At 54.5% G+C, this 111,114-nt stretch carries 125 protein-coding genes, 1 rRNA gene, 1 pseudogene and 1 riboswitch; of the genes and pseudogenes, 109 read left to right on the top strand and 18 right to left on the bottom strand.

The genetic code is table 11. The features are described from left to right. The first annotated feature begins 56 nt into the window (after positions 1–56). The 21 genes from DI44_RS05640 (at position 57) to DI44_RS05740 (ending at position 19,952) form a co-directional block, all read left to right on the top strand. Positions 57–962, top strand: coding sequence for an acetamidase/formamidase family protein (locus tag DI44_RS05640; RefSeq protein WP_033025760.1), 906 nt, complete (start codon positions 57–59; stop codon positions 960–962). 13 nt (positions 963–975) lie between these two features. Continuing rightward, positions 976–2,340, top strand: a complete 1,365-nt coding sequence (locus DI44_RS05645) for an amino acid permease (protein WP_033025758.1) — start codon at positions 976–978, stop codon at positions 2,338–2,340. A 195-nt stretch (positions 2,341–2,535) separates the two neighbouring features. After that, the gene (locus DI44_RS05650; protein ID WP_033010549.1) at positions 2,536–3,150 is read left to right on the top strand and encodes a PH domain-containing protein; all 615 of its coding nucleotides are present in this window, start codon (positions 2,536–2,538) and stop codon (positions 3,148–3,150) included. A 160-nt stretch (positions 3,151–3,310) separates the two neighbouring features. Continuing rightward, positions 3,311–4,189 (top strand): IS982 family transposase, encoded by an 879-nt coding sequence (locus DI44_RS05655; RefSeq protein WP_033025756.1) that lies wholly within the window; start codon positions 3,311–3,313, stop codon positions 4,187–4,189. A 429-nt stretch (positions 4,190–4,618) separates the two neighbouring features. Next, on the top strand, positions 4,619–5,206 hold the full coding sequence (locus DI44_RS05660) for a GNAT family protein (RefSeq protein ID WP_015375298.1): 588 nt from the start codon (positions 4,619–4,621) through the stop codon (positions 5,204–5,206). Between the two features lie 1,514 nt (positions 5,207–6,720). Next, positions 6,721–7,185, top strand: coding sequence for an NUDIX hydrolase (locus DI44_RS05665; RefSeq protein WP_012820716.1), 465 nt, complete (start codon positions 6,721–6,723; stop codon positions 7,183–7,185). Positions 7,186–7,254: 69 nt separating this feature from the next. Further along, positions 7,255–7,454, top strand: a riboswitch (cobalamin riboswitch). A gap of 140 nt (positions 7,455–7,594) precedes the next feature. Next, the gene (locus tag DI44_RS05670) at positions 7,595–8,551 is read left to right on the top strand and encodes an ABC transporter substrate-binding protein (protein WP_033025755.1); all 957 of its coding nucleotides are present in this window, start codon (positions 7,595–7,597) and stop codon (positions 8,549–8,551) included. Further along, on the top strand, positions 8,538–9,572 hold the full coding sequence (locus tag DI44_RS05675; protein ID WP_013144861.1) for an iron ABC transporter permease: 1,035 nt from the start codon (positions 8,538–8,540) through the stop codon (positions 9,570–9,572). Before DI44_RS05670 ends, DI44_RS05675 begins: the two co-directional genes overlap by 14 nt. Then, the gene (locus DI44_RS05680) at positions 9,569–11,041 is read left to right on the top strand and encodes an adenosylcobinamide amidohydrolase (protein WP_033025753.1); all 1,473 of its coding nucleotides are present in this window, start codon (positions 9,569–9,571) and stop codon (positions 11,039–11,041) included. The genes DI44_RS05675 and DI44_RS05680 overlap by 4 nt, the downstream gene beginning before the upstream one ends. Then, the gene (gene cbiB, locus DI44_RS05685; protein ID WP_033025752.1) at positions 11,038–12,012 is read left to right on the top strand and encodes an adenosylcobinamide-phosphate synthase CbiB; all 975 of its coding nucleotides are present in this window, start codon (positions 11,038–11,040) and stop codon (positions 12,010–12,012) included. The genes DI44_RS05680 and cbiB overlap by 4 nt, the downstream gene beginning before the upstream one ends. Further along, positions 11,969–13,039, top strand: a complete 1,071-nt coding sequence (gene cobD / locus DI44_RS05690) for a threonine-phosphate decarboxylase CobD (RefSeq protein ID WP_033025751.1) — start codon at positions 11,969–11,971, stop codon at positions 13,037–13,039. The genes cbiB and cobD overlap by 44 nt, the downstream gene beginning before the upstream one ends. Further along, positions 13,036–13,593 (top strand): bifunctional adenosylcobinamide kinase/adenosylcobinamide-phosphate guanylyltransferase, encoded by a 558-nt coding sequence (locus DI44_RS05695; protein WP_033025750.1) that lies wholly within the window; start codon positions 13,036–13,038, stop codon positions 13,591–13,593. Before cobD ends, DI44_RS05695 begins: the two co-directional genes overlap by 4 nt. After that, a complete protein-coding gene (locus tag DI44_RS05700) occupies positions 13,590–14,378 on the top strand; it encodes an adenosylcobinamide-GDP ribazoletransferase (protein WP_011231743.1) in 789 nt (262 codons plus the stop codon). The genes DI44_RS05695 and DI44_RS05700 overlap by 4 nt, the downstream gene beginning before the upstream one ends. Beyond that, on the top strand, positions 14,336–14,968 hold the full coding sequence (locus tag DI44_RS05705; protein WP_014196225.1) for a histidine phosphatase family protein: 633 nt from the start codon (positions 14,336–14,338) through the stop codon (positions 14,966–14,968). The genes DI44_RS05700 and DI44_RS05705 overlap by 43 nt, the downstream gene beginning before the upstream one ends. Next, a complete protein-coding gene (locus DI44_RS05710; RefSeq protein ID WP_011231741.1) occupies positions 14,920–15,336 on the top strand; it encodes a bifunctional adenosylcobinamide kinase/adenosylcobinamide-phosphate guanylyltransferase in 417 nt (138 codons plus the stop codon). The genes DI44_RS05705 and DI44_RS05710 overlap by 49 nt, the downstream gene beginning before the upstream one ends. Positions 15,337–15,350: 14 nt before the next feature. Next, positions 15,351–15,929 carry a cob(I)yrinic acid a,c-diamide adenosyltransferase gene (locus DI44_RS05715; protein WP_011231740.1) on the top strand — a complete coding sequence of 193 codons (579 nt, stop codon included), beginning with the start codon at positions 15,351–15,353 and terminating at the stop codon, positions 15,927–15,929. Next, a complete protein-coding gene (locus DI44_RS05720) occupies positions 15,926–16,414 on the top strand; it encodes an ECF transporter S component (RefSeq protein WP_015375287.1) in 489 nt (162 codons plus the stop codon). Before DI44_RS05715 ends, DI44_RS05720 begins: the two co-directional genes overlap by 4 nt. Further along, positions 16,407–17,123: an AIR synthase related protein gene (locus DI44_RS05725; RefSeq protein ID WP_015375286.1), complete on the top strand. Its 717-nt coding sequence runs from the start codon at positions 16,407–16,409 to the stop codon at positions 17,121–17,123. Before DI44_RS05720 ends, DI44_RS05725 begins: the two co-directional genes overlap by 8 nt. Before the next feature lie 113 nt (positions 17,124–17,236). After that, on the top strand, positions 17,237–17,782 hold the full coding sequence (gene sigX, locus DI44_RS05730; protein WP_033025749.1) for an RNA polymerase sigma factor SigX: 546 nt from the start codon (positions 17,237–17,239) through the stop codon (positions 17,780–17,782). Next, positions 17,760–18,854, top strand: coding sequence for a GerMN domain-containing protein (locus DI44_RS05735; RefSeq protein ID WP_033025748.1), 1,095 nt, complete (start codon positions 17,760–17,762; stop codon positions 18,852–18,854). The genes sigX and DI44_RS05735 overlap by 23 nt, the downstream gene beginning before the upstream one ends. Before the next feature lie 285 nt (positions 18,855–19,139). Beyond that, positions 19,140–19,952 (top strand): histidinol-phosphatase, encoded by an 813-nt coding sequence (locus DI44_RS05740; protein WP_011231732.1) that lies wholly within the window; start codon positions 19,140–19,142, stop codon positions 19,950–19,952. 261 nt (positions 19,953–20,213) lie between these two features. Here the strand turns inward: DI44_RS05740 and serA are convergent, their stop codons facing one another. From serA to DI44_RS05755, 3 genes are all read right to left on the bottom strand, one after another. Then, positions 20,214–21,788, bottom strand: coding sequence for a phosphoglycerate dehydrogenase (serA, locus tag DI44_RS05745; RefSeq protein ID WP_012820732.1), 1,575 nt, complete (start codon positions 21,786–21,788; stop codon positions 20,214–20,216). A 221-nt stretch (positions 21,789–22,009) separates the two neighbouring features. Then, positions 22,010–22,513, bottom strand: a complete 504-nt coding sequence (locus tag DI44_RS05750; protein WP_011231730.1) for an inorganic diphosphatase — start codon at positions 22,511–22,513, stop codon at positions 22,010–22,012. A gap of 164 nt (positions 22,514–22,677) precedes the next feature. Next, complete coding sequence (locus DI44_RS05755; RefSeq protein WP_011231729.1) at positions 22,678–22,926, bottom strand: ferredoxin; 249 nt, start codon at positions 22,924–22,926, stop codon at positions 22,678–22,680. A 253-nt stretch (positions 22,927–23,179) separates the two neighbouring features. On the opposite strand from DI44_RS05755, the gene DI44_RS05760 reads away from it, so the two are divergent. From DI44_RS05760 to DI44_RS05780, 5 genes are all read left to right on the top strand, one after another. Then, positions 23,180–24,226, top strand: coding sequence for a helix-turn-helix domain-containing protein (locus DI44_RS05760; RefSeq protein ID WP_025039222.1), 1,047 nt, complete (start codon positions 23,180–23,182; stop codon positions 24,224–24,226). Next, the gene (locus tag DI44_RS05765; RefSeq protein ID WP_014196219.1) at positions 24,214–25,737 is read left to right on the top strand and encodes an ATP-dependent DNA helicase RecQ; all 1,524 of its coding nucleotides are present in this window, start codon (positions 24,214–24,216) and stop codon (positions 25,735–25,737) included. The genes DI44_RS05760 and DI44_RS05765 overlap by 13 nt, the downstream gene beginning before the upstream one ends. Next, positions 25,721–26,305 (top strand): CPBP family intramembrane glutamic endopeptidase, encoded by a 585-nt coding sequence (locus DI44_RS05770; RefSeq protein ID WP_011231726.1) that lies wholly within the window; start codon positions 25,721–25,723, stop codon positions 26,303–26,305. Before DI44_RS05765 ends, DI44_RS05770 begins: the two co-directional genes overlap by 17 nt. Further along, positions 26,302–26,832, top strand: coding sequence for a LysM peptidoglycan-binding domain-containing protein (locus DI44_RS05775; RefSeq protein WP_011231725.1), 531 nt, complete (start codon positions 26,302–26,304; stop codon positions 26,830–26,832). Before DI44_RS05770 ends, DI44_RS05775 begins: the two co-directional genes overlap by 4 nt. Positions 26,833–26,930: 98 nt before the next feature. After that, complete coding sequence (locus DI44_RS05780; RefSeq protein ID WP_011231724.1) at positions 26,931–27,377, top strand: YpbF family protein; 447 nt, start codon at positions 26,931–26,933, stop codon at positions 27,375–27,377. Between the two features lie 25 nt (positions 27,378–27,402). On the opposite strand, the gene DI44_RS05785 is transcribed toward DI44_RS05780, so the two are convergent. From DI44_RS05785 to DI44_RS05795, 3 genes are read right to left on the bottom strand one after another with little or no spacing between them, the layout of a single operon-like run. Continuing rightward, positions 27,403–27,972, bottom strand: a complete 570-nt coding sequence (locus tag DI44_RS05785; protein WP_011231723.1) for a manganese catalase family protein — start codon at positions 27,970–27,972, stop codon at positions 27,403–27,405. A gap of 34 nt (positions 27,973–28,006) precedes the next feature. Continuing rightward, on the bottom strand, positions 28,007–28,267 hold the full coding sequence (locus DI44_RS05790; RefSeq protein WP_014196218.1) for a spore coat protein CotJB: 261 nt from the start codon (positions 28,265–28,267) through the stop codon (positions 28,007–28,009). After that, positions 28,264–28,494, bottom strand: a complete 231-nt coding sequence (locus DI44_RS05795) for a spore coat associated protein CotJA (protein ID WP_014196217.1) — start codon at positions 28,492–28,494, stop codon at positions 28,264–28,266. Before DI44_RS05795 ends, DI44_RS05790 begins: the two co-directional genes overlap by 4 nt. A gap of 103 nt (positions 28,495–28,597) precedes the next feature. On the opposite strand from DI44_RS05795, the gene DI44_RS05800 reads away from it, so the two are divergent. The 13 genes from DI44_RS05800 (at position 28,598) to rpsA (ending at position 40,214) form a co-directional block, all read left to right on the top strand. Beyond that, a complete protein-coding gene (locus DI44_RS05800) occupies positions 28,598–28,990 on the top strand; it encodes a hypothetical protein (protein ID WP_014196216.1) in 393 nt (130 codons plus the stop codon). Positions 28,991–29,147: 157 nt separating this feature from the next. Next, positions 29,148–29,738 (top strand): genetic competence negative regulator, encoded by a 591-nt coding sequence (locus DI44_RS05805; RefSeq protein ID WP_011231720.1) that lies wholly within the window; start codon positions 29,148–29,150, stop codon positions 29,736–29,738. Between the two features lie 160 nt (positions 29,739–29,898). Further along, on the top strand, positions 29,899–31,170 hold the full coding sequence (locus DI44_RS05810) for a Glu/Leu/Phe/Val dehydrogenase (RefSeq protein ID WP_011231719.1): 1,272 nt from the start codon (positions 29,899–29,901) through the stop codon (positions 31,168–31,170). Between the two features lie 89 nt (positions 31,171–31,259). Continuing rightward, entirely contained in the window at positions 31,260–32,252 is a 993-nt protein-coding gene (locus DI44_RS05815; RefSeq protein WP_014196215.1) for a YpdA family putative bacillithiol disulfide reductase, read from the top strand. Between the two features lie 218 nt (positions 32,253–32,470). Next, positions 32,471–33,442 (top strand): asparaginase, encoded by a 972-nt coding sequence (locus DI44_RS05820; protein ID WP_014196214.1) that lies wholly within the window; start codon positions 32,471–32,473, stop codon positions 33,440–33,442. A gap of 88 nt (positions 33,443–33,530) precedes the next feature. Next, entirely contained in the window at positions 33,531–34,208 is a 678-nt protein-coding gene (prsW, locus tag DI44_RS05825) for a glutamic-type intramembrane protease PrsW (RefSeq protein WP_012820744.1), read from the top strand. Positions 34,209–34,298: 90 nt separating this feature from the next. Further along, positions 34,299–35,093: a spore cortex-lytic enzyme gene (gene sleB, locus DI44_RS05830; protein ID WP_011231715.1), complete on the top strand. Its 795-nt coding sequence runs from the start codon at positions 34,299–34,301 to the stop codon at positions 35,091–35,093. Positions 35,094–35,108: 15 nt separating this feature from the next. Next, positions 35,109–36,452, top strand: a complete 1,344-nt coding sequence (gene ypeB / locus DI44_RS05835) for a germination protein YpeB (protein ID WP_014196213.1) — start codon at positions 35,109–35,111, stop codon at positions 36,450–36,452. Positions 36,453–36,605: 153 nt separating this feature from the next. Continuing rightward, entirely contained in the window at positions 36,606–37,274 is a 669-nt protein-coding gene (locus DI44_RS05840) for a flagellar brake domain-containing protein (RefSeq protein ID WP_014196211.1), read from the top strand. A 53-nt stretch (positions 37,275–37,327) separates the two neighbouring features. After that, positions 37,328–37,507 carry a YpfB family protein gene (locus DI44_RS05845; protein ID WP_011231712.1) on the top strand — a complete coding sequence of 60 codons (180 nt, stop codon included), beginning with the start codon at positions 37,328–37,330 and terminating at the stop codon, positions 37,505–37,507. 99 nt (positions 37,508–37,606) lie between these two features. Beyond that, positions 37,607–38,281 carry a (d)CMP kinase gene (gene cmk / locus DI44_RS05850; RefSeq protein WP_011231711.1) on the top strand — a complete coding sequence of 225 codons (675 nt, stop codon included), beginning with the start codon at positions 37,607–37,609 and terminating at the stop codon, positions 38,279–38,281. Then, the gene (locus DI44_RS05855) at positions 38,278–38,871 is read left to right on the top strand and encodes a lysophospholipid acyltransferase family protein (RefSeq protein ID WP_014196210.1); all 594 of its coding nucleotides are present in this window, start codon (positions 38,278–38,280) and stop codon (positions 38,869–38,871) included. Before cmk ends, DI44_RS05855 begins: the two co-directional genes overlap by 4 nt. 179 nt (positions 38,872–39,050) lie before the next feature. Continuing rightward, positions 39,051–40,214, top strand: coding sequence for a 30S ribosomal protein S1 (gene rpsA / locus DI44_RS05860; protein ID WP_014196209.1), 1,164 nt, complete (start codon positions 39,051–39,053; stop codon positions 40,212–40,214). Between the two features lie 174 nt (positions 40,215–40,388). Here the strand turns inward: rpsA and DI44_RS18165 are convergent, their stop codons facing one another. Further along, positions 40,389–40,523: a YpzI family protein gene (locus DI44_RS18165; protein ID WP_013144883.1), complete on the bottom strand. Its 135-nt coding sequence runs from the start codon at positions 40,521–40,523 to the stop codon at positions 40,389–40,391. 125 nt (positions 40,524–40,648) lie between these two features. Here DI44_RS18165 and DI44_RS05865 point away from each other — a divergent pair, with 125 nt between their 5' ends. The 36 genes from DI44_RS05865 (at position 40,649) to ypjB (ending at position 73,729) form a co-directional block, all read left to right on the top strand. Then, entirely contained in the window at positions 40,649–41,245 is a 597-nt protein-coding gene (locus DI44_RS05865) for a hypothetical protein (RefSeq protein WP_014196208.1), read from the top strand. Beyond that, positions 41,242–42,144, top strand: a complete 903-nt coding sequence (locus DI44_RS05870; RefSeq protein ID WP_011231707.1) for a YIEGIA family protein — start codon at positions 41,242–41,244, stop codon at positions 42,142–42,144. Before DI44_RS05865 ends, DI44_RS05870 begins: the two co-directional genes overlap by 4 nt. Continuing rightward, positions 42,137–42,319 (top strand): hypothetical protein, encoded by a 183-nt coding sequence (locus DI44_RS05875; protein WP_025039225.1) that lies wholly within the window; start codon positions 42,137–42,139, stop codon positions 42,317–42,319. Before DI44_RS05870 ends, DI44_RS05875 begins: the two co-directional genes overlap by 8 nt. 208 nt (positions 42,320–42,527) lie before the next feature. Further along, entirely contained in the window at positions 42,528–43,838 is a 1,311-nt protein-coding gene (der, locus tag DI44_RS05880; RefSeq protein ID WP_013144887.1) for a ribosome biogenesis GTPase Der, read from the top strand. Between the two features lie 573 nt (positions 43,839–44,411). Next, positions 44,412–45,446, top strand: a complete 1,035-nt coding sequence (locus tag DI44_RS05890) for an NAD(P)H-dependent glycerol-3-phosphate dehydrogenase (protein WP_011231704.1) — start codon at positions 44,412–44,414, stop codon at positions 45,444–45,446. A 181-nt stretch (positions 45,447–45,627) separates the two neighbouring features. Then, the gene (locus DI44_RS05895) at positions 45,628–45,831 is read left to right on the top strand and encodes a DUF2768 domain-containing protein (protein ID WP_011231703.1); all 204 of its coding nucleotides are present in this window, start codon (positions 45,628–45,630) and stop codon (positions 45,829–45,831) included. A gap of 17 nt (positions 45,832–45,848) precedes the next feature. Then, complete coding sequence (locus DI44_RS05900) at positions 45,849–46,571, top strand: hypothetical protein (RefSeq protein ID WP_021321982.1); 723 nt, start codon at positions 45,849–45,851, stop codon at positions 46,569–46,571. Between the two features lie 156 nt (positions 46,572–46,727). After that, a complete protein-coding gene (gene spoIVA / locus DI44_RS05905; protein WP_011231701.1) occupies positions 46,728–48,206 on the top strand; it encodes a stage IV sporulation protein A in 1,479 nt (492 codons plus the stop codon). Between the two features lie 651 nt (positions 48,207–48,857). Beyond that, a complete protein-coding gene (locus DI44_RS05915; RefSeq protein WP_008879623.1) occupies positions 48,858–49,130 on the top strand; it encodes an HU family DNA-binding protein in 273 nt (90 codons plus the stop codon). A 128-nt stretch (positions 49,131–49,258) separates the two neighbouring features. Beyond that, positions 49,259–49,825: a GTP cyclohydrolase I FolE gene (gene folE, locus DI44_RS05920; protein WP_011231699.1), complete on the top strand. Its 567-nt coding sequence runs from the start codon at positions 49,259–49,261 to the stop codon at positions 49,823–49,825. Positions 49,826–49,837: 12 nt separating this feature from the next. Further along, positions 49,838–50,062 (top strand): trp RNA-binding attenuation protein MtrB, encoded by a 225-nt coding sequence (gene mtrB, locus DI44_RS05925; protein ID WP_011231698.1) that lies wholly within the window; start codon positions 49,838–49,840, stop codon positions 50,060–50,062. Positions 50,063–50,177: 115 nt separating this feature from the next. Then, positions 50,178–50,957, top strand: a complete 780-nt coding sequence (locus tag DI44_RS05930; RefSeq protein WP_033025776.1) for a heptaprenyl diphosphate synthase component 1 — start codon at positions 50,178–50,180, stop codon at positions 50,955–50,957. A gap of 4 nt (positions 50,958–50,961) precedes the next feature. Beyond that, positions 50,962–51,666 carry a demethylmenaquinone methyltransferase gene (gene menG, locus DI44_RS05935; protein WP_011231696.1) on the top strand — a complete coding sequence of 235 codons (705 nt, stop codon included), beginning with the start codon at positions 50,962–50,964 and terminating at the stop codon, positions 51,664–51,666. A 15-nt stretch (positions 51,667–51,681) separates the two neighbouring features. Then, positions 51,682–52,644 (top strand): heptaprenyl diphosphate synthase component II, encoded by a 963-nt coding sequence (gene hepT, locus DI44_RS05940; RefSeq protein WP_033025747.1) that lies wholly within the window; start codon positions 51,682–51,684, stop codon positions 52,642–52,644. Positions 52,645–52,742: 98 nt separating this feature from the next. Continuing rightward, positions 52,743–53,192 carry a nucleoside-diphosphate kinase gene (gene ndk, locus DI44_RS05945; protein ID WP_011231694.1) on the top strand — a complete coding sequence of 150 codons (450 nt, stop codon included), beginning with the start codon at positions 52,743–52,745 and terminating at the stop codon, positions 53,190–53,192. A gap of 72 nt (positions 53,193–53,264) precedes the next feature. Beyond that, positions 53,265–54,035: a protein-glutamate O-methyltransferase CheR gene (locus tag DI44_RS05950; RefSeq protein WP_011231693.1), complete on the top strand. Its 771-nt coding sequence runs from the start codon at positions 53,265–53,267 to the stop codon at positions 54,033–54,035. A 216-nt stretch (positions 54,036–54,251) separates the two neighbouring features. Then, complete coding sequence (gene aroC, locus DI44_RS05955) at positions 54,252–55,418, top strand: chorismate synthase (protein ID WP_011231692.1); 1,167 nt, start codon at positions 54,252–54,254, stop codon at positions 55,416–55,418. Positions 55,419–55,420: 2 nt separating this feature from the next. Beyond that, the gene (gene aroB, locus DI44_RS05960) at positions 55,421–56,521 is read left to right on the top strand and encodes a 3-dehydroquinate synthase (RefSeq protein ID WP_033025742.1); all 1,101 of its coding nucleotides are present in this window, start codon (positions 55,421–55,423) and stop codon (positions 56,519–56,521) included. Continuing rightward, complete coding sequence (aroH, locus tag DI44_RS05965; protein WP_013144896.1) at positions 56,518–56,898, top strand: chorismate mutase; 381 nt, start codon at positions 56,518–56,520, stop codon at positions 56,896–56,898. The genes aroB and aroH overlap by 4 nt, the downstream gene beginning before the upstream one ends. 234 nt (positions 56,899–57,132) lie before the next feature. Continuing rightward, positions 57,133–58,659 (top strand): anthranilate synthase component I, encoded by a 1,527-nt coding sequence (gene trpE, locus DI44_RS05970; protein WP_013524131.1) that lies wholly within the window; start codon positions 57,133–57,135, stop codon positions 58,657–58,659. Next, positions 58,653–59,672, top strand: coding sequence for an anthranilate phosphoribosyltransferase (gene trpD / locus DI44_RS05975; RefSeq protein ID WP_033025741.1), 1,020 nt, complete (start codon positions 58,653–58,655; stop codon positions 59,670–59,672). The genes trpE and trpD overlap by 7 nt, the downstream gene beginning before the upstream one ends. Beyond that, positions 59,665–60,441, top strand: a complete 777-nt coding sequence (trpC, locus tag DI44_RS05980; RefSeq protein ID WP_033005824.1) for an indole-3-glycerol phosphate synthase TrpC — start codon at positions 59,665–59,667, stop codon at positions 60,439–60,441. Before trpD ends, trpC begins: the two co-directional genes overlap by 8 nt. Further along, a complete protein-coding gene (locus tag DI44_RS05985) occupies positions 60,428–61,072 on the top strand; it encodes a phosphoribosylanthranilate isomerase (RefSeq protein WP_011231686.1) in 645 nt (214 codons plus the stop codon). The genes trpC and DI44_RS05985 overlap by 14 nt, the downstream gene beginning before the upstream one ends. Before the next feature lie 360 nt (positions 61,073–61,432). Beyond that, complete coding sequence (trpB, locus tag DI44_RS05990) at positions 61,433–62,647, top strand: tryptophan synthase subunit beta (RefSeq protein WP_013524128.1); 1,215 nt, start codon at positions 61,433–61,435, stop codon at positions 62,645–62,647. Further along, positions 62,631–63,437, top strand: coding sequence for a tryptophan synthase subunit alpha (gene trpA, locus DI44_RS05995; RefSeq protein WP_015375265.1), 807 nt, complete (start codon positions 62,631–62,633; stop codon positions 63,435–63,437). Before trpB ends, trpA begins: the two co-directional genes overlap by 17 nt. Before the next feature lie 31 nt (positions 63,438–63,468). Beyond that, positions 63,469–64,566, top strand: a complete 1,098-nt coding sequence (gene hisC, locus DI44_RS06000) for a histidinol-phosphate transaminase (RefSeq protein WP_033025740.1) — start codon at positions 63,469–63,471, stop codon at positions 64,564–64,566. A gap of 87 nt (positions 64,567–64,653) precedes the next feature. After that, positions 64,654–65,757, top strand: a complete 1,104-nt coding sequence (locus tag DI44_RS06005; protein ID WP_013144904.1) for a prephenate dehydrogenase — start codon at positions 64,654–64,656, stop codon at positions 65,755–65,757. A 27-nt stretch (positions 65,758–65,784) separates the two neighbouring features. Continuing rightward, complete coding sequence (gene aroA, locus DI44_RS06010; RefSeq protein WP_015375263.1) at positions 65,785–67,068, top strand: 3-phosphoshikimate 1-carboxyvinyltransferase; 1,284 nt, start codon at positions 65,785–65,787, stop codon at positions 67,066–67,068. Positions 67,069–67,356: 288 nt separating this feature from the next. Beyond that, positions 67,357–68,613: a tetratricopeptide repeat protein gene (locus tag DI44_RS06015; protein ID WP_011231680.1), complete on the top strand. Its 1,257-nt coding sequence runs from the start codon at positions 67,357–67,359 to the stop codon at positions 68,611–68,613. Positions 68,614–68,669: 56 nt separating this feature from the next. Next, entirely contained in the window at positions 68,670–69,203 is a 534-nt protein-coding gene (locus tag DI44_RS06020; RefSeq protein WP_013144907.1) for a ReoY family proteolytic degradation factor, read from the top strand. Positions 69,204–69,291: 88 nt separating this feature from the next. After that, positions 69,292–69,747 (top strand): YpiF family protein, encoded by a 456-nt coding sequence (locus tag DI44_RS06025; protein WP_020278315.1) that lies wholly within the window; start codon positions 69,292–69,294, stop codon positions 69,745–69,747. 144 nt (positions 69,748–69,891) lie between these two features. After that, positions 69,892–70,401: a ubiquinol-cytochrome c reductase iron-sulfur subunit gene (locus tag DI44_RS06030; protein WP_013144909.1), complete on the top strand. Its 510-nt coding sequence runs from the start codon at positions 69,892–69,894 to the stop codon at positions 70,399–70,401. Positions 70,402–70,404: 3 nt separating this feature from the next. Next, entirely contained in the window at positions 70,405–71,079 is a 675-nt protein-coding gene (gene qcrB / locus DI44_RS06035) for a menaquinol-cytochrome c reductase cytochrome b subunit (RefSeq protein WP_011231676.1), read from the top strand. A gap of 49 nt (positions 71,080–71,128) precedes the next feature. Then, entirely contained in the window at positions 71,129–71,893 is a 765-nt protein-coding gene (locus DI44_RS06040; RefSeq protein ID WP_011231675.1) for a menaquinol-cytochrome c reductase cytochrome b/c subunit, read from the top strand. Between the two features lie 78 nt (positions 71,894–71,971). After that, positions 71,972–72,592 (top strand): DUF1405 domain-containing protein, encoded by a 621-nt coding sequence (locus DI44_RS06045; protein WP_013144910.1) that lies wholly within the window; start codon positions 71,972–71,974, stop codon positions 72,590–72,592. A 348-nt stretch (positions 72,593–72,940) separates the two neighbouring features. Further along, complete coding sequence (gene ypjB / locus DI44_RS06050; RefSeq protein WP_013524124.1) at positions 72,941–73,729, top strand: sporulation protein YpjB; 789 nt, start codon at positions 72,941–72,943, stop codon at positions 73,727–73,729. A 137-nt stretch (positions 73,730–73,866) separates the two neighbouring features. Here the strand turns inward: ypjB and DI44_RS06055 are convergent, their stop codons facing one another. Then, complete coding sequence (locus DI44_RS06055) at positions 73,867–74,739, bottom strand: YitT family protein (protein ID WP_011231672.1); 873 nt, start codon at positions 74,737–74,739, stop codon at positions 73,867–73,869. A gap of 159 nt (positions 74,740–74,898) precedes the next feature. Between DI44_RS06055 and DI44_RS06060 the strand changes: the two genes are divergently transcribed. From DI44_RS06060 to nth, 18 genes are all read left to right on the top strand, one after another. Further along, positions 74,899–75,234, top strand: a complete 336-nt coding sequence (locus DI44_RS06060) for a nucleotide pyrophosphohydrolase (protein WP_011231671.1) — start codon at positions 74,899–74,901, stop codon at positions 75,232–75,234. Further along, the gene (gene dapB, locus DI44_RS06065) at positions 75,231–76,028 is read left to right on the top strand and encodes a 4-hydroxy-tetrahydrodipicolinate reductase (RefSeq protein WP_014196195.1); all 798 of its coding nucleotides are present in this window, start codon (positions 75,231–75,233) and stop codon (positions 76,026–76,028) included. Before DI44_RS06060 ends, dapB begins: the two co-directional genes overlap by 4 nt. A gap of 31 nt (positions 76,029–76,059) precedes the next feature. After that, complete coding sequence (locus DI44_RS06070) at positions 76,060–76,494, top strand: methylglyoxal synthase (protein ID WP_013144914.1); 435 nt, start codon at positions 76,060–76,062, stop codon at positions 76,492–76,494. 5 nt (positions 76,495–76,499) lie between these two features. Next, complete coding sequence (bshB1, locus tag DI44_RS06075) at positions 76,500–77,210, top strand: bacillithiol biosynthesis deacetylase BshB1 (protein WP_033025739.1); 711 nt, start codon at positions 76,500–76,502, stop codon at positions 77,208–77,210. Further along, positions 77,207–78,343 (top strand): N-acetyl-alpha-D-glucosaminyl L-malate synthase BshA, encoded by a 1,137-nt coding sequence (bshA, locus tag DI44_RS06080; protein ID WP_011231667.1) that lies wholly within the window; start codon positions 77,207–77,209, stop codon positions 78,341–78,343. Before bshB1 ends, bshA begins: the two co-directional genes overlap by 4 nt. Then, positions 78,340–79,554, top strand: coding sequence for a CCA tRNA nucleotidyltransferase (locus DI44_RS06085; protein WP_014196193.1), 1,215 nt, complete (start codon positions 78,340–78,342; stop codon positions 79,552–79,554). Before bshA ends, DI44_RS06085 begins: the two co-directional genes overlap by 4 nt. Then, the gene (locus DI44_RS06090; protein WP_014196192.1) at positions 79,512–80,501 is read left to right on the top strand and encodes a bifunctional biotin--[acetyl-CoA-carboxylase] synthetase/biotin operon repressor; all 990 of its coding nucleotides are present in this window, start codon (positions 79,512–79,514) and stop codon (positions 80,499–80,501) included. The genes DI44_RS06085 and DI44_RS06090 overlap by 43 nt, the downstream gene beginning before the upstream one ends. Positions 80,502–80,767: 266 nt before the next feature. After that, complete coding sequence (gene panB, locus DI44_RS06100) at positions 80,768–81,607, top strand: 3-methyl-2-oxobutanoate hydroxymethyltransferase (RefSeq protein WP_011231664.1); 840 nt, start codon at positions 80,768–80,770, stop codon at positions 81,605–81,607. Further along, entirely contained in the window at positions 81,604–82,506 is a 903-nt protein-coding gene (panC, locus tag DI44_RS06105) for a pantoate--beta-alanine ligase (protein WP_011231663.1), read from the top strand. Before panB ends, panC begins: the two co-directional genes overlap by 4 nt. Then, a complete protein-coding gene (gene panD / locus DI44_RS06110) occupies positions 82,488–82,871 on the top strand; it encodes an aspartate 1-decarboxylase (protein WP_033025737.1) in 384 nt (127 codons plus the stop codon). The genes panC and panD overlap by 19 nt, the downstream gene beginning before the upstream one ends. Before the next feature lie 50 nt (positions 82,872–82,921). Continuing rightward, positions 82,922–85,648: an ATP-dependent DNA helicase DinG gene (gene dinG / locus DI44_RS06115; RefSeq protein ID WP_033025736.1), complete on the top strand. Its 2,727-nt coding sequence runs from the start codon at positions 82,922–82,924 to the stop codon at positions 85,646–85,648. 336 nt (positions 85,649–85,984) lie between these two features. Beyond that, complete coding sequence (locus DI44_RS18160; protein ID WP_011231659.1) at positions 85,985–86,155, top strand: YpmA family protein; 171 nt, start codon at positions 85,985–85,987, stop codon at positions 86,153–86,155. Positions 86,156–86,160: 5 nt separating this feature from the next. Beyond that, positions 86,161–86,637 (top strand): DUF5590 domain-containing protein, encoded by a 477-nt coding sequence (locus DI44_RS06120; RefSeq protein WP_013144922.1) that lies wholly within the window; start codon positions 86,161–86,163, stop codon positions 86,635–86,637. Between the two features lie 21 nt (positions 86,638–86,658). Beyond that, positions 86,659–87,840 (top strand): pyridoxal phosphate-dependent aminotransferase, encoded by a 1,182-nt coding sequence (locus DI44_RS06125; protein ID WP_033025735.1) that lies wholly within the window; start codon positions 86,659–86,661, stop codon positions 87,838–87,840. A gap of 24 nt (positions 87,841–87,864) precedes the next feature. After that, positions 87,865–88,035, top strand: a complete 171-nt coding sequence (locus tag DI44_RS19005; RefSeq protein WP_021322200.1) for a hypothetical protein — start codon at positions 87,865–87,867, stop codon at positions 88,033–88,035. A gap of 32 nt (positions 88,036–88,067) precedes the next feature. Continuing rightward, a complete protein-coding gene (asnS, locus tag DI44_RS06130) occupies positions 88,068–89,363 on the top strand; it encodes an asparagine--tRNA ligase (RefSeq protein ID WP_011231656.1) in 1,296 nt (431 codons plus the stop codon). Between the two features lie 67 nt (positions 89,364–89,430). After that, complete coding sequence (locus DI44_RS06135; protein ID WP_020278329.1) at positions 89,431–90,132, top strand: DnaD domain-containing protein; 702 nt, start codon at positions 89,431–89,433, stop codon at positions 90,130–90,132. A gap of 103 nt (positions 90,133–90,235) precedes the next feature. After that, the gene (nth, locus tag DI44_RS06140) at positions 90,236–90,907 is read left to right on the top strand and encodes an endonuclease III (RefSeq protein WP_014196182.1); all 672 of its coding nucleotides are present in this window, start codon (positions 90,236–90,238) and stop codon (positions 90,905–90,907) included. A gap of 103 nt (positions 90,908–91,010) precedes the next feature. Here the strand turns inward: nth and DI44_RS06145 are convergent, their stop codons facing one another. Together DI44_RS06145 and recU are read right to left on the bottom strand one after the other, a co-directional pair. Then, positions 91,011–93,701 (bottom strand): penicillin-binding protein 1A, encoded by a 2,691-nt coding sequence (locus DI44_RS06145; protein WP_033025733.1) that lies wholly within the window; start codon positions 93,699–93,701, stop codon positions 91,011–91,013. A gap of 33 nt (positions 93,702–93,734) precedes the next feature. Continuing rightward, on the bottom strand, positions 93,735–94,337 hold the full coding sequence (recU, locus tag DI44_RS06150; RefSeq protein ID WP_011231652.1) for a Holliday junction resolvase RecU: 603 nt from the start codon (positions 94,335–94,337) through the stop codon (positions 93,735–93,737). 224 nt (positions 94,338–94,561) lie between these two features. Here recU and DI44_RS06155 point away from each other — a divergent pair, with 224 nt between their 5' ends. Together DI44_RS06155 and DI44_RS06160 are read left to right on the top strand one after the other, a co-directional pair. After that, positions 94,562–94,804, top strand: a complete 243-nt coding sequence (locus DI44_RS06155; RefSeq protein ID WP_014196179.1) for a hypothetical protein — start codon at positions 94,562–94,564, stop codon at positions 94,802–94,804. A 116-nt stretch (positions 94,805–94,920) separates the two neighbouring features. Continuing rightward, positions 94,921–95,304 (top strand): YppE family protein, encoded by a 384-nt coding sequence (locus tag DI44_RS06160; protein WP_013144929.1) that lies wholly within the window; start codon positions 94,921–94,923, stop codon positions 95,302–95,304. Positions 95,305–95,385: 81 nt separating this feature from the next. On the opposite strand, the gene DI44_RS19220 is transcribed toward DI44_RS06160, so the two are convergent. Together DI44_RS19220 and DI44_RS06165 are read right to left on the bottom strand one after the other, a co-directional pair. After that, complete coding sequence (locus tag DI44_RS19220) at positions 95,386–95,556, bottom strand: hypothetical protein (RefSeq protein ID WP_013144930.1); 171 nt, start codon at positions 95,554–95,556, stop codon at positions 95,386–95,388. A 119-nt stretch (positions 95,557–95,675) separates the two neighbouring features. Beyond that, positions 95,676–95,876 (bottom strand): YppF family protein, encoded by a 201-nt coding sequence (locus DI44_RS06165; RefSeq protein WP_011231648.1) that lies wholly within the window; start codon positions 95,874–95,876, stop codon positions 95,676–95,678. A 285-nt stretch (positions 95,877–96,161) separates the two neighbouring features. Between DI44_RS06165 and DI44_RS06170 the strand changes: the two genes are divergently transcribed. Further along, the gene (locus tag DI44_RS06170; protein WP_011231647.1) at positions 96,162–96,509 is read left to right on the top strand and encodes a YppG family protein; all 348 of its coding nucleotides are present in this window, start codon (positions 96,162–96,164) and stop codon (positions 96,507–96,509) included. Positions 96,510–96,592: 83 nt separating this feature from the next. On the opposite strand, the gene DI44_RS06175 is transcribed toward DI44_RS06170, so the two are convergent. Together DI44_RS06175 and DI44_RS06180 are read right to left on the bottom strand one after the other, a co-directional pair. Beyond that, the gene (locus tag DI44_RS06175; protein WP_011231646.1) at positions 96,593–96,847 is read right to left on the bottom strand and encodes a sigma-G-dependent sporulation-specific acid-soluble spore protein CsgA; all 255 of its coding nucleotides are present in this window, start codon (positions 96,845–96,847) and stop codon (positions 96,593–96,595) included. Beyond that, positions 96,847–97,032 carry a hypothetical protein gene (locus DI44_RS06180; protein ID WP_011231645.1) on the bottom strand — a complete coding sequence of 62 codons (186 nt, stop codon included), beginning with the start codon at positions 97,030–97,032 and terminating at the stop codon, positions 96,847–96,849. Before DI44_RS06180 ends, DI44_RS06175 begins: the two co-directional genes overlap by 1 nt. A gap of 110 nt (positions 97,033–97,142) precedes the next feature. Here DI44_RS06180 and DI44_RS19215 point away from each other — a divergent pair, with 110 nt between their 5' ends. Next, the gene (locus DI44_RS19215) at positions 97,143–97,280 is read left to right on the top strand and encodes a hypothetical protein (RefSeq protein ID WP_013524108.1); all 138 of its coding nucleotides are present in this window, start codon (positions 97,143–97,145) and stop codon (positions 97,278–97,280) included. A 115-nt stretch (positions 97,281–97,395) separates the two neighbouring features. Here the strand turns inward: DI44_RS19215 and DI44_RS06185 are convergent, their stop codons facing one another. Next, on the bottom strand, positions 97,396–97,860 hold the full coding sequence (locus tag DI44_RS06185; RefSeq protein ID WP_011231644.1) for an Hsp20 family protein: 465 nt from the start codon (positions 97,858–97,860) through the stop codon (positions 97,396–97,398). A gap of 231 nt (positions 97,861–98,091) precedes the next feature. On the opposite strand from DI44_RS06185, the gene DI44_RS19665 reads away from it, so the two are divergent. The 7 genes and pseudogenes from DI44_RS19665 to DI44_RS06210 all read left to right on the top strand — a co-directional run. Further along, positions 98,092–98,214, top strand: a complete 123-nt coding sequence (locus tag DI44_RS19665) for a hypothetical protein (RefSeq protein WP_013524106.1) — start codon at positions 98,092–98,094, stop codon at positions 98,212–98,214. A 167-nt stretch (positions 98,215–98,381) separates the two neighbouring features. Further along, positions 98,382–99,056 carry a response regulator transcription factor gene (locus tag DI44_RS06190; RefSeq protein ID WP_033012343.1) on the top strand — a complete coding sequence of 225 codons (675 nt, stop codon included), beginning with the start codon at positions 98,382–98,384 and terminating at the stop codon, positions 99,054–99,056. Continuing rightward, positions 99,053–100,450, top strand: a complete 1,398-nt coding sequence (locus DI44_RS06195; protein ID WP_011231641.1) for a HAMP domain-containing histidine kinase — start codon at positions 99,053–99,055, stop codon at positions 100,448–100,450. The genes DI44_RS06190 and DI44_RS06195 overlap by 4 nt, the downstream gene beginning before the upstream one ends. Before the next feature lie 17 nt (positions 100,451–100,467). Then, a complete protein-coding gene (locus tag DI44_RS19210) occupies positions 100,468–100,623 on the top strand; it encodes a hypothetical protein (protein WP_198527200.1) in 156 nt (51 codons plus the stop codon). Positions 100,624–100,638: 15 nt separating this feature from the next. Beyond that, entirely contained in the window at positions 100,639–101,223 is a 585-nt protein-coding gene (locus tag DI44_RS06200; RefSeq protein ID WP_033025729.1) for a glycerol-3-phosphate responsive antiterminator, read from the top strand. A gap of 159 nt (positions 101,224–101,382) precedes the next feature. Further along, positions 101,383–103,041: an FAD-dependent oxidoreductase gene (locus DI44_RS06205; protein WP_033025725.1), complete on the top strand. Its 1,659-nt coding sequence runs from the start codon at positions 101,383–101,385 to the stop codon at positions 103,039–103,041. Between the two features lie 108 nt (positions 103,042–103,149). Further along, positions 103,150–103,383, top strand: a pseudogene (locus DI44_RS06210) (glycoside hydrolase family 36 N-terminal domain-containing protein); the annotation flags it as partial. Between the two features lie 159 nt (positions 103,384–103,542). Here the strand turns inward: DI44_RS06210 and DI44_RS06215 are convergent. Beyond that, a complete protein-coding gene (locus DI44_RS06215; protein ID WP_033025723.1) occupies positions 103,543–104,325 on the bottom strand; it encodes an EcsC family protein in 783 nt (260 codons plus the stop codon). Positions 104,326–104,470: 145 nt separating this feature from the next. On the opposite strand from DI44_RS06215, the gene DI44_RS06220 reads away from it, so the two are divergent. From DI44_RS06220 to DI44_RS06235, 4 genes are read left to right on the top strand one after another with little or no spacing between them, the layout of a single operon-like run. After that, positions 104,471–105,655 carry a galactokinase gene (locus DI44_RS06220; protein ID WP_033025721.1) on the top strand — a complete coding sequence of 395 codons (1,185 nt, stop codon included), beginning with the start codon at positions 104,471–104,473 and terminating at the stop codon, positions 105,653–105,655. Then, the gene (gene galE, locus DI44_RS06225; RefSeq protein WP_033025720.1) at positions 105,652–106,638 is read left to right on the top strand and encodes a UDP-glucose 4-epimerase GalE; all 987 of its coding nucleotides are present in this window, start codon (positions 105,652–105,654) and stop codon (positions 106,636–106,638) included. The genes DI44_RS06220 and galE overlap by 4 nt, the downstream gene beginning before the upstream one ends. Positions 106,639–106,641: 3 nt before the next feature. Continuing rightward, the gene (gene galT, locus DI44_RS06230) at positions 106,642–108,168 is read left to right on the top strand and encodes a UDP-glucose--hexose-1-phosphate uridylyltransferase (RefSeq protein ID WP_033025718.1); all 1,527 of its coding nucleotides are present in this window, start codon (positions 106,642–106,644) and stop codon (positions 108,166–108,168) included. A gap of 53 nt (positions 108,169–108,221) precedes the next feature. Beyond that, a complete protein-coding gene (locus tag DI44_RS06235) occupies positions 108,222–109,253 on the top strand; it encodes a LacI family DNA-binding transcriptional regulator (RefSeq protein ID WP_033025717.1) in 1,032 nt (343 codons plus the stop codon). 304 nt (positions 109,254–109,557) lie between these two features. Here the strand turns inward: DI44_RS06235 and DI44_RS06240 are convergent, their stop codons facing one another. Together DI44_RS06240 and DI44_RS06245 are read right to left on the bottom strand one after the other, a co-directional pair. Next, complete coding sequence (locus DI44_RS06240; protein WP_033025713.1) at positions 109,558–110,001, bottom strand: Hsp20/alpha crystallin family protein; 444 nt, start codon at positions 109,999–110,001, stop codon at positions 109,558–109,560. Between the two features lie 64 nt (positions 110,002–110,065). Then, the gene (locus DI44_RS06245) at positions 110,066–110,356 is read right to left on the bottom strand and encodes a hypothetical protein (RefSeq protein ID WP_033025712.1); all 291 of its coding nucleotides are present in this window, start codon (positions 110,354–110,356) and stop codon (positions 110,066–110,068) included. A gap of 575 nt (positions 110,357–110,931) precedes the next feature. Here DI44_RS06245 and DI44_RS06250 point away from each other — a divergent pair. Further along, positions 110,932–111,114: ribosomal RNA gene (locus DI44_RS06250) — 16S ribosomal RNA — on the top strand; the annotation flags it as partial.

The raw sequence follows: 111,114 nt of genomic DNA, 5'->3' as shown, positions 1-111,114 counted from the left end.
ACCGTTTGTTTGCTCCCTGTTATAATGAGACAAAAACGAAAGGGAGGAAAGCGAACATGTCATTTGTTCCGTGCACGACTGCCATTTATGCATTTAGCAAAAACCACCAACCGGTTCGAACAGTCCAGTCAGGGGAAACGTTTGTCATCGAAACGTACGACTGTTTCCAAAATCAAATTACTTCAAGCGAAACGCCGTTTGACTCGATCGATTGGAATCATATCAATCCGGCGACCGGACCGATCTATATTGAAGGGGCGGAACCCGGTGACATTTTAGCGGTAAAAATTGAACAGATTCGCCTCAAAGGACAGGGGGTCATGGCTGTCGGACCAGGGCTCGGGGTGCTTGGAGACCGGATTCCGCAGTTTGAGGCAAAAATGATTCCAGTAGAAGAAAACCGGGCTATATTTGACGAGCATCTTTCTATTCCATTAAATCCAATGATTGGCGTCATCGGGGTAGCGCCGAGCGGTGAGGATGTGTCGTGCGGGACGCCCGGGCCGCATGGAGGCAATATGGATACAAAGCTCATTACAACAGGGGCAACCGTTTACTTCCCAGTTTTTGTCAAAGGGGCGTTGTTCGCATTAGGCGATTTGCATGCGGCGATGGGGGACGGCGAAATCGGTGTGTCGGGCATTGAAATCCCGGGGGAAGTGACGGTCACCGTCCGGGTGATGAAAGGATATTCGCTCAACCATCCACTGTTGCAAAACGATGATGGCATTGCGACGATCGTCTCGGCCAAAACGTTGGATGAAGCGGTCAAACAGTCGGTTGAGGAAATGGTTGATTTGCTGTTGCCGCATACTCCGTTGACGCTGAACCATTTGACGATGGTGCTTAGCGCTGTCGGTCAGACACAAATCAGTCAAGTCGTTGACCCGCTCGTCACGGCGCGTTTCTTTGTACCGCGATTTGTGCTTGAAGCGTATGGCATCCGCCTGTTTGAGGATTGAGGAGGGAACGGCGATGGCGCAACTTGAAACGAACACATCGGTTGAGTCGCTCGGTTATAAACAGGAATTAAAACGGTCGCTCACATTTGTTGATTTGTTGATTTACGGAATGGTGTTCATGGTGCCGATCGCTCCTTTCGGCATTTACGGGTATGTAGCGCAAGGGTCAAAAGGGATGGTCGCCTTAGCATACTTAATCGGAATGGTGGGGATGATTTTCACTGCCCTGAGCTACGCTAGAATGGCCGAAGCGTTTCCAATCGCTGGTTCCGTGTATTCCTACGCCCAGAGGGGAATGAATGAATATGTCGGTTTTATGGCAGGGTGGGTCATTTTGCTTGATTACATTTTCGTTCCGGCTCTTCTCTATTTGGTCAGCGCTGCTGCCTTAGCCGACATTGTGCCGCAAGTGCCGATTTACGTGTGGCTCATTCTGTTCATTGGCATGAATACGATCATTAATATTCTCGGAATCGAGATGACAGCCAAAGCGAACAAAGTGATTGTTGTTTTAGAGCTGATCGTTCTTGCAGTGTTTGTGATCACAGGAATGATTGCGATTATAAAAGGCGTCAATGGAGCACAGTTTACGTTCAAACCGTTGTACGATCCGAACCATTTCAGCATGGGGACGGTGATGGGGGCGGTGTCGGTGGCCGTCTTGAGCTTCCTTGGTTTTGATGCGGTGTCGACGTTGGCTGAGGAAACAAGGGACGGGAAATCATCGATCGGCAAAGCGATCATTTTTGCTTTGCTCGTTGTCGGTGCGCTTTTCATCGTGCAAACATGGGTCGCTGCTCTCATTTGGCCTGATTATACGACGTTTAAAAATGCGGACGTGGCGTTTTATCAGATTGCGGAGCTGGCAGGCGGACCATGGTTAAAATGGACAACGATCGTCGCTACCGCGCTTTCGTGGGGGATCGCAAACGCGCTCGTCGCCCAGGCAGCCATCTCTCGCATTTTGTACAGCATGGGTCGCGACCGTAAACTGCCCAGTGTGCTAGCCAAAGTGCATCCGAAATTTCAAACTCCATACGTCAGCACATTGCTTGTCGCTGTGATTTCGCTCATTGTCACGACGGTGTTCGCCTCGCAAATTGATAAGCTCGCTTCGCTTGTCAACTTTGGCGCCTTGACGGCTTTCCTCTTTTTGCATGTGTCAGTGATAAATTATTTTTTGCACAAACAAAAGAGCAACGATTACATCAATCATTTCTTGTTCCCGCTCATCGGCTTTATCATCATCGGTTATGTGTGGGTCAATCTTGACCCGCTCAGCAAAAAGCTCGGATTGATTTGGATCGCGATTGGACTCGTTTACCTGATCTTTTTGCGGCTCACGAACAAAGACTCCCGTCTAAGCGGGGAACTGTAGTCGCTTGTAAGGCCTGACGCCGTCATAAAAGGCGTTGGGTCTTTGATTTTTAGAGGCGATGAAACGTTTTTCCGATCTCGACGTATTACATAGATGAAAGGTATGAGATTACGGCGCCTTGTTAAGGCAAAACGCCGTTCATCCGCCAATAGGCGAGCGCCGATAAAACGTGGAAGGAGCCGGAGGAACATGAGCATGTTTGGAAAAGTCGCCGCCGATGTGCTTGGGTTAAGCGACATCGGTGCGGTCATTCAGCCGAAAGACTATGACAAAGTGGATGCCGATGATTATGTGATGCACGAGGATGGGGAGAAAATCTATTTTCTTATCAAATCAAAATCGGATGAGTATTGCTTCACCAACCGCGCGCTCATTCATTTGGACGGCACGAGCGCCGCGAGCAAAAAACGGACGCTGCGCCGCTACGATTACTACAAGCATCCGATTTCCGACGTATCGCTCGAAACGGCCGGGACGGTCGATTTGGATGCGGAAATTAAATTTAAAATTGGACCGCATTCCTACTCCATTGATGTGCATAAAAAGCATATTGAGGAACTGAAAGATTTGTATAAATCGCTGCTGGCGATCGCGGACATTTGCCATGAAAACGAAACGAAGTTCAACTATGCGGAGCGGAGTTTGGAACTGGCGGCCAAGGTGTTGGCCAACATGCGCGGTGACGGCGCCAATGTGTCGGCGGATTTTCAAGCCGTGAATGAATACGCTTTTCGCTGGCTGACGGAAGCGAAAAAGAACTATACGGTGAAGGATTTCGGCTTTGTGTTTGACAAATATATTCAACAGTGACGAGATGAAGGTTGTATCGGGGAAAGACGCCGTGCCAGAGGCGAGGTATCTTTCCTTAACCCGTGGTGCTAGATAAACTTGAGCAAGCATAAAAATAGCCCTTGCTGGCGGATCTCCTGTAGAATGAAAGTGCGACCTGCCATTCGAAAGGAGAATCCCCATGCAAGAGCACTTTCATTTTACTACAGATCGAGCCAAGATTCAAAAGCAATATGCCGCCATTTTCGTTTTTGTTTCTGCCCAACTTTCATGCATTCAGGTGCATCTTCACCGTCGAAATCGCCATTTGGTAAAGCAAGAGGACGCTGTCATCATCGCCATTCATCTTTTAGGAAAGCTGCTCGGTTTTACATCCGAACGGGCATGGCATCGTTTTGTCACGGGAAATTTGTTCACAAACGGCTCGTTTCTTGAACGCTCCCGATACAACCGCCGTTGCCGGGCGCTTGGTTTCGCCATCAAATGGATCCGTCATGAGCTGGCAAAACGCGGTCAACATCATGCCTATGCCGTCGTTGACAGCTTGCCGCTCCCGTTGTGCCATACCGCAAGAATGCATCGCGTCAAACGATTTCAAGAGATGGCAGACATCGGATATTGCGCTTCCAAAAAGCAATGGTACTACGGATTGAAGCTGCACCTTCAAGTGACTGATCAAGGGCTGCCGATGGGATATGTTGTCACCGAAGCGTCTTGTCACGACCGGGTGGCCGCTGAAACCGTCATGACGCAAATTCCACATCCGTATAACCTCGGTGACAAAGGGTATATCAGCCAAACGCTGCAAAAGAAGCTGTACGAAGAGCACCGAGTCGCGTTTTGGACGCCCGTCCGAAACAATCAGCGAATTCGCCAATCGGATGCATGGAAACAATGGATGAAGCGAAAACGTAAAGTGGTGGAAACCGTGTTTTCGATTTTAGTCGATTCGTATCGGATCACCAAGATTCGCGCGAACTCGGTTTCTGGATTTGAAACGGCACTGGATGGTATTTTACTGGCTTACTCACTTGTTGTTCTCGGGCTAGTTGAGCGCTAGCGCTCAACTAGCACCACGGGTTTAAGGTATATAAGCTGTAATAAAGAATTTCCACGGTTTTGTATTAATGTTCAAGCCAGTATATAATGCGAGTATGCCGAGAGTCTGGTGGATAAACACTTTTTTGAATTATATAGATGCAATTTGAAGTTTTCACATTGGTAGCTTTTACTGAGCATTGGATTGACTGTCGAACGACCGAACAACACCGCTTTCAGCCCCATGTATGGGTCTGAGAAGCGGGTGGTTGTTCAGTCGTCCGTCATGCCTTGGCGTGACGGAGGCAAGCAAAGGCTTGCCCTCGACAGTCGAAAAATCGATAAGTGGCTTTTCTGTCAAAGATATGTTAAACGTTTTGGTTGCACCTATATAAGTGTTTTAAGACACAGAAGGAATATTAAAATATAGGTATAGAAAGGGTTGAGGAATTTGAAGATTAAAGATGTATTTGGGGATTTGCCTACACTTACTACTGAACGTTTAATATTAAGAAAATTAACGTTAGATGATGCATATGATTTATTTGATTATGCGTCAAATCCGGAAAACTGCAAATATTTACCTTGGAGACCTCATCATACCATTGAAGATTCAATTCAATTTTTAGAATTTGTAATTAAGTCTTATAAAGAAGGTAGTTTAGCTCCGTGGGGAATCGTTTCAAAAGCAGACAATAAAATGATCGGGACAATTGATATAGTTAAATGGTTACCCAATCATCATAAAGCTGAGATAGGTTTTGTTTTATCGTATAAGTATTGGGGGAAGGGATTAGCAGTTGAAGCGGCTAATAAAATCATTGAATTTGGTTTTGACAAGATGGAATTAAACAGAATTGAGGCATTTGCTATGATTGAAAATGTTCAATCTTTAAGAGTTTTACAAAAGTTAGGGATGCAATTTGAAGGGGTTATGAGAGAACATTGGTATATTAAAGGTAAATTTAGGGATATGGCTATATACTCTATTCTAAAACGAGATTATTTTAAATCAAGGAACGGGTTGCAAAACGCATAACGGATGAATAAAGGGACACAAAAAATCCACTCTTATTGGGAATCATATACAGTTACTAAAAAACTTCAAAGGGGTGACACTATCAAGAGTTCCAATTCTTTGATCGAATACACCGATGAAATCGCTCCTCTTTTAGAGGCTTTATTTCGATGCATCGATCAACTTTTTTCTGGAAATACCTTATGTGGCGGGAAGATCACAGGTGTCTAAAAAGGCAATTGATTAAATGTTTATTTTGGAAAACGTGCTTTACGATCGATTCTTTGTAGCAGTTGATGAACATCTTCCGCTGTTTTTGCTATTTTTGATGTATTTATGAGTCTCTCATCTGTCCACCTTTTCAAGGACCAGCCGATGCTTTCAAAAGTAAGAATTTTCTGATGTTCATCATCATCTCTTAAACGATGTATGTGTTTAATCTCTGAAAGTGATCATGGTGGATGGTACGGCCCTTTGAAACATTCTTGTAGTATGATCTCCAAACAAAATGGGTCATTTCAACTCGGTATTACTAGTTTAAAGGTATAAAGAACGGTTGAACAAGTGAGAATTCTTTTTGTTTTCTCGATTAACCGCTGGAATAGTGGAGAAACAAAAGGTGCCTATGGTTATGTGATTGCTGTCTTCTTGAAAACTGGATTTGAAAAGTGTCTGTTTGATCTCCATAATGCGTTGAATGGGTATTTGATCAATTAAAGATTAACGGGGTAGAGCAGCCGCGTTGGTATAGATTTCATTGCTATCTGTTACATGTACAATTATAAATCATTATTGGAAATTTTTAATTTACACTCTATTTTTACCGCGTTATCAATTATAAGAAGAAGTTAAATTCTGAATATATATAAAAAGATATGTATTGCATGATGTTTAGTTACCCGTGGTGCTAGATAAAATCAGACGAGCATAAAAATAGTCCTTGTATGAAAATCTCCTTTTAAAATGAAAGTGCTCACCTAACATTAGAAAGGAGAAATCCCATACAAGAGCGTCTTCATTTTACAACGGATCAAGCGGAAATTCAAAAGCAATATACGGCGATCTTGTTCTTGGTATCAGCGCAACTGTCTGGCGGCTCTAAATGTATTGTAGCGCTGAAATCGTCATTTGTTAAAGCAAGGAAATGGGTCATAATCGCCATTCATATTCTTGGAAAGTTGTTTTGTTTTACTTCGGAACGAGCAGGGTATCAGTATGTCATTGGAAACTTATTCACTAGGGAGATGTTCCCTGAACGCTCTCGATATAACTGTTGTTGTCGGTTGCTCCGTTTTTCCGTTAAATAGAGTTTTTCTAATAGATCCGTCACCAACTAGCGAGGCACGGACAACATCATGCCTATGCTGTTGTGGAGATCTTGTCCCTCTTGCGCTGTGTCATCACGTGAGGCGTTAATGTTCAACTAGCACCACGGATTTTCCTTATTTTTTTCAAGATGGCAGTATAGATGGGGCAGCTGCTTTTTTTCTGCAGGAGAGGGCTAGGATCATTCCGCGATGTAGGAGGAGAGCTTGATGGATAAACACCAACAAGCCATTATCACCGTTTCAGCCTATATTACGAATGACACGGGAGAGGTTTTGCTTGTTAAAAGCTATGACCGCTCCGATACGTGGGAAATGCCGGGCGGACAAGTTGAACCAGGCGAGCCGCTCGATCGGGCCGTTCATCGCGAGGTGTATGAAGAGACTGGCGTTGACATCCGTCTCATCGGGGTCAGCGGCGTGTATTACAATGAAACTAAAAATATCATAAACATTGTATTTAAAGCGACATATGTGAAAGGAAACGTTTCTCCCCAGCCTGAGGAAATTCAAAAGGCGAAGTTTGTGTTGATCGATGAGTCGAATATTGATGAATATGTGACATGGCCGCATTTGAAATCGCGGGTGCTCGATGCGATGAAAAGGGAATGCTCTGTTCCGTATGAAACATGGGTTATGAATCCATCTCGATTGTCTGCAAGAGTGGGAAGGTGAAGTGCTGTAAATTCATAGTTGTCAAATGCTAAACGCTGCATTATTATAAAAATGTCCATATCCCATAACTGAATCCATTCGCAGCAAGGTGCCGAAACGGCTTAATAGGGAATCCGGTGGGAATCCGGAGCTGTCCCCGCAACTGTCAATGCGGACGAAATGAAATCGCCACTGTACGGACAGATGGCTTGCGCTGTTTTCCGTACGGGAAGGCTTCAGAGTAGGATGAAGCATGAGCCAGTAGACCTGCCTTGCTTGCCGCAGTTTCCGAATCTTCGGGGGGTGAGACGCGGAAACAGTCGTACAGGGCATTGTTGTGCCCATTGGCGGTCTGTTTCGCGCTCATTCCCAGATTTAGGCGGAATGGGCGTTTTTTATTGTACATACATCACTGAAGGGGGAATGACGGATGAAACGTTGGACATGGCCGGCGGTGGTGGCGGTGTTCTTCCTTTTGGCCGCCGTGCTCGTCGGCTGCGGCGGGGCGAATGGCAGCACCGAGCCTGCGAAAAAAGAAGAACCGAAAACGGAACAAGCGGCGTTTCCGGTGACGGTGAAAGACGGGCTTGGCGAGGATGTCATGATCAAAGCGGAACCGAAAAAGATCGTCTCGCTCATCCCAAGCAATACGGAAATCGCCTATGCGTTGGGGTTGGGCGATAAGATCGTCGGCGTCAGCGATTTTGACAATTATCCGGAAGACGTCAAAACGAAAACGAAAATCGGCGGCATGGAATTCAACGTCGAGAAAATCATTTCGCTCAAACCGGATCTTGTCTTGGCCCACGCGTCAAGCGCCCATAACTCGCGCGATGGCCTCAAGCAATTGAAAGACGCCGGCATCACCGTGCTTGTCGTGAATGACGCGAAGTCGTTCGACGATGTGTATGCGTCCATCGAATTGATCGGCAAAGCGACCGGGACGACAGACAAAGCGAAGCAAGTGATTAAGGATATGAAAGAGAAGCTTGCGCAAATTCAAGAAAAAGCGAAACAAATCCCGGCGGACAAACAAGCGAACGTCTGGATTGAAGTGTCGCCGCCGCCGCAGCTGTATACGGCCGGCAAAGGGACGTTTATGGATGAGATGCTTCAAGTGATTTCAGCGAAAAACGTCGCCGGCAGCTTGGAAGGCTGGCCGATGGTGACGGAAGAAAAAGCAGTGGCCTATAAGCCGGACGTTATCATCACGACATACGGCGGAGCGAAGCAAGTGTTTGCGCGCGCCGCTTGGAAAGACGTGCCGGCGGTGAAAAACAAGCGGGTGTATGACGTCAACACCGACTTAGTAAGCCGCCCGGGTCCGCGCCTTGTCGAAGGGGTCGAGGAACTTGCCAAAGCCATTTACCCGGATGTGTTCAAGTAAAACGTGGATGTATATATTGGCCGTCACGGCGGCCATGTTATCGTTGCTCGTAGGGATATCGACAGGATCGCTGTCGATTCCCTTTTCTTCTATTGTTCGCATTCTTGCGTCCGAATGGTTTGGTATGCCGCTTCCGTCTGACATTCCGGCCGATTGGGTGCCGATCGTGATGGCGATCCGCTTGCCGCGCGTCGTGCTCGCTTTTTTGGTCGGGGCGTCATTGGCACTGGCTGGCGCGGCGTTCCAAGGGTTGCTGAAAAATGCGCTCGCCGATCCGTACACGCTCGGCGTCTCGTCCGGCGCCTCGGTCGGGGCGGTGCTCGTCATCTTTCTCGGCTGGCAATGGCCGCTCTTTGGCACGTTCACGCTGCCGATCGTGAGCATTTTATGCGGCATGGCGACGCTTGTCGCCGTTTTGGCGTTCACTCGCGCGGTTGAGCCGCAGCTGTCGGTTGAGACGATCATTTTAGCCGGCATTATCTTCGGCGCGTTTTTCAGCGCCTTCATTTCACTGATGATCGCTTTGACCGGGGAAGAATTGCGGCAAATCATCTCATGGCTGATGGGGAGCGTCGCGATGCGCGGCTGGAAATACAGCGGGCTTTTGTTGCCGTTTTTTCTCATCGGCGCGGCGGTGCTTCTCGCCAACGGCCGCGAGTTGAACGCGTTTGCTTTTGGCGAGGCGGCGGCGCTTCATGTCGGCGTTGATGTTACGCGCCGAAAAGTCATCATTTTGACGGCGGCGGCGCTGCTCACCGGCGCGGCGGTGTCGGTGTCCGGGACGATCGGTTTTGTTGGGCTCGTTGTTCCGCATATGGTTCGGCTTGTGTGCGGGCCAAACTACCGGGTGCTCTTGCCGCTATCGCTCTTGTACGGCGGGGCGTTTCTTGTGCTTGCCGATGTGGCGGCGCGGACGATCATCGAACCGCGCGAACTGCCGATCGGCGTCATCACCGCGCTGATCGGCGCCCCGCTATTTGCCGTCTTGTTTTTCCGAAAAATGAAGCGAAAGATGGGATGATGATGCTCGAGGTGCGGGCCGTATCGCATCGGTATGGATCAAAGCAAGTGCTTGATCGTGTGACGTTTTCCGTGGAAAAAGGGGAGCTTTTTGGCATCGTGGGGCCGAACGGCAGCGGAAAAACGACGCTGCTGAAACTCATTTGCAAAGAGCTTCCGCTTGCCAGCGGTGAGATCAAGATTCATGGCCAGCCGCTTTTGGCGCTGTCTGCGAAGCAATGGGCGCGGTTTGCCGCCGTCCTGCCGCAGACAGTGGAGGCGGCGGCCGGCTATACGGTGAGAGAAACGGTGGCGCTCGGCCGCTACGCCCATCAGCGCGGCTTGTTTCCGACGTGGACGAAAGAGGATGAAGCGGCGGTTCAAGAAGCGCTTCGTGCGGTCGGCTTGGCTGACAAAATCGATGAGCCGCTTGAGCGGCTAAGCGGCGGCGAGCGGCAGCGCGCCTATTTGGCGCGGGCGCTTGCCCAAAAGCCGCAGCTGCTCTTGCTGGATGAGCCGACGAACCATATGGATGTGAGCGGCCAAGTCCGGCTTTTGGACCGGCTCGCGGAAGCTGCCCGCTCCCGCGGCTTGACGGTCGTCGCCGTCTTTCACGATATGAACGTCGCTAGCTTATATTGCGACCGGGTGCTTGTGTTAAAAGAAGGAAAAACAGCGGCGCTTGGAACGCCGACAGATGTGATGACGCCGGCGCTGCTTGAGGAAGTGTTTGCCGCGCCGATTGTGCGTCTGGCCCATCCGGCGACGGCAAAGCCGATGTTTTCGTTCGTGCCGAAAGGGAAACAAGAAGAATCGTCGGCCGGCGGGCTGCGTTTGTTCTTTCTTGATGACGCCGCTGTTCTGGCTTCCTGCCAGCCGCTTCGCGTCCTGTCCTCGGCATTGATCGGCGCTGGGTTTCAATGGGCGACCCATTTTGTCAATCGCCAAGTCGGGTTGGATTACGATTGCGGCGATGCGGAAGGAGACATGCGCCGCTATTTGGAGCAGCACGGGTTTTCGCTGGAACGAACGATCGGCATGATGACGGCGGTTGATGTCCGTGATGCCGTTTGGCTTCAGAAAGAAGGGGAAGCGTTTTCGGTGGCGGTCATGGCGACCGCTGGCGTCGGCAATGCGGTTGATGCCGCTCGAGCGTGGCAGCATAAGCCGCTTGCGGCAAGGCCGGGAACGATCAATATGGTGATTGTCATTGACGGAGTGCTGACGGAAGCGGCGTTTGTCCAGGCGATGATGACGGCGACGGAAGCGAAGGTAAAAGCGCTCGCCGACTGTTCGGTTTGCGACCCGGAAACAGGGACGCTTGCCACCGGCACGTCGACCGATTCGCTCGCCGTGGCGGCGACGCAAACCGGGCCGACGTTTGCCTATGCCGGAACGGCGACGGAACTCGGGCGCACGATCGGTCGGCTCGTGTATGAAGCGACGATCGAGGCGCTTGACCGCTACAAGCGGCGGAGGGGGCGGCGATGACGCATTTGCTGGCAATGACGTTGGCTTTGCTGTTGGATGCGCTGCTTGGCGACCCGCGCTGGCTGCCGCACCCTGTGCGCGGGATGGGAACGCTGATTGCGTGGTTGGACCGCCGCTGGAATCAAGGAACAAAGCGGCGGGCGAAAGGGGCGGCGGCCGTGGCGGTCGTGTTGGCCGCCGTCTACGGGTTGTCGGCGTTGGTCGTTTATGTGGGCTACGCGCTGTCCGTGTACGTGGGGGTGGCGATCGAGGCGGCGCTCATTTTCACCACCATTGCGACCAAAAGCCTCGCTGAAGCGGCTGAGGATGTGCGCCGGCCGCTTGAAGCGGGCGATCTTCCCGAGGCGCGGCGGGCGCTGTCGATGATCGTTGGCCGTGACACCGAGCGGCTCGATGAGGCCGGCATCACCCGCGCCTGCGTCGAAACGGTGGCGGAAAATACGAGCGACGGCATCACGGCTCCGCTCTTTTACGCGGCCTTGGGCGGCGCGCCGCTTGCCATGCTGTACCGGGCAGTGAACACGTGCGATTCGATGCTCGGCTATAAAAATGAAACGTATCGCGAATTTGGCTGGGCGGCCGCCCGGCTGGACGATGCGCTCAACTACATTCCGGCGCGGCTGACGGCGCTCGTGATGGTGTTGGTTTGCGGCGGCCGCCGCCTTCGTTTGGCGCTGTCGATCTTGTTTCGCGATGCCCGCCGCCACCCAAGCCCGAACAGCGGCTGGCTCGAGGCGGCGATGGCTGGATTGCTTGGGGTGCAGCTGGGCGGGACGAATACATATGGCGGCGTCGTCTCTGAGCGGCCGACACTCGGCGATCCCGATGTTCTGCTGCGCTCGGTTCATATTCGCCAGGCGGTCGGCATCATGATCAGAACGGTGCTCGCCTTTACGTTATTGCTGCTATGGATCGGGGGGATGATCGTTGCGTTGGCCGGCGCATGGGGCGAATCCGCTCGCGTTGTATGAGCAATGCGGATTGGCCCCTCCGAACGAATACATTGATTTCAGCGTCAATACGAACCCATATCGACTGCCGCCGTCGGCTTGGCCGAACGGCGAGGAATGGATTCGCTGGGCCGGTGAGTATCCGGATTCGGAAGCGAAGGCGCTCAGGGAGCTCGTTGCCAAGCAGGAGCAGATTCGACCCGGACAAGTGCTGGTGACGAACGGGGCAGCGGAGGCGATTTATTTGTTGGCCGCGCTGCTTGCCGGCCGGCGCGTCGGCATCTTGGAGCCGACGTTTTCCGAGTATCGGCGCGCCTGCCTTGCTTACGGATGCGAAGTCAAGTCTTTGCTGGCAGAGGAAAGCCGCGGTTTTTCGTACGACATTGACCAAGCGGCGGCATGGGCAGCGGAATGCGACGCGGTTTTTTTCTGTCATCCGAACAATCCGACCGGAACCGTGATGCCGGAGCGTGATCTCCGCTCGCTCGTCGCTGCAGCGGACCAAGCGGGGACGTATATCGTGGTGGATGAGGCGTTCTATCCGTTTTGGCGCGGCGGATTTACAGCCATGCGGTGGCTGGATCGCTATCCGCGCCTCATTGTGCTTCGATCGTTGACGAAAATCCATCATCTGGCCGGCGCGCGCCTTGGTTATGTCGCTGCCGACGAGGCGGTGATCGCTTCGCTGAAAACGCATCAGCCGCCATGGAGCACAAACTGCATCGCCCAACAATTGGCGCTTCGTTTCATGGCGATGGAATCGTTTGTCAAGTGGACGAAAGAACGGATCGCCGCCGAGCGGGAGCGCGTGTTTCGGTCGCTGCCGGCCGGCCGGTATGCCGTCTCGCCGTCGGTGGTCAATTTTTACTTGCTGCGTCCGCTCTCCGGACGGACAGAGGATTTGTTTTTCTATTTATTGCAGCAAGGAATCGTCCCGCGGCATACAATGAATTTTCCTGGACTGGACGGACGTTACGTGCGGCTTGCGGTCAAAACGCAGGTGGAAAACGATCGGCTGCTTGAAGCGCTTGCGAGGTGGAGCGGATGATGGTGTTTGTCAGCGGCGCCGCGCGCAGCGGAAAAAGTGAAGCGGCGGAAGCATGCGCCATCCGGCTTTCTCGCGGCGGTCGGCTTCACTATATCGCCACCGCGCAGGCAATGGATGAAGAAATGGAAGCGCGCATCCGCCGTCATCAAGAGCGGCGCGCGGCGCAGGCCGCGCATTGGACAGTGTGGGAAGCCCCGTTCTCTTCTCAGGAGATTGCCGCTTCCTTGCACCCTGATGATGTTGTTCTGCTTGATTGCTTGACCACATGGCTCGCCCACGAGCTGTTCTTTGGTGAAAATTGGAAAACAGACGCAACCGCTCAAGCTGTTGCTTGCCGCATGCTCGATGAAGTGCGGGCGTGGGCGGATGCCTGCCGTGCGGTCGTGATTGTATCGAACGAGCTGTTTGCCGGGGGTGTTCCGGATGATCCTGGCACATTTCGCTACATGAAAACGCTTGGCTTGCTTCACCAACAGTTGGTCGCGGAAGCGGCGGCCGCCGCGGTCGTTGAATGCGGCCTTCTCCGCGTGAAAAAAGGGCGGTGGCCGGGATGAAGCAAGCATGGAACGGATGGCTGTTGGCGCTACAGCTGTTTACCACGATCCCGATTCGGCGCTCGATCGCATGGAACGCCGCCCATGTCCGCTGGCTCGTGCGCTGTATGCCGCTTGCGGGGGCGCTGATCGGGGCGCTTTCGGCCGGAGTGTATGCACTCTTTTCCACGTTTTCATTCAGCTCGCCGCTTGTTTGGGCGCTTCTTCTTCTTTGGCTCGGCATTTGGATGGCCGGGGGGATGCACGCTGACGGCTTTATGGATGTGAGCGACGCGTTTTTTTCGTACCGCGACGTCAAGCGGCGGCAAGAGATCATGTCCGATCCGCGCGTCGGCGCGTTTGCGGTGTTGTCGCTTATTTGTTTGTTGTCATTTCGTTGGCTGTTTCTGTACGAATCGCTCCAGACAGGCATTCCGCCGGCGCTGTTCGCCGCCGTTCCGCTGTTGTCGCGGGCCGGGGCTGCCTGGCTTCTTTCCGTCGGCAAGCTGGCAAAGCCGACAGGAATGGCTGCATCGCTTCGCGAATATAGTTCATGGCGTGATGCCATTTGGGCGCTTGGACTCGCTTTTGTATTGCTTTCGCTTCTTTGTGCATCCACCGCCATTTCGGTGCAAACAGGGGCGGCGCTGGCTGCAGCAGCTGTCGTTTTGGCGGCGGCGGCAAAGCCGTGGGCGGAAAAACAGTTTGGCGGCATCACCGGTGATGTGCTCGGCGCGCTGATCGAAGGAGGAGAGACGGTGCTATGGGGCGTCATTTGGCTCTTACACTCATCCGTCATGGGATGACGGAACAAAACCGACGTCGGGCGTATATCGGCTGGACGGACGCGCCGCTTGCGGCCGCGGAGCGCAATCGGTTGTGCCGCTTGCAGCTTGAGCGGCCGTATCCGGTCGACTGCATGGTTACAAGCGACCTTCACCGCTGTCGAGAAACGGCCGCCTTGCTGTTTGGCGGACGCGGGGCAGATTGGTGCACCAGCCGTTGGCGCGAGCTTCACTTTGGCGCTTGGGAAGGAAAAACGTTTGCTGAGCTGGAAGCGGAGCCCGCCTACCGCCAATGGCTTGCGTCGCCCTTTTCTGCGGCGCCGCCCGGCGGGGAGCGTTATGCCGACTTTCAAGCGCGCATCAAACAGGCGCTTGCGGAGACGATTGCTTTCGCTGAGCGGGCGGGCGCCCGTCATGTGGCTGTCATCACCCATGGCGGCCCGATTCGTCTCCTGCTCGAGCAGTATGCGCCCGATGCCCGTTCGTTTTGGGAATGGGAGGTGCCATTTGCCGGCGGATATACATTGGAATCGACGATCGAGCGTTGGAAAGGGGGAGAGCGGTGCATTTCGTTATCGGTGGTGCGTTTCAAGGAAAACGAAAATGGGTGAGGGAACGGTATGGAATAAATGATGGAGTTCATATTGTATGGCATAACGGTTATGTGGAGCCGTATAGGCCGCCGGATGGCATCGAAACGGCAAAAACGGTCGTCTTTGACGGGTTGGAAGCCGCCATCCGCCCCCGTCCGGACCCAGACGAGTGGGAATCCTATTTCCGCGCTTGGCAGCGGTGGGAAGCGGCAGCGCCTAACCGCACGGTCGTTTGGATCGGCACCGATGTGACGCAAGGCGTTGTTCCGGTTGATCCGCAAGAGCGGCGCTGGCGCGACGCCGTGGGAATGTGCTACCAGCGACTAGCTTCCTTGTGCTGCCGCGTCGACCGGCTTTGGTGCGGACTGGCAGAGCAATTGAAATAAGGGGGAGAGGAACAGTGAAATTGTATACGCGAACAGGAGACCAAGGGAAAACGAGTTTAGTCGGCGGGCGCGTGGACAAAGACCATTTGCGCGTCGAGGCGTACGGAACGATTGACGAGGCGAATTCGTTCATCGGATGGGCGCTTGCGTTATTGGCCGGCGATGAACGGTTTCGCGACCTTTGCGCTGAGCTGCAAAAAATCCAGCACGAGCTGTTTGACTGCGGCGGCGACCTGGCCATCGTCAACGGCAAGCTTCCGTATAAGGTGACCGAGGCGATGGTCACATTTTTAGAAGAGCGCATTGATGCGCACGTGCAAGAAGCGCCGCCATTGCAAAAATTCATTTTGCCGGGCGGCTCCAAGGCGGCTGCGGCGCTCCATATGGCGCGTACGGTGGCAAGACGGGCGGAGCGGTGCATCGTTTCCTTGCAAAAAGCGGAGCCGATCAACGATGTTGTGCTCAAATATATGAACCGCCTGTCCGATTATTTGTTCGCCGCTGCCCGGGTCGTGAACGCGCGTTTAGGGGTGAAGGACATCGAGTATGAACGGAGCGCGATTGTGTTCCGCGACAAGGAGGAGAAACAATGAACCGCCGCTTGGCTTGGACGGCCGTTTGTTTGGCGCTTTCGGCGATCGGATCATTCATCAAGCTGCCGACGTTTGTCGGCAGCATCGCTTTGGACAGCGCACCGGCGCTTGTCGCCGCCGGGGTTCTTGGCCCGCGCGCCGGAGCGGCGGTCGCTGGGCTTGGGCATTTGGTTTCGGCGTTGATCGGCGGTTTTCCGCTCGGCCCAGTTCATTGGTTTGTCGCTCTTGAAATGGCGGGGCTTGGCGCCCTGTTCGCCGTGCTGCATCGGCGGGGATGGAAAATCGGCAACGCTGTCGTCTTTTTCATCGGCAATGCGTTTTTGGCGCCGTTGCCGCTTGCCGTTTCGTTCGGCTGGCCGTTTGTTTTTGCCGTCATTCCGCCGCTTTCGGCAGCCGCGGCGGTCAACGTGTTGATCGCTTTGGCCGTCATGCCGGTTGTCGTCCGGTTGGCGGCGAAAGCGGGGGTGGAGGCGCCGCATGCGTGATGTGCTTTTCCTTCCGTTTGCCGACGGCATGGAGCTCGCCGTTGCGGCCGACGGTTCGGCGGCGGTCGGGGACAAGCCGGGCGATGCGGTGTCCGTCTCGGTGGATGTTGTTGCGTATTTTTCCGCCCGCGTTGCCTTGATGGAGCTGTTGAGCGTCGGAGCGGAAGCGAGGGTCGTCGTGCTGCAAAACTTCATCGCTGATGACCGGTGGGAAGCTCTTTGCCGCGGTGTCAGGAGAACGTGCCGCGAGCTGGGGATCGATCTCCCGATCACCGGCAGCACGGAATCGAATTTTCCCACCGTGCAGTCGGCGCTTGGAGTGACGGCCATCGGGACGGTGGCCAACGAACGGAAACGAATCGGCATCACGCCCGAAGAGGCGAAGTTTGCCGTCATCGGCCGTCCTCTCGTCGGCTCGGCCGTGCTTTCGCATCCGGAATGGGTTGCGCCGCTTCCGCTGTTTGCCGCGCTTCTCCGCACACCATACATTTACGAATTGATTCCCATCGGCTCGAAAGGTATTTATTACGAATGGACACAGCTGTTAGCCGCTAACGGCCGCCAAGGGCGGGCCTGCGCATGCCCGCTTCCGCTCTTTTCCTCCGGCGGCCCGGCGACGTCGGTGCTTGTCAGTTATGATCCAGATGGCGAACGTGAAATCAAAAAGCAAGCCGGCTCTCTCTTTTTTCCACTGCACGTCGAGTGGTAAAAGCCGGCTGCTTTTGGTGAAAAAATCATTCCCTTTTTCGCTCGGACCCGTTATCATGAAGATAATGGGATTTTTTTGTCGTGGTCCATGGAGGAGATAGGGGGAGAGAAGCGATGGACCCCGTCTTTGAACAGTTGTATGAAAAGTACCATCATGATTTGTTTAATTTTTTATTCTACATGGTGCGGAATCGAGAGCAGGCCGAAGATTTGGTTCAGGAAGTGTACGTCAGAGTGCTGCGCTCATACAAACGATTTAAAGGGCAGTGCAGCGAAAAAACGTGGCTGCTGTCCATTGCGCGCCATGTGGCCATTGATTTTTTCCGCAAGCAAAAACGCCGACGCCAATGGGCTGGTTCGGCGGAATGGAGCGAGGAACAAATCGGCGCCGACGAGCCGATTCCTGAGGAAATGGCGATTCAAAAAGAGGAGATTCAGCTTATGTACCGTGGTTTGGCGCGCTGCACGGTTGATCAGCGGCTTGTGCTCGTCCTTCGATTCATCCAGTCGCTGTCGATCGCGGAAACGGCGGAAGCGCTCGGCTGGACGGAAAGTAAAGTGAAAACAACGCAGCACCGCGCACTAAAGGTGCTCAAGCAATATATGGAGGAAGAGGCAAAACAGGAGGGGTGGCGGTGTGAAAAAGCTCAATTGGAATGAGCGATGCATTGAACATGGCCTTGAACAGTTGCCCGTCATCAAAGACCGGCGCACGAAAGAAGAAGTGTATGTCCGGCTGGTGCGCGCTCAGCGGATGGCGCGCTGGAAGCGGCGTTGGCTCCCAGCGGTTGCATCGGCGGCCGTGCTTGCATTGGCGGTTTATGCCGGTCCGCATTTTATCGTTCCAACACGTTCGGACAAAAACGAGGCTTCCTCATCCCCTGTTCAGACGCTAGAGGCGGATGGCGCTTCCTCTCACCCAAAAGCGATGATGGCCGCCAGCGAACCGGCGAATGCAGTGGTGATTGCCTTGCCCGATGAGCGAATCGGCCAAGTGGTGCCAGTGGTTGTTCCCCTTCCTGGCCGTTTTGCGCCGAAAGAACGGCTGTCCGCGGCGCTCGGTGAGCTTGCCCGTTCCCCGTTGCGTGAGGCGTCCGCGTGGCTCGACGGTGTGAAGATGGCCCCGGCGGCAGGCGATGGGCGCGTATGGGTTGTTCGCGTTCCAGCGAGCCATCGCGTGTTTGCCGCCAGCCATGAGGAACAGCGCCTCTTTTTCGACGCGGTCATGGAAACAGTGCGGCAGATGGGCGGGCGAAGCATCCGCTTTTTCACTGGGGAGGAGGAGGGGCTCGATTTGCCAGTGTTGGGTCGTCTAAAAACGACAAAAATCAATGAGCAGAAGCGAATGTATTATCAAAACCGCTCCTCCTCCTTCGGCTATCCGGTGCTCATCCCGGCGCTAGGCAGCGCCCGCTCGTTTCCTGAGGCGCTCAAGCAGATGAAAAAATCGACGATCCACGGGCTTGAGCCGGCCATTCCACCAGGGGTGGAAGTTGATTCGGTCGATGTCGATGCGCGCCATGCGACGGTCCGGCTTCATTTGTCCGCTCGACCAAGCGCGGAAGAAGCGGCGAGCATGGCGGAGGCCGTGCTGCTGACGGCGAAAGAGTTTGGGTTGCTTGACGTCACATTCGAATCGAGCGGGTTATCGACTCTTGGCCCGTATCCGCTTGGGAAGCCGATCAACGTGCCGGCCGGACCGAACGCCGCGTTGCTGGCAACCGGCCCGTAGCCGCCAGCGTGAGCTCTTAGCGGTTTTTTTTGTTAATGTCGACGCGAGGTCGTTCTATCGGCGTTCGTTTTGACATAAGACATATATGGTGCGACATAGGCAAGGAGGGATGGAAATGGGCGATGTGATGAGACGCCTCTTGGCGGTGGCTGGTGTGGCGGTATGCGTCGGACTGTTGTTTCTTGTCGGCGCCAACGGATGATTGGATGAATATTCGCAAAACGGTTGTCCTTTCTTGCGGTAATGCGTTATAATGAGAAAAACAGCAGGAGAGGAGAAACACCGATGTTGACCGATTATCATAACCATTTGGAACGAGGGGCGTTGACGCTTGATTATTTGCGCCAGTTCACGGATGCAGCAGTCAAAAAAGGCATCCAGCATTTCGGCATTTCCGAGCACGCGTACCATTTTTACCAAACGAAAAACATTTTGTCCAACCCGTGGGTCGACGCGCGCCGCTGCTACGATATGGACGATTATGTCCGGCTGTTCCACGAAGCGTGGGATGCGGGCCTCGATGTGAAAATGTCGATCGAAATGGATTATACGCCGGGCAAACACGAGGAAATGGCCGCCTTTATCCGCTCATACGAGTTTGACTATGTCATCGGTTCGATCCATTGGGTCGACGATTTCGGCATCGACTTAGCCGAATATCGCCACGAGTGGGAACGGCGCGATTTGTACGATACATACCGCAAATATTTCGATCAAGTCGTGACGCTCGCCGAGTCGAATTTGTTTGACATTATCGGCCACCTCGATTTGGTGAAAATTTTTAAATACGTCCCGGAAGATGAGGAATTTTTGCTTGAACAATACGATCGGGCGACAACAGCGCTCGCCAATTCGAAAACGTGCGTCGAAATCAGCACCGCCGGGCTGCGCAAGCCGGTTGGCGAACTGTATCCGGATCCGCGCCTGCTCCAAATGTGCTATGACAAAGGCATTCCGATTGTGTTGTCGTCCGACGCGCACGTGCCTGAGCATGTCGGCGCCGATTTTGACAAGGCGGTGGAACTCGCCCGCAGTGTCGGCTACACCGAGCTGATGACGTTCTCGAAAGGGGAGCGGAAGGCGGTGCCGCTCGGCTGAACGGAACTGACAAAACACGAGGGTGTCCCAAAAGGATCGGGACACCCTTTCTTAGTATGTAGGCGTAAAACAATCATGAAGAAACGATGCATTGTGTTTGGTTTAAGGAAAAACAACCTTTTGGGTCATGATCATCGCCTTTTCGCAAGAGGGAACTATACGATGCGAATGGCTGCTGTGGGGCTTGCTCGAACGAAAAACGCAGGCTCCTTTCTGGGAAGGCCTGCGTTTTTTGTATGATCTGCCCGCAGAAGCGGGTGGTTACGCTTCGAGCCGCTTCACCGTTTCGATGTCATCAATTTGCGCCAACGCCTGCAATACCTCATCATCAACCGGTTTGTCAAGCGATAAGATCATCATCGCCTTGCCCCCCGCTTCTTGGCGGCCGACTTGCATGGTGGCGATGTTGACATCGTGCGCCCCAAGCACGTTCCCGACTTTGCCGATCATCCCCGGCCGGTCTTGGTGCTGGATATACAGGAGATGGCCTTCCGGGGCAAAGTCGATGGCGACGCCGTCAAAATGGACGATGCGGTCGCCGTAGTTCGGCACGTGCGTCCCTTTGATGGTGAACGTTTTGTTTTCGCCATGGACGGTGAGCGAAATGCAGTTCGCATAGCCGTGCGTTTCATCGGAAAATTTTTCGCCGTATGTGATGCCGCGCTCTTTGGCGACCATGGCGGCGTTCACCTCGTTGACGGTTGAGGCGACGCGCGGCCGCAGGAAGCCGGCGAGCAGGCTGCGGGTGATGTACGTCGTCTCCAGATCAGCGACCGTGCCGGCGTAGGTGACCGACAGCTCTTGCACCGGGATGTTCATAAACTGCGATGCAATCAAGCCGAGCTTCCGGCCTAAATGATAGAATGCTTGAATTTTTTCATAGACGTCTTTCGACAACGCCGGCAAGTTGATCGATGAGGTGACGGGCCGCCCTTCAAAAAAGTGGAGCAGCTCTTCCGCGACTTGGGTGGCGACGTTCAGCTGCGCTTCGACGGTCGACGCCCCTAAATGCGGCGTGACGATCACATTGTCAAACGCTAAAAGCGGATGATCCCCTGGCGGCTCTTGTTCAAAGACGTCGAGGGCGACGCCGGCGACATGCCCGCTTTCCAAGAACGGGATGAGCGCCTGTTCGTCGATGATGCCGCCGCGGGCGCAGTTGATCAAATAGACGCCCTTTTTCGTTTTCGCCAAGTTTTCCGTGCCAAGCAACCCGCGCGTTTCTTTCGTGAGCGGCGTATGAACGGTGATGATGTCAGCCACGGCCAGCACTTCGTCAAGCGAGTGAATCGAGACGCCGAGTTTTTCGGCGCGTTCTTTCGTTAAAAATGGGTCGTACACGTGCACGCTCATGCCAAAGGCGCGCGCCCGTTTGGCGACTTCCGAGCCGATGCGGCCGAAGCCGATGATGCCCAATTTTTTGCCAAACAGCTCGTTGCCGACAAACGCCGAGCGGTTCCACTCCCTCGATTTGACGGAAATGTGCGCCTGCGGGATGCGTCGGACGAGGGCGGCCATCATGGCAAAGGTATGCTCAGCGGCCGAAATCGTATTGCCGTTTGGCGCGTTAATGACGACGATGCCGCGTTTCGTCGCTGCATCGACATCAATGTTGTCGACGCCCACCCCGGCGCGGCCGATAATTTTTAAGTTCGGCATTTTTTCCAATAGTTCTTCCGTCACTTTGGTGGCGCTGCGCACGAGCAAAGCGTCAAAGGTGTGCAATTCCTCTTCCGCTTCGGTTGTTTTCTTTTGCACGATGTCGATCTGCGCCGATGCGCAGAGCGGCGCCAAACCTTCTTCACTGATGGCGTCGGAAACGAGTACGCGAAACACAGTGGGTGCCCCTTTCTGTTTCAAGGATGTTAAATTTCTGATAATTTAACATGCGAAAGCGGTTTCTGTCAATGGGGGAAAAAGAAGTCATACCAATGAAAACGTTTTTTTGAGCAGGAATGTTCGGGGTTTGAAAAAGAAAAGCGCCCATATCAAACGACATGGGCAAAATTGTTCGGAAATAGAAAAACGGCGTCTGGTGAAATGAGATGTTGGACGGATTACTTGTTTTTCTGTTCGTTGTAGCGGGCGATGCATTCGTCGATCAATTTGGCGGCTGCTTCCGGCCCCTCCCATGTGCCGATTTCCGTCCGTTTCCCTTGCAAGTCTTTGTAGCGTTCAAAGAAGTGGGCGATTTCTTTCAGTTTGTGCTGCGGGAGGTCTTCAATCGATCTCACTTCGTCAAAGCGCGGATCTTCGACCGGAACGCCGATCAATTTCGCATCTTCTTCGCCGCTGTCGACCATGTTCAAATAGCCGATGACGCGCGTGTCGATGACGCAGCCCGGGAACGTCGGGTTTGTCGTGATGACCAAAATGTCGAGCGGGTCGCCATCCAGCGCCAACGTATTTTGCAAATAGCCGTATTCAGCCGGATAAAACATCGGTGAATATAAGACGCGGTCGAGCTTGAAAATGCCCCGTTCTTTGTCGAATTCGTATTTGTTTTGGCTCCCGGTTGGAATTTCGATAAACGCTTCGACAATTTTATTTTCGAATGCCATAACCCGTTCCTCCTTTGTTGGTTATGTATACATGAAAACTTGTCCACCCAGCAGGCGCGGCGGACAAGCCAATCTTATTGTAGCACGTTCGTTCAAGATGCGCCACTTGTGATTTCACGCTTGCATCAAAAAACCCTCTTGCCGGCAAGGCAAGAGGGGGAATGTCAGTCGAATTTATTCGGATCGCCGTCAAACGGCTCGTCAGCAACTTTGATCGATTCAGTCGGACAGCCTTCGAAGGCGTCCATCATATCGTCAATCAAAATCTCCGGCACTTCGACGATGCCTTGGTTGTCATCAAGGGTGACGTAGGCAATGCCGTCCTCGTCGTAGTCGTAAATGTCGGGAGCGGCGGCGCCGCAAGCTCCGCAGGCGATGCAAGTCTCTTTATCCACAATCGTATACTTTGGCATAAAAATCGAACCTCCCCAAGTTTATTGGAAACGGACGGGCCATCTCCGTGTTGCCTGCTCGGAAATGAACTTTTCACTTTTAATAATAAGACCGTACGGCCGGCTTTTCAACAAAAAAATCGCTCTCTTGTATTTTTACACATATGCATCTTATTTAGTTTTGTTATCATATGGCGGAACTGTCAACCGATCGATTTTTCTGCCGACCGGTTGGGCGATTTTTGCTACAATAGAGGCGAGGGAGGAACGCAGGATGCGGCATGGCTATGCCTCATTTTTGCTCGCCCATTGCTTGCGCCGCTTCAACGGCGAACGGACGCTGGCGGCGGTGTATCATTTATTTTCGGGAAAAAAATCGGCGCAGACGCTCCAAGACAGCAAATGGTTTCAGCTTGAGCCGCTGTTTGGCACATGGAAGAATGTGACGATGGCGGTGCTCGAGGAAGCGGCAATGGCGCTTGTCGAACAGCGACTCGCTTTATCCGCGAAACAGCGGACATACACGTTGACCGCGGCAGGGGAAGAATGGCTTGCCGAGCAAGCAGCGCTTTTCCCCCGCCATCTGAACGGCTGGCGCTATCATGAGGCGGAACCGCTGTTTTGGCAGCGTCTTTCCTTGATCGGGCAGACATTGTCAAACCTCGTCTATGGGCGGCGTTTTGCACCGATTTGCCGCGACGAGCGGACGCTTCAATGGGTGAAGCAATATTTGCTTGCAAAAGGATCGAGCCAGATGTTGGCCGAGACGCTGTATCAAGAGCTCATCCGGCTGCTTGAAGCGGTTTCGGAAGAGGCGGCGGTGATCTTTACGCTGCGTTTGACGAGCGCGGTCCGCATCGGCTGGACGATGGAGCAAATCGCGGCCTATTTGCAAAAGGACGCGCTCTACGTGCAGTTTCAATTCCGCAACGTGCTTCATTACATCATGGCGGAAGCTGAGGCTGGACGCGTTCCGATGATGGCCGAATTGATGAGCGGACTGACGCCGGCGGTGCTGACACAATCGGCGCAAAAAACGTACGAATGGCTGCGGAAAGGAAAAACGATAGAAGATATTTCCAAGATTCGCCGCTTGAAGCGAAGCACGATTGAGGATCACGTTGTCGAAATCGCTGCCAATGTGTCCGGTTTTTCGATCGCCCCGTTTGTCGACGATGAAAAGGCGGCGGCCATTCGAGCGGCGGCGCAGGCGCTTAGGACGAGGAAATTGAAAGAGATTCGCGAGGCGCTTGATGGCAAAGTCAGCTATTTCGAAATTCGGCTCGTGTTGGCAAAGGAAGTGGGACGTTGGACGAGTTGACGAAAACGCTGCGCATGAAGTTCGGACATGCTTCATTCCGCCCGGGTCAGCGGGAAGTGGCGGAAGATGTGCTTGCTGGGCGCGACGTGCTGGCGATGCTGCCGACCGGAAGCGGCAAGTCGCTTTGCTATCAGCTGCCAGCGTATTTGCTTCAAGGCAGTGTGCTGATCGTTTCGCCGCTTGTGTCGCTCATGGAGGACCAAGTCGAGCAGTTGCGCCGGCGCGGGGAAAAGCGAGTGATTGCTTTTCACAGCCTGCTTGATGCCGAAGAAAAATGGCAGGCGCTCGCTTCGCTTGCGGAGTTTCGCTTTATTTACGCGTCGCCGGAGATGCTGCAGTCGGCAAAATTTTTAACGGCGCTTCGGCGCGTATGCATTTCGCTTTTTGTCGTCGATGAAGCGCACTGCATTTCTCAATGGGGATATGACTTTCGCCCGGACTTTTTAAAGCTTGGGGAGATCCGGCGCGCGCTCGGGGCCCCGCCGTGTTTGGCGTTGACGGCGACGGCGCCGCCCGAGGTGCAGGAGGATATTATTCGCACGCTCGGGATGGATGGCGCCCGCCGCCATATTCATTCCGTCGATCGTCCGAACATCGCCTTGTGCGTGGAGCATTGTTCATCAACGGAGGACAAAGCGGCGCGCTTGGCCGATTATGCCAAGCGTCTCGAAGGCCCGGGAATCATTTATTTTTCGAGCCGTCAATGGGCGGAAGAGATGGCGCGCCGGCTCGAACAGTGCGGCGCGGGGCGGGTCGCCTATTACCATGCCGGCATGGACGGGGAGCAACGGCTGCTCGTGCAGCAGCAATTTGTCTACGGTCAGCTTGACATCGTATGTTGTACAAGCGCATTCGGCATGGGCGTGAACAAAGAAAACGTCCGATTTGTGCTTCATTTTCATATGCCGGCCCAGCTCGAGGCGTACGTGCAGGAAATCGGGCGCGCGGGGCGCGACGGAGCGCCAAGCCTTGCTGTGTTATTTTATGCGGACGGCGACCGGGCCATGGCCCAGGCGGTGGCGGAGGCCGAGCTGTTAAGTCCGCGCGAGCTGCGTGAGTGGTGTTGGCGGCTGCCGGAAGGAGCCGGATGGGAAGCGGCGATGGCGACGCTCGAGGCTGCCGGATTCACCGACGTACAAAAGCGGCTGTTGGCGTATTTTTTAGAACGGGAACAACGGGCGATGCCTGGTTGGCTGACAGCGGAGGCGAAAGAGCGGCTGTACGGCAGGATGGCAGCCGCCATCGAGGCGCGGCGGCGTTGGAAGCGGAAAAAACTGCAGGAAATGGATGAATGGGTGCACTTGTCTTCGTGTCGGCGTCAAGCGCTTGTCCGCGCGTTTGGCGAGGAGCTGACGGATCAGCAGAATGTCTGCTGCGATCGCTGCGGGCTTTCGCTTGACGGCTATGAACGAGCCGTCCGCCGTCCGGAGGAGGCGCCGGTTCGCCATTGGCGCGAGGAGTTGTGGGACATGCTTTTTGGCGGGGGGCGGACGAATGAAACGGCAAAGTGAACAAATCCGGCAGATGACAGAGCGCGAGCTGCTTTTTCATCTTTATGTAACGCAAGGGTTGCTGCTTCTTGCCGCCGGCGGCTGTTCGCTCTTTTTGTTCGATTGGGCGGAGTGGCGCCGGCTTTGGCGGTTCGATCTCACCGATGTGCTGCTATACGGAGCGGGCGGGGCGGCGCTCGTGCTGGCGGTCGATTTTTTGGCCATGCGCTATTTGCCGGATGATTGGCATGACGACGGCGGGGTGAACGAAAAAATATTCCGCGGCCGCTCGATTCCGCATCTCTTTTTTTTATGTGCGCTCATCGCTGTGACGGAAGAATGGCTGTTTCGCGGTGTTGTGCAGACGCATTGGGGGCTTGGAGCGGCAAGCGTCATTTTTGCTGTGCTGCATGTGCGCTATTTGGAAAAATGGTTTTTGTTTCTGATGGTTGTGCTCATCAGTTTGTTTCTCGGTGCGCTTTACGAACAGACCGGGAGTTTATGGGTGACGGTTGTCGCCCACTTTTTGATCGATGTGGTGCTCGCTTTGCATATTCGGTTGCAGCGGGAGGAAGGGGTGAAGCGATGAAAGGAACACAGGAGCGCCGAGCTGGGCGGCGCTTGCGGATCGATGAGAGCGCGCCGTCCTCGCGCATCAAACGGCGGAGGGAAAAAGAAGAACAAAAGCGAAAATACGTCCCGGCCCGCCTGCTCGTGTTCTTGTTTTTGGCGTTGCCGGCAGTCGTGCTGGCCATCCACCATGTCCAATCGAAGTCCGACACGGTCACAGTCGTTCGTCATGAAGATCAAAGCGGCCGCGAGACGGTGCGCATTATTCAAGACGACGAAGTCAAGAGGACAGAACAGGCGGCCAAATCGAAGCAGAAGAGCGCCGCCGACCGAGGAAGCGTCGGCGGCCGGGAAAAGAAGACCGATGATGAACAAGGAAAAATCATCACCCATGTCGTCGCAGCCAATGAGACGCTCTACAGCATCGCCATGAAATATTACGGCACGCCTGATGCGATCGATCTCATTAAAAAGGAAAACGGCTTGTCGACGGGCCGCCTTCAGCCAGGGCAAACGCTGCGCATTCCGCTTGACGAAAACCATTGAGCGAAACAAAGCATTGTCTGCCGCTCCCCTTTCTTTGTTCTAATGCTGCCTTCTGCGGCATATGATGGACAATAAAAACAGGACAAGGGGGAGAGGAGATGGTCCATTTTCCAGATGAATTTCCCCTCGATGAAGTGGCGAAGGAAATGTTGATGGCCGTCATCGAAAAAAAGAAAAAATGGGAGCGGCTCGAAAAGCGGACGTTGCTCTTGCAGGCGGCCGCGTTTTCCGGTTTGGCCGTTTTCCTGCTTTATCTTTTGGCCAAGGCGGCGGCTTTCGGGACGTGGGGAGAGCGGATCGCCTGGTTTTTCGCTGCGCCTGCCCATGTGTTGATTCTGCTTCTTTTAAGCACCGTTTATTGGGCAGCCGTCTACTACAAAGGAAAAAGCGAAAAGGCGGAAGACGATTTTCACGCCCTCCGCTGTGAGATCATTCAAAAAAGCATCGATTTATGGCAGGACCAAGAACAGTGGAACGGGCGCCATCGGCTGTTTGAATGGATGAAGCGGGAGTATGGCATCAATCTTTATTATGAACAAAGTTGAGCGGGGGTTCCGCTCAGCTGCTGGCTTAGAAAACCTTTTTATGGTTGCGCTCCTCTTTTAAAATTTCCACCGCTTCACGGAACCGTTGGGCATGGATGATTTCCCGCTCGCGCAAAAAGCGGAGTCCGTCGTTTAAATCCGGGTCGTCGCTCATATTGATGATCCACTGATATGTCGCGCGCGCTTTTTCTTCGGCCGCGATGTCCTCATACAAGTCGGTGATCGGGTCGCCTTTCGCTTGGATGTACGTCGCCGTGAATGGAACGCCGGCGGCGTTATGGTAAAAGAGGGCGCGCTCATGGTCGACGTAATGCGGCTCCAGCCCGGCTTCTTTTAGCTGCTCAGGCGTCGCGTCTTTCGTCAGTTTGTACACCATCGTTGCGATCATTTCAAGGTGGGCGAGTTCTTCCGTACCGATGTCGTTTAGCAGCCCGATGACTTTCGGCGGCAGCGTATAGCGCTGGTTTAAGTAGCGGAGCGCCGCTGCCAGCTCCCCGTCTGCCCCGCCGTATTGCTCGATCAAATATTTTGCCAGCCGCGGATTGCACGTGCTGACGCGGACCGGGTATTGCAATTTTTTTTCATAAATCCACATGATCCGTTCCCCCCTTGCGTTCGTGATGGATCGGCTACACTTGCCAAGGCCATGGCGTGTCGTCCCAGTTCCACGGGTAGTTGGAATAGCTATGGCCAAACTGTTCAAGCGGACCATAGGCGGCTTCAAATTGTTTTTTCAGCTGTTTCCGTTTTTTGGCGAGTTGGTTAAATTGTTGAATCGCTTGATAGTCGGTCGGATGGGTGTCCAAGTAGAGTGTCAGTTCGACGAGGGCAAAGTCGACGGCTTGCAGCTCTTCAAGCTGTTCATAATACTCCTTTGGCATTTGTTTCATGAGCCATCACCTTTTGTCTTTGTTTCGTAAGGGCTGTAGTACGGATCGTAAAACACTTGCCAAAGCGTCCCTTTCATCAACGCTTCACGAAGAGGGAATTGCGGCAAGTTGGGCGGCTGGAATCCGACGTATAAGTTTGGTGCGGTGACGTATGTTTTCACGCGGATCGGCGGGCATGGGTCAAACGGGCTTGTATACGGCTCATATTGTTTGCGCGTTGTAAACATGAAACCCCTCCTTTTTTGGCAAAGTTCAGTCTATATTATGATAGAGCAGTACCGTTCATGCCTGTTTGTCATGGCGAATCATGGCAATAATAAGGAGGAAAAAATGGGCCGCCTATGGATGATCGCCTTTGTCGCTGTCTTGTGCACGTATTTGTTTTTTCGCTGGCTGCCGCCCCTTGAGCCGTTTTCCCCAAACTTGTTTTTGACGCAGCTGTTGTTTTCCCCGTTTCGAACATGGCTTGCTTTTGCTTGTTTTTTGCTCGGCGTCGCTGCCAACGGGGCGCTTCTTAGCATCGCTGTAACCGGGACGGTGCGTTTATTGTCCGGCCGGCGGCTCCGCTTAGGCCAATGGTTGCTCAGCTTGGCGGCGCTCGGCCATTTTTATTGGGCGTTTCAGTTCCATTGGCGGCTGGCGGCGCTTTTTTTCGTTTTTTCCTTTTTTTATGGTATGATGACGTTGAGAAGCCGCCAGACGATGCCGCATCGCTGGCCATGACAGGAGGAAGTATGCTGATCGGGGAGCAACCGAGAAAAAATGCTTGTCTAAAACGGGGAAAACGATGTAAACTCATTAATAACAACAAACGAACCAATTGCCGCTTGCGTCATACAATAACGGTAAGAGATGGCTCTGTAGGTAAGGAGGGGTGCCGATGCGTCTTGAGCGCTTGACCCACAACAAAATCAAAATTTTCCTGACGTTTGACGATTTGCTGGACCGCGGGTTGACGAAAGACGATTTATGGAAAGATACGTTTAAAGTCCATCAGCTGTTCCGCGATATGATCGAGGAAGCAAGCGAAGAGCTCGGTTTTGAAGTGAACGGATCGATCGCGGTCGAAGTGTACTCTTTACCGGCGCAGGGCATGGTCGTTATCGTTACGAACGAAGGCGACTACGACGACATGGAAGAAGAATTCGCCGACGATTATATCGAAATGCAAGTAACGCTCGATGAGAGCGATGACATATTTTACGAATTCCAAACGTTTGAAGATGTCATCCAGCTCGCTCATCGCCTGCATGCGGTCGGCTGCCTCGACGGCACGCTTTATTCCTATCAAGGCCGCTTTTACTTGCATGTTCCCGAAGAGCCCCCAATTCCGCTCGACAACTTTGTCGCCTTGCTGGCCGAGTTTGGCAACCCGGCTACGATAACGATACATCGTGTGCAAGAATATGGGAAGCGGCTGATTGAACGCCGCGCGATCGAACAGCTCGTTCGTTATTTCCGCGCCAATTAAAGGTATAGAAAGGCTCCTTGAAATGGACAAGGAGTCTATTTTTTTGCGCCAACTGTTCGACGCCGCTTCGCCATTTTTCCTTTGCATCCGGCCACAGAAGGTGTATACTATGACATGAAAGGCGACAAATTATTATAGCGAGCTTATAGGAGGTTTACGTATGGCAGCCGATAAGCATACGGAAGAGAAAGAACAACAATACGACGTGCTGGCGTCGACACAAATTGTTATACATAGAGCGTTGGAAAAGCTCGGCTACCCGGAAGAAGTGTATGAGCTGTTAAAAGAGCCGATCCGCGTGTTGACAGTCCGCATTCCGGTGCGCATGGACGACGGGTCGGTGAAAATTTTTACCGGCTACCGCGCGCAGCATAACGATGCGGTCGGTCCGACGAAAGGCGGCGTGCGTTTCCATCCTGATGTGACGGAACGAGAAGTGAAAGCGCTGTCGATTTGGATGAGCTTAAAGTGCGGCATCGTTGACTTGCCATACGGCGGCGGCAAAGGCGGCATCGTCTGCGACCCGCGCACGATGTCGTTCCGCGAGCTCGAGCGGCTAAGCCGCGGCTACGTGCGCGCCATCAGCCAAATCGTCGGACCGACAAAAGACATTCCGGCGCCGGATGTGTTTACGAACTCGCAAATTATGGCGTGGATGATGGATGAGTACAGCCGAATTCGCGAGTTTGATTCGCCAGGGTTTATCACCGGGAAGCCGCTTGTCCTCGGCGGTTCGCACGGCCGGGAAACAGCGACGGCCAAAGGAGTGACCATTTGCATCCGCGAGGCGGCGAAAAAACGCGGCTTGTCGCTCAAGGGAGCGCGCGTCGTCGTTCAAGGGTTCGGCAACGCCGGCAGCTATTTGGCCAAATTTATGCACGACGCCGGGGCGAAAGTCGTCGGCATTTCCGATGTGTACGGCGCGCTGTACGACCCGAACGGGCTCGACATCGACTATTTGCTTGAACGGCGCGACAGCTTTGGCACGGTGACGAAGCTGTTTAAAAATACGATTTCGAATCAAGAGCTGCTTGAGCTCGATTGCGATATTTTGGTGCCGGCGGCCATCGAAAACCAAATTACGGCCGAAAACGCTCCGCGCATTAAGGCGAGCATCGTCGTCGAGGCGGCGAACGGGCCGACGACGCTTGAGGCGACGGAAATTTTGACGCAGCGCGGCATTTTGCTCGTTCCGGACGTGCTTGCAAGCGCTGGGGGCGTGACTGTGTCGTACTTCGAATGGGTGCAAAACAACCAAGGTTACTATTGGACGGAAGAAGAAGTGGAACAGCGGCTTGAAAAAGTGATGGTCAAAGCGTTCAACAACGTGTATGAAATGGCGCAGACGCGCCGCGTCGACATGCGCCTTGCCGCCTACATGGTCGGCGTCCGCAAAATGGCGGAAGCGTGCCGGTTCCGCGGCTGGGTGTGAGGCGAGCAAGCGCCGATGTTTGCAAGCTTTGGTGAAATCCCCTATCATAAGATAGGGGATTTTTTGCTTCATGCGAGGTGGCAAAAACGATGAAAGAGGAGAAAATCATTATTGTCGGCGGCGGTCCGTGCGGGCTGGCGGCGGCGATTGCTTTGCAAGACGCCGGATTTTCGCCGCTGGTGATCGAGAAAGGAAACATCGTCCATTCGATTTACCGTTTTCCGACGCATCAGACGTTTTTCAGCACGAGCGACCGGCTCGAGATCGGAGGGGTGCCGTTTATTACGGAAAACCGGAAGCCGACGAGAAACCAGGCGCTTGCGTATTATCGTGAAGTCGTTGTCCGCAAACAGCTTCGCATCAATACGTTCGAAGAAGTGAAAGCTATTAAGCGCCAGGAAGACGGGACGTTTCTCGTTGAAACCTCAAAAGCGCTATATCGGGCCCGATACGTGGTCGTGGCCACCGGCTATTACGACCATCCAAACTATATGAACGTGCCGGGGGAAGAGCTGCCGAAAGTGATGCATTACTTTAAAGAAGCGCATCCGTACTTCAACACCGACTGCGTTGTCATCGGCGGCAAAAACTCGAGCGTCGACGCGGCGATGGAGCTCGTCAAAGCTGGGGCGCGCGTGACGGTCCTCTACCGGGGCGGGGAATATTCCAAAAGCATTAAGCCGTGGATTTTGCCGGAATTTGATGCCCTTGTGAAAAAAGGCGTCATTCGCATGGAGTTTCATGCCCATGTGAAAGAGATCACGGAAGATGCGGTCATTTACGAAGTGAACGGGGAGACGAAAACGATCAAAAATGATTTCGTGTTCGCCATGACCGGCTACCATCCGGATCATCGCTTCTTGATGAACATCGGGGTGCAGATCGACCCGGAAAGCGGCCGGCCGCATTATGATTCAGAGACGATGGAAACAAACGTGCCGGGGGTGTTTATCGCCGGGGTGATCGCCGCTGGCAACGATGCGAATGAAATTTTTATCGAAAACGGCCGCTTCCATGGAGACGCTATTGCCGCCTGCATCGCCAAGCGCGAACGGGAGGGGTCGGCCAAGCAGCTGCAGTAGCGCTTCTTGGCCAATACATCGACTGGGCATATGACGGCATGCCCTCCTCGAACAATGAACGCCTTGCGGGCAAATGACATTTGCCCGCCGGCGTTCTTGTTCGAGGGAAGAGGCAGAAAAGCGTGTGTTCAGCCATACCATTCTTTGTTTTTTAGTAAAATAATGGATAATCAACATTCGTGTAATGATGCTAAAGCGAGAAAGCGAGGGTGGCTTGCGTGACGAAACGGAAAGTGGTGCTCCTGACAACCGGCGGCACGATTGCGAGCAAGCGAAACGAACGCTCCGGCCGCCTGCGGGCCGGGGCGCTAAGCGGTGAAGAACTTGCGGCGATGTGCCATTTGCCGAAAGAAATTGAAATCATCGTGGAAAGCGTATTTCAATTGCCAAGCATGCATTTGACGTTTTCGCATTGGCTTGAGCTGAAAAAACGGATTGAGGCGCATTTCACCGATCCATCCGTTGATGGCATCGTCGTCACTCACGGAACCGATGCGCTCGAAGAAACGGCCTATTTCCTTGATTTGACGATCGATGACCCGCGGACGATCGTCGTCACCGGTTCGCAGCGGGCGCCGTCTGATTTGGGCAGCGATGTGTACATCAACATCCGCCATGCCATTTACGCCGCGTGCGCCGAGTCGTTGCGTGGGGCGGGGGCGGTCGTTGTGTTCAATGAACGCATTTTTGCCGCGAAATACGTGAAAAAAGAACACGCCTCGAACATTCAAGGATTCAACGCTTTCGGCTTCGGCTATTTAGGCATCATTGACAACGATGAGGTGTGCGTGTACCAAAAGCCGATCCGACGCGAATATTACAAGCTTGTGCGCCCGCTTCCGCCGGTGGACATTGTGAAATGCTACTTGGAGGCGGACGGCAAGTTCATTAAAGCGGCTCGAGAAAGCGGCGTCGCTGGCATTGTGCTCGAAGGGGTCGGCCGCGGGCAAGTGGCGCCAAAAATGGTCGATGAAATCGTCAAAGCCATCGAAGCGGGGATCAAAGTCGTTGTGACGACGAGCGCCGAGGAAGGGGCGGTGTATACAACGTACGATTACCCCGGCAGCGCCTACGATTTGCATAAGAAAGGGGTTATTCTTGGCAGCGACTACGATGCGAAAAAGGCGCGCATCAAGCTCGCTGTCGCTCTTGCTGCCGACGCCGCCGTTGATGGCTTGTTCGCTTATTAGGCAACAAGCGGCCCAGCAATTCCTCTTTTTTTCTCCCCTGTTTCGTGGTACGATGAAGTTAAAAATGCCAAAGAAACGGGGATCGAGGATGTTTTCGTTGATTTCCGCCGGCGTCGCCCCCGGGGTGGCGCTGCTTAGTTATTTTTATTTAAAGGACGAGTATGAGGCTGAGCCGCTTTCGTTTGTGTTGCGCATGTTTTTGTTCGGCGTCTTGCTTGTGTTTCCGATCATGTTCATCCAATACGTGCTGGCGGCAGAAGGGATCGTCGCGTCGCCGGCCGCCGAGGCGTTTCTTTCCGCTGCGCTCCTTGAGGAGTTTGTCAAATGGTTTGTCGTTTATTTTTTTGTGTATGACCACGACGAATTTGACGAGCCGTATGACGGCATTGTGTACAGCGCCAGCGTCTCGCTTGGGTTCGCGACGCTGGAAAACATTTTGTACTTGTTGGCCAACGGAGTGGAGACGGCCATTGCCCGGGCGCTTTTGCCGGTGTCCAGTCATGCGCTCTTTTCCGTCATCATGGGGTTTTATTTCGGCAAGGCGAAGTTTGCCGTAAAAAAGCGCCGCTATTATTTATGGGCGTCGTTTTTGTTGCCGTTTTTCCTTCATGGCGTCTATGACTGGCTGTTGCTCGCCAAAGAGCGATGGGGCTATTACATGGGGTTGTTTATGCTCGCCTTATGGTGGGCGGCGTTGCGCAAAGTAAAACAAGCGAAAGGATACGCCCGCCCTCAAGCGGTGCCGCCTGTGAAAAGCCAAGCGTAAAAGCTTTGGCTTTTTCTTTTTTTCGCATAAAAAAGGGAAACGGAAGGAAAATAGGGGTAAAAACGGTGAGTGTTGACGGGAGGTTCACATATGGCAAGAAAATGGGTTCTATTCATCGCATTGGCTGTTTGGACGTGCATTTACCCATCAGGCCATGCTTTCGCGTTTTCCCCGCAAGTGATTCAGCGTGGAGCAGTTGGCGATGATGTCATTGAACTGCAGGCGCGGCTGCAATACCTTGGGTTTTACAACGGCAAAATTGACGGCGTGTTTGGCTGGCGAACGTATTGGGCGCTGCGCAATTTCCAATACGAATACGGCTTGCCGGTCGATGGACTAGCCGGATCGGAGACGAAACGGAAGCTTGTGAACGCTTCAAAATATTACGAGCAGTTTGTGAAAGAGCAAATCCGCCAAGGAAACGATTTCACCCATTACGGCGGCATTCCGCTCAGCCAGCAGGTGAAAAAACGCGGCGGAGGATCGTCGCGGGCAGCGAAAACGACGGCGTCGAACGTGCCGAAAGGGTTTTCGCAAAACGATATTCGGCTGATGGCAAACGCCGTTTACGGGGAAGCGCGCGGGGAGCCGTACATCGGACAAGTGGCGGTTGCCGCCGTTATTTTAAATCGGCTGGAGCATCCGTCGTTTCCGGATACGGTCGCCGGGGTGATCTTTCAGCCAGGCGCGTTTACCGCGGTCGCCGATGGGCAAATTTGGCTGACGCCGAATGAAACGGCGAAAAAAGCGGTGCTTGATGCGATCAACGGCTGGGACCCAACCGGCGGAGCGATTTACTACTTTAACCCAGCCACGGCGACGAGCGCTTGGATTTGGAGCCGCCCGCAAATCAAGCGGATTGGAAACCATATTTTTTGCAAATAAAAGGAGGGAGACGAGATGGTGCGAAACTTACTGATTGCAGCGCTTGTCGTCGCTGTCGTCGGCACTGGTTACTGGGGCTACCGGGAGCATCAGGAAAAAAACGCGATCTTAATTCATGCGGAAAACAATTACCAGCGCGCGTTCCACGATTTGGCCTACCAGATCGATTTGCTGCATGACAAGCTTGGAGCGACGCTGGCGATGAATTCGCACGCCTCATTGTCGCCGGCGCTCGCCGAAGTGTGGAAAATCGCATCTGAAGCCCATTCCGATGTCGGCCAACTGCCGCTGTCGCTTTTGCCGTTTAACAAGACGCAAGAGTTTTTATCGAAAATCGGCGAGTTCAGCTACCGGACGGCCGTGCGCGATTTGGAAAAAGAGCCGTTGACCGAAGAAGAGCACAAGACGCTCGAGGCGCTGTACAAAAGCGCCGGCGCGATCCGCCAAGAATTGCGCAACGTGCAGCATTTAGTGCTGGAAAACAATTTGCGCTGGATGGACGTCGAACTGGCGCTGGCGACGAACGACGAGAAAGGCGACAACATCATTATTGACGGCTTAAAAGCGGTGGAGAAAAATGTTGATACATTCTCAAGTTCGTCCGAGTTCGGCCCGTCGTTCATCGGCCTCGCCAACGAGGAAAAAGGCTTTGTCCGCGCGAAAGGGCGCCCGATTTCCAAAGACGAGGCGAAACGGATCGCCCGCGAGTTTCTCGGCTTAAAAGGAACAGAGAAAATCAAGGTGACGGACAGCGGCAATGGGGCGGATGAGCGTTTTTACAGTTTAACGATTCACGATCCGAAAACAAAGGGCGACATTTATATGGATGTGACGAAAAACGGCGGATATCCGATTTGGGCGTTAAACAGCCGGCCAATCGGCAAGCCGAAGATCAGCTTGCATGAGGCGGCCAACCGTGGGATGGCGTTTTTGCGACGGCATCAATTCACCGGCTTTGAGTTGTACGACAGCACGCAATACGATAATGTCGCCGTGCTGACGTTTGTCAAAAGCGAAAACGGCGTCCGCATTTACCCGGAAGCGATCCAAATGAAAGTGGCGCTTGACAACGGCCATGTCGTCGGCTTTACGGCGCGCGACTATTTGTCATCGTCCATTCCGCGTCCGTTGCCCAAACCGACGCTCACCGTCGAGGCGGCGAAGAAAAAGTTAAACCCACATTTGAAAGTGATGGAAGAGCGCCAGGCGGTCATTATGAACGATTTGCAAAAACCGGTGCTTTGCTATGAGTTTTTAGGAACGCTTGGCGATGAAACGTATCAACTGTTCATTAACGCCGCAACCGGCCTTGAAGAAAAAGTCGAGAAGCTCGAAAGCGTGGAGCCGAATTACAGATGAAAACAAGGGAGGAAAAGCTGGCGCTGTCGGCTTTTCCTCTTTTTTTGGTCAAAGGCAGTCGGGCGGTATGGTATAATCGTCATGGGACATCATGCGGGTCAGCGAAACGATCGCCGGTTCGGCAGCTGACTGAAAAGGAGAAAAGGAAACATGATGATCAAAATCGGAGATTCGATCCGGCTTGAGCCGTCGGACGGCTCAGCGCGGCAATACCGAAGCAAAGCGCTCGCTGTTGCTGACGGGGCGGTTCATATCAGCTATCCGATCGATGAACAGAGCGGAAAAACCGTTTATTTGTTGAACGGGATGCAGTTTAAAGCGACTTTTGTCGGGCAAGACGGCGGTTTATACATGTTTGATACCGAAGTGAAGGGGAAAATCCGCGATCCGTTGCCGATGGTCGTCTTGGCTTACCCGGGCGAGGAATACGTCGTGCGCATCCAGCGCCGCCGTTATGTACGGGTGAAAGCGAATGTCGATGCGGCCGTCCATCCGTCTGACAGCGAGTTCGCTCCGTTTGTGACGATGACGGTGGATATCAGCGCCGGCGGCGCCGCCCTCCTTGTGCCGCCGGCGCACGCTCCGCTTCTTCGCCCCGGCATGGCGGTCGAGCTTTGGCTCGTGTTGGCGATGCGCTCCGGCGAATACCATTACGTGCAAACGAAGGCGTCGATTGTGCGCATGGCTGATGACGAACGCGGCATGGCGAAAATGTCGGTGGAGTTCACAAACCTCGCCCCCCAAGACCGCGTTCGGCTCATTCGCTACAGCTTTGAACGGCAGCTTGAGGAGAGAAAATGGGAGAACGAACAGAATAAATGAGCTGGGCGCGTGGAATACTGCTAGAAAAAATGGGAAAGCAGGAGGCTTGCGCCATGAAACGGATCGAACAGCTGTTGTGGAAGCTTGTCGTCATCCAGACGATTTGCCTGTTGATCGCCCAATGGCTTGTGTTGTACACGCCAGCGGCGTTGTATATCGGCAAGGTGTATGAATACGAAGGTGTAGCCAAGCCAGAAAAAACGAAAACAGTTGAAACGGCCGTCGACCGTTGACGGCGGATATGGTACAATGAACATGGAGACATGCAGGGTTTTCCTGCATTTTTCTTTGTGCACTCATCAAGCGATTTTCGGTAAAGCTAGGAGGAAATGATGAAACGACGAATCAGCATCGCAATCGACGGACCCGCCGCGGCGGGGAAAAGCACGGTCGCCAAACGGATCGCTGAGCGGCTTTCCTACGTATACATCGATACCGGCGCCATGTATCGCGCGCTGACGTACCGGGCGCTTGCATGCGGCGTCGACATCCATGATGAGCAGGCGCTCCTGTCGCTGCTTCGCGATACATCGATTGAGTTGAAACCGTCGCCGCATGGACAGATCGTCCTAGTCAATGGCGACGATGTGACCGACATCATCCGCGGTGAGGCGGTGACGAATGCGGTGTCGCTTGTTGCGAAGCATCCGCTTGTGCGCGAGGAGATGGTCGCCCGCCAACGCGCCTTGGCGGAAGGGGGCGGCGTCGTCATGGACGGGCGCGATATCGGAACGCATGTGCTGCCAAACGCCGAAGTAAAAATTTTCCTGAAAGCTTCGGTCGAGGAGCGGGCGCGGCGCCGGCATGAGGAAAATCTCGCGCGCGGCTTTCCATCCGATCTTGAAAAGCTGAAAGAAGAGATCGCCCGCCGCGACCGGCTCGATTCGGAACGGGAGACAGCGCCGCTTCGCAAGGCGCCGGATGCGGTGGAAATCGATACGACATCGCTGTCGGTTGAGGAAGTGGTGGAGCGGATTATGGAGATTGTCAACGAAAGGATTGGATGACGGTGGACTTTTATTCATTCGCCAAGGGGATCGTCAAGGGAGTGCTCACCCCTTTTTACCGCATTCAAACGATCGGGATTGAACAATTTCCAAAGGAAGGCGGCGTGCTTCTTTGCGCCAACCATATCAGCAACCTAGATCCGCCGGTCATCGGCATTACGGCGCCGCGGCCGATTCGGTTTATGGCGAAAGAAGAGCTGTTTCGTGCTCCGGTCGTGAAAACGCTCGTCAAAAGCTTGCATGCCTTTCCGGTCAAGCGCGGCATGAACGACCGCCAGGCGCTGCGCACGGGGCTTGAGGTGCTGAAGCAAGGCGAAGTGCTCGGCATTTTTCCGGAAGGGACGCGCAGCAAAGACGGCCGGCTGAAAAAGGCGCTGCCCGGCGTTGGCTTTTTCGCTTTGCGCACCGATGCCGCCGTTGTCCCGTGCGCCATTGTCGGCCCGTACCGTCCGTTTGCGCCGCTTAAGGTTGTGTACGGAGCGCCGGTCGATATGGCGCCGCTGCGCGCGCGGAAAGCGAGCCCAGAAGAAGCGGCCGATTACATTATGGATCATATCCGCCGGCTGCTGGAAGAGCATCAGCGAGCATGAAAGGAACATGCTGTTCGATGCATCCCTTCCGCCGCCTCAATGAGCATTATAGTACATGTTGATTGAGAAAATATGGTATACTAACTAGAAAAGCGTCCTTATTTTGCCGACAGCCGGCCGCGGCCTCGGCGCGAGGCGCGCTTTTGACAGTTGTCAGTCGATGAAGGAGGGTTTTTGCGATGACAGAAGAGATGAATGTGCAAGTCAATGTGTATGAAGTGGGCGATATCGTCCGCGGCAAAGTGGTGAAGCTTGAGGACAAGCAAGTGCTGGTCGAGGTGGAAAACAGCAAGCAAAGCGGCATCATTCCGATCAGCGAGCTGTCGAACTTGCATATTGAAAAACCGAGCGATGCCGTCGCTGTCGGCGATGAAGTGACGGCCAAAGTCAAAAAAGTGGAAGAAGGAAAAGACGGGGAAGAAGGGTTGCTCATTTTATCGAAAAGAGCGGTGGACGCCGAGCGGGCGTGGGAAGATCTTGAGCGCAAATTTGCAAGCGGCGAAACATTTGAAACAGTCATTAAAGACATCGTCAAAGGCGGTCTTGTCGCCGATGTCGGCGTGCGCGGCTTCATCCCGGCGTCGCTTGTCGAGCCGCATTACGTCGAAGATTTTTCCGATTATAAAGGAAAAACGCTCTCCGTGAAAGTCGTCGAGCTTGACCGCGAGAAAAACCGCGTCATTTTGTCGCATCGGGCGGTCGTTGAGGAAGAACAAGCGCGGCAGCAAAAAGAACTGCTCTCCCGCCTTGAGCCGGGGCAAGTGTTGGATGGCGTCGTCCGCCGCATTGCCGATTTCGGCGTCTTTGTCGATGTCGGCGGGTTTGATGGGCTCGTACATATTTCCCAGCTTTCCCATACGCGCGTCGCTCATCCGTCGGAAGTGGTGAAAGAAGGCGATGCGGTGAAAGTGAAAGTGTTGGCCGTCGATCCGGAGAACGGGCGCCTGTCGCTGTCGATCAAAGAAGCGCTGCCGGGCCCATGGGAAGGCCTCAGTGAAAAAGTGAAACCGGGTGATGTCGTCACCGGGACGGTGAAACGGCTCGCTTCGTTCGGCGCGTTTGTGGAAGTCTTCCCAGGCGTCGAAGGATTGGTGCATGTGTCGCAAATCGCCAACCGCCGCATCGGCTCGCCGCATGAAGTGCTGAAAGAAGGCGACGTGGTGAAGGCGAAAGTGCTCGACGTCAACGAAGCGGATCACCGCCTTTCCCTCAGCATCCGCGCGCTGCTTGAGGAAGAGGCGGCCGCGCCGGCCGAGGATTACAGCCAATACACAAGAACGTCGGAAACGCGCGGCTTTCAGCTCGGCGAAGTGATTGGCGAGCAGCTGAAAAAATTAAAGTAATGTAGAGCCACAAGATCAACTAGCTGTCAAAACAAAGCGAAAGCTCCCTTCTGTCCGATGGCTTGAGCCATCTGGACGGAGGGAGCTTTTTTGCTTGATTCATTGCAGTAGGGTGCGGCTGTTGCTCGCATCGGGACAAGAGCGGCCGCAAGGGAAGATAAGGACCGCTTTTTCTTAATGGCGGTTCCGTTCCCGCGCTTCCTCCGGCGTGTCGAGCCGAGCCGCTCCTTTATAGGAGAGGGACTGATCCCGGTCTGACTCGACGCGCCGCGATTGCTTCAGCTTTTTTTCCTGTCGATCTTTTCCCATTTCGCCATGGCTCCTTTCTGCTTCGGTACAGCGATCATTTTTACTATGAACGAATGCTGTTTTTTCTATACAGGAATGAACGTTCATAAAAGATGACATAATGAACATAATAAGGAGTGGAAAAGATGGAAGGAGCTTATTTTTATTTCTTTTTTTGGGCGTTATGGATTGCAGCGACATTTTTGATGAAAAAGACCGTCGAGCAGACGAAGCTGGCTGCATTTTCGCTTTTCATGATCAGTTCGGCCTCGATGACGGTGAAGATCAGTCCCATTCATATGGCGGCGTCCTTTTTTGTGCTTTTTTTCTCCTCTTGTTACGTGGCGGTCACACAGCGGCCATGCGGATGGCTGCGGATGGCGCTGTCAGCGTCCGGCTTGGCGTTTGCCTATGCCGCTTTTCGTCTGCTTGCCTTGTTTGATCCGGTCTGGATTTGGCTTGATGGCCAATGGATGCTTGGCTGGTGGATGGCCTTGATCAGCAGTCTGTTCCACCGCCGCATATCCGCCCGCCTTCTTTGTCTGGCGCTCGGCGGCTGTCAAGGGGAAGTGGTGTACGCCATGTCCATCTTGCGCATGGCGCCGGGTTATGTGCTTGGGTCGTTTTCCTTTTTGGATGCGCTCGCCATTAGCGCATCATCTTTGCTCGTTTGGGAATCGATCCGCTTCTTCTCGCTGCAGCTTGAGGAAAAACGGCCTGTAAGGAGGACGAGGCAGCCGTGAACGAATACACGTTTCCGATTTTATACGGTGTTGCCGCTGGGGTGTTGACGCGGATTTATTTGTTGCGCACCGATTACCGGCAATACCCGACGTATTTGCACGGTCGGACAATCCATATCGCCTTAGGGGCCATTGCCGCCGGCCTGGGAACGGTCGCCGTGCCGGCGATTATGGAAAAAGAGTTCGCAGCGATCACGTTTTTGGCCTTGGCCGCCTCACAATTTCGCGACGTACGCAATATGGAGCGCAATACGTTGAACGAGTTGGATCAGTATGAGCTGGTGCCGAGAGGAAAAACATACATCGAAGGCATCGCGATTGTGTTTGAAGGGCGGAACTATTTAGTCATTTTCGTCTCCTTTTTATCGACGCTCTTTTATTTAGTATGGGACATTTGGGCCGCGCTTGCCGCCAGTATCATCGGCCTTATGACGGCGCGGCGGTTTATGAGCGGAAGCCGGCTGAAAGACATTGCCGAGGTCCAATATGTCAAGCCGCATTTTGAAGGGGCAGGGCTGTATGTTGACAACATCTATATCATGAACATCGGCTTGCCGGCGCGGCGCGAAGAAATTTTGCGCTATGGAATGGGGTTTATTTTAACGCCGAAAAATTTCAACGCCCGCACGACGATCGCCAATCTTGGGCAGCGGCAGGCGATTTTGCATGATGTATCGACCGCCCTCGGCATTTACCGCGACTCGGGAACGCCGGCGCTCGTGCCGCTCGCCAAGCGCGATTTGAATGACGGACGCGTCGGCATTTTTATTTTGCCGCAAGTCGAGGATGTCGAGAAGGCGAAGGCTGTCATCGAAAACGTGCCGGTGCTTGAGAGCGCCATCCGCATGCCGAAGAAACGGCGTTGGAAGCGGAAGGGGTGGAGCGGCGATGATGCATGAAAAAATAATTTTGGCCGTCATTACGATGAACGGCGGGCGCGTCGCCGGCGGTGCGCCGATCTTTATTTGCCAAACTAAAGAGGAAATGGAACAGATCGCCGCGAATTTAGAGGCGATTTTGGATGGCATCGCCCATGAAGTGGGCGAGGGGCTTCTTATTATCGTCAAACATTAGTTGTTGAGCGTTTCGCTTTTTGATAAAATAAAGCAGTTGTAGCCTACCCTGGTTCATCGCTAAAAGATGCACTTGATTGGCAAAAAGTCATTTCCTTCCTAGCCTCGCAGTCAAGTGCCCTTGGCGTTGATGGACCGATGCCCTTCCGAAAAGGGCGTTTTTTTTCAGCGACAAAGGTAAGGAGAAAACGAAGATAAAGGGTGGTAGCATGGCAAATCCAGTCGTGGCCATTGTCGGCCGTCCAAATGTAGGAAAATCGACGATTTTCAACCGTATTGTCGGGGAACGCATTTCCATCGTCGAAGACGTGCCTGGAGTGACGCGCGACCGCATTTACAGCCGAGCCGAATGGCTGAACCATTCGTTTTATTTGATCGATACCGGCGGCATTGACATTGGCGACGAGCCGCTGCTTGTGCAAATTCGCCAGCAGGCGGAAATCGCCATCGATGAGGCGGATGTCATCATCTTTATGACGAACGGCCGGGACGGTGTGACTGCGGCTGATGAAGAGGTGGCCAAGCTGCTCCGCCGGTCGAATAAGCCGGTTGTGCTCGCGGTGAACAAAATCGACAATCCGGAAATGCGTGATTTGATTTACGACTTTTACGCTCTGGGCTTTGGGGAGCCGTATCCGATTTCCGGAGCTCATGGGACAGGGCTTGGCGATTTGCTTGATGCTGTTGTCCGTCATTTTCCAAAGGGCGGTGGACAAGAGTATGAAGAAGACGTCATTAAGTTTTGCCTCATTGGCCGGCCGAATGTCGGCAAATCGTCGCTTGTCAACGCCATTTTAGGTGAGGAGCGGGTCATCGTCAGTGACATCGCCGGTACGACGAGGGACGCCGTCGACACCTCATTTGTGCGCGAAGGGCAGGAATATGTTATCATTGATACGGCAGGGATGCGCAAACGAGGGAAAATTTACGAAAGCACGGAAAAATATAGCGTCTTGCGCGCGTTAAGGGCCATTGAGCGCTCGGACGTCGTGCTTGTTGTGTTAAACGCTGAGGAAGGCATCATCGAGCAGGACAAAAAAATCGCCGGATACGCGCATGAAGCGGGTCGCGGTGTCATTCTTGTCGTCAATAAATGGGATGCGATTGAAAAGGACGACAAAACGATGGTCGAATTTGAGCGGAAGATTCGCGATCATTTTCCGTTTTTGGACTATGCGCCGATTTTGTTCGTATCGGCGAAAACGAAGCAGCGGTTGCATAAGCTCTTGCCGCTCGTCCGGCTTGTGAGCGACAATCATGCGATGCGCGTCCAGACAAATGTGCTCAATGAAGTCATCATGGATGCGGTGGCGATGAATCCGACGCCGACGCATAACGGGCGGCGTCTGAAAGTTTATTACATGACGCAAGTCGCCGTCAAACCGCCGACGTTTGTCGCGTTTGTCAACGACCCGGAACTGATGCATTTTTCATATGAACGGTTTTTGGAAAACCGCATCCGCGATGCATTCGGTTTTGAAGGCACGCCGATTAAAATCATCGCCCGCCCGCGGAAATAAGAAAAGCGGAGGCCGCGCGCCAAGCTCCCGAGGCAAAATGTTCTCCGCGCCGAGAAGTGCTTGCACTTCGAGGGCGGAGGTTATTTTGCGGAAGGGAGCTAGCGGCCGGAGCTAGACAGGAAGAAAAGCGGAGGCGAGCGGTTCGCCGCGACGGGCAAATGTTCTTCGCCTGGAGGGATTTACAATCCCGAAGGCGAAGGTTATTTGACCCCGAGCGGCGGCGAGCCGCAGCTAGACAGAAAGAAAAGCGGAGGCGCCGAGATTAGCTCTCGAAGCCAAATGTTCTTCACCCGCAGGGGGGCCTGCCCCCCGAGGGGGAAGGTTATTTGGCAGAAGAGAGCTAGGCGCCGCAGCTGGACAGAAAGAAAAGCGGAGGCCGCGCGCCCATCGGCGATACGCGTTGCGAGGCCGGCGAAGAGGCTCGAACCAAGGAAAGCTTGGTTCTGTGTGGGTGGTGTCACAGGAGCGTAAGCCATGTGTCGCCGCCGCGAAAGTCGGATGAACAGGAGCGAAGAGGAGGCGCGATTGCTATTTTTCAAGGTTGCGACAATCGGATAAAGGAAGTGGAAAACGATGGAGAACATCGCTGTATTGGGGGCTGGAAGCTGGGGAACGGCGTTGGCGCTCGTGCTGGCTGACAATGGACACCACGTCCGGCTCTGGGGTCATCGGACCGAGCAGATCAGCGAAATCAACGAAAAGCGGACAAATGAAAAATATTTGCCAGGCGTTCGCCTGCCGGACGCCATTATCGGCTATGACGACCTTTGCGCTGCGCTTGACGGCGTTGCGATCGTTGTGCTCGCCGTGCCGACTAAAGCGATCCGCTCGGTGCTTGCGGACGTGCGCGCCTGCTTGGCCAAGCCGATCACCATTGTTGCCGTCAGCAAAGGAATCGAACCAGGGACGCATAAGCGGGTGTCGGAAATGGTCGCCGAGGAAATGGGGGAATGGCTTGCAGATGTTGTCGTTCTCTCCGGGCCGAGCCATGCCGAGGAAGTCGTGCTCCGCCACCCGACGACCGTGGCGGTATCGTCGCCAAATATGGAAGCGGCGCGCCGCATTCAAGACATCTTTATGAACCATCACTATTTTCGCGTGTATACGAACCCGGATTTAATCGGCGTCGAAGTCGGCGGGGCGCTGAAAAATATCATCGCCTTGGCCGCCGGAATCAGCGACGGGCTTGGCTATGGGGATAACGCCAAAGCGGCCCTCATCACGCGCGGGCTCGCCGAGATTGCCCGCCTCGGCTGCGCCCTCGGCGCTAATCCGTTGACATTCGCTGGTTTGACGGGAGTCGGCGATTTGATTGTCACGTGCACGAGCGTCCATTCCCGCAACTGGAGGGCCGGCTACATGCTCGGCCAGGGAAAAAAGCTGGACGAGGTGCTTGAGAGCATGGGGATGGTCGTCGAAGGGGTGCGAACGACAAAAGCCGCCTATGAGCTGGCGAAAGAGCTTGGTGTGAAGATGCCGATCACCGAAGCTCTCTATGACGTATTGTTTGCGGGAAAAGACCCGAAAGAGGCGGTCGATTCGCTCATGGCGCGCGGAAAAAAAGAGGAAATGGATGACTTAAACAACATTTTTGCCGAACAAGAATGATGAAAATAGGCCAATGGCGGTACAAGTCGTCTTCGTTCTGCATACAATATGGCGAACCATCATCGGCTTGAGCTTCCGGAAGGGTATGAGGGGATGCTGAAGTAAAGAAAGCCCCGCTTTACTTCAGCTTTTTTTTTGCCAATGCTATAATTATAGTTGTCGAAAAAAAGGAGGAGCGTCCATGTCACCGGCGTTAGCGAAAATGTGGATCGCCATCGCCTCGATGGTGTTTATGTTTATTTCCGTCGGCTTCATTTACTTAAGCCGCTACAAAGTCAAGATGAAATGGCTTCGCTTTCTGTTGGCGCTCGTCGCCTACATTCTTTTGATTTTCGCCGGCATCATCATCATTTTCGTCGTATTCAGCGGACCGACACCGCAATAGGCAAAAAGGTGGGAAAGATGAAACGAATCGCTCGCTTGTTGTTGTCATGTATATGTTTGGCGCTGCTTTCCGGCTGCTTGTATCCACAAGAGCGGCTGAAACAAAACCAAATTCCTTACAAAGACCAAGTGGCGGCCGTCCAATCGGCGGTGGATGAGTACCGGAAGGCGACCGGCGGGCTTCTGCCGATTAAAACACGCGACATGAACACGCCGATGTATTTGAAGTATCCAGTCGATTTTCAAAAGCTCGTTCCCCGCTATATGCAGGAGCCGCCGGGAAACGCCTATGAAAGCGGGGGCGTCTTCCAGTATATGATCATCGATGCGGAAACGAACCCGACGGTCAAGCTGCTTGATCTGCGCTTAGCCGAACGCATCCGTGATCTGAAGCTGCGGCTTAGCATGTACACGGACAAGCATAAATATCCGCCGTTTCAAGACGTCGTTGCGCCGGGCGTATTTACGCTCGATTACAAAAAGCTCGGCTATAAAGAGCCGCCTTATGTCGTCAGCCCGTTTTCCGGCAACAACTTGCCGTTTGTCATCGACGGGAATGGAGAAATTTACATTGACTACCGTTCTGATTTGTATGCGGCGTTGAAAAAATATCCGCACCACTACAAGCCGGGTGACGATATTCGCTCGATTTTGACCGACCATTCGCTGTTTGTGCCGGCGTATTCGTTGCCCTATACGATCGACGCCAAGACGAATGAACCGATTTTTTTTACAAAATGAGTCATCTTCCCTTCTCTAGGAAAATACATTCTAGAGAAGGGATTTTTTCTATTTTAGTCATAACCGAATCGGACAACATCATATGCATATAGTGTCCGACTATGCTAGCTCATTCCACTGTTTCTTATAACGACCGAAGGACTGGAGGGGAGTTATTTGGAAAAGGTCGATATTTTTAAAGATATCGCCGAGCGGACCGGCGGCGACATTTATTTAGGGGTCGTCGGCGCCGTCCGCACCGGAAAATCGACGTTTATTAAACGGTTTATGGAGTTGGTCGTGATTCCGAACATTAAAAACGAAGCCGATAAAGCGCGCGCCCAAGATGAACTGCCGCAAAGCGCCGCCGGCAAGACGATCATGACGACAGAACCGAAGTTCGTGCCAAACCAGGCGGTGACGGTGAAAGTGGATGAGGGTCTTGAAGTCAACATCCGTCTTGTCGACTGCGTCGGCTACGCCGTGCCCGGCGCAAAAGGGTATGAAGACGAAAACGGGCCGCGGATGATCCACACGCCTTGGTATGAAGAGCCGATCCCGTTCCAAGAGGCGGCGGAAATCGGGACAAGAAAAGTCATCCAAGAACATTCGACGATTGGAGTCGTCATTACGACGGACGGCACGATCGGGGAAATTCCGCGCCAAGACTATGTCGAAGCGGAAGAACGGGTCATTAGCGAGCTCAAAGAAGTCGGCAAGCCGTTCATTATGATCGTCAACACCGTTCGGCCGCACCATCCGGAAACCGAGGCGCTTCGCCGCGAGCTCGCCGAAAAGTACGACATTCCGGTGCTCGCCATGAGCGTGGAAAGCATGCGCGAAGCCGACGTGTATAACGTGCTTCGTGAAGCATTATATGAATTCCCGGTGCTTGAAGTGAACGTCAACTTGCCGAGCTGGGTGATGGTGCTGCGCGAAGATCATTGGCTGCGCGAAAGCTATCAAGAAGCGGTGCGCGACACCGTCAAAGACATCAAACGGCTGCGCGACGTCGACCGGGTTGTGCAGCAGTTTGCCGAGTACGATTTCATCGAAAAAGCGGCGCTTGCCGGCATCGAAATGGGGCAAGGGATCGCCGAAATTGACTTGTATGCACCGGATGAGCTGTACGATCAAATTTTAAAAGAAATCGTCGGCGTCGAGATTCGCGGCAAAGACCATCTGCTTCAGCTCATGCAAGACTTCGCCCATGCGAAAGCGGAATATGACCAAATCGCCGACGCGCTGAAAATGGTCAAACAAACCGGCTACGGCATCGCTGCGCCCGCTTTGTCTGACATGAGTCTTGACGAACCGGAAATCATCCGCCAAGGGTCGCGCTTTGGCGTCCGTTTGAAAGCTGTGGCGCCGTCGATTCATATGATCAAAGTTGACGTCGAATCGGAGTTTGCACCGATCATTGGCACGGAAAAGCAAAGCGAAGAGCTCGTCCGCTATTTAATGCAAGACTTCGAAGACGATCCGCTGTCGATTTGGAACTCTGACATTTTCGGCCGCTCGCTCAGCTCCATCGTCCGTGAAGGCATCCAAGCGAAACTTGCGCTCATGCCGGAAAACGCCCGCTACAAGCTGAAAGAAACGCTTGAGCGCATCATCAACGAAGGCTCCGGCGGCCTCATCGCGATTATTTTATAGAAAAGCGGAGGCCGCGCGCAAGCTCCCGAGGCAAAATGTTCTCCGCCCGCAGAAGTGCTTGCACTTCGAGGGCGGAGGTTATTTTGCGGAAGGGAGCTAGCGGCCGCAGCTAGACAGAAAGAAAAGCGGAGGCCGCGCGCCAAGCTCCCGACAAGGGAGCTTTTTTTGATGCCATTTTTTCAGTTGCTAAGCGGCAAAGGGAAAAAATCGCCAAAACCCTTGAGAAATCAGGATTGGCACTTGATTATAGGCATGGCGTTATGGTAATCTTTTATCTGAAATCGTTGTTTTGGTGAAATATGCCTAAAATTGGCCGTTTTTGCGAAAAAAGATGTTGAATTTCCGCGGTCAATTGGTTAAGATTAGGCATGTCACCGCCTGTTGGCGGGAAGAAGGCGGCTTTCCTCGCCCTTGGCTTCGTTTGCGCCCGGCGAAAACAGGAGGAGCCCAAACTGTTGGGAAGGGGCTTCAGCCGGCGGCATAGGCGCATCTCCTGCGGACTGTCGCGAGGCAAACATAGAATGATTGGCTGCGCCGGCGCGGCGCGCGGGCCTTCTTGCCGCTGGAATTGGATGTCTATGTATAGAAAAGCAGAAAAGTGTGCACAAATGGTAGTAAACAAGACCAGCCCCTTGGGAGGAGGTGAATGGCATGAACAAAACGGAATTGATCAACGCGGTCGCTGAAACAAGCGGTCTTTCCAAAAAAGATGCGACAAAAGCCGTTGATGCGGTGTTTGATTCGATTACAGAAGCGCTGCGAAAAGGCGATAAAGTGCAATTAATCGGTTTTGGAAACTTTGAAGTGCGCGAGCGCGCCGCCCGGAAAGGACGCAACCCGCAAACGGGCGAAGAAATGGAAATTCCGGCAAGCAAAGTTCCTGCATTCAAACCGGGCAAAGCATTGAAAGATGCCGTCAAGTAAGCCTACATAGCAGGAGCGCAGGAGGGAAGGGCAGGTGATCCACCGGCCCTTCTTTTTTGTTTTTTTTGGCTCCCTATGCTAGAATCGGATTACATGCAGCTTTTATGATGCAGGAGGATGTTGTTTGTATGCCAGAGATCAATTTTGCGCAAATTGAATATGCGGTCCGCCTCATTCTTGAGGCGATCGGGGAAGATCCAAACCGCGAAGGGCTCGTCGATACGCCGAAGAGGGTGGCGAAAATGTACGCCGAGGTGTTCGCTGGGCTGCAGGAAGACCCAAAGCAGCACTTTCAAACCGTATTCAGCGAGGAACATGAGGAGCTTGTGCTCGTCAAAGATATTCCGTTTTATTCGATGTGCGAACACCACTTAGTGCCGTTTTTTGGCGCTGCCCACGTCGCCTATATTCCGCGGGAAGGGAAAGTGACCGGGCTGAGCAAGCTCGCTCGAGCCGTTGAGGCGGTGGCGCGCCGCCCGCAGCTGCAAGAGCGCATCACGGCAACGATCGCTGATTCGATCGTCGAGGCGCTTGAGCCGCATGGGGTGATGGTCGTCGTTGAGGCGGAGCATATGTGCATGACGATGCGCGGGGTGAAAAAACCGGGGTCCAAAACAGTGACGACAGCGGTGCGCGGCGTGTTTGAAACAGATGCCAACGCCCGCGCTGAAGTGCTTTCGTTAATCAAAGCGTAAGGAGGGAAGAGGATGTACACAAACAGCGATTTTGTCGTCATTAAAGCGCTCGAAGACGGGGTGAACGTCATCGGGCTGACGCGCGGCGCGGACACAAGATTTCACCATTCGGAAAAGCTTGACAAAGGCGAAGTGTTGATTGCTCAGTTCACGGAACATACGTCGGCGATCAAAGTGAGAGGAAAAGCGTATATTCAAACGCGCCACGGTGTGGTTGAATCGGAAGGGAAAAAGTAAACCAGCAAATTTCTAGCAAACTAGAGCGTTTTCGACAAAATTATGTTATAATGGAGTCCGTCATGGCGGTGCGGATATTTTTTGGGGGACAAGGGTGAGAAGAGTGAATGACATCATGGTGAAATTGTCGTCATTGAAGGAACAAATCGAACGGCTGCTTGACCATCCGTATTTGCGCGCGCATGTGCCGGCGCCGGCTGTTGATGAAGACCGGCTGCTGCTTTCGCTGTCGATGATGACTGATGCTCCGGCGGCGCCAAATGAGCCGGACCGGTGCATCATCGCCATGATGCTCATGCAAATCGCCCTTGACACCCATGATCAGGTGACAGACCGCGGCGGCGATTTGCGGACGCGGCAGCTTGTCGTTTTGGCCGGCGACTTGTACAGCGGGCTTTATTACGACTTGCTGGCGCGCTCGGGCGATGTTGCGCTCATCCGTTTGTTCGCCGAAGCGGTCCGCGAGATGAATGAGCAAAAAGTGCGGCTGTATGAAAAAAAGGTGGAGCGGATCGAGACGCTGTTCGCCGCGGTCGGCACGATCGAGTCGGCGTTGCTTGCGAAGCTTGCCGAGCGCATCGGGGCGCCGCAATGGGGGCGATTTTCCGGCCATTACTTGCTGTTGCGGCGCTTGCTGCTCGAGCAGGAAGCGTTCGTCCGCACGGGGTCATCCATGCTGTTTGAGCAAATGGCGCATATCGCCTTTCCATGGGCCAAAGGGCTGACGAAAGAACAAAGGCGGCATTTGCTTCGCCTTTGCGAGCGTTATATTGACCATTGCAAGGAAGCGCTGCTGGCGGCGAATTTGCCGATGAACGACCTGCTGCGGTTTCGCATGGCGGAACTTGCCGGCGGATTTCAAGCCATCGTCAAAAAGTCGGTGGAAGAAGGGTAGAACGATGCATCAATCGAAAGAAGAGCGAGTCCATCGCGTATTTGAAAAAATTTCTGCACATTATGACCGGATGAATTCTGTCATCAGCTTCCGCCGCCATTTGAAATGGCGCGAAGACGTCATGCGGAGGATGAATGTGCAAAAAGGGAAAAGGGCGCTCGACGTTTGCTGCGGAACGGCCGACTGGGCGATCGCGCTGGCTGAGGCGGTCGGGCCGGAGGGGGAAGTGTACGGCCTTGACTTCAGCGAAAACATGCTGAAAGTCGGCGAACAAAAGGTGAAGGCGCGCGGCCTCGGCAATGTCAAGCTCATTCACGGCAACGCCATGCAGCTGCCGTTTCCCGACAATTCGTTCGATTATGTGACGATAGGCTTTGGCTTGCGCAACGTTCCTGATTATATGACGGTGCTGAAGGAAATGCACCGCGTCACCAAGCCGGGCGGCATGACCGTCTGTCTGGAAACGTCGCAGCCGACGCTGTTTGGCTTCCGCCAGCTTTACTATTTTTATTTTCGGTTTATTATGCCGCTGTTTGGCAAGCTGTTGGCGAAAAGCTATGAGGAATACTCGTGGCTGCAGGAATCGGCGCGCGAATTTCCAGGGCGGGACGAGCTGGCCGAGATGTTCCGCGAAGCCGGTTTCGTCGATGTCGAGGTCAAACCGTACACGTTCGGCGTAGCGGCCATGCATTTAGGCTATAAACGATGAGTCAAGGTGAACACCATGAAGTTAAAGGCGATGTATTCGTTTTTAAGCGATGATTTGGCGGCGGTCGAAGAGGAGCTGGAGCGGACGGTCCGATCCGAATACGGGCCGCTCGGGGAAGCGGCGCTCCATTTATTGCAAGCGGGCGGAAAGCGGATCCGTCCCGTTTTTGTCTTGCTGGCTGCCCGATTTGGCCGGTATGATTTCGAGCGGGTGAAACATGTCGCTGTCGCGCTTGAGTTGATTCATATGGCATCGCTCGTTCACGACGATGTCATCGATGACGCCGACGTGCGCCGCGGCCGGCCGACGATCAAAGCGAAGTGGAGCAACCGCTTTGCCATGTATACAGGCGATTACCTCTTCGCCCGTTCGCTTGAGCGGATGGCGGAGCTTGACAGCCCCCGCGCTCATCAAGTGCTGGCGAAAACGATCGTTGAAGTGTGCCACGGGGAAATCGAGCAAATTAAAGACAAATACCGGTTTGACCAGCCGCTTCGCACGTACTTGCGGCGCATCCGCCGCAAAACGGCGCTATTGGTCGCCGCGAGCTGCCAGCTCGGCGCCCTGGCCGCCGGCGCGCCCGAGACGGTGGCCAATCGGCTGTATTGGTTCGGCCATTACGTCGGCATGTCGTTTCAAATTACCGATGATATTCTCGACTTCACCGGCACGGAAGAGCAGCTCGGCAAGCCGGCTGGAAGCGACTTGCAGCAAGGAAACGTCACCCTCCCCGTGCTGTATGCCCTTTGTGATGAACAGGTGCGGGCAAAAATTACGGCCGTCAACGCGGACACGGATGCCGAGGAGATGGCGGCGGTGCTAGCGGCCATTAAACAGACGGACGCCATCGAACGATCGTATGCGCTAAGCGATCGCTATTTGGAAAAGGCGCTCCGCCTGCTTGGCGAGCTGCCGGCCAACGAAGCGCGCACGCTGCTTCATGATCTCGCCCTCTATATTGGGAAAAGGGATTATTAGCGCTTTCAAGGACGCTGTTGCCAACGGCGGAAAACAATGATACTATGATGGGTGGGAATCCGTTTCCCAGTACATACGACAGTAGAGGTGGAGAGCGAATGGCAGAACGGACATTCATCATGGTGAAACCGGACGGGGTTCAGCGCAATTTGATCGGCGAGATTGTCGCCCGTTTTGAAAAAAAAGGCTTCCAGCTTGTCGGCGCGAAGCTGATGCAAGTGTCGCGCGAACTCGCTGAGCAACATTACGCTGAACATAAGGAGCGCCCGTTTTTCGGCGAGCTTGTCGACTTTATCACCTCGGGGCCAGTGTTTGCAATGGTGTGGGAGGGCGAGAACGTGATCGCGGCCGCCCGGCAAATGATGGGGAAAACGAATCCGCAGGAGGCTGCCCCTGGCACGATCCGCGGCGATTTCGGCTTGACGGTCGGCAAAAACGTTATCCACGGCTCCGACTCGCCGCAAAGCGCCAAACGCGAAATCAGCTTGTTCTTTAAAGAAGAAGAGCTCGTCAGCTATTCCAAACAGATCAATGCATGGCTGTACTGATGCGAAGACCGGCCGCCATTCGGCCGGTTTTTGCCGTTTTTGTACATTGACAGGGGAGAGGAACAGGCGACGATGGACGATTATGCGCAGTTCATTGCCAAAGTGAAGCGAAAAACAGGCATTGACTTATCGCTATATAAGGAAGCCCAGATGAGGCGGCGTTTGGCGTCGTTGTACATGAAAAAAGGGCTAAAGAGCTTTGCCGAGCTGTTTGCAGCGATGGAAAAAGAGCCGGCGCTATGGCATGAATGCTTGGATCGGATGACGATCAACGTCTCGGAGTTTTACCGGAACGCCAAGCGTTGGGAGGTGCTTGAGCACACCATTTTGCCGCGGCTATTGGCGGAAAACCCGCGCCCGAACGTGTGGAGCGCTGCCTGCTCAACCGGCGAGGAGCCGTATACGCTCGCGATGGTGCTCGCAAAACGATTGCCGCTTCACCGCGTGTCGGTGTTGGCGACCGACATTGACGACAATGCGCTCGCCCGCGCGCGCCTCGGTTTGTACAGCGAACGGTCGCTTGTAGAGCTGCCCGAGGAAATGAGAAAAAAGTTTTTTACGAAAGAAGGCGAGTATTATAAAATAGACGAAAAGATTAAACAAACGGTCAAGTTTCAAAAGCACAACTTGCTCGCGGATCCGTTTCCGCGCAACATGGATTTGATCGTCTGCCGCAACGTGCTCATTTATTTTACGGAAGAGGCGAAGCGGATGCTGTATCGCAAATTTCACGACGCGCTCCGGACGGGAGGCGTGCTGTTTGTCGGCAGCACCGAGCAGATTTTCAATCCCGGCCTGTACGGTTTTGAAGTTGAAGAGACGTTTTTTTACCGAAAAAAATAGCTCGCGCCGGCTTCTTTTTTTCCTGAAACTATATAAGTTGCAATAAAGATTTTCCGATTGTTCGATTCTGTTTTCCTTCATAACAAGTCATTTTGATAGAATGCAGCGGGCGCTCTACTGGATGTAAAACAAAGTTTCAACTTATATATTTTCATTTTTCGAATTTATGATATATTTTTACTTAAACGCGTTAAAGACCTGAAGGGAGAGACAAACATGCGGTATTTGACGGCAGGGGAATCGCATGGGCCGCAATTGACGGCCATTTTGGAAGGAGTGCCGGCCGGGCTTGAGCTGCGCGCCGAGCACATCAATAAAGAGCTGGCGCGCCGGCAAAAAGGATACGGACGCGGCCGCCGCATGCAGATTGAAAAAGATGAAGTGAAAATCACAGGCGGCGTTCGGCACGGGAAAACGCTCGGCTCGCCGATTGCGCTCGTTGTCGAGAATCGCGATTTTAAACATTGGCAAACGATTATGGCGGTTGAGCCGATTGATGACGAAGCGGAAGTGAAGCGGAAAGTGACGCGTCCGCGCCCAGGGCATGCCGATTTAAACGGCGCCCTGAAATACGGACATCGCGATATGCGCAACGTGCTGGAGCGCTCGTCGGCGCGTGAAACGACGGTGCGCGTGGCGGCTGGAGCGGTGGCGAAACGCATTTTGGAGGAGGTCGGCATCCGCGTCGCCGGGCATGTCATCGAAATCGGCGGCGTGCGCGCAAAGAAGCTCGATTATCGTTCGCTTGAAGAATTGCAGGCAGTGACGGAAGAATCACCGGTGCGCTGCTTTGACCCGGAGGCGGGGCAAAAAATGATGGAAGCGATCGATTGGGCGAAGAAAAACGGTGATTCGATCGGCGGCATCGTTGAGGTGATCGTTGAAGGCGTTCCGGCCGGAGTCGGCAGCTACGTCCATTACGACCGAAAGCTTGATGCGAAAATCGCGGCCGCGATCGTCAGCATCAACGCGTTTAAAGGCGTTGAATTCGGGATCGGCTTTGAGGCGGCGCGCCGCCCGGGAAGCGAAGTGCACGATGAAATCATTTGGAGCCCAGAACAAGGCTTTTCGCGCCGGACGAACCGGGCGGGCGGCTTTGAAGGCGGGGTGACGACCGGGATGCCGATCGTCGTGCGCGGAGTGATGAAGCCGATCCCGACGCTGTACAAGCCGCTTCAAAGCGTGGATATCGAGACGAAAGAGCCGTTTGCGGCAAGCATTGAGCGATCGGACAGCTGCGCCGTGCCGGCGGCGAGCGTCGTCGCTGAGGCCGTTGTCGCCTGGGAAGTGGCGGCGGCGATCGTTGAGCAGTTTGGGCAGGATCGGATGGACTTGATTAAGGAAAATGTGGAACGCGCCCGCCGCTATGCAAAGGAGTTTTGACGATGATCGAACGGACGATTGAAACGGCGACGAAGCGCTATCCGCTTCTTCTGGGCGATGGGGCGGCCCGCGTGCTGCCAAGCTTGCTTCGGTCGCTCTCCTGTCCGCCAGGGACAAAACTTTTCATCGTTACCGACGATACTGTGGCGCCTCTTTATTTGGATGAGGTGCGGGCGTTGCTCGCCGCCGCTGAGTATGACGTGTACGCCTACGTCATTCCAAGCGGGGAGGCGGCCAAGTCATTTGATCATTATTACGCTTGCCAGACAGCGGCATTGCAGTGCGGCCTCGACCGCCGCTCGGTCATCATTGCGCTTGGCGGCGGCGTTGTCGGCGATTTGGCTGGGTTTGTCGCCGCCACCTATATGCGCGGCATCCGTTACATTCAAATGCCGACGACACTCTTGGCCCATGACAGCGCCGTCGGCGGCAAAGTCGCCATCAACCATCCGCTCGGCAAAAATATGATCGGCGCCTTCCACCAGCCGGAAGCAGTTGTGTATGACACCTCCTTTTTGCGCACGCTGCCCGAACGCGAGCTTCGGTCCGGGTTTGCCGAGGTGATCAAACATGCGCTGATCCGCGATCGCTGCTTTTACGACTGGCTGCGCGCGGAAATCAAGACGCTCGCCGACTTGCGCGGCGAGAAACTCGCCTATTGCATTGAAAAGGGCATTGACATTAAGGCGTCCGTCGTGCGTGAGGATGAAAAAGAAACCGGGGTGCGCGCCCATTTGAATTTCGGCCATACGCTCGGCCATGCGCTGGAAAGCGAGTTAGGCTACGGCGCGCTCACTCACGGGGAGGCGGTTGCGGTTGGCATGCTGTTTGCCGTCTTTGTCAGCGAACGGTTTTACGGCCGGTCGTTCGCTGAGCATCGATTGGCCGACTGGTTCGCCGGATACGGCTTCCCGGTGTCGCTGCCGACAACGGTTCAGACGCCCCGCCTGCTTGAGAAGATGAAAGGCGACAAAAAAGCGTACGCCGGAACAGTGCGGATGGTGCTTCTCTGTGAGATCGGCGACGTGGAAGTGGTGGAACTCGAAGACGACAACCTGCTCACGTGGCTGGACGAGTTTGCCAGACAGGGGGGAAAAGAATGATTCGCGGCATTCGCGGAGCGATTACAGTGGATCGAAATGACGCCGAGGAAATCGTGGCGGCAACGGAAACGTTGCTTCGTGAAATGATCCGCGCAAACGATGTCGCCGCTTCTGATGTGTCGTTTGTGCTCATTTCCGTCACCGACGACATCACCGCCGCGTTTCCGGCGCAGGCGCTGCGCCGTTTGGACGGCTGGACATATGTGCCGGTCATGTGCACGAGGGAAATTCCGGTGCCCGGTTCATTGCCGCGCTGCATTCGCGTCATGATGACGGTGGCGACTGAGAAACAGCAAGAAGAGATCTGCCACGTGTATTTAAAAGGGGCGGTCGTGCTGCGCCCGGATTTGTCGTTGACAAAAAAAACAGAAATGTAATATAGTTAAAATAACCTCTTTGCCCCCTGAGACATCGGGGGCGTTAGAAGTGGAGCGAGAGCAGAGAGCGAGCGTAGGGTAGATGAGAATGAGCGAGTTTAGCTGAGGTGAGCGTTTTTTCATTCGCCGACATCTGCCCAAAGACGGTCGTCTTTGGGCGTTTTATTTTCCCTCTCTTTTTTCGCCTCATAAACCCTCATTCTCCGCCCGCTGATCATGAAGGGAGGAGAAGTGATGTCTGCTGATGGGCTGGCCGCTTTTTTGGCGGAAGCGAACGAATTTCGAACCATCCCGATTGTGCGCAAATTTGTAGCCGATGTCATTGAGCCGCTCGGCGTGTTTGCCAATTTGCGCGAGGAAGCCGTGTTTTTGCTTGAAAGCAAGGATGACGAATCGCCGTGGGCGCGCTATTCGTTCATCGGTGTGGCGCCGTTTTTGACGCTGGAGAGCGAAACCGGCGAAACGTTTTCGGTGAAAGACGAAAACGGGAACGAACAAATCACCGCACCGACGCTGAAAGAAGCGTTTCAATGGGTCGAGCGGACGCTTGCCGTCAAGCCGCTTGCCGAGACGGTGCCGTTTACAGGCGGTGCAGTTGGGTTTTTAGGCTACGATTTCATTTCCGCCATCGAAAAAGTGCCGCGCCACAAAAACCGCGATGTGCCTATGAAGACGGCCTATTTCGTGTTTTGTGAATCGCTGTTTGCGTTTGACCAAAAAAAGCGTGAGTTGCTCGTCATTCACTATATTCGGTTGAGCGGCAACGAAACGGAGGAAGAGAAAATCGAAGCGTACCGCGCGGCCGAACGGCGCATGGCCGATCTCGCGGCGAAAGCGGCCCGCCCTCAAGCCGAGCAGCCGCTCTTGCCGGCGGAAAGCGAATCGGGGCGGACCGCCTCGTTTGCCAAAGCGGTGTCCAACTATGACAAAAAACAGTTTTTGCGCGATGTGGAGGCCGTGAAACGGTACATCGCGGCCGGCGATGTGTTTCAAGCGGTTCTGTCGCAGCGCTTCTGCGTGCCGGTTCAAGCCGGAGGCTTTGCCATTTATCGGCTGCTCCGATACATCAACCCGTCGCCGTACATGTTTTATTTCCAGCTTGACGGTGTGGAAATTGTCGGCAGTTCGCCGGAAAAACTGATTCAAGTGCACCGTCGGCGCGTTGAAATCGATCCGATTGCCGGCACACGGCGGCGCGGCCGATCGCCGGAGGAAGACGAGAGGCTGGCTGATGAGCTGTACCACGACCCGAAAGAACGGGCTGAGCATTATATGCTTGTCGATTTGGCGCGCAACGACATCGGCCGGGTCGCCAAGTACGGAACGGTCGAGGTGCCGGTGTTGCTTCAGATCGGCAAGTTTTCACACGTGATGCACTTAATTTCCAAGGTCGTCGGTGAACTGGACGACAACGTCCACCCGATCGATGCACTCCTTGCCGCCTTTCCGGCTGGAACGGTGAGCGGGGCGCCGAAAGTGCGGGCGATGCAAATTTTGCAGGAACTCGAGCCGACAGCGAGGGGGCTGTATGCCGGAGCGATTGCCTATATCGGGTTTGATGGCAACATCGATTCGTGCATCGCCATCCGGACAGCGGTCGTGAAAGACGGCTATGCCTATGTGCAAGCCGGCGCCGGCATTGTCGCCGACTCCGTTCCGGAACTGGAGTGGAAAGAGACGCGCAATAAGGCGAGCGCCTTGATGAATGCGATTGAACAAGCGGAACGACTATTTGCTAAAGGGGAGAGGGCCGTATGTTGAAGCAGCTGCTTGTAAAATGTGCGGAAGGGAAAGCGTTGACGGAAGACGAAGCGTATGCGGCGATGAATATCATCATGTCCGGCGAGGCGACAGACAGTCAAATCGCAAGTCTGTTGTCCATGCTCCGCCTGCGCGGAGAGACAGTCGATGAGCTCGTCGGATTTGTGCGGGCGATGCGCGACCGGATGACTGCCATTGAGGCTAGTGATGATGTCATCGATACGTGCGGTACGGGCGGCGATGGGGCGGCGACATTCAACGTTTCCACCGCCGCGGCGATCGTCATTTCATCGCTTGGCGTCAAAGTCGCCAAGCACGGCAACCGCGCTGTTTCGTCAAAAAGCGGCAGCGCTGATGTGCTCGAGCGGATCGGCATCGACATTCAAACGTCGCCGTCGGCCGCCAAACAGGCGTTGGAAACGAAAGGGCTGGCGTTTTTGTTCGCCCCGCTCTATCACGCGGCGATGAAACACGCCGCCGGGCCGCGGAAGGAAATCGGTTTCCGCACCGTTTTCAACTTGATCGGCCCGCTCGCCAATCCGGCGCGCTGCAAGCGGCAAGTCGTCGGCGTCTATTCGACCTGCTACGCTGAGAAATTGGCGGAGGCGATGCGCCGCCTCGGCTCGGAACATGTGTTGTTTGTCACCGGGCGCGATGGGCTTGATGAATGCAGCATCGCTGCAGAAACGGATGTCGTGGAGTTGAAAGACGGTGCGATCCGCCGCTTTGTCATCGCACCAGAAGACGCCGGCTTGCCGCGCGGCGAGCTTGCCGATGTGCAAGTGCGCGATCCGGAAGAGAGCGCCGCGCTTCTTGAGGCGGTGATGGCGGGAACAGCGCCGGAGAGCGCCATCAATATCGTTGCGCTGAACGCCGGCGCCGCCCTGTATGCCGCCGGCAAAGCCGAAACGATTGCCGAAGGAGTGGCGATGGCGAAAGAGGCCATTTTGTCCAAAACCGCATACGAACAACTGCAACGCCTGCGGGCGAAGGAAGTGGTTCATGATGCTTGAGCAAATTTTAGCAGCCAAACGGGAAGAAGTGGAAACGTTGACGCTGCCGGCGCCATTGCCAGAGCGAAAGCGCCGGCCATTTGCGGCGGCGCTCCGTCGGCCGCGGCGGATGCTTGGCTTGATCGCTGAAGTGAAAAAAGCATCGCCGTCAAAAGGCATCATTCGCCCGGATTTTGACCCGGTGGCCATCGCGAAAGCATATGAGCGCGCCGGTGCCGACGCGATCAGCGTGCTGACGGATGAACGGTATTTCCAAGGGCATCGCCGCTATTTGCGAGCGGTGAAAGAAGCGGTTAACGTTCCCGTGCTGCGCAAAGATTTCATCATCGATCGGCGGCAAGTCGAGGAAAGCGTCCGACTCGGGGCGGATGCGATTTTATTGATCGGCGAGGCGCTCCCGCCGGAAACGCTCGAGGAGCTCTATCATGAAGCGTACAGCTTGGGGCTCGAATGTCTGGTCGAGGTGCATGCGAAAGAGACGCTCGAGCGGATTTTCGATCGGTTTACGCCGGAGATCGTCGGCATCAACAACCGCGACTTGCATACCTTTGTGACAACACTTGAGGCGACCAAAACGCTCGCTCCGCTCATCCCGCCATCGTGCGTCATCGTCAGCGAAAGCGGGATCGGTTCCTTCAATGATGTGAAGACGGTCAAATCGTACGGAGCGCAGGCCATGCTCGTCGGCGAGTCGCTCATGCGCCAAGATGATGTGGAGCGAGCGGTCTACCGGCTGTTTGGGGAGGAAGATGGGGATGATTCGAATTAAATATTGCGGCAACCGTTCGGCTGAAGACGTGCAGGCCGCTATCGCGAGCGGGGCTGATTACCTCGGCTTTATTTTCGCCGAAAGCAGGCGGAACGTCTCTCCGAGTGAAGTGCAGCAATGGCTTGAGCCCCATAAGCTTGGCGCAAAGCAGCTTGTCGGCGTCTTTGTCAACGCCCCCGTTAGGCGGATCGCCGCTGTCGCCGCCGAGCTGCCGCTTCATGTCATCCAATGCCACGGCCGTGAAACGCCGGCGGAGCTGGCGGCGGTGAAAGAGGCGGTGCCGCTTTCCGTCTGGAAGGCGATCCACCATGGCGACGGTGCGCTTGCGGCGATGAGGCAGTACGCTGGCATTGCCGATGGCTACGTCGTTGACAGCCGCGCCGCCGGCGCCTGGGGGGGGACGGGCGTCGCTTTTGATTGGGAGGCGGTGCCGCACTATTTGGAAGAGGCGGCCCGCCAAGGCGTGCCGTGCTTCATCGCCGGCGGCATCACTCCGGACAATATCGAGCGGCTGCTTGTCTACCGCCCGGATGGCATCGATATCAGCAGCGGCATTGAAACGGACGGACGCAAAGATCCAACGAAGATGAAACAAATCGAAGAAAAAATAAAACATCACGGGTGTCGATGATCCGTTATGTACGAAAAAACAGAGAATGATATGGCTGAACACAATTTTCTGCCTCTTCCCTCGAACAAGAACGCCGGCGGGCGAATGACATTTGCCCGCAAAGCGTTCATTGTTCGAGGAGGGCATGCGGCAGCATGCCCGGTCGGCAAGCGAACCGCTTGCCGACTACGGCAGAAAAGCTCGGACTAGAGCCTTCTCAACAGACTTTTTATTGGTTCATCAACACGCCTGATAAAAAAATAACAAAACGAAGGGCCAAAAGACGGCGCTGACGCTCGGACGATGAACAAACGCAGGCACTTTGAAGAAATGCGGCTCTTCGTCTTTCAACTTTTATGAAGAAGAAGGTGGGGTTAGATGATGGAACGCGTTCCGAATGAATACGGCCGGTTTGGCGATTTCGGCGGCAAGTTTGTCCCTGAGACGCTCATGCTTCCGCTTGAGGAAATCGAAGCGGAGCTTGACAAAGCGCTTGCCGATGAATCGTTCAAACAAGAATACATCCGCATTTTGCAGCATTACTCCGGTCGCCCGACCCCGCTCACGTTCGCGCCGAATTTGACACGGCAAGTCGGCGGCGCGAAAATTTATTTAAAGCGCGAAGATTTAAACCATACGGGCGCCCATAAAATCAACAACGCGATCGGCCAGGCGCTTTTGGCAAAACGGATGGGCAAGAAAAAGCTGATCGCTGAAACCGGAGCCGGCCAGCACGGCGTCGCCGCGGCGACGGTGGCCGCCCATTTCGGCATGGATTGCATCGTTTTTATGGGCGAAGAAGACATCAAGCGGCAGGAGCTGAACGTGTTTCGCATGAAGCTGTTGGGCGCCGAAGTCGTGCCGGTGTCAAGCGGCAACCGAACGTTGAAAGATGCGACGAACGAAGCAATTCGCTATTGGGTCGCCCACTGCGACGACCATTTTTACATGATCGGCTCGGTCGTCGGTCCGCATCCGTACCCGAAAATGGTGCGCGAGTTTCAGCGCGTGATTGGCGATGAAGCGAAAGAACAGTTTCTCGCCCGTGAAGGGAAGCTGCCGGATGTCATCGTTGCCTGCGTCGGCGGCGGCAGCAACGCCATCGGCATGTTTTACCCGTTTTTGCAAGATGACGTCCGCCTCGTCGGCGTCGAGGCGGCCGGCAAAGGGATCGACACTCCGCACCATGCGGCGACAATCACAAAAGGGACGAAAGGGGTCATACACGGGGCGATGACCTACCTGTTGCAAGACGAGTACGGACAAATTCTCGAACCGTATTCGATCTCAGCCGGCCTTGATTACCCCGGCGTCGGCCCGGAACATGCGTATTTGGCGAGCATTGGCCGCGTCCGCTACGAAAGCGCGACCGATGACGAGGCCGTCGCTGCGTTTCAATTGTTGGCGCAAACGGAAGGCATCATTCCGGCCATCGAGTCGGCCCATGCGGTGGCGAAAGCCGTCGAGCTCGCCCGCGAGATGCCGCCGGATGAAACGGTGCTCATTTGCCTGTCCGGCCGCGGAGATAAAGATGTGCAAACGATGATGCGCCATCTTGGTGCGAGGGAAGGTGAAGACATTGCCACTGTCCGTTAATCCGCCGCTATTTATCCCGTTTATCGTTGCCGGTGATCCGGCTCCCGATGTGACGATCGATCTCGCCTTGGCGCTTGAGGAGGCCGGCGCTGACATATTGGAGCTTGGCGTGCCGTACTCCGACCCGCTCGCTGACGGACCGACGATTCAACGCGCCGCCGCAAGGGCGCTTGACGGGGGCATGACGCTGCCGAAAGCCATTCAGCTTATTGGCGAGATGCGAAAAAAAGGGGTAAACATTCCGATTATTCTCTTTACGTATTACAATCCTGTGTTACAATTAGGAGAAGAATCCTTTTTTGCTTTAGCGCGGGAAAATGGCGCCGACGGCGTGCTCATTCCCGATTTGCCGTTTGAGGAAAGCGGTCCGCTCCGCGAACTTGGCGAACGGTTTGGTCTCCCGCTCATTTCGCTTGTTGCGCCGACGTCGAAGCAGCGGATCGAGCGGATCGCTTCGGCGGCGCAAGGGTTTTTGTATTGCGTCTCCTCGCTAGGCGTTACAGGCGTGCGTGAGACGCTGCCGGAGACGCTCGGCGATTTCCTCCGCGAAGTGAAGCGGCATAGCCGCGTCCCGGTCGCCGTCGGCTTTGGCATTTCGGCGCCGGAGCAAGTCGCGATGTTGAAAGAGGTGTGCGACGGCGTTGTCGTCGGCAGCGCGCTCGTGCAAAAAGTCGAGCAGCTGGCTCCGAGGTTGCAGGCGCCGGACGAAAGGGAAGCGGCCGTCGCCGAGTTTGCTGCCTACGCCCGTTCGCTTGCCGCGCCGCTTCGAGAAGCCTATTCTTCGCGCTAAAAGTTCCGAATTGAAGGAGTTGGCGACAATCATGCAAGTAAAGGAATCGCTCCGGGGTCTTTCTCCGTACCAGCCGGGAAAATCGATCGAAGAAGTCAAGCGGGAATATGGCTTGCCTGAGATTATCAAACTTGCTTCTAACGAGAATCCGTACGGTTCGTCGCCATCGGCAAAAGCGGCCATCGCCGCTGAGCTTGACCGCCTCGCCGTCTATCCGGACGGCTGCGCCCGCACGTTGCGCGAAAAGGTGGCGAAGCATCTTGGCGTCAAGGAAACACAGCTTCTGTTTGGCAACGGTTCGGATGAGGTGGTGCAAATTCTTTGCCGCGCCTTTTTAGAGCCGGGGGCGAATACAGTGATGGCGGCGCCGACATTCCCGCAATACCGGCACAATGCCATCATCGAGCGGGCCGAGGTGCGCGAAGTGCCGCTTGTTGATGGGCGTCATGATTTGGAGGCGATGCTTGCGGCGATCGATGAAAACACGCGCATCGTCTGGATTTGCAATCCGAACAACCCGACGGGCACGTATGTGAATGACACCGAGTTGCGCGCCTTTTTGGATCGCGTGCCGCCGCACGTGCTCGTCGTCGTGGACGAAGCGTACTACGAATATGCGACGGCGCCCGACTACCCGCAAACGGTGCCGCTTTTAAACGAGTACGAGCAGCTTGTCGTCATGCGCACGTTCTCGAAAGCATACGGGCTCGCTGCGCTCCGCGTCGGCTACGGCGTGGCGAGTGAGACGCTCATCCGCGCCGTCGAGCCGGCGCGCGAGCCGTTTAACACGTCGACCATCGCCCAAGCGGCCGCGGCGGCCGCACTTGACGATCAAGCGTTCATCCGCGCCTGCGTCGAACGAAATCGCGCTGAGCTTGAGCGGTATTATCGCTTTTGCGAGGAGAACGGCCTGAAGTATTACCCATCGCAGACAAACTTTTTGTTCATTGATTTCGGGTTGGATGGCGACGAAGTGTTCCGCTATTTGCTGGAGCGCGGCGTCATTGTCCGCTCTGGCCAAGCGCTTGGGCTGCCGACCGGCGTGCGTGTGACTGTTGGCACGAAAGAGCAAAACGACCGGGTGTTGGAACTCGTTTCGCAACTGCTTCGGGAAAAACAGCTCGCCTGACCGTTCAGCGGCGGGATGGATAGAAAAGATCGGCCCGTTGCTTTTCAAAAGCAGCGGGCGCACGTTTACATAAAGTAGGTGGGACGATTGGAAGGAAAAGTGTTCATTGTCGGCCTCGGCTTGATCGGCGGATCGATTGCATTGGCGATTAAAAAAGCGCATCCGGAGGCGATGATCATCGGCTACGACGTCAATGAGCGGCAGCTCGGCTTGGCGCGCTCGCTCAAGGTGATCGACGAAGCCGCCCGTTCGCCCGAAGACGGATACGGACAGGCGGATTTGATCGTTCTGGCCGTTCCGGTCATGCAGACGGAGGCGCTGCTTTCATCGATGCCGCTCGAGCGGTTGAAGCGCGGCGTTATCGTTACCGATGTCGGCAGCACGAAGCAGCGCATCGTCCAAGGCGCCCGCCGCCTGTTGGATCACGGCGTAGCGTTCATCGGCGGCCATCCGATGGCCGGGTCGCATAAAAGCGGTGTGGCGGCGGCAAGGGCTCATCTGTTTGAAAACGCCTTTTACATTTTGACGCCGACGGACGATGTGCCGCCGCAGCAAGTCGAGGCGTTGAAACAGTGGCTTGCGGGAACGAAAGCGCAGTTTGTCATCTTAACGCCCAAAGAGCATGACCGCATCACTGGCGTAATCAGCCATTTTCCGCATTTGATTGCGGCGAGCCTCGTTCATCAGGCGCGCGAATACGAGTGCGAAAACGCCCTCGTCAGCCGGCTGGCGGCCGGCGGCTTCCGCGACATCACCCGCATCGCGTCGAGCAATCCGGAAATGTGGCGCGATATTTTTATCCATAACAAGCATGAACTGCTTGCGCTCTTTGACCGCTGGATCGCCGAAATGGAGCGGCTGCGTTCGTTTGTCGAAGAAGAAAACAGCATCGCTATTTACCATTACTTTTTGGAGGCGAAACAGTTTCGCGACGGGCTGCCGTCGAGAACGAAAGGAGCGATTCCGTCGTTTTACGATTTGTATGTCGACGTGCCGGATTATCCGGGCGTCATCTCCGAAGTGACCGGCTATTTGGCCGAAGAAAACATCAGCATCACGAACATCCGCATCATTGAGACGCGCGAAGAAATTTACGGCGTGCTCCGCCTCAGCTTCCAAAGCGAAGACGATCGGGCGCGGGCGAAAGCGTGCCTCGCCAAACATACGAACTATGCCACCTATGAAGGGTAGCAAGGAAAAACAATGGAGGGATTTTGCATGCAGTTGCCAACCAACGTGTCGTCGCTCCGAGGAATGATCGAAGTCCCCGGCGACAAATCGATTTCCCATCGCGCCGTCATGCTCGGGGCGCTTGCTTCTGGACGGACGGTGATTGACCATTTTTTGCCTGGGGCGGACTGTTTAAGCACGATCGACTGTTTCCGGAAACTCGGCGTTGACATTCGCCAGGACGGGACGACAGTCGTTGTCGAAGGAGCCGGCCCCGGCGGGCTGCGCGAGCCGGCTGCGGTGCTTGATGTCGGCAACTCGGGAACGACGGCGCGCCTGCTTTTGGGCATTTTGGCCGGCCAGCCGTTTCACGCCTGCCTTGTCGGCGATGAATCGATCGCCAAGCGACCGATGGGGCGGGTGACGAAACCGCTTCGCGAAATGGGAGCGCGTATTGACGGGCGTGAGGGCGGCAATTATACGCCGCTTTCCATCCGCGGCGGCGCGCTTCGCCCGCTTTGCTACACTTCGCCGGTGGCGAGCGCGCAAGTAAAATCGGCCATTTTGCTCGCCGGCTTATTCGCTGACGGCGTGACGTCTGTTGCTGAGCCGCACCGCTCGCGCGACCATACCGAGCGGATGGTTCGGTTGTTTGGCGGTGAAGTGAATGTGGATGGCTTGACCGTCTCGGTGGCCGGTCCGCAACGCTTGCGCGGGACGCACATTTACGTTCCCGGCGATATTTCGTCAGCCGCCTTTTTCCTTGTCGCCGGCGCCATTGTGCCAAACAGCGAAATTACGCTGAAAAACGTCGGCTTAAATCCAACGCGGACCGGCATCATCGATGTGCTTACACAAATGGGGGCGGATATTGCGATTGACAACGTCCGCAACGAGGAAACCGAGCCGGTCGGTGATATTACGGTCCGCACGTCGACGCTTCGGGCGGTCGAAATCGGCGGGGATCTGATTCCAAGATTGATCGACGAAATTCCGATCATTGCCTTGCTCGCGACGCAGGCGGAAGGAACGACCGTCATCAAAGACGCGAGCGAACTGAAGGTGAAAGAGACGAATCGGATCCATACGGTCGTCACCGAGTTGAAAAAACTCGGCGCTGACATCGAAGCAACCGACGACGGCATGATGATCCGCGGCAAAACGCCGCTTTATGCCGACGGGATTGTTGTCGACAGCCATGGCGACCACCGCATCGGCATGATGCTCGCCGTTGCTGCCTGCATCGCCAAAGGGACGGTCCGCCTCGAGCGTTCGGAAGCGGTCGCCGTTTCCTATCCGGCGTTTTTTGCCGACCTCCGTTCGCTGCTGTAAAAGGCCTCCCGCCCCAAGCGGGCGGGCGGTCATATTTTGCGTTGTTCGTTCATATATTGTCAGTGAGAGGAAGGGCTCCGTATTTTTTGAAAGCGGATACATTTCCTGTTTCTGGATGAAAAAACGACGCACCTTCCAGACAGCGAGCGGTTTGGTTGCGGAAACGGCCATGATCGATTATCATCATTCATGTTCCCGTTGTAACGGTACATAACGATTTGAATGGCAAAGGCGGATGGGCTCCTGTGGGCGCCCGGCCGCCTGCCGCAAGAGAGGGCTGACGAAACCATGACACGCGTCGAACAAATCATTCGCTTAGTGGAAAACGGAAACGTCGACCAAGCGTTGGCGCTCGTGCCGAAAGTGAAAAAATATGGAAGTGATGAAGAAAAATACGCGCTTGCCGACTGCTTGTACGGATGGGGAATGCCGGAAGAGGCGAAGGAGCTGCTTGAGGAGCTGGCTGCCCGCTATCCGGATGACGGCGACATTCGCCTGTTTTTGGCGGAAGTGTATACGGAGCTTGAAGCCGAAGAGGAAGCGCTCGCCATTTTGTCGGAGATCGACGAAGACGATCCGCAGTTTGTCCGCGCGTGCCTTCTTGCCGCCGATTTGTACGAAATGCAAGGGTTGGCGGAAGTGAGCGAGCGGAAGCTGCGTCAAGCGTACGAGAAAGCTCCAGATGAGCCGATCGTGCAGTTTGCGTTGGCTGAGTTGTATTTTTCGCACGGGGAATACTCAAAAAGCGTGCCGCTTTATGAACAGGTGCGGAAGACGAATAAGGAGATGGCCGGCGTCTTGATCACTGAGCGGATCGCTGAGGCGCTCAGCCGTTCCGGGGAATTCGAGGCGGCGCTTCCGTATTATGAGGAGGCGCTCAATGAAAAAATGGACAGCCGGACGCTGTTCGCCTACGGATTCACCGCGTTGCAGGCCGGCTATACACAAACGGCCATCGATAAGCTCAGCGCTTTAAAAGAGCTCGATCCGGACTACACTCCGCTTTACCTTTATTTGGCGAAAGCGTATGAACAAGAAGGACGGCTCGTGCAAAGCTATGAGACGGCGCTTGAGGGCATCGGCGTCGACGAATGGAACAAAGAGCTCCGCCTTTACGCAGGCAAGCTGGCGCTCAAGCTGAACAAGCCGGAGGAGGCAGAGGAACATTTGAAAAAAGCGCTTGAGATCGATGGCGGGTACATCGAGGCGCTCACGGTTTTATCGGCGCTTTGGCTAAATGAACAGCGCTATGAGGATGTCGTAGCGCTTCTTGAGCAGGCGATGGCCGATGGCGAGTACGATCCGCAGTTTGAATGGGACCTTGGGCGCGCCAAACATCGGCTTGAGATGTACGACGATGCATTAAATCATTACGGCGAGGCATATAATTTCTTTAAGCACAATGTCGAGTTCCTCGAAGAGTACGGATATTTTCTCATCGAGGAAGGAAATCGGGCGGCGGCGAAAGAAATATTTCAACAGATCGTCCGTCTCGACCCAACCCATACGGAGGCGGCGGAGATGCTGCTTGAGCTCGAAGAGTAGGGGAGAAGCGGTGGCCCAACCTCTTTCTTGGAAACCGATCGAGGGGGAAGCGCACAATGACGCACGTATCCGTCAATGAGAAAAAAGAGTTTATCCGTTGGTTTTTAAGCCACTATCAGTTGAAGCGGCGCGAGTGTGTCTGGATTTTAAACTATTTGATGAGCCATGACCAGCTCATGCAAAAGGTGCATTTTGTCGAGAATGCCCAATATTGCCCGCGCGGCATCATTATGTCGACTCACTGCGTCGACGATGTGCCGTTCCGTTTTTACAAAGGCAATGTGATGACAACCGATGCAGAGAAATCGTTCCATGACATCCGTTTAAACCGCGACGAAGATATTTACATTCAACTGAATTTCCGCGCTTCTTTTCACTCGCCGCAATATGTCGCTGTGCTTGAGGAAAACCCGTATGCGCCGAAGCAGGCGCAAGTGAGCGAAAACGACCAGCGCCTCGCCGAGCAGTTTTTGGAACGCTCCATTTACGAATTCCGGCGCGGGCGGCTCATGAAGCTGATCGATGAGGCGCTTGACCGCCATGATGAAGAGGCGTTCCGCCGCCTGACCGATGAATTAAACAAATTGTAAAAACCTTGCCGCCGGCAAGGTTTTTCTTTTGCCGAAAAATATGGTATGGTGATGAAGGGAAGAAACTTTGAGGAAAAGGAGAGTACGAATGAAGTGGACAGGCGAGGACGTCGCCCTCTATGAACGAGAGCGCGACTACATCGACACGGCGCTCCTTCCGCTTTTGCCGGTGGCTTTCGGCCAAGGAGCGAAGCGGCTCGCTTCCGGCGGGGAGCTTGTCGGGCTCATCGCGGCCGAGGTCGAGCGGCAGCTGAAGGGCCGGTTGTTTTTGATGCCGTCGTTTGTGTATTTTGCCGATGAGCCGCGGGCGCTGCTTACCGAAAGGCTGGCGGATTGGACCAACCGGCTTAGGCGGGAAGGAATGAAGCATCTGTTTTATGTGACGTGCGACCGTGCGTGGCAAGAGGGCGAAGAAGCTGACCGCGTTTGGTTCATTCCGGTTGTTCCGCTCGAGAGCATGGGTGAATCGTACAAGCACGAGCTTGTCAGAGAGCAGACCGCCGAGCTGCTCCGCTTTCTCATCGGTCGATGGGCGCAAGAGTAGATGCGGCAAAGTCCGACGTTTTGCCGCCTGCGATATTGACCTTGTCCAGCAATTGAGCTATCATTAGAATGTCCTAGTTTTCCATATGTGTTATACATACAATCGTCCGGTGCGGACTTGATTTTGCATAGAGGGGGGAAGACGATGAGCGACAACAAACATCGTGTAACGAGACGTCAGTTTTTAAACTACACGCTGACCGGCGTCGGCGGTTTTATGGCGGCAGGGATGCTGATGCCGATGCTCCGTTTTGCTTTCGATCCGATCTTGAAGGATGAAGCAGGGACGGAGATGGTCGCGGTAGCAGACGTCAAAGAGATTACGACCGAACCGAAGCGCTTCGACTTTAAAGTGAAGGTGAAAGACGCTTGGTATGAGTCGGAAGAGCCGAAGTCAGCTTGGGTGTACAAGGATGAAAAAGGGGAGATCATCGCCCTTTCGCCGATCTGCAAACACCTTGGCTGTACGGTCGACTGGAACACGGACAAAGAGCATCCGAACCAGTTTTTCTGCCCATGCCACTATGGGCGCTATGAGAAGGACGGCACGAACGTTCCGGGGACGCCGCCGCAAGCTCCGCTTGACCGTTACGAGTACAAAGTGAAAGACGGCAAGCTGTATTTAGGCAAGGCGAAACCAAGAAAGGAGGCGTAATGCGTGTTAAACAAGCTGTATGACTGGGTCGATGAACGCTTAGATATTACGCCTTTATGGCGGGATATCGCCGATCACGAAGTTCCGGAGCACGTCAACCCCGCCCATCACTTTTCCGCCTTTGTCTATTGTTTCGGCGGGCTGACGTTTTTTGTCACGGTCATTCAAATTTTGTCAGGCATGTTTTTGACGATGTACTACGTCCCGGATATTAAAAACGCGTGGGAATCGGTGTATTACTTGCAAAACGAAGTGGCGTTCGGCCAAATTGTGCGCGGCATGCACCACTGGGGGGCGAGCCTTGTCATCGTCATGATGTTTTTACATACGCTGCGCGTCTTTTTCCAAGGGGCTTATAAAAAGCCGCGCGAAATGAACTGGATCGTCGGCGTATTGATCTTTATGGTGATGATGGGTCTTGGCTTCACCGGCTACTTGTTGCCGTGGGATATGAAAGCGCTGTTTGCGACGAAAGTTGGTTTGCAAATCGCGGAAGCGACGCCACTCATTGGCCCGGCCATTAAGACGCTGTTAGCTGGGGACCCAGAAATTGTCGGCGCGCAAACGTTGACGCGCTTCTTTGCCATTCACGTCTTCTTCTTGCCGGCCGCTTTACTCGGCTTAATGGCAGCGCACTTTTTAATGATTCGCAGACAAGGCATTTCCGGTCCGCTATGATCGGTCGGCCCGCGTTTAGAGGTGATAGAAAAAAGGAGGGAACCACGCAATGCATCGCGGAAAAGGAATGAAATTCGTCGGCGATTCCCGTGTTCCCGCGGTGAGAAAACCGAATATTCCAAAGGACTATTCGGAATATCCCGGGAAAACGGAAGTGTTTTGGCCGAACTTCCTGCTTAAGGAATGGTTGGTCGGATCGGTCTTTCTCGTCGGTTTCTTATGCTTGACGGTCGCCCATCCGTCGCCGCTTGAGCGGATCGCCGACCCGACGGACACGACGTACGTGCCGCTGCCTGACTGGTATTTCTTGTTCTTATACCAATTGCTCAAATATTCGTATGCGTCTGGTCCGTATACGGTCGTCGGCGCGATCATCATCCCAGGGTTGGCGTTCGGCGCGCTCTTATTGGCGCCGTTTTTGGACCGCGGCCCAGAGCGCCGTCCTTGGAAGCGTCCGGTCGCGACCGGGATGATGCTGTTGGCGCTTGCGGCGATGATTTATTTGACATGGGAAGCGGTCGTCACACACGACTGGAAAAAAGCGGCTGAACAAGGGAAAATTCGGGCGGAAGTGAAAATTGACACGAACGCGGAAGGCTATAAAATCGCCCAAGCGAACACATGTACATCGTGCCACGGACAAAACTTGTCCGGCGGCGCTGGTCCGTCGCTCATCGGCACCGGCTTGAAACCGGAAGAAATCGCGAAAATCGCGAGAGAAGGGAAAGGCAACATGCCGCCCGGCGTCTTTAAGGGCACGGATGAAGAGTTGAAAAAACTGTCCGAATTCATCGCCGGACTGAAAGCGGAATAATCGTTTCGACACGAAAAAGCTGACTCGCGTTAGTCAGCTTTTTTCGTGCCAACATGAAACCGAGGCGAGGTGCAGATGATGGCATGGCTTTATGCGCTGTTGGCTTCCCGGCCGGTTGTTTGGCTGCTCTTGTTCGTCAACGCGGCCGGCACCATCTATGGATATTATTGGTATCGTTATCAACTTGCCGATACGCCGCCCGTCTTTTTGCCGTTTGTTCCCGACAGTCCGACGGCGAGCCTTTTTTTTCTTGTCGTCCTTGTGGCATGGCTTTTCGGCAGGTCGGCGCCGCTTTTTGAAGCGTTGGCTTTGGTGACGCTTGTTAAGTATGGAATTTGGGCGGTCGTTATGAATGTGCTCGTTTGGCGCGTCACCGGCACGCTCGATTGGGCCGGCTGGATGCTCATCGTTTCGCACGGGGCGATGGCGATCGAAGGAATGCTGTACGCCCGGTTTTATCGATTCCGCTTCCTTCACCTTATGCTGGCGGCCGTGTGGACGCTGCATAACGATGTCATCGACTACGTTTTTGGCATGATGCCGCGCTATAGTGTGCTGGCTGACTACGCCAACGAAATCGGCTATTTTACGTTTTGGTTGAGCATCGCATCGATTGCCGCTGCGTACCAGCTTGGCGTCCGCCTCCGGCGCCAGCCGCTTCTGCCGGGCGGCATGTCTTTCCGGCAGGCATCAGAGTAGAGCGTTGAACACAAGGAGGAACGTTGGGCGGCAGCTTTCTATATAGATGCAACGAAGAAGTTTAACATATCCTTGACGGAAAAGCGGTTTGTCCATTTTCGACTGTCGAAGGCAAGCCACAGGCTTGCCTCCGTCACGCCAAGGCGTGACGGAAGACCGAACAACCGCCTGCCCCACAGACCCATATATGGGTCTGGAAGCGGCGTTGTTCGGTCCCCCGACAGTCGATCAAATACTCGGTAAAAGCTGCAAATGGTAAAGCTTCGAATTGCATCTATATAGCAGTTGCCTGGTCTACTCTTGTCCACTCCTTCATACATTGTACTAGTGGATGAGGGAGGGACGATGATGAAGCGAATCGGGCTAGCCATGTTGTTGTCGCTCGCCTTTTTATGGCCAGCGCCCATTGGCGCGGCTGGACAAACAAACGGTTGGGAGCAGTTGGACGATATTTCCGACGAGGCGCTGCAATTGGCGAAAAACGGTCGTTTTGCCGAAGCAAAAGAAGTGCTCCGCTATTTTTCCGAGCGGTTTTTCGCCCTTGGGGCAAAAGAACGGTTGAAATCGGCCGATGAATTGCGGGCGGTGACCGTGACGCACGAGCAGGCAGTCAAGGCGATGACGGCGCCGATCTCCGCGGAAGACAAAGTGGCGGCGATCACCCAGTTTCGCCTTGTTGTTGACGCCATCCATTCGACATACCAGCCGCTTTGGACGGAGATGGAGCCGGCTGTCATGGAGGCGTTTGCCGCGGTCGAAAAGGCGGCACAACAAGGCGAGCAGAAAGCGTATGCCGCTGCCCTCCGCCAGTTGCTTGACCGCTATACATTGATCGAGCCGAGTGTGAAAATCGACGTGCCGCCGGATATCGCGACAAAGGTCGATGACGATCTTGAGGCGTTGCAGGCCGCCGCGTTTTGGCAACGCGGCGAAGACGAGCAGCGTGAGCAACTCGCCGATGCGCGTCAAGATCTTGAAGCGCTGTTTGCCGGGGTGAAAAAGGACGAAGCTGATCCGTCGCTGATTTGGGTGATGATTTCCACTGGCGGAGTGATCGTGTTGACGCTGACGTACGTTGGCTGGCGGAAGTACAAAGGAGAAAAGGAAGAGAAGCGGGCGCGGCAGCCGGAAGACTAAGCACCGGCGCTTTTTGCGAGGGGGAAACATTTCCCCCTCTTTTTTGTTTTCCCGTCGCTTTGTGCAAGCACCGCCCCGGCACTTTCAAGCGGCGCTTGCCGGGCTTGTCCCGGTTGGGCTTTCGCGCCAGCGGCTTTTCATGGTTCCAGCGGCCGCTTTTGTTCATCGAGCGTAAACCCTTCGCCGAGCACATCATGCACATCGGTGACGGCGACGAACGCATGCGGATCAACGGATATAATGACACTTTTTAAGCGCGGCAGTTCGTTTTTGGCGACGACGCAATACAAGACGTCGCGGTCGCGCTTCGTATATGAGCCGCGCCCTTTCAGCACGGTGACGCCGCGCTCCATCTCTGTCAAGATCCGGTTGGCGATCTCTTCGCTTTTTTCTGAGATGATGGTCGCCCCTTTTGCCGCATAGCCGCCTTCCTGCAGAAAATCAATGACCCGGGCGGCGATAAAGACGGCGACCAACGTATACATCGCCTCGCGGTATGACAGGTAAAGAAGAAGCGACAACGTGATGACGGTGGCGTCAAAGGCAAACATCGTTTTGCCCATGCTGATGCCTTTATATTTATGGACGAGGCGGGCGATAATATCGACGCCTCCGGTTGTGCCGCCGTAGCGGAAAATAATGCCGAGGCCGACGCCGATAAAGACGCCGGCAAACAAGGCGGCGAGCGTCATGTCATGTCGAAGCGGCATATGAATCATGTAGCGTTGAAAGATGGACAAAAAGACGGAAACGGCGACCGTGCCGATGACGGTATAGAGAAACGTCTGGCGGCCGAGCAGCTTCCAGCCGATGAAAAAGAGCGGAATGTTGAGCGCCAAGTTGGTGATCGCTGGATCCAGTCCGAACAAAAAATAAAGAAGAAGCGTAATGCCGGTAAACCCGCCTTCCGCCAAATTGTTTTGCATGTTGAAATGAACGAGCCCGAAGGCGAAAATAGCGGCGCCAAGCAAAATAAACAGGCAGTTTTTGATCTTTAGTCCAAAAATCATACCGTCCCTCCGTCCGCAAAAATAGTCGGCGCCCTTAATTATAGAGGAACTTGTCCATATAGGCAATGACGAGCGAAAACGGGCGGATTGACAGCGGGCGAAAACATTTGTCAAATGCGCCGCTTTTCGCTAACATGAAAACAGACGAGGTGACAAGCCATGCAGGAGAAAACGATGAAACAAATGCAACAGGAAGTGGATGACTATATCAGTCAATTCAAAGAAGGCTATTTCAGCCCGCTCGCCATGCTGGCGCGGCTGACGGAAGAGCTCGGCGAGCTGGCGCGCGAGGTGAACCATTACTACGGGGAAAAACCGAAAAAGGCGACCGAACAAGAAAAAACGGTGGAAGAAGAGCTGGGCGATTTGCTGTTTGTGCTCATTTGCTTCGCCAATTCGCTCGGCATTGATTTGCAGGCGGCGCACGACCGGGTGATGGACAAGTTTCGCACCCGCGACCGCGACCGCTGGACGCGGAAGGAGGAAGGATCATGACGATTCGCATTGTCATCGCGGGGCCGCGCGGCCGCATGGGCCGAGAAGCGGTTGCGCTCGTGCAGCAAACCGATCACTTTGAACTGGCTGCGGTCATCGACCGCCGTTACGATGGACAAAATTTAGCGGAGATCGACCGATTTTCCGGCGTCAACGCCCCGATTTACACCGATGCGGCCCGCTGTTTTGCGGAGGTGAAGCCGGATGTATTGATCGATTTGACAACGCCGGAAGCCGGAAAGCGGCACACCGAGCTGGCGCTGCGTTACGGCGTTCGTCCGGTCGTCGGCACGACTGGATTTACGCCGGAAGATATCGAGCGGCTCACCAAGCTGGCGGAAGAGAAAGAAATCGGCGCCATCATCGCGCCGAACTTTGCCGTCGGAGCGGTGTTGATGATGAAATTCGCCCGCATGGCGGCCAAATATTTCACTGATGTGGAAATCATTGAATTGCACCATGATCAAAAGCTTGACGCACCGTCCGGAACGGCATTGAAGACGGCGCAGCTCATTGCCGAAGTGCGACCGTCGAAAAAGCAAGGCCACCCGAACGAAAAGGAAACGCTTGCTGGCGCGCGCGGCGCCGCTTACGACGGCATCCCGATCCACAGCGTCCGTCTGCCGGGCTTTGTCGCTCATCAAGAAGTGATTTTCGGCGGCAACGGCCAGACGTTGACGATCCGCCACGATTCGTTCGACCGCCGCTCGTTTATGTCCGGGGTGAAGCTGGCAGTGGAAACGGTGATGCATTTACATACGCTTGTCTATGGGCTGGAGCATATTTTGGAATAGTGTGCAAACTGCGCAAACGGGGGAGAATGGAATGAAAATCGCGTTAATTGCCCATGACCAAAAAAAGGCAGAGATGGTCGCATTTGCGACCGCCTATGCGCCTGTGCTTGCAAACCATGAATTGTACGCCACCGGCACGACCGGCTTGCGCATCCAGGAGGCGACCGGTCTTCCCGTTCATCGCTTCCAATCGGGGCCGTACGGAGGCGACCAAGAAATCGGGGCGATGATCGCCCGCAATGAAATGGATCTGGTCATTTTTTTCCGCGATCCGCTCACCGCCCAGCCGCATGAGCCGGACATCAGCGCATTGATGCGGCTTTGCGACGTCTATGCCGTGCCGTTGGCGACGAACATCGGCACGGCCGAGCTGCTCATCCGCGCGTTGGAGCGCGGCGATTTGGCATGGCGCAGCATTGTGCGCGGCCGAACAAAAGGCGGGGAGGAATCGAAAACAGAAAGGTGACAGCGATGATGGAAACGTGTGACTTGTTGGCGTTCGGCGCCCATCCGGATGATGTCGAAATCGGCATGGGAGGGACGATCGCCAAATACGTACGCCGTGGGTACCGTATTGTCATTTGCGACTTGACGCAAGCCGAGCTGTCGTCCAACGGCACGGTCGACGAGCGGCAGAGAGAGGCGGCCGAGGCGGCCCGCCGGCTCGGTGTATCCGAGCGGTTCAATCTTGGGCTGCCTGACCGCGGCCTTTATGTCGAGGAAGAGGCGATCCGCCAGATCACAGCGGTCATCCGCCGCTGCCGGCCGCGCCTTGTATTCGCCCCCTATTGGGAAGATCGACATCCGGATCACGGGCGATGCGCCCGCCTTGTCGAGGAAGCGGTCTTTTCCGCCGGCATCCGCCGCTATGGCGCCGGAGAGCTTGGCGATGCGCACCACGTTCGGGCGGTGTATTATTATATGATCAATGCCTTTTGCCGCCCGCATTTTCTCATCGATATTAGCGAAACGATCGATGACAAGCTGGACAGCCTGCGCGCGTACGAAAGCCAGTTTCAAAAACGGCTTGGCTCGGTTGACACCCCGCTGACCAACGGCTACATCGAGATGATTGAAAGCCGCGAGCGCTGGTTCGGTCAACAAATCGGCGCGGCGTATGCGGAAGGGTTTTTGACGAAAACGCCGATTCATCTTTCCAATTTGTTTGAGGAGGAGCGATGAAGCTGAAAATCGGGATTGTTTGCTATCCGACGGTCGGGGGCTCCGGAGTGGTCGCCACTGAGCTTGGCAAGCTGCTGGCGGAGCGGGGGCATGAGATTCACTTTATCTCATCGAGCATGCCGTTTCGTTTGAATAAAGTGTACGGCAACATTTATTATCATGAAGTCAGTGTCAACCAATATTCCGTCTTTCAATACCCGCCGTACGATTTGGCATTGGCAAGCAAAATTGCTGAGGTGGCAAAGCGGGAACGGCTCGATGTGCTTCATGCCCATTACGCCGTTCCTCATGCCGTCTGTGCGGTGTTGGCGCGGCAAATGGTCGGCGAGCTGCCGATCATCACGACGCTGCACGGCACGGATATCACCGTGTTAGGCTATGATCCGTCGCTTTCCGATATGATCAAATTTGGCATCGAGCAGTCGGATATCGTTACGGCGGTGTCTGACGCCCTTGCCCGGCAGACGTATGAACTGCTCGATGTGCAAGCGACGATCCATACCGTCTACAATTTTGTCGATGAACGCGTCTACCGTCGCCGGGAAGCGGGCCATTTACGGCGCGAGTACGGCATTCGCGACGATGAACGAGTTGTGATCCATGTCTCGAATTTCCGGAAAGTGAAGCGTGTGCCTGATGTAGTGCGAGCGTTTGCCATCGTGCGCCGGCACGTGCCAGCCAAGCTCTTGCTTGTCGGCGACGGTCCGGAAATGACCGTCGTCTGCCGGCTTGTGAAAGAGCTTGGGCTGCAAGATGATGTCCGCTTTTTAGGAAAACAGGATAAACTCGAAGAGCTGTATTCGATCAGTGATGTGATGATGCTTTTGTCGGAAAAAGAAAGCTTCGGGCTCGTATTGCTTGAAGCGATGGCGTGCGGCGTTCCGTGCATCGGCACGGCCATCGGCGGGATTCCGGAAGTGATTGAGGATGGGAAAACCGGGTTTTTATGCCCGCTTGGCGATGTCAAAGAGGCGGCAAGACAGGCGATGGCGCTGTTGACAGACTGCCGGTTGCACGCTGAGATGGCAAGACAGGCGGTGCAAACGGTCGAGCGCAAGTTCCGCTCGGCCGACATCGTCGGCCAGTATGAACAGCTGTACGCTTCGCTTGCGGCAAGGAAGGTGAAACGATGAAACCGCCGTTTGAACAGGCGCTCGGCATTATCCGACAATTGAAGCGGCATGGCTATGAGGCGTATTTTGTCGGCGGCGCGGTGCGCGACTTGTTGATCGGGCGTGCGATCGGCGACGTCGATATCGCGACAAGCGCTCTGCCGGAAGAAGTGATGCGCTTGTTTCCGAAAACGATCGACGTCGGTTCGAAACACGGCACGGTCGTCGTCGTGCATGAAGGAACGGCGTACGAAGTGACGACATTCCGCACGGACGGCGATTATGAAGACCATCGCCGTCCGGAGTCGGTGACGTTCGTTCGTTCGCTTGAGGAAGACTTAAAGCGGCGCGATTTCACGATGAACGCCATCGCCATGGATGAACGCGGAACGATCATTGATCCGTTTGGCGGACAAGAGGCGATCGAGCGGCGGCTCATTTGCACGGTCGGGGCGGCGGACGAACGGTTTCGCGAAGATGCGCTCCGCATGATGCGGGCTGTTCGCTTCGTCAGCCAACTTGGATTTGCCCTTGCTGAGGACACGAAGCGGGCGATCGTCCAAAACGCACCGCTTATGGCCCACATTTCTGTCGAACGGATGACCATGGAAATGGAAAAACTGCTCGCCGGTCCGTTCGTTGCCGAAGCGCTGCCGCTGTTGGCCGATACCGGGCTGTTCGCTTATTTGCCTGGGCTGGCCGAAAAAGAGCAGCTGCTGCGCTCGGCCGCCGCCTTTCGCTGGCCGTGGCTTACAAAGCGCGAAGAGCGCTGGGCGCTTCTTTGCCGCGCGCTTGATGTCAAAGACATTCGTCCGTTTTTGCGCGCCTGGAAGCTTCCCAACAAAGTAATCGATGAAGCTGGCGCCATTTTGGCGGCGCTCGATGATGTCCCTAGGCCGGAGGCGTGGACGAACGAACAGTTGTTTTTGGCCGGCCTCGAGCGAGCGCTATCGGTTGAAGCGGTGCGCGCCGCGCTTTGCGGCGCGCCGTCTGAACCTCATCATGAGGAGCTCCGCCGCCGCTTTGCGGCGCTGCCGATCAAAACGAAAGGGGAGCTTGCCGTCAACGGGAAAGACGTCATTCGCTGGGCTGGAAAACCGGCCGGTCCGTGGGTGAAAGAGACGCTGGATGCCATCTGGCGGGCGGTCGTCAGCAGCGAAGTCGAAAATGAGAAGGAGCGGATTTACGCATGGCTCATGGAGCGCAATCGGACACACGAAAAAAACTGTTAGAGTTGTTTGCCGAAGCGAACGGCGAGTTTTTGTCCGGGCAAAAAATCAGCGAACAGCTCGGCTGTTCGCGGGCGGCGGTATGGAAGCATATCGAGGAGCTGCGCAAAGAAGGATTTGAACTCGAAGCAGTGCGCCGCCTTGGCTACCGGATTATCAGCACGCCGGATAAAGTGACGGCCAACGAAATCCAGCTCGGCTTAAAAACGGAAAAACTTGGCCACACGATCCACTTTTTTGACGAAGTCGATTCGACGCAGCGCATTGCGGCAAGGCTCGCGTATGAAGGGGCGCCGGAAGGAACGCTCGTCGTCGCGGAAGAGCAAAAGGCTGGGCGCGGGCGTTTGGATCGGAAATGGTTTTCCCCAAAAGGGACGGGCATTTGGATGAGCCTCATTTTGCGGCCGGCCATCCCGCCGCAGCGGGCGCCGCAGCTGACACTGCTTGCCGCGGTGGCCGTCAGCCAGGCGATTCAGGAAGTGACCGGGCTTGTCCCAGACATTAAATGGCCGAATGACATTTTGCTTGACGGCAGAAAGTGCGTCGGCATTTTAACGGAGCTGCAAGCCGACCCTGACCGCGTCCATTCGGTCATCATCGGCATCGGCATCAACGTCAACCAAACGATCGAGCAGTTTCCGGAGGATATCCGGGCCATCGCGACATCGCTGGCCATTGAAAAGGGCGGGCCCGTAAAGCGCGCCCCGCTCATTCAAGAAATTTTGTTCCGGCTTGAGCGGCTGTATGAGCAATATTTGGCGCATGGCTTCCGTCCGATTAAGCTTCTTTGGGAAGGGTACGCCGTTTCGATCGGCAAGCCGGTGACAGCGAGAACGCTGAACGGCGTGATTCGCGGCATCGCCCGCGGCATCACTGACGACGGGCTGCTCATCCTTGAAGATGAGCAAAAGAACATCCATTACATCCATTCTGCCGATATTCAGTTCTAATTTGCCACTAGAAAAATTGTAACAATTTTGTTAAAATACAAAGCGAGGAAAAGGGCAGTATCTTTCGCAAGAAGAACTGCACCGAGGCCGACAGCACGAATAGGTGAAGGAAATGATCTGCCTTGATCCTTTTTTGAAGGACTAGGACAGAGGGATGAACGAAACCGACGGCGGTTTTATGGCGTCCTTCTTTCTCAAGGCGGGAAAGAAGGACGTTTTGTTTCGGGCGGTTCATCTCCTCTGCAGTCAAAGAGGAGGGAACGAAAATGAAAGCGAAAACCGATTTTTTCCACATGAAGCAGGCGGGCGAGCCGATCGTGATGGTGACCGCCTACGATTTTCCGTCCGCGAAGCTTGCCGAGCAAGCCGGCGTCGACATGATTTTGGTCGGCGATTCGCTCGGCATGGTTGTGCTCGGGTATGATTCAACGATCCCGGTGACGGTCGATGATATGATCCACCATACGAAGGCGGTTCGCCGCGGTGCGCCGAACACGTTTATTGTCACCGATATGCCGTTTATGTCGTACCATGCGTCCAAAGAAGAGGCGCTGCAAAACGCCCGCCGCATCATGCAAGAGTCAGGGGCGAACGCCGTTAAAGTCGAAGGGGCGGATGAAGTCGTCGACATGATTGCCGCGCTGACGAAAGCCGGCGTGCCGGTCGTTGCCCATCTCGGGTTGACGCCGCAATCGGTCGGCGTTCTTGGCGGCTATAAAGTGCAAGGCAAAGATGCCGAAAGTGCGAAAAAGCTGCTCGATGATGCGAAACAATGCGAGCAGGCGGGAGCGATCGCCCTTGTCTTAGAGTGTGTTCCGAAGCAGCTCGGGGCGGCCATGGCCCGGGAACTCACCATTCCCGTCATCGGCATCGGCGCTGGGGCGGAAGTCGACGGTCAAGTGCTCGTGTATCACGATTTGCTTGGCTACGGTGTCACCCGCGTGCCGAAGTTTGTGAAACAATACGCGTCCATCCAAGAGACGATCGTCGAGGCGTTAGCCAACTACGTCGCTGATGTCAAACTGCGCCAGTTCCCGGAGCCGGCGCACACGTTTACGATGAAGGAAGAAGAATGGGTGGCGCTTTACGGAGGAAAGCAAGGATGATCGTGATGGATCAGATTGCAGCGATGCAGGCGCTCATGCGCCAATATCGCCGTGAAGGAAAGACGATCGGGTTCGTTCCGACGATGGGCTATTTGCATGAAGGGCATACCTCCCTCATCGATCGGGCGCGCGCGGAAAACGACATCGTCGTCCTAAGCGTTTTCGTCAACCCGCTTCAGTTCGGACCGAACGAAGACTTTGCCCGCTATCCGCGCGATTTCGAGCGCGACCGGCGCATCGCCGAACAGCATGGAGTCGACGTCTTGTTCCATCCGGAAGCGGACGAGATGTATCCGGAGCCGCTTACCGTACGAGCGATCGTTCAAGCGCGCGCCGACGTGCTGTGCGGACGGTCGCGCCCCGGCCATTTTGACGGCGTGGCGACGGTGCTCATGAAGCTGTTCAACATTGTTATGCCCGACCGCGCGTACTTTGGGATGAAAGATGCCCAACAGGTGGCGGTCGTCGACGGCTTGATCCGCGATCTCAATTTTCCGATCGAGCTCGTGCCGGTGCCGACGGTCCGCGAGGCGGACGGGCTGGCGAAAAGCTCGCGCAACGTCTATTTGTCGCCGCAAGAACGGAGTGAGGCGCCGGCGCTGTATGCAGCGCTTCAAGCGGCCGCTTCCGCCGTCGAACGAGGAGAGCGGAGCGCAGCGGCCATCCGCCGGATGGTTAGAGAGCATATTGAAGCGCATACGCACGCTGAGATCGATTATGTCGAAGTATGTTCATATCCGGATTTGACGCCGCTTGAGACGCTCGCCGGGACAGTGCTGATCGCTGTCGCCGTCCGATTTGCGAGCGCCCGGTTGATCGACAATATCATGATTGAGTTGCCCAAAACCGGCGAACAAGGGGATGGAAAGGGGGAGCAAGCATGTTTCGCACGCTCATGAACGCCAAAATTCACCGCGCTCGTGTAACAGAGGCCAATCTCGATTACGTCGGCAGCATTACGATCGATGAAGATATTTTGGATGCCGTCGGCATTGTGGCTAATGAAAAAGTACAGGTAGTTAACAATAATAATGGAGCCCGTTTTGAAACATACGTCATCCCCGGCGAGCGCGGCAGCGGCGTCTTTTGCCTAAACGGCGCCGCCGCCCGCCTCGTGCAAAAAGGGGACGTTATTATCGTCATCTCGTATGTGCTTGTTCCGGAGGAAAAAATCGCCGTGCATCGGCCGAAAATCGCCATTATGGACGAAAACAACCGGATCGTGCAGCTCATTGCCGAAGAGCCGGCACATACGGTTTTATAATGAGGGCAAAAAGGGGCTTTCCGCCCCTTTTCGTTTTGAGGTGATCGTTTATGGCAACGCGCTTTGTCATCATTGACTTGGAGACAACCGGAAATGGGCCGAAAAAAGGCGACCGGATCATCCAGCTCGGCATGGCGGTCGTCGAAGATGGCCTGATTGTCGAGCGGTTTGCCAGCTTTTTTAACCCGGAACAGCCCATTCCGCTGTTCATTCAGCAGCTGACGAACATCAACGAACAGATGGTCGAAGGGGCACCGCTGTTTGCTGACAGGGCGGGCGAGATCGCCGCCTTGATGCACGGTGCTTACTTTGTCGCCCATAACGTCGACTTTGATTTGCCGTTTTTGCAGGCCGAGCTTGAACGGGCTGGCTGGCCGCCGTTTGCCGGTCCGACGATCGATACGGTCGAGCTCGCCCGCATCGTGCTGCCGACTGCCGAAAGCTATAAGCTCGGCGATTTGGCGAGGCAGCTCGGCCTCCACCACGATCGTCCGCATCAAGCGGACAGCGATGCGGAAGTGACCGCCAAGCTGTTCATCGCCTTGCTTGAGCGGTTGCGCCGCCTGCCGCTGATGACGCTCGAGCAACTGCGCCGTCTCGCTCGCCATTTAAAAAGCGATATTTACTTGCTTCTTGACGCAGTCATCGCCGAAAAACAAGATGAGCGGCCGACAGATTGGGCCGCCGCATACCGCGGCATCGCGCTGAAAAAACCAGCGCCGGAGTTAGAGAAGAAGGAGCGGCGTCCCGCTTTGGCTTCGTTTTCCGCTTTTTATCGGCAAAAACAGCCTCTTCCGCTTCCTGGCTACAAGCATCGCGCACAACAGTGGGAAATGATGCAGCTTGTTTACGAGGCGCTGTCGACGTCCCAGCACGCGCTCATTGAAGCAGGGACCGGGCTTGGCAAATCGCTCGCTTACCTCATTCCCGCTGCCTTTTTCGCCTATGAGCGGCAAGAGCGGGTCGTCATCAGCACGCATACCCTCCAGCTGCAGGAGCAGCTCATTCGCCGCGATTGGCCGGTATTGCGGCAAATCGCGCCGTTTCCGCTCCGCGTTGCCGTTTTGAAAGGAAAGCAAAATTACTTATCCCTTGACAAGTTCGCTTCGTTTTTGTCGGAGCCGTCTGACACGTACGATGCGGCGCTCTTGAAATGCCAGGTGCTCGTTTGGCTGCTTGAGACCGACAGCGGCGACTTGGACGAATTGAATGTGTCATCCGGCGCCCGTCTCCTATTGTCCGCGCTTGCCATCGGCGAAGAGGAAGACGGCGGGCGGCATCATTTTTTCGCCCGGGCGAAAGAGCGCGCCGAACAGGCGGATATCGTCATTACGAACCATGCGCTTTTGCTTCATGATTTGACCGGCCCGGCGCCGCTTTTGCCGCCGTTTCGCCATCTGATCATCGATGAGGCGCATCGGCTTGAAGATGCCGCCGCCCGGTGTTTTGGCGAGCAGATTGGCTATGTGTCGTTTCGCCTGCTGACCGCCAAAATCGCGCAGACGATCGCGAAATGGGTAGAAGCAGAACAGGACGCACCGAATGGGGCTCTTGTCCGTTGCCAGCAGCGCCTTGAGGAGCTGCAGTTTGAAGGGGACGAGCTGTTCCGCCTGTTGCGCCGCTATGCGTTGGACAAAAAGCCAGCTCGCGCTGGACGTTGCCGCTATCGCTTTTCGCCGACGGACGAACAGAGCCGGGCGTGGCAGGCGGCGGTGGAGTTATGCTGGCGCCTGCGCGATTTGGCGGCGGCGCTATCCGCTGAAGCGAAGCCGCTTCTATCCGCTGATACGAGTGGCGATTTCCCACCATCCGCCTTGCTGTCGGCTGATTTGGCGGCTCTCAACCGGCAAATGGCTGCGCTCGTGCGTTTGCTGACCGAAAAGGAGCCGGGTGTCGTCCGGTGGATCGAAGCGGACGAAAAAGGGGCGGCGAACGCTGTCCGCCTTTACTCGCAGCCGGTTGACCTTGCTAACTTTTTCGCCGATCAACTGTTTATGAAAAAACGGAGCGTCGTTTTGACGTCGGCGACGCTCACTGTCCGCGGCCGGTTCACGTATATGGCGGCGCGTCTCGGTCTTGAGGATTTTTATCCACTTTGCCGCTCGTTTCCGTCGCCGTTTCGTTACGAGGAGCAGGCCGCGCTCTTCGTGCCGGCGGACATGCCGCTCGTTTCTGCCGTGCCGCTTGAAGATTACGCCGAAGCGGTCGCCGCTTCGGTGCTTGCGATCGCCCGACGCCTCGAACGGCGGGTGCTTGTGTTGTTCCCTTCGTATGAACTGTTGAAACTGACGGTTGATGCGTTGAAGACGGAGGAAGAAGGCGAGCCGTTTGTTTTGATCGCTCAAGGGGTGCAAAGCGGCAGTCCGGCAAAGCTCTTGCGGACGTTTTTGCAGTTTGAGCATGCGGTGTTGTTTGGGACGAGCAGCTTTTGGGAAGGGGTCGATCTGCCAGGTTCAGCGCTCGATGTGCTTGTCATCGCCCGCTTGCCGTTTGCGCCCCCGGACGATCCCGTGATGGAGGCAAAAAGCGAGCGCATTCGCCTAGAAGGCGGCGATCCGTTTTCCGAGCTGGCGCTTCCTGAGGCGGTGCTTCGTTTTAAGCAAGGGTTTGGGCGCCTCATTCGCACTGAAGACGACAAAGGAGCCGTATTTGTGCTGGATCGGCGGCTGATGGCTTCCCCGTACGGCGCGGATTTTCTCGCTTCCTTGCCGCCGCTTTCGATGCATGAAGGCGCGCTTTCTGAGCTGCTCGACAAGGCGGAAACTTGGCTTTCTTAAAGCGCGCTTTATGTTTCATAAAGATGGACGAAACGGCGCAATCTAAAGGTGTCAGGCGGCAAAAAACCCCGCATGAAGCGGGGGCAAAGAAGCAAATTGGCGTTGACGGTGTAGGCGGGCAAATTTGTTATGAAATGATCGGACAAACCTGCTATAATAGGGAAGAAGCACAACTGCGATGACAGTTTGCGCCTTGCCGTTTGGATTTGTCGGCTTGGCCGCAGAGGTGCGAAGAAGCACGCCTTTGATGTCACCTTCGCTGTATTTGTATTGTTGCCGGAGCCGCCGGCGTGTATAAGTAACAAAATTTGCGCCGCACAGGAGGAAACGACGAAAATGGAAAGCAAAATCGAAGTGCTCGCTACCGTCAAAGTTCAGCACTCCGACGACTTGTACAAAATTGTCGACTGCTTGAACCGAACGCTAAAGCGCGACAATTTGATGTTTGGCCTTGCCTTGGATGAAAACGACAAGCGCCAGGCCATCTTTACGATTTATCGGACGTGATCACGATGAAAAAGTGGGGTTGGTTCACTCTGCTTTTTTTTGGATTCCTCATTTGGCAGGCATGGTCGATTTATGACGAGGCGATGGCGCCCAAACGGCTGATGGTGGAACATGCGTTGGCGCGGGCGAAGGAAGCCGCCGGGCTTGCTGATGTGAAGAAAGTCTATACATATTATGGCGACGAAGCGTGCACCGTATTCATCGGAAGAACAAAACAAGGGAAAGCGGTCGTCGTTTGGGTGCCTGAAAAAGAGGAGAATGTCGTCGTCAAGGGCGTGGACAGCGGCATCAGCGAGGCGGAAGCGCGCGCCATTTTGCAACGCGACCGCCGACCGCGGCGCATCATCGACGCGACGCTTGGCATGGAAAAAGGCGTGCCTCTTTGGGAGTTGACATATATTGATGCGGAAGGAAGGTATTCGTTTTATTACCTTCACTTTGCGGATGGGGCCTTCCTGAAGAGGTACAGTTTTCAACAGTGAGGACGTGAGGGGGAAGAAGCGATGAAACTGGCAAAACGGGTGGCGTCGCTGACGCCATCGGCGACATTGGCCATTACGGCGAAAGCAAAGGAACTGAAAGCGGCCGGATACGACGTGATCGGCCTTGGGGCCGGCGAACCGGATTTCAACACGCCCCAGCACATTATCGCGGCGGCCATCAAGGCGATGAATGAAGGGCATACGAAATATACGCCATCAGGCGGGCTGCCGGCGCTGAAAGAGGAAATCATCAAAAAGTTTGCCCGCGATCAAGGGCTTTCGTACGAGCCGGCGGAAATCATCGTCTGTGTCGGGGCGAAGCATGCGCTTTATACGCTCTTTCAAGTGCTGCTTGATGAAGGCGATGAGGTCATCATTCCGACGCCGTATTGGGTGAGCTACCCGGAACAAGTGAAGCTGGCTGGCGGCGTTCCGGTTTACGTTGAAGGGCTGGAAGAAAACGACTTTAAAATGACGCCGGATCAGCTGAAACAGGCGATTACCCCGAAGACGAAGGCGGTGATTATCAACTCCCCGAGCAATCCGACCGGCATGATTTATACGGCCGAGGAGCTGAAAGCGCTCGGGGAAGTATGCTTGGCGCATGGCGTGTTGATCGTTTCGGACGAAATTTATGAAAAATTGATTTACGGCGGGGCGAAACATGTGTCGATCGCCGAACTGTCGCCGGAGCTGAAGGAGCAGACGATCATCATCAACGGCGTATCGAAATCGCACTCGATGACAGGGTGGCGCATCGGCTACGCGGCTGGACCGAAAGACATCATTCAAGCGATGACCGATTTAGCAAGCCATAGCACATCGAATCCGACATCGATCGCTCAATATGCGGCCATTGCCGCCTACAGCGGGCCGCAGGAGCCGGTCGAACAAATGCGCCAAGCGTTTGAAAAGCGGCTTGACATCATTTATAACAAGCTTGTGCAAATTCCAGGCTTCACCTGCATCAAACCGCAAGGAGCGTTTTATTTGTTCCCGAACGCCCGAAAGGCGGCGGATATGGCCGGATGCCGCACGGTCGACGAGTTCGTCGCCGCCTTGTTGGAGGAAGCGAAAGTCGCGCTCGTGCCTGGTTCTGGGTTTGGGGCGCCGGATTACGTCCGCTTGTCGTACGCGACCTCGCTTGAGGCGCTCGAGACAGCGATCGAACGCATCCGCCGGTTTATGGAGGCGCGGGCCTAAGGCGCTTTGCGCCAAGGTGTCAGAGTGGAAAGAAAAAGGGCGGCTTTGTTTGGCGCAAAGCCGCTTTTTCCGCGTCGGTCTGTCGGCTGGCTCCGGGCGGCTGCGCCGAAGGGCGATTGGTGGGGGCAGCATCGTTTTGCGCTGCTTTGGCTGGTCGTTGCCGTGACGCCGACGGAACGGTATAATAGCGAATGATGGACGTGTCGATTATTGGAGGGAATCAGTGCGTGAAAACGACGACGATTGCGGAAGTGAATCAATACGTAGGACAACAAGTGACGATCGGCGCTTGGCTGGCGAACAAGCGCTCAAGCGGGAAAATCGTCTTTTTGCAGCTGCGCGACGGCACTGGCTTTATTCAAGGCGTCGTCGAAAAGGCGAACGTCTCGGAAGAGGTGTTTCAACGCGCAAAAACATTGACGCAAGAAACGTCGCTCTATGTGACGGGCACGGTGCGCATCGACGAGCGCTCCCCATTTGGCTACGAGCTGTCGGTTGCCGATTTGCAAGTCATTCAAGAAGCAGTTGACTATCCGATTACGCCGAAAGAGCATGGCGTCGAATTTTTGATGGACCATCGCCACCTTTGGCTTCGGTCGCGGCGCCAGCACGCGATCATGAAAATTCGCAACGAAATTATCCGGGCGACGTATGAGTTTTTCAACGACCGCGGGTTTGTGAAAGTCGACGCCCCGATTTTGACTGGCAGCGCACCGGAAGGAACGACCGAACTGTTTCATACGAAATATTTTGATGAGGATGCCTATTTGTCGCAAAGCGGCCAGCTCTACATGGAAGCGGCGGCGATGGCGCTCGGCAAAGTGTTCTCATTCGGCCCGACGTTCCGCGCCGAAAAATCGAAAACACGCCGCCATTTGATCGAGTTTTGGATGGTGGAGCCGGAAATGGCGTTTTATGAGTTTGAAGACAATTTGCGGTTGCAAGAAGAGTACGTCTCCTACCTTGTGCAGTCGGTGCTCGAGCGCTGCCGGCTTGAACTCGGGCGGCTCGGGCGCGACGTGTCGAAGCTTGAGCTGGTCAAACCGCCGTTTCCGCGCCTAACGTATGATGAGGCGATCAAGCTGCTTCATGAAAAAGGATTGACCGACATCGAGTGGGGCGATGACTTCGGTGCGCCGCATGAGACGGCCATCGCCGAAAGTTTTGACAAACCGGTGTTCATCACCCACTATCCGACCTCTTTGAAGCCGTTTTATATGCAGCCGGACCCGAACCGCCCCGACGTTGTGCTATGCGCCGATTTGATTGCGCCGGAAGGATACGGGGAAATCATTGGCGGCTCGGAACGGATTCACGATTATGAGCTGCTCAAGCGCCGCCTTGAAGAGCACCATTTGCCGCTTGAAGCGTATGAATGGTATTTGGATTTGCGCAAATACGGTTCTGTGCCGCATTCAGGGTTCGGGCTCGGCTTGGAGCGCACTGTCGCTTGGATTTGCGGCGTCGAACATGTGCGCGAGACGATTCCGTTCCCGCGGCTGCTCAACCGGCTTTATCCGTAAAAAACCCCCTGCAAAAAGGGGGTTTTTTCGCCGCCGTCATGTTATACTATAGTTGAGGTGCATCGGCATGGAAAAGAAAAAGGTGGCCGAATGGCTGGCGCAAGGAAGCATCGCCGTCCCGAAGCTGCTGCTTGGCCACTACAAGCAGCTTGGGTTGGGCGAGGGGGAGCTCGTCTTGCTTTTGCATATGCAGTCGTTTTTCGAAGAAGGCGTCTTGTTTCCGACGCCGGCCGAGCTGGCCGAAAGAATGACGGTCTCGGCAGCGGAATGCATGGAGATGGTGCGTCGGCTCTTGCAAAAAGGGATGATCGCGATTGAAGAGCATACGGATGAACAAGGCATTCGCAACGAAAAATATACGCTTGAACCGCTTTGGGAGAAGCTCGTGCATCATTTGTACACCCAAGCCGCTCAACAGGGGGAACTCGGCCGGCAGGAGGAAGAGGAGAGCTTATACACCGTTTTTGAGCAGGAGTTTGGCCGCCCGCTCTCCCCGTTCGAGTGTGAAACGCTTGCGATGTGGATCGATCAAGACGGCCATGAGCCGGCCATCATTAAAGCGGCGCTGCGCGAAGCGGTGCTGTCGGGGAAGTTGAATTTCCGCTACATCGATCGCATCTTGTTTGAATGGAAAAAGAACGGCATTCGCACGATTGAACAGGCGCACGACTACGGCAAAAAGTTTCGCAAGCCGTCCTCCCGTTCGGCGAAACAGACGGCGGGAGAATTTAAACAGACGATCCCGTTTTTCAATTGGCTCGACTCGTAACGAGAGGCGCTGTCTCTCGTTTTTGTTTGTCCAAAAATGGCCAATCGAACCGGTAAAAGGCGTCGTTTTGTTCGGGCCAATATGGCAATAAGGAGGAGACGAGGTGCTGACAAAGCAACAAATCCGCTACTGTTTGGATGAGATGGCCAAAATGTTTCCAGATGCGCATTGCGAGCTTTTGCACCGCAATCCGTTTGAGCTGCTGATTGCGGTTGTTTTGTCGGCGCAATGCACCGATGCGCTCGTCAACAAGGTGACGAAACGGCTGTTTGAAAAATATCGGACGCCGCACGATTATATTGCGGTGCCGCTTGAGGAGCTCGAGCAAGATATCCGCTCAATCGGCTTATATCGGAACAAAGCGCGAAACATTCAAAAGCTGTGCGCGATGTTGATTGACAAGTACAACGGCGAAGTGCCGCGCGACCGCGATGAGTTGATGAAGTTGCCGGGCGTCGGGCGGAAGACGGCGAACGTCGTTGTGTCCGTTGCGTTCGGCGTGCCGGCCATCGCTGTTGATACACACGTCGAGCGCGTCAGCAAACGGCTTGGCTTTTGCCGCTGGGACGACTCGGTTTTGGAAGTCGAGAAGACGCTGATGAAAATCATTCCAAAAGAAGAATGGTCGATCACCCACCACCGAATGATTTTTTTTGGCCGCTACCATTGCAAGGCGCAGTCTCCGCAATGTCCGTCATGTCCTCTTCTTCATTTATGCCGTGAAGGAAAAAAACGGATGCGAAAACGGGAGGAAAAAGCGGCAAATCAGAAGTGAACGGAACCGCGAAAGGGCTTGGTGAAGAAGGGCCAGCAGCATGCCGGTCGGTCATGAAAAAACGGATGGCGCAAAAGCCATCCGTTTTTTGGGAATGCAGCTGTTATGGACGGGTGCCAAGACCCGCTCCGGATCCGTTTTTTAACGGCGGGGAGACAGGCGGCGTTCCGCTGTTTGCACCTGTTCCGCCGTTCGTTCCGTTCGTTTGGCCGCTGTTGTTCGTTCCTTGGTTGTTTGTTCCATCCGTTTGGCCATTGTTTTGGTTGGCCCCGCCGCTGTTGCCATTTTCTTGTCCGCCGCTTGCGCCGCCGTTTTGTTCATTGTTGTTTCCCTGACCGTTTTCGTTTCCGTTATTCCCGCTGTTGCCTTGATCGGTGCCGCCGTTTTGCCCGCCGCTGCCTTGGCTGTCATCCCCCGGTTGTTGTGGCGCGGGAGTTTGATCTTCTCCGCCGGGGACATGAACGCTGGCTATGGCCGGTTTGCTCATTCGTTCGCCGTCTTTTGCGTACACGGCGATTGTGTACGTCCATCCTGGCGTCGGATTGGAAATCGTGATCGAACGGTCTTTTGTGGTGATCGTATTCGTTTGACCTTGGCCATCTTTGACGCGCACCTCGAAGATCGTCTCATCGGTTTGCTCATCGTATGACCACGAAACCGAGATGGCGTTCGCCGCTTGGTCGTACACAGCGGTCAACCCTTTCACCGCCGGCAGTTCTTCCGGCGCGTCGTTCGCCGTCTCCGTCGGCTCAGTGCCGCGCACGAACAATTCATACGTAATTTCGCTTTCCGGCGTGTATTTGCCGGCAAGTTTCGGCGGATTTGTGCCTTTTTTGATCGGCAGTCTGACGACGCTCTCCGGCTGCTTGAAGCTTCCGCTGCCGTCATCGATATGGGACATTAAGTTTTTCAACAAGTATTTCGGGATTTTTTGTTCCTCTATACTAAGCTTTGCCGTGCTGCTTCGCTTGCTGAAGCCGACCCAAATGGCCGCCGTATAGTTTGGCGTATAGCCGACAATCCAGCTGTCCGGCACATCGTCCCGGTCAAGGCCGAATTTTGCTCCATCTTTCCCATAGTTCGTCGTCCCTGTTTTGCCTGCGAGCTCAAGTCCTGGAACATTGGCCAATTGACCTGTTCCGGAGCGGATGACAGACTTCAGCACGTCCGTGATCATGTAGGCGGTATAGTCGTGCATCACTCGTTTTGGTTTGGGTTGCAAATCCATTTCCGTGCCGTCCGGGAAGACGATTTTTGTCACGGCATATGGCTTCGTATAGACGCCGTTATTACCAAAAGCAGTGTACGCTCCAGCCATTTGCAGCACCGATACGTAGCGGGATACTCCGCCGATAGCGTAAGGCTCATATACTTCATCAAAGCCCATGCCGAGTCGGTTAGCGAACTCCATCGCCCGCTCTTTGCCGACGGCTTGATAGGTTTTGAGCGCCGGAATGTTGTATGACCACGTGAGAGCTTTGCGCAATGTCACCGGCCCAGCGTATTTTCCGCCGGCGTTGCGGATCGGCGTGCCGTCCGAATACGTATACGGCTCGTCAACAAGAATGTGCGCTGTTGACCATTTTAAATATTCAATCGCCGGGCCATAGTCCAAAATCGGCTTGATCGTTGAACCGGGCTGGCCGACCGGTTGGATTGCGTAGTTGAAGCCGAATTCGATATTGTCGCGATGGCGACCGCCGCCTAACGCGCGAATGGCGCCTGTTTTGGTGTCGACGACGGCGATGCCGGATTGCAAATCCTTCTTATTGGTAAAGTATTTGTCAGAGTTTAATAGCTTTTCTACGTATGTTTGAACGTTTTGATCGAGCGTTGTATAAATTTTCAGCCCATCTTCAAAGACGTTGACGTTCGCTTTGTCGGTCACTTCTTTGATTACTTCGTCAATGAAGGCGTCATATGGTACATCATTTTGCGATTTTTTCCGTTTTGTCAGCATCGATTGAATCGGGACTTGTTTCGCTTTTTCCGCTTCTTCCTGGCTGATAAAGCCATGTTTCACCATAAGCGACAATACCGTATCGCGCCGTTTTTTTGCCGCCTCTGGATGGTCATACGGATTATACCGGTTTGGACTTTGCGGCATGCCGGCAAGCAAGGCTGCTTCCGGAAGAGTGAGCTCTTTCAAGTCCGTCTTGCCAAAATAATATTCGGCGGCGCGAGCGACGCCATAAATGCCGTCTGAATAATAAATTTTGTTCAAGTACATTTCCAAAATTTCATGCTTCGAATATTTTTGTTCCAGCTGCAGTGCCAGCCAAGCTTCTTGCGCTTTCCGTTCCAGCGTTTTTTTGGATGAGAGAAACGTCATTTTGACGACTTGCTGGGTGATCGTGCTGCCGCCTTCTGCACCAAATCCTTCCTTGATGTTGGCGAGGACGGCGCCGGCCAAGCGGACGATGTCGATCCCGTGGTGTTCATAAAAGCGGGCGTCCTCTGTTGCCAAGACGGCATCTTCAAGCACTTTCGGCACGTCTTTATACGAAATGTACGTTCGCTTGTAGCCGCCAAGCTCCGCTACTTGTTTTCCATTCATATCGTACAAGACGGAAGAAAGCGGATCTTTAATTTTGGCCTCATCCAGCGGAGGAGCGTCCTTAACGAAATAGGCGAAAGTGGCAATACCCCCGATGGCGCCAAGGACCATCATCAGCAATATCGCAATGGCGATGGTTTTTAACCACGATCTTCCTCGTTTCGTTTTCGCTTTCTTCTGTTTCGTTTGTTTCGCTGCCTGCTTTCGTTCTACGCGAGAACGATATTCACCAGACATAAGCAAATCCTGCCTTTCTTACAAGTTTTCACTTCAACGGGTGAAGTACACGTTGTCTACTACACTAATATAATCAATTCTCGGCTGGTAGCCAAGCGGAATGGAATGTCCATGCCGTTCGATCTCTTGTTTCGGAATCGACTTTCGTCCGCCGGCTTCCTGTTTGTTCCACCAAGCGATCAAATGAGAGGCGTCAAGCAAATACGTTTCATTGAGCAAAGAAAAACGCAAAATCGCAAAACAAATGCCGCCGTGGGCGACGACTTGCTCCATATGGCGGATTTGATGAGCGTGGAAATTTTTCAGCGGAAACGCCGTTTTGTTTTTTGTCTCTTTCGCCTCAAAGTCGATGTACTTGCCGCGGTACACACCGTTGTAGTCGGTCGTCGACGCTTGCCGGAAGTAGGCTTCGGTAATGACGGCGGCGCTCCGTTTCGGATAGTCGACGCGCACGATTTGCACCGGGGTCGGCTTTTTATGGATGACAGCGATGCCGCGTTCCCGGTAATATTCATTCGTCGCGTTTAAGTCGTCTTCGAGCGTCATACCGCGATTGGCATAATCGGCCGCCGGCCGGCGCGCGGCGTTCGGCTTGTTTCCGCGATACTCTTTTCCGCTCGGGTATTTGAGTGCCATCGCGTTCATCTCCTTTGAATGGTTTTTATTATACCATACGCTCCGGTCATATGCGCTCTTTTTCTTTTCCTCCTTTCGACTGAAGGCAAGCGAAGGAGGTCAATGTCGAATGGCGGCTGCTTGCCACTTTCTTTGCCGAATTCGTTCTACTTTTGTCGCCGCAGCAGGAGTCGTCCTTCCCGCCGCGAATGGAATATCATCATGCGAGAAATGGGGGAGAGGGAATGGAAAAACGGCTCGTGAAAAAAGAGGAGATCGAAAAGCAGCTGCAGGAAATTGTTGCACTCATCGAGCAGGTCGATGCGAAAATGGAAAAAGTGATCGCCGATGTCATCGAAGAGCGTTATACGCAAAATCAAGCACAGCTCGGGCGGCTTGAAGGGCAGATCGCCGGCGTGGAACAGCGGCTTGAGAAGGAGAAGCAGCGTGCTGCACTTCCGCTTTCGTCGAAACTGTATTTGGTGTGAGCCGGTCGGTATGGTATCATCAAACAGAAGCGCATCGCGGCAAAACGCATCCGTTCTCCGGGCCATAGGGCACATGGGCAAACCGGATTTGCCGGCATGGATAAGGAGGAGGCGCCATGGAAAAAGAGCTTAAGGCGTTGACGAAGCGGCTGCAACAATACAACGAACAGTTGCTTTTGATCGCCCGGCGCGCCCGCGAGCGGAACGAGGAGCCGGATTTTTTTGGCGACGTGAAACCGATGGCCGAAGAGGTGCAGGCCGTTGCCGAACGGTGGAAGGACGCCGCTTCCCGCTGGGTCCGCCATGCGCGGCCGAAATATGTCCATGAGCGGCAAATTGAAGCCGCCGCCGACCATATGGCGAAGCTGTGCGTTGAGGCATTTTATCCATCCGTTCCTGAGCGCCGCATCAAGCAATACAGCCAGGCCGTCGCTTATACGCTGGCGCTTGTCAAGGAACGGCTTGACGACACGAGCGAAGCAGGCAAGGAGAGGCTTTGACGGGGCAGGAGAAAGCGGCCGCACGGAAAAAGGGGCTGACCCAAAACGCGAGTGCGTTTTGGATCAGCCCCCTTTTTTGTTTTATGTGTCTTTGCCTGTTGTGATCGAGACAGGGCCGCCTTCTGCAGTAGCGACGGTGTTGATCTCGTATTCGACCCGCTCCGTATGCTTGGGCGGCGCTGGTTTTCCATGTTTCGGCTTTTCATGGTCATGGCCTTTCAATTTATGGTTAAAGTGGACGCCTCGACCCATCGCCAATCCCCCCTTGCACGACAATTCCTCTTGCCTCTTTAGGGTGGGAAGAAACATCGTTTTTTATGCGTCTTGAGGAACAGGGGCAAAAAAAAGAAGGGAAAAGCTCCCTCATCGTCCTACAGCCCAGCGTATTCCCCTGCTTCATCCGGCTGAGAGGCGCCGGCTTTTTCGAGCTCACGCACGAGATCGCGGTACTCGGCGAGCGAAATTTCCCCGCGCAAATACAGACGGCGGGCAAAATCAAGCAGTTCGTTCGCCTCAGCCGGTTCGCAATGTTTGACCGCCATAAACTTATGCTTTAACTCCGTCACGTTCATTGATGCTTTTCCCCCTTCCCCCTTTTTTACATCGTACCATAAAAATAGGAAGAAAGAATGATTTCGGAAAATTAAAACTTCCGACAAGAGATGACATGTCCGTACACGCCATCGGGCGCCGTCACATATACTAGTGGCAGCCCACCTCTTCGGCCTGGAAGGTTGGTGGCTCATCAGCATGAATGTTGTTCGTTTGCGTGCGAAACAGCGCACGGCCGCATCTTGCCTGTACGAGCCGCTTTCTAGGCAAGGGGGAATGGACACCAACAATGGGGGAGAAGGAATATGCATCGTTACTCGCGCCCGGTTTTACCACCGCCCACGTATGGTCCGTATGGCTTAGGCAGCCATTATCATCCTTACTTCCACTATGGAGGTTCATCTTTTCCATCGGCGCCGGGGCACTGGCCCTTTTTTCCGTCCACCCATGCCGCCCCGCCTCCCCATCCGGCGTCATACCCAAAGCCGGGGCCGCTTTTGCCGCCGCCGCGCCCGTCGTTTCTCGCCCAGTTTAAAAACAGCGACGGAACGTACGATATCAACAAAATGATGAGTACCGTGGGGCAAATGATCAATACGGTCAATCAAGTGAATGGCGTGTTGAAAGGATTGCTCGGTACGTTTAAAAAATGAAACCGCGTCATGGCACGACGGTCGAGCGCGCTTGAAAAAGGGAAACCGCTCCGCCGTTTGCACGGGGAGCGGTTTTCACGTTGTCAAATGAGCAACTCATACACTTCATTGAGCTGATACACGCGCTCATAATCGCGCTCATCCATCGCATAGCGGATTTCATGGGGCAAAATGCGGTCCAAAAAGGCGCTTTCTTCTTGCGTCAAGTCGCGGACAAATTCCCCTTCGCCTCGGTATGGTTTGCTGATCAGTTTTTTGTAAATGCGTTTTGGGGTGTCGCCGTGGTGATCCAAATAGTTGGACAGCACTTCGCGCAAGTAAGCGAGTGTTTGTTCCATCATCGTCCGCCCCCTTCAAAAAAAGAGACAAACTCTTTGCTTGTGTTTGTGCGGCCTTGGACGTACGGATTTTCTTCCGTCACGCGGTCCGGGTCGAGGTTTGTTTTGATGACAAGCATCGGCTCATCCGACGGCTCGTTGATCAGTCGGTCGTTCAATTGTTTGAAATCGGGCAGTTTCGCCATTCGTTTTGCACCTCCTATCAGTAGCGTAGCTTGTCAGCCGAGAAAGTATGTATGCATCGTTTTGGCCGCGGCAAGGCAAGCAAATGGCAAACAATAAGGGGGTGATGGCGGTGACAGACTGCAACGACAACTGGAAGCGGAAAAACAAATACACGAACAACCGTGAGGAAATCGCCAATGAATGGGTAATCAAAAAAGGAACGCCGGAAGAGGGCGAACGTTCTGGAAATTCACTCCATAAACAATAGAAGATGGACAAGAAACAAGCCGCTTCCCATGCAGGGAACGGCTTGTTTCACGCCCAAGCGCGGCGCTGGCCGTTGCCAAAATGGTTTTTGAACGCATACACAGGCTGGATCGTCTTCAATCGATATCGATATATTTCCGTTTTTGCGGCAGCTGGATGGTGAGCGTCCCATTTTGAAACGAGGCTTTCACCTCATGCTCAGCGACCGGATACGGAAACGGAATCAGCCGCGCCACGCGCCGCCGTGCGTGGCGGCGTTCGTATACATGGCCGTGATGATCTGCCGATTCAATGGTTTCATTGTGATCGACGATCAGCTGCAGCCCATCTTCCTGCCATTGCAAGCTGATTTGTTCCCTTTTGATGTCAGGCAGCCGGACAATGATTTGGTAATCGTGCTTCGTCTCTTTCACCTCGATCGGAATGTACGCGGCAGCAAACGTTTGTGCGAAATAGTCATCGAGCGTTTCAAACAGTTTTTGCAGCGGCCGTTCATCAAACCATTGATTCATCATTTTCCGCAAATGATGGAACGGGTGATGGCCTCCCCCATTGGCTGGTGGTTGAAACGATTCATTCATTGCGCTTCCCTCCCTTTTTTCAAAACAGCGAAATGACTCTGTCGGGACGCTGCCGATTGGCAAGGCGATTCACTGTCAATGTATGTACGGAGCGAAAAAAAAGCTACTCCGTACTTTTTTAGGGAGTTTTCATCTTGTTTTAACCCAGATGGAATATAATGACACCACCATCCATGAGATGCACATCAATAACGCTGTCGGTTGCCCGGCGGCGGGAGGAGGGATGGCGCGATGCATTGGGTTCATTGGTTGGTGACATTGTTTTTTTCTGGAACAGCCGTGTCGCTTCTTTCCTATCAAGCGTTGGAAATCGTTCAAGCCATTGTCGATTGGATCGTTGACCGCCACTCGTAAACAGCTGCCTGCGCCGCTTTTGGCCGATTCATTTTTGAGGGCGTCTCGAACAGGCGCCCCATTCCTTTTTTGACTGCTGGCTGTCCGTTGGCGGTGGACGATTTGTTGTGTATAGTGAAAGATGTATAAAATGAAAGCAAACAGCCGCAATGGAGGAGGAGCAGCTGATGAACGGACGTATTTTATTGATTGAAGATGAAGCCGGGCTCGCCCGGTTTTTGGAGCTTGACTTAAAGCACGAAGGCTTTGACGTGCATGTATGCGCCGATGGACGCGAAGGGCTCGAGCTCGCTCTTTCGGAGCAGTGGGATCTCATTTTGCTTGATGTGATGCTGCCGCGTTTAAATGGCATGGAAGTATGCCGCCGCATCCGGGCGGCGAAATCGACGCCGATCATGATGATCACAGCGCGCGACAGCGTGTTTGACCGCGTCATGGGGCTCGATAACGGGGCCGATGACTACATCGTCAAACCGTTTGCCATTGAAGAGCTGCTCGCCCGCATCCGCGCCTTGTTCCGCCGCGTTCATCCGGAAGCGAACGCCCAAGTGTTGACGTTTAAAGATTTAGTCGTTGACGTGCAGGCGCGCACAGTGAAAAAAGGAGACGAATTTATTGAGCTGACGAAGCGCGAATACGATTTGCTCGTCGCCTTTATGCAAAACATCAATGTCGTCTTGACGCGTGATGCGCTCCTTGACAAAGTGTGGGGGTTCGACGCCGAGGTTGAGACGAACGTCGTTGACGTCTACGTTCGCTATTTGCGGCAAAAGCTTGACGAACACGATAAAGAGCGGTATATCCAAACGGTGCGCGGCACGGGATATGTGATGCGGCCATGAAGAGGGAGGCGATTCGCCGGCTTTCGCTGAAAGGGAAGCTGACCGTTTTGTCGGCCGGGGCGATTTTCATTACGTATTTTGTGTTTACGTTTTTGCAATATCATATGGTCAAACAATGGCTGCTGAAGGAAGAAGAAAAAACGATGGAACAAACGGTGGCGGAAATTGAAACATATTACGCGGAAAAACGTAATCTATCATGGGAAGGGATTCGCCGCAGCCGCGCGTTTTTGGAAAAGCTGAATGAACGCTACCAGCTCATTCGCGTTACGGATGAGAAAGGAAACGTCATCGTCTCCGTTTCAAATGGGGCGGCGGTGTCGCTATCGCCAAGCGAGATGCCCGACAAGCGGAAGATGGATGAGCATTTCATCAACAATGAACGGTTTTTGCTGCTCCGTCAGCCGCTGCATATCGGCAACTTGCATGGAACGATCGAGATCGCCCGTCGGCTGGCGAGGTTCCAGCAAGTGACCAACACACTCTTTCTCATCATGACGGCGATCGGCTTTTTGGCCATGGCGGCAAGCGCTGTCGCCGGCCGGTTCGTGGCGCAAAGCTTCGTCCGGCCGTTGCAAACGCTGGCCAAAACGATGGCGGACATTCAAAACAACGGGCTGAAACGGCGCATTGATGTGCCTCCGGCGCGCGATGAAATCGCGGAACTGATGGTGATGTTCAACGGCATGATGGATGAAATTGAGCGGTCGTTCGCCATGCAGCGGCAATTTGTCGAGGATGCGTCCCATGAACTGCGCACACCGCTCGCCATTTTGCAAGGCCATCTTTCGTTGCTGCAACGATGGGGAAAGCACAATCCAGAGATTTTAGAAGAATCGCTCGAGGCGGCGGTGAAAGAAGCGGAGCGGCTGAAGCGGCTCGTTCTCGAGCTTCTTGACTTGTCGCGCGCCGAGGCGATCACGGTGCCGGATGAGGTCGCGCCGATGGATGCCGCGGCGGCTGTCGGACAAGTCGTCAAAAATTTCCGCGTCTTGCACCCGGATTTCCAATTTCTGATTGACCAGCCGGATAAGCCGATTGCGCGCGCGGCGATGGCGAAACATCATTTTGAACAATTGCTGTTCATTTTGCTTGACAATGCGGTAAAATATTCTCAGCGAGTGAAACAAATCGCGATTTCCTTGCGCGAGGAAGGGCCGTTTGTCATCGTGTCCATCCGTGATTATGGCATCGGCATTCCGAAAGAAGAGCTGAAAAACGTTTTTTTGCGCTTTTACCGCGTCGACAAGGCGCGCAGCCGCGAACAAGGCGGCGCCGGGCTCGGCCTTTCGATCGCCAAGGAGATCATCGATAAGTACGGCGGGCAAATTGCGTTGGAAAGCGAAGTTGGGAAAGGAACGACGGTGGAGCTCGCCATTCCGAAAGCGGAATAGGAGAGGAGCGTGAGGCAATGGGACATCCCCATGAGGAAGAGGCGGCAAGCAAAAAAGTGATTCATCACCTCGTTGAAAAATTCCGCAAGCGCGGGGTGAAAATCGCGACATGCAAACCGCGGACGATGATGTCGCTTGAATGCTTAGATGAGATCGACAAAATGAGAGGATGAATCGAAGAAAAGAAAATGGAAGCGAAACAGCGCATCATTCCGGCCATTAAAACGATGAAGCAATTTGACGCCTTTTTGTCAAGCGGTTACACGGTCGGCGTGTTGCTTGAGGTGCATATTGCCCAGTTAAAAAGCATCTTTGCCTATGCGCGCCGGCATGGCAAGGAGTTGCTCATTCACGTCGACTTGGTGCAAGGGCTGAGCCATGATGAACATGCGGCGGAATACCTTTGCCAAGAGTTCCGCCCGCATGGCCTCATTTCCACGAAAGCGGGCGTCATTATGAAGGCGCGGCAAAAACGAGTCTTGGCCGTGCAACGCATCTTTTTGCTCGATTCTCATGCGTTGGAGAAAAGCTATCAGCTGATCGCCAAAACGAATCCGGACTGCATCGAAGTCATCCCGGGCGCCATGCCGCACATCATCCGCGAAGTGAAAGAACGGACGGGAAAACCGATTTACGCCGGCGGCCTCATCCGCACGGTCGACGATGTCGAGCGGGCGCTGGAAGCCGGCGCGGCATCGGTGACGACGTCAAATGAAACGCTTTGGCGCCATTATGACCGACCCCGCGGTGAGGAAGCCGGTGGAAGTCGTTGAAGCGTCGAGCTAGCCAAACGGGCGACGATCTGTTATAATGGAATCAACAAGTTAATTATCAGTCAGGAGACATGGAGAGACCATGCACACATGGTAGGCGAAGGCTTATCGTGTTTGCACTGGTCTCTTTTTGTCTTTTTTACAAAGGAGGAGTTTGACATGGCGTTCTCAAGCAAACAGCGGAGCGATGTTCTTCAAGCGATGAGCGAAAAACAATATGATCTTCTCGTCATCGGCGGGGGGATCACCGGCTCTGGCATCGCCCTTGATGCCATCTCGCGCGGCATGACGGTCGCGCTTGTCGAGATGCAAGATTTCGCCGCCGGCACGTCAAGCCGGTCGACGAAGCTTGTTCACGGCGGCTTGCGCTACTTAAAGCAGTTCGAGGTGAAGCTTGTCGCGGAAGTCGGGCGCGAACGGGCGATTGTGTATGAAAACGGCCCGCACGTCACCACACCGGAGTGGATGCTGCTGCCCATTTATCGCGGCGGGACGTTTGGCAAATGGAGCACGTCGGTCGGCCTTTGGCTGTATGACCGGCTGGCTGGCGTCAAGCCAAGCGAGCGGCGCACGATGCTTGATGCCCGGCAGACGTTGGAAAAAGAGCCGCTCTTAAAGCGCGATGGCCTCCTTGGCGGCGGCTATTACGTCGAGTATCGGACCGACGATGCCCGCCTGACGATGGAAGTGATCAAAAAAGCGGTCGAGCTTGGCGCCGACGCCGTCAACTACGTAAAAGCCGAACAGTTTTTGTACGACGAGCGCGGCCGCGCGATCGGCGCCCGCTGCCGCGACCTGATCGGCGGACGAGTGTATGACATCCGCGCCAAAAAAGTCGTCAATGCCGCCGGACCGTGGGTTGATGCGCTGCGCGACAAAGACGGTTCGAAAACCGGCAAACGCCTCCAACTGACCAAAGGCGTCCATATCGTCATCGATCAAAAGCGTTTTCCGCTCAAGCAGGCAGTCTATTTTGACACCCCGGACGGCCGGATGGTGTTTGCCATTCCGCGGGATGGGAAAACGTATGTCGGCACGACCGATACATTTTATGACGATGACCCGGCTCATCCGGCCATGACCGAAGAAGACCGTGATTACTTATTGCAGGCGATTCACTACATGTTCCCGTCCGTCGGCATCACCGCTGATGATGTCGAGTCGAGCTGGGCTGGCGTCCGTCCGCTCATTTATGAAGAAGGGAAAGACCCGTCGGAAATTTCCCGCAAAGACGAGATTTGGACATCGCCATCCGGCCTCATCACGATCGCTGGCGGCAAACTGACCGGCTACCGGAAAATGGCGGAAACGGTCGTTGACCTCGTCGCCAAACAATTGGAAAAAGAAGAGGGAAACACGTTCCGCCCGTGCCAAACGAAACAGCTGCCAATTTCCGGGGGCGATGTCGGCGGCTCGCACCGGCTGCCGGTCTTCATCGCCGAAAAGGCGAAGGAAGCGGCGCGCTATGGGCTGACAGAAGAACAAGGGGCGCGGCTGGCAAAACAGTACGGCACAAATGTCGACCGCCTCTTTGCCTTAAGCAACGAGTACGACCGCTCGTCCGGCTTAACGCGCGAAACGTTCGTCCGCCTCGTCTACGCCATCGAGGAAGAAATGGCGGTCAAACCAGTCGACTACTTCATCCGCCGCACCGGAGCGCTGTTGTTTGATATTGATTCGGTCCGGCGTGAGAAAGAGGCGGTTGTTGCGTTTATGGCGCGGTATTTTGGGTGGACCGAGGAAGAGCGGGACATGTATGGGAAGGAACTCGATCAGGAACTGCGGCGTGCCGTGTTGGCGGAGGAAGGAGAGGAGTGAATGATCCTTTGAAGGAAATGATGAGCGCCTGAATCCAGGGCGCTTTTTTGATGGATTTTTTCGTAAAAATTAAGTAAAATTTAAACAAAAACAAAGCGGGGGAAGAGAATGTCAGTTGCATACAATCCGCAAACGAAGCAGTTTCATTTGCGGGCGGGCAAGGCAAGCTACGTGATGCAGCTTTTCCGCTCCGGCTATTTGGCGCATGTTTATTGGGGAAAAGCGGTGCGCGATGTTCGGGGGGCGCGGGCATTTCCGCGGCTGGACCGCGCGTTTTCCCCCAATCCCGACCCGTCTGACCGCACGTTTTCGCTCGATACGCTGCCGCAAGAATATCCAGCTACGGCGGCGACGAGCTGATGTATGCCGGAGTGGCCTTGCCGCACCGCTTGGGCGATTTTATCAGCATGATGTGGCGATTGAAAGCCGTTCGATGATAGGGGGAATGATGCGGCCTGAGCGGATGCATCAGCGCGAAACAAACGAATCGAACCCGGCATGTTAGATGCCGGGTTCAAACTGTTTGAGCTTCTCGATGATGCGCCGCTTCCGATAAAGCATCTTCCCGGTTTCGGCGATGTCTTCCATAAACGATTTGTTAAACAGCGAACCGAAAATGACGCCGATGATCGGCACGGCTTGAAACAGCTTTTTCCATCCGTACTGGTCGCGGAACGTCATCATCACTTCCCGCCATCCTTGCAGTTCGGAAAAGACGCGCCCGCGTTCATGGGAGAACGACGAAAGTTCGTCCAAAATCGCTTTTTTCCCGACGATGTCCGCCGCGGCAAACTGCAGGCATTTGACGACAAACACGCGCTCCTCTTTTTCCTTCGGGTCATATCCGTACACGATGGCGATCTCTTGCAGCGTTTTCAGCGCTAAGCCGAGAAGCGCCGGAATGTCCACCGCCAGCGTCAGCGCCCCGCCCATTCCAGTCGCCGCCCCTTGCAGCTGGGCGAACGTGACGCGCGCATCGATCAACTCGTCGCAGACGCGGTCCATCGTCGCAAGCGGCAAGTGCGGCACCTCGGCCAACGACGATACGCCAAGCTTGTCCAATACCTTTCCTTCATTCACCAAGTATTGCCCGCCGCTTTGAATATAGCTGCCCAGCTCATCAAGCAGCTGCCCTAGTTTTCGATGGACGACTTTTGGCGTCAGCTTATCGAGCACTTGAAACGGCAAGCGGCCGAGCTTTTCCCAAAACCATAGGTCTTTTTGGGAGTGTTCCCAGTGGGTGATGGTTTGGAGTTCTTGTTTCAACATCTGTCGCGTTTCCATCTCCGCTCCGCCTCCTTCCTATATTTATTAAGGTGAATAAATGCTCAAACGATTATACGTATTAAAAAAGATTTTGTTTCGCTGTTGATTTTTAGTAAATTATTAACTAGAATATTTACTATAAAGACTTGAAGGAGGCCCTCTCATGATCCCCATCTTAAAACAGCAATTTATCGAACTTTTCGGCGGAATAGGTGAAGACATCCGCGTCTTTTTCGCCCCCGGCCGCGTCAATTTGATCGGTGAGCATACGGATTACAACGGCGGGCATGTGCTGCCGTGCGCGCTTGCGATCGGCACGTATGCGCTTGTTCGGCAGACGAAAGAGCCATTTGTCCGCCTTTACTCCCAAAACTTCCCGGAAACGGGAGTGATCACTGTCTCTTACGATGACTTGTCATACCGGAGCGAGCACGGCTGGGCGAACTACCCGAAAGGGATCTTGGCTGCGTTTCAAGCGCTTGGCCCGCTTGAGACCGGATTGGATATTTTGTATTACGGCACGATCCCGAACGGCGCCGGGCTGTCGTCATCGGCGTCGATTGAGCTTGTGACCGCGGTGATGCTCAACGAACTGTTCAGGCGCGGGCTTGATCAGCTGGAGCTTGTGAAAATGAGCCAAAACGTAGAAAATAAATACGTTGGGGTCAATTGCGGCATTATGGATCAGTTTGCCGTCGGCATGGGGAAACAAGATTGCGCCATTCTATTAAACTGCCAGACGCTCGAGTACCGCTATTTGCCATTGGTGCTTGACGATTGTGCGATCGTCATCGCGAACACAAACAAAAAGCGCGGCCTGGCGGACTCGGCGTACAACGAGCGGCGGGCGACGTGTGAGGCGGCGCTTGCGAAGCTGCAAAGCGTGCGGAACATCGCCTCGCTCGGCGAGCTGACAAACGCAGAGCTGGCCCGTTATGAACATCTTCTTTCCCCGCTTGAACGAAAGCGGGCCCGCCATGCGGTGACGGAAAACGAGCGGACGCTTGAAGCCGCCCAGGCGCTTGAGCAGGGAGACCTCGTCCGCTTTGGCGAGTTGATGAAACAGTCGCATTTGTCGCTGCGCAATGATTACGAAGTGACAGGCGTTGAACTCGACACGCTCGTTGAAGCGGCATGGTCGCACGAAGGAACGGTCGGGGCGCGCATGACTGGAGCCGGATTCGGCGGCTGCACGGTGAACATTGTGAAAAAGGCATGCGTTCAAGATTTCATTGAACGGGTCGGAAACGCGTATGCCGAAAAAATCGGTTATGAAGCAAGCTTTTATGTCGTTGACGTTGGTGACGGGGCGAGAGAACTCACGGAACTGGAGGAGATGAGCCGATGATTTTGGTTTGCGGAGGGGCAGGGTATATCGGCAGCCATGCGGTGTACCGTCTGCTTGAAAAAGGGGAGCGCGTGGTCGTGGTGGATAACTTGCAGACGGGGCACAAAGAAGCGGTTCACCGTGATGCGGTGTTTTGCCAAGGCGATATTCGCGACCGCGAGTTTTTGCGCACGGTGTTTCGCCGGCACGACATTGAGGCGGTCATTCATTTTGCGGCGAACTCATTGGTCGGCGAAAGCATGGAAGAGCCGCTGAAGTATTACGACAACAACGTGTACGGGACACAAGTGCTGCTTGAAGTGATGAAGGAATTTGGCGTCAAGCAAATCGTCTTTTCTTCAACCGCCGCCGTGTATGGGGAGCCGAAACAAATCCCGATCATCGAAACCGATCCGACCGAACCGACAAACGCGTACGGAGAAACAAAGCTGGCGATGGAAAAAATGATGAAATGGGCGGACCGCGCCTATGGCATCCGCTCGATTTCGCTCCGCTACTTTAATGTCGCCGGGGCGTACGGCACGACAATCGGTGAGGACCACAACCCGGAGACGCATCTGATTCCATTGATTTTAAAAGTGCCGCTTGGCCAGCGCGAGGAAATTTCCATTTTCGGCGATGACTACGACACGCCCGACGGCACGTGCATCCGCGACTACATTCATGTGCTTGATCTCGTCGATGCCCACGTGTTGGCGCTTGAAAAACTGCGGAATGGAGCGTCCAGTGACGTGTACAATCTCGGCAACGGCAACGGCTTCAGCGTCAAAGAAGTGATCGAAGCGGCGCGGCAAGTGACCGGACACCCGATCCCCGCTCGCGTCGTGGCGCGGCGGCCGGGCGACCCGGCGCGGCTTGTCGCTTCATCGGAAAAAGCGAAGCGCGAGCTCGGCTGGGAGCCGAAATACTTGTCCATTACGGATATCGTCGCCTCGGCGTGGGAGTGGCACAAAGCGCGGCCAAACGGCTATCGGGGTGTGTGAGCGATGGAACGAATTTGGACGGCGATTGAACAACTGATCCGTTATGCCGAGCAACGCGGCCTTTTAGCGCCGGAAGATGTGGTGTACGCGCGCAACCGCCTGCTGGCAACGCTCCGACTCACGGAATGGCAGCCGGCCGAGGTCAAGGACGTTCCCTTGGCCTCGCCGGCCCCGGTATTGGACGCTATGATTGATTGGGCGTATGAACAAGGATTGTTGGAAACGAATACAACGACCGAGCGCGATATATGGGATGCGAGACTGATGGACTGCGTCATGCCGCGGCCGTCGGAAGTGATCCGCGCCTTTTACGAGCGGTACCGCCGCAGCCCGCAGGAGGCGACGGACTGGTTTTATTCGTTGAGCCAAGCGTCCAATTACATTCAAACGGCGCGCATCGCCAACAATCAGCACTGGAAAGTGTCAACCATCTATGGAGAATTGGATATCACCATTAACTTGGCGAAGCCGGAAAAAGACCCGAAGGAAATCGCCAAATTAAAAGAGATGCCGTCATCCTCGTATCCAAAATGTGTATTATGCAAAGAAAACGAAGGGTATGAAGGAACGTGGCGTCATCCCGCCCGTTCCAATCACCGTGTCATCCCGATCACGTTATTGGATGAACAGTGGTATTTCCAATATTCTCCCTACGTGTACTATCATGAACATTGCATCGTCTTTTCCGCCGAACATGTGCCGATGAAAATGGAGCGGAAGACGCTTGAGCGCTTGCTCGATTTCGTCGAAAAGTTCCCGCACTATTTCATTGGCTCGAACGCCGACTTGCCGATTGTCGGCGGCTCGATTTTAGTGCATGACCATTTCCAAGGAGGGCGTTATCCGTTTGCGATGGAAAAGGCGGAGATCGAAGAGTGTATCCCGCTGCCATCGTTTCCGTCGGTCACAGCCGGCATTGTGCGCTGGCCGATGTCCGTCATCCGTTTGACTGGACCAAAAGAGGACGTGTTGGATGCGGCTGCCTTTTTGTATGAAACATGGCGGACGTACAGCGACCCAAGCGTCGAGATTATGGCCTATAGCGGCGATGTTCCGCACAACACGATCACCCCGATCGCCCGGCGGCGCGGCGATTTGTTTGAGTTGGATATCGTGTTGCGCAACAACCGGACGTCAGCGGAACATCCGTACGGCATTTTCCATCCGCATGAAGAATTGCATCATATTAAAAAAGAAAATATCGGCTTGATCGAAGTGATGGGGCTGGCGGTGCTGCCGGCACGGCTTGCCGTGGAACTGGAGACGCTGGCCGATTATCTCGTGCATCGGACAAAGAAAGAAGACTGGGACGAGTCGATGCATAAACATTGGGATTGGTGCGAAGCCATTCACTCGGCCTATCCGGACATCACGAAGGACAACGTCCATGACATTTTGCGGCACGAAGTCGGACAACGGTTTGTGACCGTGTTGGAACATGCCGGGGTGTTTAAACGGGACCAAAACGGGAAAGAGGCGTTTCGCCGCTTTCTGCAGCACGCGGTGGAGCGCATGTCGTCTCTTGTTTAAATGCGGCGAAAAAACGCGTTTCATATGAAACAGAAAGGGGGCGCGAACAGACGATGGCTACGTTAAAAGAAATCGCGGAAAAAGTCGGCGTTTCGGTCGCGACGGTGTCGCGCGTGCTTAATTACGATACGACGCTGTCCGTCTCTGATGAAACGAGAAAACGCATTTTTGAAGTCGCCCAAGAGCTGAACTACAAAACATTGCGGGAGCGAAGCCAGCAAGCGCGCGAATCGTTTCGCTTCGGGCTCATTCACTGGTATTCGGAACGCCAGGAAATCGATGACCCGTATTATATGGCGATTCGCCTCGGGGTGGAAAAAGAATGTTTTGACCGCGGCATAGAACTGGTCAAACTGTTTAAGCAAAATGGCGTTTATCCGACCGAACGGATGGAAGGGCTTGACGGCGTCATCGCCGTCGGAAAGTTCGGCTCCAAAGAAGTCAGCACCTTTGCTTCGAGTGCGAAGCAGATCGTATTTGTCGACTGCTCGCCTGATGAGCGGCGGTTCGACTCGGTTGTCATTGACCTGCGCCAGGCGACGATCGCCGTGCTAGACTATTTGCTTGAAATGGGGCATACGGAAATCGGATACATCGGCGGCCGCGAATATGTCGACGAAGGGACGCCAATCCGTGATGAGCGCGAGGCGGCGTTTTACGAATATTTGTATGTCAAAGGGCTGTATGATTCCCGCTATGTATGGATCGGTGCCTTCACTGCTGAAGATGGCTATCGGCTGATGAAAGAGGCTGTTTCAGGCGGCGACTTGCCGACGGCGTTTTTCATCGCCAGCGACTCGATGGCGATCGGCGCCCTGCGTGCGCTGCATGAAGCCGGGATCGCCGTGCCCGAGGATATAGCGGTTGTCGGATTCAATGATTTGCCGATGGCTGCGTTTCTCCACCCGCCTCTGTCAACTGTAAAAGTGTACACGGAGTTTATGGGCGAAACGTCTGTTGAGCTGCTTGTTGAGCGGTTGACGACGAAGCGGGTGATATGCAAGAAAGTGGTTGTGCCGACAGATCTTGTGATCCGCGCAAGCAGTGGGGCCAATCGAAAAGGGGCCGGGTCAAAAGAGCGATAATGCTTCTATCTGAGGCGCCATGGAAAAAGAGACCACCACGAAAAACCCGATAAAACCAAGGGGTTCAGAGGTGGTCTCTTTCACATACTTTAGTTCCATTTCAGTGAGCGACCCGCCACCTACGCTTCGCTTAGAGGCGGGGGCTTCAAGCGACTTGGGCGTGTTTGCCGAACGGTAAGCCACACACCTATTCGTTGGCTAACGCCAACCGACATTCATCTCCCACTTTCACTTCGTTTCGAAATGGAAGACTTCTTTCGAAAAAATGTTAAAAAGGGGCTTTTGAGTCAGCCGCTTTTTGTCATTAATGAAACTCGATGTCGACCCGTTTTTTCGTTCCGGCAGTTGTTTTCGGGATATGAATGTCCAACACACCGTTTTTGTACGTCGCGCGAATGTTGTCCGCCGCCGCATCGGCCGGCAGGGTGATCGACCGTTGGAAGCGGCCGAAGAAGCGTTCGCGCCGGTGCATTTGTTCTTCTTTGACATCGTGATGGCGTTGAATCGTGCCGCTGATCGTCAACACGTTATTGTGCACATCAATGTGCACATCTTCTTTTCGCTCGAGCCCCGGCAAATCGCACGAAACGACGTACTCGTTTTCCGTTTCATGCATGTCCATGCGCGGCATCCAGTGCTGATCGTCCATGTGGCCAAACAATGATGGAAAATCGCTTGTGAAAAAGCGGTTCATATCCCGGCGGATCGCTTCCAAATGACGGAACGGGTCATACGGAATTAACGCCATAACTGCCATCCTCCTTAACAAGAAATGTTTTTCCACTCAGTAGTGTGAACCGGATTCGTCTGTTTTATGTATGATTGGTTTGTAATTGTTCCATCACCGTCAAATACGCTTGAATCAGCGCGATTTTCACGTCATTGGGCAAGTCGGAGGCGGCCACCCGCTTAACGGCGTAATAAAACTTCACTTCGGACGATTGCCGCACGCGCGGATGCGTCCATTCATCGCGCAACTCTTGCCTTATCGTTTCATACAAAAGAGTTTGGCTTTCTTGTTCATCAAGCGGTCCGGCCGCCAGCGATCGATTCGGCCAAAGGCGGCGGTAGGCGTCAAGCAAAACGGAAAATGAATGATTCATCGCATCCATTCCTCCTTCGTTGATGCTCGTTTTTTATCTTATTACACATTTTCATTATAGTTGATGTGAGCAGCCATTACAGGGGGGAGTCTGCAACATTGCGGATGGAAATTCCAGTTGACATAGAAAGTCAGGCGTAATATAATCAAAATCGCCGTTTCACGACAGCGCGATGCCAAGAGGCAAATGGCAACGAAACAATCAAAAAATGTGGTTGACAAACAGCGGATGATAAGTATAATAAAATATTGCCGCAACGTAATAAACGGATAAACGCGGCAGAAACAAAGCAGAGAAAACAATGCTTGACATTTTGAAAGATTTGTTTATATAATAATAGTTGTCGTTAAGTTATAAGTTACAAAAGCAGTTGCTTGTTCCTTGAAAACTGAACGAAACGAAGCGCGACGAAAAGCGGAGGTCCGCGGGTCGCCGCGATGGGCAAATGTTCTTCGCCTGCAAGGGTGCTTGCACCCGGAAGGCGAAGGTTATTTGACCCCGAGCGGCGGCGGACCGAAGCTGGACAATACGAAAAGCGGAGGTCCGCATGGGCCGAAGCAAAAGCCAATCAACTTTCTTTGGAGAGTTTGATCCTGGCTCAGGACGAACGCTGGCGGCGTGCCTAATACATGCAAGTCGAGCGGACCGAACGAGGGCTTGCTCTTGTTTGGTCAGCGGCGGACGGGTGAGTAACACGTGGGCAACCTGCCCGCAAGACCGGGATAACTCCGGGAAACCGGAGCTAATACCGGATAACA

Source organism: Geobacillus sp. CAMR5420 (genome assembly GCF_000691465.1).
In the GTDB taxonomy this organism is placed as follows: Bacteria; Bacillota; Bacilli; order Bacillales; family Anoxybacillaceae; genus Geobacillus; species Geobacillus thermoleovorans.
The sequence above is the reverse complement of the archived record's forward strand: the minus strand, read 5'-3'. Positions and strand labels throughout refer to the sequence as shown.

Bases quoted from the DNA above. Each gene is read 5' to 3' on its own strand.
- DI44_RS05640 (WP_033025760.1), top strand. From the start codon at position 57: ATGTCATTTGTTCCGTGCACGACTGCCATTTATGCATTTAGCAAAAAC.
- DI44_RS05645 (WP_033025758.1), top strand. From the start codon at position 976: ATGGCGCAACTTGAAACGAACACATCGGTTGAGTCGCTCGGTTATAAA.
- DI44_RS05650 (WP_033010549.1), top strand. From the start codon at position 2,536: ATGTTTGGAAAAGTCGCCGCCGATGTGCTTGGGTTAAGCGACATCGGT.
- DI44_RS05655 (WP_033025756.1), top strand. From the start codon at position 3,311: ATGCAAGAGCACTTTCATTTTACTACAGATCGAGCCAAGATTCAAAAG.
- DI44_RS05665 (WP_012820716.1), top strand. From the start codon at position 6,721: ATGGATAAACACCAACAAGCCATTATCACCGTTTCAGCCTATATTACG.
- DI44_RS05670 (WP_033025755.1), top strand. From the start codon at position 7,595: ATGAAACGTTGGACATGGCCGGCGGTGGTGGCGGTGTTCTTCCTTTTG.
- DI44_RS05675 (WP_013144861.1), top strand. From the start codon at position 8,538: ATGTGTTCAAGTAAAACGTGGATGTATATATTGGCCGTCACGGCGGCC.
- DI44_RS05680 (WP_033025753.1), top strand. From the start codon at position 9,569: ATGATGATGCTCGAGGTGCGGGCCGTATCGCATCGGTATGGATCAAAG.
- cbiB (WP_033025752.1), top strand. From the start codon at position 11,038: ATGACGCATTTGCTGGCAATGACGTTGGCTTTGCTGTTGGATGCGCTG.
- DI44_RS05695 (WP_033025750.1), top strand. From the start codon at position 13,036: ATGATGGTGTTTGTCAGCGGCGCCGCGCGCAGCGGAAAAAGTGAAGCG.
- DI44_RS05700 (WP_011231743.1), top strand. From the start codon at position 13,590: ATGAAGCAAGCATGGAACGGATGGCTGTTGGCGCTACAGCTGTTTACC.
- DI44_RS05705 (WP_014196225.1), top strand. From the start codon at position 14,336: ATGGGGCGTCATTTGGCTCTTACACTCATCCGTCATGGGATGACGGAA.
- DI44_RS05720 (WP_015375287.1), top strand. From the start codon at position 15,926: ATGAACCGCCGCTTGGCTTGGACGGCCGTTTGTTTGGCGCTTTCGGCG.
- DI44_RS05725 (WP_015375286.1), top strand. From the start codon at position 16,407: ATGCGTGATGTGCTTTTCCTTCCGTTTGCCGACGGCATGGAGCTCGCC.
- sigX (WP_033025749.1), top strand. From the start codon at position 17,237: ATGGACCCCGTCTTTGAACAGTTGTATGAAAAGTACCATCATGATTTG.
- DI44_RS05740 (WP_011231732.1), top strand. From the start codon at position 19,140: ATGTTGACCGATTATCATAACCATTTGGAACGAGGGGCGTTGACGCTT.
- DI44_RS05750 (WP_011231730.1), bottom strand. From the start codon at position 22,513: ATGGCATTCGAAAATAAAATTGTCGAAGCGTTTATCGAAATTCCAACC.
- DI44_RS05755 (WP_011231729.1), bottom strand. From the start codon at position 22,926: ATGCCAAAGTATACGATTGTGGATAAAGAGACTTGCATCGCCTGCGGA.
- DI44_RS05760 (WP_025039222.1), top strand. From the start codon at position 23,180: ATGCGGCATGGCTATGCCTCATTTTTGCTCGCCCATTGCTTGCGCCGC.
- DI44_RS05770 (WP_011231726.1), top strand. From the start codon at position 25,721: ATGAAACGGCAAAGTGAACAAATCCGGCAGATGACAGAGCGCGAGCTG.
- DI44_RS05775 (WP_011231725.1), top strand. From the start codon at position 26,302: ATGAAAGGAACACAGGAGCGCCGAGCTGGGCGGCGCTTGCGGATCGAT.
- DI44_RS05780 (WP_011231724.1), top strand. From the start codon at position 26,931: ATGGTCCATTTTCCAGATGAATTTCCCCTCGATGAAGTGGCGAAGGAA.
- DI44_RS05785 (WP_011231723.1), bottom strand. From the start codon at position 27,972: ATGTGGATTTATGAAAAAAAATTGCAATACCCGGTCCGCGTCAGCACG.
- DI44_RS05790 (WP_014196218.1), bottom strand. From the start codon at position 28,267: ATGAAACAAATGCCAAAGGAGTATTATGAACAGCTTGAAGAGCTGCAA.
- DI44_RS05795 (WP_014196217.1), bottom strand. From the start codon at position 28,494: ATGTTTACAACGCGCAAACAATATGAGCCGTATACAAGCCCGTTTGAC.
- DI44_RS05800 (WP_014196216.1), top strand. From the start codon at position 28,598: ATGGGCCGCCTATGGATGATCGCCTTTGTCGCTGTCTTGTGCACGTAT.
- DI44_RS05805 (WP_011231720.1), top strand. From the start codon at position 29,148: ATGCGTCTTGAGCGCTTGACCCACAACAAAATCAAAATTTTCCTGACG.
- DI44_RS05810 (WP_011231719.1), top strand. From the start codon at position 29,899: ATGGCAGCCGATAAGCATACGGAAGAGAAAGAACAACAATACGACGTG.
- DI44_RS05815 (WP_014196215.1), top strand. From the start codon at position 31,260: ATGAAAGAGGAGAAAATCATTATTGTCGGCGGCGGTCCGTGCGGGCTG.
- prsW (WP_012820744.1), top strand. From the start codon at position 33,531: ATGTTTTCGTTGATTTCCGCCGGCGTCGCCCCCGGGGTGGCGCTGCTT.
- sleB (WP_011231715.1), top strand. From the start codon at position 34,299: ATGGCAAGAAAATGGGTTCTATTCATCGCATTGGCTGTTTGGACGTGC.
- ypeB (WP_014196213.1), top strand. From the start codon at position 35,109: ATGGTGCGAAACTTACTGATTGCAGCGCTTGTCGTCGCTGTCGTCGGC.
- DI44_RS05840 (WP_014196211.1), top strand. From the start codon at position 36,606: ATGATCAAAATCGGAGATTCGATCCGGCTTGAGCCGTCGGACGGCTCA.
- DI44_RS05845 (WP_011231712.1), top strand. From the start codon at position 37,328: ATGAAACGGATCGAACAGCTGTTGTGGAAGCTTGTCGTCATCCAGACG.
- cmk (WP_011231711.1), top strand. From the start codon at position 37,607: ATGAAACGACGAATCAGCATCGCAATCGACGGACCCGCCGCGGCGGGG.
- DI44_RS05855 (WP_014196210.1), top strand. From the start codon at position 38,278: ATGACGGTGGACTTTTATTCATTCGCCAAGGGGATCGTCAAGGGAGTG.
- rpsA (WP_014196209.1), top strand. From the start codon at position 39,051: ATGACAGAAGAGATGAATGTGCAAGTCAATGTGTATGAAGTGGGCGAT.
- DI44_RS18165 (WP_013144883.1), bottom strand. From the start codon at position 40,523: ATGGGAAAAGATCGACAGGAAAAAAAGCTGAAGCAATCGCGGCGCGTC.
- DI44_RS05865 (WP_014196208.1), top strand. From the start codon at position 40,649: ATGGAAGGAGCTTATTTTTATTTCTTTTTTTGGGCGTTATGGATTGCA.
- DI44_RS05875 (WP_025039225.1), top strand. From the start codon at position 42,137: ATGCATGAAAAAATAATTTTGGCCGTCATTACGATGAACGGCGGGCGC.
- der (WP_013144887.1), top strand. From the start codon at position 42,528: ATGGCAAATCCAGTCGTGGCCATTGTCGGCCGTCCAAATGTAGGAAAA.
- DI44_RS05890 (WP_011231704.1), top strand. From the start codon at position 44,412: ATGGAGAACATCGCTGTATTGGGGGCTGGAAGCTGGGGAACGGCGTTG.
- DI44_RS05895 (WP_011231703.1), top strand. From the start codon at position 45,628: ATGTCACCGGCGTTAGCGAAAATGTGGATCGCCATCGCCTCGATGGTG.
- DI44_RS05900 (WP_021321982.1), top strand. From the start codon at position 45,849: ATGAAACGAATCGCTCGCTTGTTGTTGTCATGTATATGTTTGGCGCTG.
- DI44_RS05915 (WP_008879623.1), top strand. From the start codon at position 48,858: ATGAACAAAACGGAATTGATCAACGCGGTCGCTGAAACAAGCGGTCTT.
- folE (WP_011231699.1), top strand. From the start codon at position 49,259: ATGCCAGAGATCAATTTTGCGCAAATTGAATATGCGGTCCGCCTCATT.
- mtrB (WP_011231698.1), top strand. From the start codon at position 49,838: ATGTACACAAACAGCGATTTTGTCGTCATTAAAGCGCTCGAAGACGGG.
- DI44_RS05930 (WP_033025776.1), top strand. From the start codon at position 50,178: ATGGTGAAATTGTCGTCATTGAAGGAACAAATCGAACGGCTGCTTGAC.
- menG (WP_011231696.1), top strand. From the start codon at position 50,962: ATGCATCAATCGAAAGAAGAGCGAGTCCATCGCGTATTTGAAAAAATT.
- hepT (WP_033025747.1), top strand. From the start codon at position 51,682: ATGAAGTTAAAGGCGATGTATTCGTTTTTAAGCGATGATTTGGCGGCG.
- ndk (WP_011231694.1), top strand. From the start codon at position 52,743: ATGGCAGAACGGACATTCATCATGGTGAAACCGGACGGGGTTCAGCGC.
- DI44_RS05950 (WP_011231693.1), top strand. From the start codon at position 53,265: ATGGACGATTATGCGCAGTTCATTGCCAAAGTGAAGCGAAAAACAGGC.
- aroC (WP_011231692.1), top strand. From the start codon at position 54,252: ATGCGGTATTTGACGGCAGGGGAATCGCATGGGCCGCAATTGACGGCC.
- aroB (WP_033025742.1), top strand. From the start codon at position 55,421: ATGATCGAACGGACGATTGAAACGGCGACGAAGCGCTATCCGCTTCTT.
- aroH (WP_013144896.1), top strand. From the start codon at position 56,518: ATGATTCGCGGCATTCGCGGAGCGATTACAGTGGATCGAAATGACGCC.
- trpE (WP_013524131.1), top strand. From the start codon at position 57,133: ATGTCTGCTGATGGGCTGGCCGCTTTTTTGGCGGAAGCGAACGAATTT.
- trpD (WP_033025741.1), top strand. From the start codon at position 58,653: ATGTTGAAGCAGCTGCTTGTAAAATGTGCGGAAGGGAAAGCGTTGACG.
- trpC (WP_033005824.1), top strand. From the start codon at position 59,665: ATGCTTGAGCAAATTTTAGCAGCCAAACGGGAAGAAGTGGAAACGTTG.
- DI44_RS05985 (WP_011231686.1), top strand. From the start codon at position 60,428: ATGATTCGAATTAAATATTGCGGCAACCGTTCGGCTGAAGACGTGCAG.
- trpB (WP_013524128.1), top strand. From the start codon at position 61,433: ATGGAACGCGTTCCGAATGAATACGGCCGGTTTGGCGATTTCGGCGGC.
- hisC (WP_033025740.1), top strand. From the start codon at position 63,469: ATGCAAGTAAAGGAATCGCTCCGGGGTCTTTCTCCGTACCAGCCGGGA.
- aroA (WP_015375263.1), top strand. From the start codon at position 65,785: ATGCAGTTGCCAACCAACGTGTCGTCGCTCCGAGGAATGATCGAAGTC.
- DI44_RS06015 (WP_011231680.1), top strand. From the start codon at position 67,357: ATGACACGCGTCGAACAAATCATTCGCTTAGTGGAAAACGGAAACGTC.
- DI44_RS06020 (WP_013144907.1), top strand. From the start codon at position 68,670: ATGACGCACGTATCCGTCAATGAGAAAAAAGAGTTTATCCGTTGGTTT.
- DI44_RS06025 (WP_020278315.1), top strand. From the start codon at position 69,292: ATGAAGTGGACAGGCGAGGACGTCGCCCTCTATGAACGAGAGCGCGAC.
- DI44_RS06030 (WP_013144909.1), top strand. From the start codon at position 69,892: ATGAGCGACAACAAACATCGTGTAACGAGACGTCAGTTTTTAAACTAC.
- DI44_RS06040 (WP_011231675.1), top strand. From the start codon at position 71,129: ATGCATCGCGGAAAAGGAATGAAATTCGTCGGCGATTCCCGTGTTCCC.
- DI44_RS06045 (WP_013144910.1), top strand. From the start codon at position 71,972: ATGGCATGGCTTTATGCGCTGTTGGCTTCCCGGCCGGTTGTTTGGCTG.
- ypjB (WP_013524124.1), top strand. From the start codon at position 72,941: ATGAAGCGAATCGGGCTAGCCATGTTGTTGTCGCTCGCCTTTTTATGG.
- DI44_RS06055 (WP_011231672.1), bottom strand. From the start codon at position 74,739: ATGATTTTTGGACTAAAGATCAAAAACTGCCTGTTTATTTTGCTTGGC.
- DI44_RS06060 (WP_011231671.1), top strand. From the start codon at position 74,899: ATGCAGGAGAAAACGATGAAACAAATGCAACAGGAAGTGGATGACTAT.
- dapB (WP_014196195.1), top strand. From the start codon at position 75,231: ATGACGATTCGCATTGTCATCGCGGGGCCGCGCGGCCGCATGGGCCGA.
- DI44_RS06070 (WP_013144914.1), top strand. From the start codon at position 76,060: ATGAAAATCGCGTTAATTGCCCATGACCAAAAAAAGGCAGAGATGGTC.
- bshB1 (WP_033025739.1), top strand. From the start codon at position 76,500: ATGATGGAAACGTGTGACTTGTTGGCGTTCGGCGCCCATCCGGATGAT.
- bshA (WP_011231667.1), top strand. From the start codon at position 77,207: ATGAAGCTGAAAATCGGGATTGTTTGCTATCCGACGGTCGGGGGCTCC.
- DI44_RS06085 (WP_014196193.1), top strand. From the start codon at position 78,340: ATGAAACCGCCGTTTGAACAGGCGCTCGGCATTATCCGACAATTGAAG.
- DI44_RS06090 (WP_014196192.1), top strand. From the start codon at position 79,512: ATGGCTCATGGAGCGCAATCGGACACACGAAAAAAACTGTTAGAGTTG.
- panB (WP_011231664.1), top strand. From the start codon at position 80,768: ATGAAAGCGAAAACCGATTTTTTCCACATGAAGCAGGCGGGCGAGCCG.
- panC (WP_011231663.1), top strand. From the start codon at position 81,604: ATGATCGTGATGGATCAGATTGCAGCGATGCAGGCGCTCATGCGCCAA.
- panD (WP_033025737.1), top strand. From the start codon at position 82,488: ATGTTTCGCACGCTCATGAACGCCAAAATTCACCGCGCTCGTGTAACA.
- dinG (WP_033025736.1), top strand. From the start codon at position 82,922: ATGGCAACGCGCTTTGTCATCATTGACTTGGAGACAACCGGAAATGGG.
- DI44_RS18160 (WP_011231659.1), top strand. From the start codon at position 85,985: ATGGAAAGCAAAATCGAAGTGCTCGCTACCGTCAAAGTTCAGCACTCC.
- DI44_RS06120 (WP_013144922.1), top strand. From the start codon at position 86,161: ATGAAAAAGTGGGGTTGGTTCACTCTGCTTTTTTTTGGATTCCTCATT.
- DI44_RS06125 (WP_033025735.1), top strand. From the start codon at position 86,659: ATGAAACTGGCAAAACGGGTGGCGTCGCTGACGCCATCGGCGACATTG.
- DI44_RS06135 (WP_020278329.1), top strand. From the start codon at position 89,431: ATGGAAAAGAAAAAGGTGGCCGAATGGCTGGCGCAAGGAAGCATCGCC.
- DI44_RS06145 (WP_033025733.1), bottom strand. From the start codon at position 93,701: ATGTCTGGTGAATATCGTTCTCGCGTAGAACGAAAGCAGGCAGCGAAA.
- recU (WP_011231652.1), bottom strand. From the start codon at position 94,337: ATGGCACTCAAATACCCGAGCGGAAAAGAGTATCGCGGAAACAAGCCG.
- DI44_RS06155 (WP_014196179.1), top strand. From the start codon at position 94,562: ATGGAAAAACGGCTCGTGAAAAAAGAGGAGATCGAAAAGCAGCTGCAG.
- DI44_RS06160 (WP_013144929.1), top strand. From the start codon at position 94,921: ATGGAAAAAGAGCTTAAGGCGTTGACGAAGCGGCTGCAACAATACAAC.
- DI44_RS19220 (WP_013144930.1), bottom strand. From the start codon at position 95,556: ATGGGTCGAGGCGTCCACTTTAACCATAAATTGAAAGGCCATGACCAT.
- DI44_RS06165 (WP_011231648.1), bottom strand. From the start codon at position 95,876: ATGAACGTGACGGAGTTAAAGCATAAGTTTATGGCGGTCAAACATTGC.
- DI44_RS06170 (WP_011231647.1), top strand. From the start codon at position 96,162: ATGCATCGTTACTCGCGCCCGGTTTTACCACCGCCCACGTATGGTCCG.
- DI44_RS06175 (WP_011231646.1), bottom strand. From the start codon at position 96,847: ATGGAACAAACACTCGCTTACTTGCGCGAAGTGCTGTCCAACTATTTG.
- DI44_RS06180 (WP_011231645.1), bottom strand. From the start codon at position 97,032: ATGGCGAAACTGCCCGATTTCAAACAATTGAACGACCGACTGATCAAC.
- DI44_RS06185 (WP_011231644.1), bottom strand. From the start codon at position 97,860: ATGAATGAATCGTTTCAACCACCAGCCAATGGGGGAGGCCATCACCCG.
- DI44_RS19665 (WP_013524106.1), top strand. From the start codon at position 98,092: ATGCATTGGGTTCATTGGTTGGTGACATTGTTTTTTTCTGGAACAGCC.
- DI44_RS06190 (WP_033012343.1), top strand. From the start codon at position 98,382: ATGAACGGACGTATTTTATTGATTGAAGATGAAGCCGGGCTCGCCCGG.
- DI44_RS06195 (WP_011231641.1), top strand. From the start codon at position 99,053: ATGAAGAGGGAGGCGATTCGCCGGCTTTCGCTGAAAGGGAAGCTGACC.
- DI44_RS19210 (WP_198527200.1), top strand. From the start codon at position 100,468: ATGGGACATCCCCATGAGGAAGAGGCGGCAAGCAAAAAAGTGATTCAT.
- DI44_RS06200 (WP_033025729.1), top strand. From the start codon at position 100,639: ATGGAAGCGAAACAGCGCATCATTCCGGCCATTAAAACGATGAAGCAA.
- DI44_RS06205 (WP_033025725.1), top strand. From the start codon at position 101,383: ATGGCGTTCTCAAGCAAACAGCGGAGCGATGTTCTTCAAGCGATGAGC.
- DI44_RS06215 (WP_033025723.1), bottom strand. From the start codon at position 104,325: ATGGAAACGCGACAGATGTTGAAACAAGAACTCCAAACCATCACCCAC.
- DI44_RS06220 (WP_033025721.1), top strand. From the start codon at position 104,471: ATGATCCCCATCTTAAAACAGCAATTTATCGAACTTTTCGGCGGAATA.
- galE (WP_033025720.1), top strand. From the start codon at position 105,652: ATGATTTTGGTTTGCGGAGGGGCAGGGTATATCGGCAGCCATGCGGTG.
- galT (WP_033025718.1), top strand. From the start codon at position 106,642: ATGGAACGAATTTGGACGGCGATTGAACAACTGATCCGTTATGCCGAG.
- DI44_RS06235 (WP_033025717.1), top strand. From the start codon at position 108,222: ATGGCTACGTTAAAAGAAATCGCGGAAAAAGTCGGCGTTTCGGTCGCG.
- DI44_RS06240 (WP_033025713.1), bottom strand. From the start codon at position 110,001: ATGGCGTTAATTCCGTATGACCCGTTCCGTCATTTGGAAGCGATCCGC.
- DI44_RS06245 (WP_033025712.1), bottom strand. From the start codon at position 110,356: ATGAATCATTCATTTTCCGTTTTGCTTGACGCCTACCGCCGCCTTTGG.